The following is a 114908-nucleotide window of genomic DNA, read 5'->3' on the forward strand; positions in this document are numbered from 1 at the left end:
CGGCGGCCCGCCCTTTCACCCTCGGCCCCAACCCCCACGGGGGGGGGTGGGGCGACGGCCGGACGGCCGCCGCACGCGGCGGGCGATCACCCGCCGGCCGGCAGCGAAGCCGGTCGGCGAGGCGAGGGCCCTTCACCGTCGGGTGACAGGCGGCTACGTCCAGATGGCGCTGACCCACTCCGGGTGGTCGATGAACGGGTTGCGGTTGCGCTGGATACCGAAGACGGCCTCATTGCGCTTCTGCTCGAACGCGTCCGGCGGGTCCTCGGTGTTCCACTGCTTGAGTACGGACAACCGGCCGATGGCCGGTGCGGAGCCGTTGTTCACCTTGTCGTTCGGCTCCAGGTCCGGGGCGCCGTCCTCGCCGTCGTAACGGACGGCCATGTAGAGGATCATGCGGGCGACATCGCCCTTGACCTGGTCGCGCGGCTCGAACGAGTCGCCGTCGGCGAAGTTCCCGGGCGCCTCGGCGACCTCGTCGCCGCCGTTGTCGAAGTCCAGGTTCCCGCGCGTGCTGTTCACGGACACGTCCGCGGGCCGCAGATGGTGGATGTCGGTGCCCGGACCGGTGGCGGTACCGAAGTCGCCGTGGGACTTCGCCCACACATGCTCGCGGTTCCAGTCGTCGGGCCCGCTCCCGTTGGTGGTCTTGGCCTGGGAGCGGCCGGTGTAGAGGAGGATGACGTTCGCCGAGTTGGCGGGGTCCTCGTCGGTCTTCTTGAGCGCGTCCCACACGTCGTCGTAGGAGAGCTTCGTCTGCTCGCTGATGATCGTGTGCAGAGCCGCTTTCAGCTCCGGACCGCTCTTGCCGAGCGCGCCCTCGTAGTAGGTGTCGTCGAGGGCCCCGACGGTGGTGCGCTTCTCGGGTGCGGTGCCGGGCTGACCGGCGAAGGCGACGGTGGGTACCGCGACGGCCGCTGCCGCCACGGCTATGACGGCGTGGCGCCACGGGCGCCGACGGGACAGTCGATGAGTGGACATGTGTGGGGGGAGTCCTCTCCGGTTCGGGCACCCCGCTCCGCGGGCCAACGCGGCGCGTGCGACGGGGTGATGGGCTGTTTGCCCTCGGAGACTGGCACGGAGTGCCCGCCGGGAAGTGGACGCGATGCGCGTATCTCGTACCGAGACGGTGAACGGCGCGCAGCTCGTGGCGACCGGGCCGGCCCGCTTCCCCGGTGCGGCCGGGAACGATCAACTGTCCTGCGGTGCATGGCAATGACCCACTACCTTGCACCACATGACAAAGGAGCTGCCCGCCGTCGACCAACGGCGCAGCCAGTTGCTGCGGGGCGTGCTCGACCTCTGCCTGCTCGCGAAGATCGCCGAACGGCCGCGATACGGCTATGAGTTCGTGGAGGCCCTGGCCGCCGACGGACTCGAGCTCATCAGCGAAGGCAGCATCTACCCGTTGTTGGCCCGGATGGAGCGGGCGGGGCTCGTCGACACCTTCCGGGCGCCATCGGCCACCGGCGGTGCACCGCGCAAGTACTACCGACTGACCGGCGCCGGAGAGGCGGAACTCGCCGACGGCCGTGCCGCGTGGAAGCACTTCACCGCAGCGGTCGGCCGGACGCTGGACACCGACACCACAGGGGGAACCACCACATGACGACGCGCGAGCAGGTGCTGGCGGTCTGCAAGGCCAACTGGGAGTACCGCGGCCTCGACGAAGGCTCCGTACGGGAGATGCTCGGCGAGCTCGACGACCACCTTCGGGACGCCGCCGCCGACGGGCGTGGCGCGGAGGCGGTGGTCGGCAAGGACATGAGGGCCTTCGCCGCGTCCTGGGCCCGCGCGAGGACGCCGCTGGCCGGTCCGGCTGCTGCGGATGACCGCCATGATCACTTTCGTCACCGGGTGGATGCTCCTCTTCGGGCACCTCGTCCGCTGGACTACGGAACTCCCGGTGTCCACGAGCCGTATCGCCTTCTTCGCGGTCCTCGCGACGGTCACCGTCACCTGGGACATGAGGCGAGGCGGCTCCGCGCTCGGCAGGGGGTGGCTGGTCGCCAATACGGCCGCGGTGGCCGCGGCGATATCGATCGTGTGGTCGGCCGGTGACCGGACTCTCTTCCACCAGCCGCTGTGGTGCTCGCTCCTGCTGCTTGCCCCGGGACTGCCGTACGCCCTGGCCGACGCCCGCGCGAAGCGCAGGGCCGGCAGGACCCGGGACGCAACGGCCCCTGCTGCCAGATGAAGAGGACGACAGTGCGGATGAGCGGGCCACAGCGGCCCCACCCGCAACCGACACCCCCATGGACACGGCGCACACCACATGGAACCCGCATGGCTCATCCCGCTCATCCCGCTGACGATCGGCGCGGCCTTCCTGAGCTTCGGCGTCCATGGACTCCGTCGCGCCCGGGTGCTGCGTAGCGCGGGTGTCACCGTCGAGGGGCGGATCGTCCGTCACGATGTCCGGCGGAACGACGAAGGCGTCACGTTCTACCACCCGGTCGCGGCCTGGACGACCCGGGACGGGCGTACGTGCGAGTACTCGTCCAGGCTCGGACGCGGTTCGGTCCGGCACGGGGACGGCTTCCGCGTGGGAACCCTCGTGTCGGTCCGGTACGACCCGGCGGATCCCCGGCGGTTTGCCATCGAGGGCTGGGACTCCACCCTGGTCGACCTGGTGTTCACCGTCGTGGGGTCGGTTCTCACGGCGGGCACGCTCATCGTGGTGCTCGTCCTCCTGCTCACTCTCTGAGGCCCGGACGATGCCCGGATGCGGATGCGGATGCGGATGCGGATGTGGATGCGGGTGTGTGCGGCGAGACCCGTGGGCCGGACAACGTCAGTCCGGGCCACGGGTCTCGCCGCGACGGCGTCCGGCGCGCGTCAACGCCAGGCGGGCGCGGCCGAGTTCGTCACGCGGCCGGGAACGCTCCCTCCCGTACGTCGTCCGGCCCGATGTCCCGCAGTTCGCCGTCCAGCAGCAGCCAGCGCGTGATGCCGATGGACTCCAGGAACGTCATGTCGTGGCTGGCCACGATCAGTGCTCCCTCGTACGCCTCCAGCGCCGCCGTCAGTTTCCGCACGCTCGCCATGTCCAGATTGTTCGTCGGCTCGTCGAGCATCAGCAGCTGCGGTGCCGGCTCCGCCAGCAGCAGCGCGGCGAGCGCGGCCCGGAACCGTTCACCGCCCGACAGCGTGCCCGCCGGCTGGTCGGCCCGTGCCCCCTTGAACAGGAAGCGCGCCAGCCGTGCCCGGATGCGGTTGTCGGTCGCCTCCGGTGCGAACCGGGCCACGTTCTCCACCACGCTGAGTGCGTCGTCGAGTACGTCGAGCCGCTGCGGCAGGAAGCGCAGCGGTACCGCGGTCACCGCCTCGCCCGCGACCGGCTCCAGTTCACCGGTGATCGTGCGCAGCAGCGTCGTCTTGCCCGCGCCGTTGCGGCCGATCAGGGCGATCCGTTCCGGGCCGCGCACCTCGAACTCTCCCTTCACCTCGGCTCCGTAGCGCAGCCGCAGTTCGCTGAGCCGCAGGACCTCACGGCCCGGGTGGACCTTGGTGGACGGCAGCTCGATACGGATCTCGTCGTCGTCCCGGACAGCGAGCGCCGCCTCGTCGAGCCGTTCCTTCGCCTCGGCGAGCTTCTCGGTGTGCATGATGCGGTGCTTGCCCGCCGAGACCTGGGCCTGACGTTTGCGCGCTCCCATGACGATCTTGGGCTCGCGCTTGTTGTCCCACATCTTCTGGCCGTAGCGCTTGCGGCGGGCCAGTTTGACCTGGGCGTCGGACAGTTCACGCTTCTGGCGCTGCACATCGGCCTCCGCGACGCGCACCATGCGCTCGGCGGCGTCCTGTTCCACGGCGAGCGCCTCCTCGTAGGCCGAGAAGTTGCCTCCGTACCAGACGACCTCCCCGTCGCGCAGGTCGGCGATCTGGTCGACGAGTTCCAGCAGTTCGCGGTCGTGGCTCACCACGACCATCACCCCGGACCACCCGGCGACCGCCTCGTACAGCCGACGGCGCGCGTACAGATCGAGGTTGTTCGTCGGCTCGTCCAGCAGCAGGATGTCGGGCCCCGCCAGCAGCAGCGCGGCGAGCCGCAGCAGCACGGCCTCGCCGCCGGAGACCTCGCCGATCGTGCGGTCGAGCCCCACATGGCCGAGGCCCAGCTGATCGAGGGTCGCGCGCGCACGTTCCTCGACGTCCCAGTCGTCGCCGACCGTCTCGAAGTGGTGCTCACTCGGGTCGCCGGCCTCGATGGCGTGCAGCGCGGCGCGGGTCGCGGCGATGCCGAGCACCTCGTCCACGCGCAGGTTCGTGCCGAGCGCGACGTTCTGCGGCAGATAGCCGACCTCGCCCACGGTGCGGACCGTGCCGTCCGTGGGAGTCAGCTCCCCGGCGATGAGTTTCAGCAGCGTCGACTTCCCCGATCCGTTGACGCCGATGAGACCGGTACGGCCGGGGCCCACGGCGAGCTGGAAGTCGTCGAGGACACCGGTGCCGTCGGGCCAGGCGAAGCCGAGAGCGGTGCAGGTGATGTGGGTGGAAGCGGTAGACATGAGGGCGTCTCCCTGTTGCGTGGAAGGGTTCGGGGCAACGGGTGGGGACACCGAGATGTGGGCGACGGCCGCCGACGGGGCACAAGAGGTGATGGACAAGTCCCGGCCGGGGGAGAGACGGCTCGTATGCCGAGGTCGCACGCACTGCGCACGCCGCACTGACTGCGGCTGTGACGCACGGTGTCTCAGGACCTCAGACGAGCAACGTCCTTCTCCGATCGACGACAACAGAACCGTTGTACACCGTAAGAGCGTGCTCAGGACCTGTCAACGGAATTGCGTGACCAGGGCCTGCCCGCGCGACGCACCAGGAGGCACCAGCCCATGCCCGACGCATCGCTCTCGCTCGCCGCCCGGCTCTGTCTCCTCGCCTGGGACACCGAACGGATGAAGCTCACCGGCGTCTCCCAGCTCGCCCACCTCGTCCGGGCCGGGGCGCTCACGGAGCTCGCCCAGCGGGGCGTGCTCGCCGACGACGGCGGGATCGCCCGGCCCGTCTCCGACGACCGCACCGGCGATCCGGCGCTCGACGACCTCCTGGAACTGATCGAGGAGTCCAGGCCCCGCACGTGGAAGAGCTGGGTGACCAGCCATTCCAAGTACACCCTCGACGCCGTCCAGGCCCAGCTCGCCGGCACCGGTCATCTGCGGAAGGAGCACGGGTGGGGGCTGTTCTCCAGAACGCAGTACCGCCTGGAGCGTCCCGATGTCGTGAAGGTGCTGCGCGCGGAAGCGCGGGACGTCCTGACGGGTCCGGTCCCGGTGGACCAGGTCTCCGACCGGGACGCGGCACTGGTCGCGCTGGCCGCCGCGGCCGAACTGCGGACCCTCGCGACCGGCGGGGAACGCCGGCAGTACAGGGAACGTGTCGAAGCGCTCACCGTGCGCGGCGGCTCGGCAGCGCCCGCCCTGAAGAAGGTGATCGACGAGGTGCGCACCGCAGTCGTCGTGGTCACGGCGACGACGGCGGCCACCGCGGGGAGCGGCTGACACCGGGCACCGGCGACCCCCGCGGGCAGCGGCTGACACCGTGCGGCCGTGCCGGACGTTGATGTCGGAAAGCTGCCAGCCGGACACCGGCTTCCGGTGATTGGCTCCACGCATGACGACCTCGATCGAACGCGCCCGCCGTTTCCGTTCGCTGCACACCGCCGACCGTCCTCTCGTGCTGCCCAACGCCTGGGACACCGCGAGCGCCCGCATCATCGCCCAGGCCGGTGCCGATGCGATCGCCACCACGAGCGCCGGCGTCGCGTGGGCCCTGGGCGCCGCGGACGGCGACCGGCTGGACCGCGCTGCCGCGCTGGAACATCTCGGCCGTGTCGTCGCGGCCGTCGACGTGCCGGTGACGGCCGACATCGAGGGCGGTTACGCGCAGAACGCGGACGGCGTCGCCGAGACCGTCCGCGCGGTGCTCGCCGCGGGCGCCGTCGGCATCAACATCGAGGACGGTCGGCGCCCCGCGGAGGAGCACCTGCGCCGGATCGGGACGGCCCGGGCCACGGCGGACGCGGAAGGCGTCCCGCTGTTCGTCAACGCCCGCACGGACGTGTTCCTGGCGGGCATCGGCCCCGAGGAGGGACGGCTGGAGGAGGCACTGAAGCGGGCCGCCGCCTGTGTCGCCGCCGGCGCGGACGGGATCTTCGTGCCGGGTGTCACCGACGCGGACACCGTGGCGGCCCTGGCGCGGGGGATCGACGCCTCGCTGAACGTGATGACGGGCCCCGGAGCGCCGAGCGCCGCGGAGTTCGCGCGGCTCGGGGTGGCGCGGATCAGCGCGGGCTCCTCGATCGCCCAGGCGGCCCACGCGCTCGTCCGCGACGCCGCCCGTGAACTGCTCACCGAGGGCACGTGCTCGACGGTGGCGAACGGATACGACTACGGCGAGCTCAACGCCCTGCTCGGTGCGCGCGTCAGGCCGTGTCCGTGACAGGGTGCGGGCACTCTCCGGGCCGCTGGACTCAGCTCGCGTCGCGCAGCAGCTCGACCAGATGGTGATCGAGGTCCAGATGGAGGTGCTCGTGCCCGGCGGGCACCAGTGCCTGGACGCGCCCCAGGAACCGGCGCAGCTCGCCGGTACGGATGTGCACCATCGCCACACCCTCGGGGGCGTGGAACTCCACGACCGTGCGGTCGTATCCGTACGGCCGCACCCGGACGTCCCCGAGCCCCGCCGGCGCGTCCACGCCCGCCGCGAGCAGCTCGCGGGAGAACGCCCAGGACACGTCGGTGCCTTCCAGGGTCGCCGTGGCCGGAAAGGCGATCCGTACGGCGAAGGGGTCACGGCGGTCGTAGAGCAGCGTCGCCGGGACGGATTCCATCCGGGGCGCCGAGGCGACCATACGTGCCTGCACGGCGTGTTCGATCACGGTGGACAAGGCCTTCTCCTCGGTGCACGGCTCGCCGGCGTCTGCCTGACACCGGAAGAGACGACAGATCGAGCCATCGCGTGCATCGGAACCATGCGTGACGTGTGTCACCGCCCGCGCGCGGCAGGCGGCACCCTGGACGGGGTGCGGCGGGTGGGCTAGCTTCCAGCGCCATGACGTCCATGGGGAAGACGAGACGAATGATGTCGGTGGGGCTGTGCGCGGCGGCGGTCGCCGCAGCTCTGACGGTCCCGGCACAGGCGGCCCAGCACACCGGCGGCGGGGTGTCGCCGCAGTGGAACCTCAAGCAGACCGGTACGGACGTGCGGTTCCGGGGACTCGCGGCCGTCAGCCGCAACACCGCCTGGGTGGCGGGCTCCAAGGGCACCGTGCTGCGCACCGCGGACGGCGGCCGCAGCTGGCGCGACATCTCGCCCCCGGGAGCGGGTGAGCTGGAATTCCGCGACATCGAGGCGTTCGACAGCCGTCGCGCCGTGGTGCTGGCGATCGGCGAGGGCGAGGCGTCCCGTGTCTTCCGCACCACGGACGGGGGAGCGACCTGGACCGAGTCCTTCCGCAACGCCGATCCGAAGGCCTTCTACGACTGCATCACCTTCTTCGACACCCGGCACGGCCTCGCCATGAGCGACCCGGTGGACGGCAAGTACCGCATCCTGTCGACGGCCGACGGCGGCGCGTCCTGGAAGGTGCTGCCCAGTGCCGGGATGCCGGCCGCGCTGCCCGGCGAAGCGGGCTTCGCCGCGAGCGGCCAGTGCCTCGTCAGCTCGGGTCCCAAGGACGTCTGGCTCGCCACCGGCGGCGGCGCCACCGCCCGTGTGCTGCACTCCTCCGACCGTGGCCTGAACTGGACCGCCGCCGAGTCCACCATTCCGGCCGGCGATCCGGCTCGCGGAGTCTTCGCCCTCGCCTTCAGCGACCGCCGGCACGGCCTGGCGGTCGGCGGCGACTACCGAGCCGACCAGCAGTCGCCCAAGGCGGCGGCGGTCAGCCGGGACGGTGGCCGCAGTTGGCGGCAGCCCACGACACCGCCGCCCGCCTACCGCTCGGGTGTCACCTGGCTGCCGCACAGCAGCCGCGCGGCCCTGGCCGTCGGCCCGACCGGCACCGACCTGACGGTGGACGGGGGCCTCCGCTGGCGCACTGTCGACACCGGCTCGTACGACACCGTGGACTGCACGAAGGACTTCGGCTGCTGGGCCTCGGGGGAGAAGGGCCGCGTCGCACGGCTGGAGGTCAACACGACCGAGGCCGGGTCCGTCATCCGCCAGGGAGTGTTTCAGAAGTAGCGCCGTCCGTCGTGGAGGTCCGGTCCGGTCGTTCGGCGCGAACCCGGCAGGATCCGAACGACCGGCCCTACAACTGCTGGCGGTACGGCGCGAGTCCGGGCGCGGTCTTCGTCGCGATGAACTCGGTGATCCGGTACTCGCACACTCCGCCGACCGTGAAGGGGTCGGCCGCCGCGATCTCCTCGATCCGCGCGCGGTCGTCCCCCACGGCCAGGATCACGCCGCCGTCACGCGGGTTCTTGCGGCCCGAGGCGATGAACACGCCCTCCTCGTAGAGCGCGTCCAGCCAGGCCACGTGCGCATCGAGCAGCGCGTCGACGCGTTCGATCGGAGCGGTGTAGGTCAATTCCAGTACGAACATGATCGACAGGCTAGCCCGTGGTGCGCCGCGCCGTTCCGGGGGCGGTCCCGTCTGTCCGGGACACCTCCGCGCGCCTGACTTCCCCCCGGGCGCGTAGCTGTCGGGGACCTCCGTGAACGCGGTCGCGGACTCCGGACGCTGGTGAGTGCCCAGACCGCCGCCCGGTTCGGAGACCGTGCTCCACCGCCACGTACCCGCGCCAGGAGCTGCTGGTCGACCCGAAGACCCTACCCGGGGGCACGCACCCTGTATGCGGCCGGCGGAGAGCTCGACGGCGAAGTGACCACGAAGGACACGCTGGTGAGGCGCTCGGCTCTGGTGGCGAACACGGTGGTGGACACCCACAGTCTGCGTTCCTGAGCAGGGCATCGCCTGATCCGGCGCGGCGACGGCCCCGCGGGCGGCGCGAACGCCCCGCGGAGCCGGTGCCGTTGGAGCCGGCGCCGTTCACGGGGCGGCCGCCCGGGCCCGCGTCGTAGGGTGGCCGGACCATGAAGATCATCGAGAAGCCTGCCGACTGGCCATCCGACGAGGCGGCGGCCATCGCCGTCCAGGACGAACTGCGGACCCGCGTGGTCCTGGACGAGCCGGGACCGCCGCCTTCGTCCGGGCTGGTGACGGGCGTGGACGTGGCCTACGACGACGAGCGTGACGTCGTCGCGGCGGCGGCCGTCGTGCTGGACGCCGTGACGCTCGACGTCGTGGAGGAGGCCACCGCGGTCGGCCGGGTGGCCTTCCCCTATGTTCCCGGGCTGCTGGCCTTCCGTGAGATCCCCACCGTGATGGCGGCTCTGGCCTCCCTGACGCGTGACCCCGGCCTCGTCGTCTGCGACGGCTACGGCCGGGCGCACCCCCGGCGCTTCGGGCTCGCCGCCCACCTCGGGGTACTGACCGGACTGCCGGTGGTCGGAGTCGCCAAGAACCCCTTCGTCTTCACCCACGCCGAACTCGGGCCCCGCCGGGGCGATGCCGCCGCCCTCCTCGCGGACGACGGGGAGGAGGTGGGCCGTGCGCTGCGCACCCAGGACGGTGTGAAACCGGTCTACGTCTCGGTCGGCCACCGCACCGGTCTCGACAACGCCTGCGCGCACGTCCTCGCCCTGACACCGCGCTACCGGCTCCCGGAGAGCACCCGGCGTGCGGACGGCCTCTGCCGCCGGGCACTCATCGAGGCGACCGCGTAGGACGTATCGGCTCGGGACGGCCCGACGGCCCGGCTCCGGCAGCCGGTCCGCCCCCGCCCTCAGCGTGTGGCCGCCACCCGGAAGCGGATCCCGGCAGCCTGGAGCCGCTTCAGCAGCGCGTCGCCCATCGCGACAGCCGTGGTGACCTGCCCCGAGGTGTCCGGCAGGGTGTCGAAGACCAGGCAGAGCGCCGACTCGGCGAAGATCTTCGCCGTCTCGTCGTATCCCGGATCGCCGCCCGAGACCTCCGTGTAGACGGTGCGTCCGCCGCCCTCGCCGACGAAGCGCACCGAGAACCAGCTCTTCGCCCGGCGCTTCTCGTCGGGCCCCTCGCCCGGCTTGACCCGATCCGACAACCAGCGCCGGGCCGCGGGCAGTTGGGCGAGCCCCACCAGGGCGCCGATGGCCGCGACCCCGCCCGCCGCCATGGGCAGGGTCTTGACCGCCGCGTAGTGCCGGTAGCGGAAGTCCGGCCCGTAGCGGGCCAGCGCCCGCGCCGACCGGGCGATGATCTGGCCGTCGATCACCGGCAGCGGCAGCGCCCAGGCCTGCGTCTCCCGGCTGAACCTCGGCCCGCCGAGCGGGGAGCGTGCCCGGCGTCCCATCAACCGCGGCTCGTGCAGCCGTCGTTCGTGCGCGGCCTTCGCCATCTGCCGACCGCGGCCCATCGCGTTGAGCGCGGACGCGAACGTGCCGCCGGAGAACGCCGCGTTGGAGCGCACGAATCCGTCGACGTTCAGCGGTACGTCCTGAGGCAGTTGCTGGACCGTGTAGTACGCGCCCAGGTCGTGCGGCACGGAGTCGAAGCCGCAGCAGTGCACCAGCCGCGCCCCGGTCTCCCGGGCCCGCGCGTCGTGGCGGATGTACATCTGGTCCACGAACTCGGGCTCGCCCGTCAGGTCGATGTAGTCCGTCCCCGCCTCGGCGCAGGCGGCGACCAGCGGCTCGCCGTACCAGAGGTAGGGCCCGACGGTCGTGGCCACCAGCCGGGCGGACTCGGCGAGTTCGCGCAGCGCCTGCTCGTCGTCGGCCTGCGCCTCGATCAGCGGGAGACCCGCGCAGCGGGGGTGGTTCTCGGCGAGGCGGTCGCGCAGCCGTTCGAGCTTCTGGCGGCTGCGGCCCGCGATCGCCCAGCGGCATCCCTCCGGCGCGTGCGCCGCGAGGTACTGGGCGGTGAGCTCCCCGACGAATCCCGTGGCTCCGAAGAGCACGATGTCGTACGGGCGCTGCTCGCGACCGGTCGCGTCCTGCCTGTTCAATGGCCCCTCCGCCGTTGTCGTCGGTGGCTGAGGCTAGCGTGCGAACGCGCCCGGAAAAAGATGCGTTCCCCATCGGTAACATCCGGCCGCCCCGAGGTCAGGACGCGCAGCGGGCCGAATCTAAGCGCTTGCTCGGCCCAGACCCTTGTATCCGGTGGAACGCGTTCTTACCATCGCTGGTGTTACATCAGTTGTGTCACATCAGAGCAGGGGACTCCATGGCAGTGGCAGGGAACGGCCCGCTCACCGGAGTACGGGTGGTCGAGCTGGCAGGAATCGGCCCCGGCCCGTTCGCTGCGATGCTCCTGGCCGACCTGGGCGCCGATGTCGTACGGGTCGACCGCCCCGGCGGCGCCGGACTCGCGATCGACCCCGCGTACGACCTCACCAATCGCAACAAGCGCTCCGTGCTGATCGACCTCAAGGGCGACGACGGGCCCGAGCAGGTGCTCGCCCTCGTCGAGCGGGCCGACATCCTCATCGAGGGCTACCGTCCGGGCGTCGCCGAGCGCCTCGGAGTCGGGCCGGAGGAATGCCTGGCCCGCAACCCGCGACTCGTCTACGGACGGATGACCGGCTGGGGTCAGGAGGGACCGCTCGCGCAGCGGGCCGGGCACGACATCGCCTACATCGCGATCACCGGCACCCTCGGCATGATCGGCAAACCCGACGAACCGCCCGCCGTCCCCGCCAACCTGGTCGGCGACTACGCGGGCGGCTCCCTCTATCTCGTCGTCGGTGTGCTCGCGGCACTCCAGCACGCGCGCACCGAGGACGGCCGGGGCCAGGTCGTGGACGCGGCCATCGTCGACGGCACCGCCCATCTGGCCACGATGATCCACGGCATGATGGCGGCCGGCGGCTGGCAGGACCGGCGCGGAGCGAATCTGCTCGACGGCGGCTGCCCCTTCTACGGCACCTATGAGACGGCCGACGGCGAGTACATGGCGGTCGGGGCGCTGGAGCAGCAGTTCTACAACGAGTTCATCGAGCTGCTCGGCATCAAGGACGAGGCCCCCGCCCGTAAGGACTTCGACCGCTGGGACGAGCTGCGCGCCGCCGTCGCCGCCCGGTTCACGACCCGTACCCGCGCGGAGTGGACCGCCGTCTTCGAGGGCTCGGACGCCTGTGTGGCGCCGGTGCTCTCGCTGCGGGAAGCCCCCGCACACCCGCATCTCGCCGCCCGCGGCACCTTCGTCGACCACAGCGGGCTGACCCAGCCGGCGCCCGCGCCCCGGTTCTCCGCCACGCCCGGTTCGGTGCGCACCGGGCCCGCCATGCCGGGAGCCGACACGGCTGCCGTGGCCCGTGACTGGGACCTGCCCGGCCTCGTCGAGCCCGCCAAGGAGGGCACCCTGTGAAGCGCCAGATCTTCACCGCGGACCATGAAGCGTTCCGCGAGACCGTCCGCACCTTCCTCGCCAAGGAAGTCCTGCCGCACTACGAGCAGTGGGAGAAGGACGGCATCGTCAGCCGGGAGGCATGGCTCGCCGCGGGGAGGCAGGGGCTGCTCGGCCTCGCCGTTCCCGAGGAGTACGGAGGCGGCGGGAACCCGGACTTCCGCTACAGCGCCGTCCTCGCCGAGGAGTTCACCCGGGCCGGCGCCGCCGGGCTCGCGCTCGGACTGCACAACGACATCATCGGCCCCTATCTCACCGGACTCGCCACCGAGGAGCAGAAGCGGCGCTGGCTGCCCGGCTTCTGCAGCGGCGAGATCATCACCGCCATCGCGATGACCGAACCGGGCGCCGGGTCCGACCTCCAGGGCATCCGCACGACGGCCGAGGACCGCGGCGACCACTGGATACTCAACGGCTCGAAGACCTTCATCTCCAACGGGATCCTCGCCGACCTCGTCGTCGTCGTGGCGAAGACGACGCCCGAGGGCGGTGCCAAGGGTCTGTCGCTGCTGGTCGTCGAGCGTGGTGCGGAGGGCTTCGAGCGCGGCCGCAACCTCGACAAGATCGGACAGAAGTCCCAGGACACGGCCGAGTTGTTCTTCAACGACGTTCGCGTTCCCAAGGAGAACCTCCTCGGTGAACGGGACGGCGCCTTCATCCATCTGATGACCAACCTCGCCCAGGAGCGCATGGGCATCGCGGTCGCCGGGATCGCCGCCGCCGAGTACCTGCTGGAGATCACCACCCAGTACGTCAAGGAGCGGGAAGCCTTCGGACGGCCGCTGTCCCGGCTCCAGCACATCCGCTTCGAGATCGCCGAGATGGCCACCGAGTGCGCCGTCACCCGCGCGTTCCTCGACCGCTGCATCGTCGATCACGCGAACGGCGAGCTCGATGCCGTCCACGCCTCGATGGCCAAGTGGTGGGCCACCGAACTGCAGAAGCGCGTCGCCGACCGCTGTCTGCAACTGCACGGCGGCTACGGCTACATGACCGAGTACCGCGTGGCCAAGGCCTTCACCGACGGCCGTATCCAGACCATCTACGGCGGTACGACCGAGATCATGAAGGAGATCATCGGTCGCTCCCTGCTCGCCTGACCCGACCTTCATCACCCTCGAAAGGCTGCTGTCTTGAGTACCGAAGCGTATGTCTACGACGCGATCCGCACGCCTCGCGGCCGCGGCAAGGCCACCGGCGCCCTGCACGGCACCAAGCCGATCGACCTCGTCGTCGGCCTGATCCACGAAATCCGCGACCGCTTCCCCGGACTCGACCCGGCGGCCGTCGACGACATCGTGCTCGGCGTCGTCGGCCCGGTCGGTGACCAGGGCTCCGACATCGCCCGTATCGCGGCGATCGCGGCGGGGTTGCCCGACACCGTCGCCGGCGTTCAGGAGAACCGCTTCTGCGCCTCGGGCCTCGAAGCCGTCAACATGGCGGCGATGAAGGTCCGTTCGGGCTGGGAGGACCTGGTACTCGCCGGTGGCGTCGAGTCCATGTCGCGCGTGCCCATGGCCTCGGACGGTGGCGCCTGGTTCGCCGACCCGATGACCAACTTCTCGGTCGACTTCGTGCCGCAGGGCATCGGCGCCGACCTGATCGCCACCATCGAGGGCTTCTCCCGCCGCGACGTCGACGAGTACGCCGCGCTCTCCCAGGAGCGGGCAGCGGCGGCCTGGAAGGACGGCCGCTTCGAGCGGTCCGTCGTGCCCGTCCGCGACCGCAACGGTCTGCTCGTCCTGGACCACGACGAGCACATGCGCCCCGGCACCACCGCGGACTCCCTCGCCTCCCTCAAGCCGTCCTTCGCCGGGATCGGCGACCTGGGCGGCTTCGACGCGGTGGCGCTCCAGAAGTACCACTGGGTCGAGAAGATCGACCACGTCCACCACGCGGGCAACTCCTCCGGCATCGTCGACGGCGCCGCCCTGGTCGCGGTCGGCAACAAGGAGGTCGGCGAGCGCTACGGGCTCACCCCGCGCGCCCGCATCGTCGCGGCCGCGGTCTCCGGCTCGGAGCCGACCATCATGCTCACCGGGCCCGCCCCCGCGACCCGCAAGGCGCTCACCAGGGCCGGGCTGACGATCGACGACATCGACCTCGTGGAGATCAACGAGGCGTTCGCCGGCGTCGTCCTGCGCTTCGCCCGCGACATGGACCTCTCCCTGGACAAGATCAACGTCAACGGCGGCGCCATCGCCATGGGCCACCCGCTCGGCGCCACGGGCGCCATGATCCTCGGCACGCTCGTGGACGAACTGGAGCGCCAGGACAAGCGGTACGGGCTCGCCACCCTCTGCGTGGGCGGCGGCATGGGTATCGCCACCGTCGTCGAGCGTCTCTGACCGTCCTGTCCCTCACGGCCCCACAACGGAGCAGTCACACCATGAGCGAGACCACCACTTCCTCGACCATCCGCTGGGAACAGGACGACACCGGCATCGTCACCCTGGTCCTCGACGACCCCAACCAGTCCGCGAACACCATGAACCAGGCGTTCAGGGACTCCATCGCGGCCGTCGCGCAGCGCGCGGAGGCCGAGCAGGACTCCATCCGCGGCATCGTGTTCACCTCGGCGAAGAAGACCTTCTTCGCCGGCGGCGACCTCAAGGACATGATCAGGATCGGTCCGGAGAACGCCCAGCAGGCGTTCGACGAGGGCATGTCCATCAAGCACGCACTGCGCCGGATCGAGACCCTCGGCAAGCCGGTCGTCGCCGCCATCAACGGCGCGGCCCTCGGCGGCGGTTACGAGATCGCCCTCGCCTGCCACCACCGCATCGCCCTCGACGCGCCCGGTTCGAAGATCGGTCTGCCCGAGGTCACCCTCGGGCTGCTGCCCGCGGGCGGCGGCGTCACCCGGACCGTACGCCTGCTCGGCATCGCGGACGCGCTGCTCAAGGTGCTCCTCCAGGGCACCCAGTACTCCCCGCAGCGGGCCCTGGAGAACGGCCTGGTCCACGAAGTGGCCGCCACCCAGGACGAGATGCTGGCCAAGGCGCGCGCCTTCATCGACGCCAACCCCGAGTCCCAGCAGCCCTGGGACGTCAAGGGCTACAAGATCCCCGGCGGCACGCCGTCGAACCCGCGGTTCGCCGCCAACCTCCCCGCCTTCCCCGCGAACCTCAAGAAGCAGACCGCGGGCGCCCCCTACCCGGCACCCCGCAACATCCTCGCGGCGGCCGTGGAAGGCTCCCAGGTCGACTTCGAGACCGCGCAGACCATCGAGGCGCGCTACTTCACCGAGCTGGTCACCGGCCGGATCGCCAAGAACATGATCCAGGCGTTCTTCTTCGACCTCCAGGCCGTGAACTCCGGCGCCAACCGCCCCCAGGGCATCGAGCCGCGCCCCGTGCGCAGGGTGGCGGTGCTCGGCGCCGGGATGATGGGCGCCGGCATCGCCTACTCCTGCGCCAGGGCCGGTATCGACGTCGTGCTCAAGGACGTCACCGCCGAGGCGGCGCAGAAAGGCAAGGAGTACAGCGAGAAGCTGCTCGCGAAGGCTCTGTCCCGCGGCCGTACGACGGAGGCCAAGCGGGACGCGCTGCTCGCCCGCATCACGCCGACCGCGGACCCCGCCGACCTCGCGGGCTGCGACGCCGTGATCGAGGCGGTCTTCGAGGACACCGCGCTCAAGCACAAGGTGTTCCAGGAGATCCAGGACATCGTCGAACCGGACGCGCTGCTGTGCTCCAACACCTCGACGCTGCCCATCACCGCGCTCGCCGAGGGTGTGACGCGGCCCGTCGACTTCATCGGGCTGCACTTCTTCTCGCCCGTCGACAAGATGCCGCTCGTCGAGATCATCAAGGGCGAGCGCACCGGCGACGAGGCACTGGCGCGCGCCTTCGATCTGGTCCGGCAGATCAACAAGACGCCCATCGTCGTCAACGACTCGCGCGGCTTCTTCACCTCGCGCGTGATCGGCCAGTTCATCAACGAGGGCGTGGCGATGATCGGCGAGGGCGCCGACCCCGTCTCGGTCGAGCAGGCCGCCGCCCAGGCCGGCTACCCGGCCAAGGTCCTCTCGCTGATGGACGAGTTGACGCTCACCCTGCCGCGCAAGATCCGCAACGAGACCCGGCGCGCGGTCGAGGAGGCCGGCGGCACCTGGGCGGGCCACCCGGCGGACGCGGTCATCGACCGGATGGTCGACGAGTTCGGCCGCCCGGGCCGCAGCGGCGGGGCGGGCTTCTACGACTACGACGGGGAGGGCAAGCGTGCCGGGCTCTGGCCCGGGCTGCGCGAGCACTTCGCCAAGCCGGACGTCGAGATCCCCTTCGAGGACATGAAGGAGCGGATGCTCTTCTCGGAGGCGCTCGACACGGTGCGCTGCCTGGAGGAGAACGTCCTGACGTCCGTCGCGGACGCCAACATCGGCTCGATCATGGGCATCGGCTTCCCGGCGTGGACGGGCGGCGTGCTCCAGTACATCAACGGGTACGAGGGCGGGTTGCCCGGCTTCGTGGCGCGCGCACGCGAGCTGGCCGCTGCCTACGGCGAGCGGTTCGAGCCGCCGGCGCTGCTGGTGCGGAAGGCGGAGCGGGGCGAGCGGTTCAGCGACGAGGAGCAGGGCCGCTAGTGCCTCGACCGGCACCTTGGTCTGTCGGGCGGATCAGTCCGGCAAGATCCGTACGACAGGCTGCCCCGGGTCCGAACCGGGGCCGCCCGTACGGTTTTTGAGCCTCGTGCGTCATCCGCGGGTGAGCGTGCCGCCTTCGTCGGCTGCGTGCTCACCCCGGCCGGCCGCCCTGCGGGAATCGGCGCCGGTGTCCTTTGACACCGGCGCCGACGCGCGTACGGGCACGGCCGCCGCGGTCCCCAGCTGTGCGTCCAGGGCCGCGAGGAGCCAGTCGTGCGCGGACCCCGGTGTCGGCTCGGGACGCCCGCCCGACGGGCTGATCAGCTCGGCCGTCAGCTCCCAGTACCGGTCGATCCGCGGGTCGGCCGCGAGCTGCCCGGACAGCAGACGGCGGAAGCCCGGGGTGTCCCGGGTCCCGAACGCGCTCGCGTACGCGTCCACGAAGCCGTCCAGCGCCTCGCCCGGGTACGGCCCCCGGTCGCGACGCATCTGAACGCCGGCCAGCTCGTACGCCTCGGCCAGGCCCGCGTACAGCACCGCCGCCCCACGGGATCCCGCGACCTGGTGCGCGTGGGGACGGCACGGCTTCGACCCGCCGCACGGGCCGGTCGTCATCGCGGACAGCCGGGCGAACGCGAGCACCTGCGCCGGGTCCGGGTCGTCGGGCGGCTGGGGGACCGCCACCTCCAGGAACGCGGACGTCGCCCGGGCAGGCATACGAGGCGGCAGCCAGGCACGCCAGAACCGGGCCAGCGGGGCCGTGCTCGGCGGCGCGGTCACCGCCCCGACCAGGCGCAGCCGGTCCGCCCGTTCGCCGGTCGGGCTCTCCTGCACCAGCCGCAGCGCCGCCTCCCGCCAGCGCAGGGCCGCGAGCTGGGAGCCGATCGCGCGCAACTGCCCGGCGACGGCGTCCTCCAGAGCGCCGCCCGCCGCGGCGGCGGGGTCCTCGCCGTCCTGCTCGTCGAGGATGCGGCGCACCTCGGCAACCGGCAGATCGAGGGTGCGCAGCGAGCGGATCAGCCGCAGCCGCTCCAGTGCGCCGGGGCCGTACCGGCGATGCCCGCCGGCGCTGCGGGAGGACTCCGGCAGCAGCCCGCTGTCCGAGTAGAAACGGACGGTCTTGACGCTGACACCCGCGCGTTCGGCGAGCTCGCCGATGCCGCACAGGCCGTCGGGCGAGGAGAACACTTGAACCTCCCTCAGGGGGAGTTCCTACGGTACCGGCGAGCGCGGCCGGTCGATCGGACCGGTCCGCGGAGGGCGACGGATCGAGGAGAGGTTCATGACCGTATTCATCCTGGTGCCGGGCATGTTCACCGGCGCACAGGTGTGGGAGGAGACGGCCGCACGACTGGCGAAGGCGGGTGACGAGGTGCACACGGTGGACCTCACGGGGCTCGGCGCGGCACGCGTCGCCGAGCCCACCGATGTCGACGCACCCGTCGACCTGGAGACCCACATCGCCGATGTGCTCTCAGTGATCGACGCTCTGGCCCCGGCGCCGGGCCGGGAGATCGTGCTCGTCGGCCACGACTACGGCGTCCATCCGGTGATGGGCGCCGCCGACCGGCGGGCGGAGCGCGTCGCCCGGATCGTCTGCGTGGACTCCGCACTGCCGCGGGACGGTGTTCCGGCCCTGGCCGCGGTGCCCGACCAGCGCCTGCGCGAGCAGATGGCCGAGCGGGGATCGGCGGAGCGGGGAGAGCTGCCGCCCCCGGTACGCGACGAGTGGCAGCGCTGGGGCAGCACGGCGGGCGTCCCCGCAGCGGCGCTCGACCGGCTCACCGACCTCGCCGCACCACAGCCGCTGGGCACGTTGCTCCAGCCGCTGCGGCTCACCGGCGCCGTGGCCGTACCCACCACCGGTGTGCTGTGCACCGGCAACGGCACGAGCATCGAGCTGGTCCGGATGCTGGTGGGCATGGGCGATCCCGCCCTCCAGGTCCTGACCGCCCCCGGGGTGACCTTCTTCGAACTGCCCACCGGTCACTGGCCCATGCTGTCCTGCCCCGCCGAGCTGGCCGACGTCCTGCGGAAGGCCGCCGCCGGTGAGGGGAACCGGCTGGAGCCGGCCGACGCCACGCAGCCGCCCGCCCATCTGCGGCCCTTCCTGCTGGATGTGCCCGACCTTCCCCGCGAGCGGATCGGCAACGTGGACCTGTATCTGCCGGCCCACGCCGAGGGGCCGCGCCCGGCGGTCGTCTTCGTGCACGGCGGCCCGGTCCCCGCCGACGCCCGGCCCACCCCGCGGGACTGGCCGACGCTGACGGGGTACGCCCGGTACGCGGCCGGCGAGGGCGTGGTGGGCGTGACGCTCGACCATCGTCTGCACGACATCGCCGACTATGAGCGCGCCGCCGGCGACGTGGCCGCCGCGGTGGAGAGGGTCCGGGCCGATCCGCGGGTGGACGCGGACCGGATCGCCCTCTGGTTCTTCTCGGGCGGCGGCCCGATCGCCGCGGACTGGCTGGCGGCGCCGCCGACCTGGCTGCGCTGCCTGGCGGCCACGTACCCGGTCCTGGCGCCGCTGCCGAACTGGGGCCTCCCGGGCGGCCGCTTCCGGCCCGCGGAGGCGCTGGCGCACGCGGGTGCGCTGCCGATCGTGCTCACCCGGGTGGGTCTGGAGAGTCCCGAGATCGCGGCCACCGTCGAGGAGTTCCTGGCCGCGGCCACCGGCTGTCGGGCACAGGTGGAGGTGGTCGACGTGCCGAACGGGCACCACGGCTTCGAGACGCGTGACCCGACGGACGAGTCGCGCGAGGCCGTGCACCGGGCGATGGGCAGGGTGCTGGGCCGTCTGCGGCCCTAGGGCGCGGACCTGGGGTCCGGGCCGTGTTCGGTGTCCGGCTCCGTCCCGAACGCGGCCCGCAGTTCCTCCTTGAGCGACCGCTGGAAAGCGGTGACCAGAGCCTGCACCACCAGCGGCTGCATGTGGACCGACAGGGACTTCATCGCCGCCACGTGCTCGGGGTCGGCCTCCCGGCGGCGGTACGGGTTCCAGACCTCGTCACGGAACAGCCGGGTGAGCTCCTGGGCGGCCGAGCGGGTGTGCTCGACCAGAACCGTACGGGCGGCGAGGATCGTCTCGTGGGCGATGGGCACGTCCAGCAACTGCACGCCCAGCCGGAACAGCCCGCGGTCCAGGCGGAAGACGCCCGGCTCCGGCGCCCGTTGCAGGACGTCCATCGCCACCAGCCGGCCGATGTCCTCTTCGCTCAGCGGGCGGCCGGCGCGCCGTTCCAGCTCGGCGGCGGTCGCCTCCTCCGCGGAGTCCGGCGCCCAGGACGCCACCATCGCGCGGTGGATCGCGAGGTCGTGGGCGCTGAGGTCGTCCGGCAGCTGTTCGAGATAGCGTTCGATGGCGGACAGTGTCATGCCCTGGTGCTGGAGCTCCTCGATGAGGGCCAGCCGGGACAGATGGGCGGGGCCGTAGTGGCCCACGCGGCGGGGTCCGATCGTCGGCGGAGGCAGCAGCCCGCGGGTGCTGTAGAAGCGCACGGTGCGCACGGTCACCCCGGCACGGGCGGCCAGTTCGTCGACGGTGAGGTTCGGCTCGTCGGTCTCGGTCGCCACGCTCGTGCCTCGCTCTCCACCGCTCGTCGTCGATCTCCCTGCGGTGCAACAGTATTGCTGTCTCACCATTGTTGTGAAAGCGGTGGGAGCGGGCGGAAAGATTCTCGGTGACCATTGTCAGTGGTGATCCGTACGGTGGACGCATGCCGGGGATCACGTACGTACGGGGGGACGCCACCGCGCCGCAGGGCAAGGGGGTGAAGCTGATCGCGCACGTCTGCAACGACCTGGGCGGCTGGGGGAAGGGCTTCGTGCTGGCGTTGTCCCGCCGCTGGCCGGAGCCCGAGCAGGCCTACCGCCGCTGGCACCGGGAGCGTGCTTCGAACGATTTCGGCCTCGGCGCCGTGCAGTTCGTCCGCGTCGGCCCGTATCTGTGGGTCGCCAACATGGTGGGGCAGCGGGGGACGAGGGCCCGGAGCAAGGGGGTTCCCGTGCGGTACGAGGCGATCGACACCGCCCTCGGCGCCGTCGCGGAGAAGGCGGCGGAGCTGTCGGCGTCGGTGCACATGCCCCGGATCGGCTGCGGGCTCGCGGGCGGCAGATGGCCACGGGTCGAGCCGCTGATAACCGACCGGCTGACGTCGCGGGGGACAGCGGTGACGGTGTACGACCACGACTGAGGGGGCCGCGGGAGGGGCATGCACGGCCCCGGGAGGCCGGGCGTACGCGCCGTGCGCACGCGGCTTCAGGGGACGAGGACGTGCGCTCGGGACGGCCGAGGGTGCGCGCTCGGGGTGAGCGACCCTCGGCCGTCCGCGCGATGACGTCAGTAGACGGTCACGCCGTACGCCGCCAGTGCTTCGGTCACCGGCTGGTGGATCGCCGAGCCGTTCGTCCCCGTGCAGCCGGCGCTGCCCGAGTGGATGCCCAGCGCGACGGAACCGGCGAAGTGGGCACCGCCGCTGTCGCCGCCCGCCGAGCAGGCGGTGGTGCGGACCATGCCGTAGACCGGTCCGTCGCCGTAGTTCACCGTGACGTTCACGGCGGTGACGGTGCCGGCGGTCACCTGCGTCGTGGAGCCGCTCTTGTGGACGGCCTGGCCGACGATGGCGTCGGCGGCGGAGGCGATGTCCTGGTAGCTGCCGTTGTAGAGGTTGACGTTCCCGGCGGGCTGGTCGGTGCCGGTGTAGCGCACGATGCCGTAGTCGTTCGTCGGGAAGCTGGTGCCCTCGCGGGTCCCGATCGCGGCGCCGCCGGACGTGGCCGACCACGTGTCGCCGAGATTGGTGCAGTGCCCCGCGGTCACGAAGTAGCGGACCGTACCCTTCGCGGCGTTGAAGGCGGCGGAGCAGCGGACGCCCCCGCCGTAGATGGCGTCACCGCCGGCGATCTCCTTGGTGAACACCCCCGGCACACGCGCGATGCGGACGGCGTCGCCGAGGGTGGCGGCGACCCGCGTCAGACGCGCCATGGAGAGCGTGGAGACGGACCGGTCGGCCTCGATCGCGACCTGGTTGGTCGAGGGGTCGATGCCCCACGACGTGCCGGTGATCTTCGCCTTGGTCTCGAGGACGTTCATGGCGGCTTCGAGCTGGGCGGTGCTGCGCTCGACGAGTTCGGCCCGGGCGCCCGAGGCGCGTACCTCTTCGGCGGCGGACTGGTCGGTCACGGTGATGACGAGGTCGCCGGTCTGGGAGTCCAGGTACGAGCCGGCCGAGCGGTCGCCGAGGGTCCGTTCGAGCGTGGAGTCGAGTGCGTACTGGCCGGGGGAGGCCGTGACACCCGGGGCGGGGCTCGGCACCGGGTCGGGTGCGGCGTGGCCGGTCCCGGTTCCGAGACCGACGGCGGGCAGGGTGAGCAGTACCGAAAGGCAGATGCGCGCGCGGAGCGTGCGTCTCATGGGGGGCCTCTCCTTCGCAGGTGTCCGCTGTGGGGGGGATTTACCGAGAAGCAGTGTGGACTGGACCAGTCCGGAGTGCGGTCTCAATGTGGCATGGCCCTGTCACGTCGACAAGGGTGTGGAAGGCCCCCGGAAGAGCGGTTCTTCACGGGTGGTCAGATCGCTCGCCGACTGGGCTGCGGCAGGCGGGGACCTCCCGTCTCGCACTGGCATCGCGGCCGCCCGGCGCACCGGTTTCGCGGACATCTGCCCGGTGCCGCCCGCCGCCACGCGGCCGGCCACACCGGTCCGCCTCCGGTGCCTGTGTCCCGGAGGAGACGCCGCCCCCTCTCGATGACCCGCGGACGTACCGCGTCCCCCCGGCCTGGTCCGGGACGGGCGGCTGCGCGCTGATCGGCGCTGTCGTGCCGCTGCCGGGCCCTCGCCGCGTCCCGTCACGACGCACGTCGTGGCACCGGCCGTTCGTGCCCGTGACCGTGAGGCCGGTCAGCGGATCGGCCCGCTGCCATCCGGGTGCCGCACCGCCCGCGTACGGCAGTTCGGCCAGAGAGGTGAAACGTCACGCCTGCCCTGCGGCCGGTCGGCGGCCGAGGGCCCGGACCGGCCCCGCCGTCACCGTCACGACCCGTGTCGTCCACGTGCCGCCGACGAAACCCATGAGGCCCGCCACGTTCCCTGCCGCCGGATGGCTGACCCGTCGAAGGCGGGCCGACCGTTCGGCGCGGTACACGGCAGTGGTGGCCCGTGACATGCCCGAGAGCTGTCACAGGGCCACCACGTCCGAACGCCCGCACCCTCGCGGCCGCCGTCGCGGTCCCCAGGCGGCCCGACCGGCCGCCAAGGGCTTGCGCCTACTGACCCGACGCGGTCACCGGGTAGTGGTCGGAGAGGTTCGTGTAGGTGTAGTCCGTGCCCCAGCTGGAGACCGTCCAGGGCGCGCTCTGCTCCTTGATCACGTCATTGGTCCAGCCGGCCTGCCGCACATGCCCGGCACGGTGCAGGACGTAGTCGAGGTCCTCGCGGGCGTCGTCCGGGTAGCGATCCGCGGCGATCGAGTTCTGCTCGGTGTCGAAGGAGTACGGGTGGCCCTGGCGGGTGTCCGCCCCGACCAGTCCGGCGTCGGCGAGCATCGTCGCGTATTCCGGGGTGCGGGAGTCGACGTTGAAGTCACCCGCCACGAGGACCTGTTCGGACGCCGGGATCTTCTTGGCGTCGAGGAACGCGTCGATCGCCCGGAACTGGCGGCTGCGCATCCCGGCCGCCTCACCCGCGCCGCAGCCGGAGTCGGTGGACTGCGCGTGCGTGCCCACGACGTGCACCTTCGTGCCGTTCACATTCAGCACCGCGTACACGAAACCCTTGTTGGACCACCAGTCCGAGCCACACGCGTCCTTGTAGACCCACTGCTCCTTGCGGACGATCGGCCACTTGCTGAGGACGGCGACACCGCCGTCCTCGGGGGTGGCGGCCGAGTAGGAACCGCCGGTGGCGTCCCAGCCGCTCTTGCTCCGCCCCATCACCGGCGTCTGGTAGGGGTACTGCGCGGCCGCGTTCTGCTTCATCGCGTCGGAGGACGAGTTGTCGAACGCTTCCTGGATGACGACGACGTCGTTGCCCTGGAAGAACGAGGTCGCGGGGATCGCCGCGGCCCGGTGGTCCTGGCCCCAGTTGGGGTAGAGCGTCTTGCTGAAGAGGAAGGTGTTGTACGTCAGCACCTTCAGGCGCGGCGTCGCGTCCGCAGCGGCGGACGCCGTCGGGGCCGTGCCGGTGAGGACGGCGGCGGCGAGCGCGGTCGACAGGGCCGCGACGGGCAGGCGGCGGAGTGAGGACGGCGGCACAGGGCCTCCCGGGTGAGGTGGGGGGTACGAGCGGCGAGGCACATCAAAGCAGCCGCGGTTACTCCTTGGTAATGGCTCGGGGCCTTCTTTCTTGCCGCCACGGAACGATCTCGACAACTCCCGGGCCGGGCGTGTGTGCGAAGGGGGTACCCCTCCGGGTGGGCTTGTCGGGCCCGGGTGTGTGCGTCGCCCGTCCCACGGACATGTGTGCGCAAGTCTGGAGAGTTCACAGCCGAAGACACCTCAGGTGGGGAACGAATGAGCCTGCGCACCGACATGGCGAACGACCGAAGGCGACAACTGGCGTACCGCGCCCGCCTGCTGACCGAGGAGGACTGGTTCTCCACCGTCGCCGTCTGCGCCATCGCGGTCAACGCGATCCTGCTGGGAGTGGAGACCTACGCGGGCTTCGCCGACCGGTGGGAGTTCCAGCTGAAACTCCTCGAACACCTGCTTCTGGGGGTGTTCACCCTGGAGATCCTGATGCGCGCCGCCGCTCACGCCGACCGCCCCGCGGACTTCTTCCGCAACCCCTGGAACATTTTCGACATGGTGGTCGTCCTCAGCGCGTTCCTGCCGTTCCTCAGCGAGAACACCACTGTGTTGCGGCTGCTGCGCCTGGCCAGGGTCATCCGCACCGCCCGCTTCCTGCCACAGCTGCGGATCATCGTCACCGCCATCGGCAAGAGCATCCCGGGAGCCGTGAGCTTCCTCCTGGTCGGCACGCTGCTGCTGTATCTGTACGCGATGCTCGGCTGGGCGTCCTTCGCCACGGCCGACCCGGAGCACTACGGGTCGCTCGGCAGGGCGGCGCTCACCCTCTTCGTACTGATGACGCTCGACGGACTGGGCGACGCCGTCAACGCTGGGCTCCGGATCTCGCCCTGGTCCGTTCTCTACTACGCCTCGTATGTGCTGCTCAGCTCGTTCCTCCTGGTCAATCTGCTGATCGGGGTGGTCATCAACTCGCTCGAACAGGCCCGGGTGCTCGACGAGGAGCGCAAGGCGCCCGCCGCACCCGCCCCCGACGACGACGCCGCCCAGGAACTCCGCGACCGGATCGCCGCCGCACGGGCCTGTCTGGAGGATCTCGAAGGGCTCCTCGTCCAGGTCCCGGCCCAGCCGGAGAAGGCCGGCACCACACCCTGACGCACGAGGCCGGCGAGGGCTTCGGCCCGCAGACCTACGAAGCCGAGCAGGCAGCCATGAGAGCAGGGAGCGGGCCGTAAAATGGCGATATGTCCAAGGTTGTGGACCCGTCGCCGCCACCGCCCGGCGGCGTGCTCTGGTCCGTCGTCGGCGACGTCCGCGAGCTGCTCATGCTGCCCGCCGCGCTCGCCCTCCAGGTCGCCCACCCCGCCGTCGCCGCCGGCGTCGACGAGCACTCCGTCTTCCGCACCGACCCCTGGGGACGCGGTGAGCGCTCACTGCACTCGCTCCAGCTGTGGGTGTACGGCGGGGAGGAGGCCGCCCGCGAAGGGCAGCGGGTGCGCCGGCTCCACCGGTCCGTGCAGGGCACCGACCCCCACGGCCGCGTCTACCACGCTCTGAGCCCCGACTACTACGCCTGGGTGCACGCCACGGGCTTCCCCGTGTTCCAGCACGCGCTGCGCTATCTCGCGCGTCCCCTCACCGAGGCGCAGGAGCGGCGGCTGTACGCGGAGTGGCTCCAGGTCGGCCGGGTCCTCGGCATCCGCGACAGGGACATGCCCCCGACGATCGAGGACTTCTGGCCCTACTTCCGCAGGATGCTCGCCGACGAGGTGGAGGAGACCGCCGTCCTGAGCGAACTCATCGCCCTGGACGCGCCGGTGCCACCGCCCGGCCTCGGCCCGCTGCCCGTCAGAGCGCTCCTCGGGACCCTCTGGCCCGCGCTCCTGCCGTCCTTCGTCCGCATCCGCCGCTTCCTCACCATCGGGCTCATGCCACCCGACGCACGCGCGGCGATCGGCCTCGACTGGACCGACCGCCAGGAGCGGGCGCTGATCCGCTTCGGCCGGGTCGTACGGGCAGTGGTCCCCGTACTCCCCGACCGGCTGCGCTATCTGCCGCTCGCGCGCGAGGCCCGGCGGGCCGCCGGCCTCAGTGGGCCAGCCCGCCGCGCGCGACGACGTCGCCGTACCAGCGGGCGCTGTCCTTGAAGGTCCGCCGCTGGGTCGCGAAGTCGACATGGACGATGCCGAACCGCTTGCTGTACCCGTACGCCCACTCGAAGTTGTCCAGCAGCGACCACAGGAAGTACCCGCGTACGTCCACCCCGGACTCGATCGCCCGGTGCACGGCCGTCAGATGGGACGCGAGGTAGGCGACCCGCTCGGGGTCGTGGACCTCGCCCGAGGGGTCGGCGTAGTCGTCGTACGCCGCTCCGTTCTCCGTGATGACCAGCGGAACGCCCGGCAGGTCCTCGTTCAGCCGGGTCAGCAGGTCGTACAGCCCCTCCGCGTCGACCGGCCAGTCCATCGCGGTGCGCGGGCCCGGCGCGGGGACGAACCGTACGTGCTCCTCGGCTCCCGCCCACGGCGACGGCGACTCGGACGACCCGGCGGCGACGACCGTGGGGGAGTAGTAGTTGATGCCCAGCCAGTCGATCGGCGTGGAGATCGCCTCCAGATCCCCCTCCCTGACGAAGGACCAGTCGGTCACCGTCGCGGTGTCGCGGACCAGGTCATCCGGGAGCCGGCCGTGGAAGACCGGTTCGAGGAAGACGCGGTTGCCGACGGCGTCGATGCGCCGCACCGCGTCCAGGTCGGCCGCGGAGTCCGTCAGCGGACGGACCGCGTGCAGATTGAGCGTCAGCGCGATCTCGGACGTCGCCGGAAGGGCGGAGTGCAGCGCCTGCGCCGCCCAGCCGTGCGCCAGATTGAAGTGGTGCGCGGCGCGCAGGGAGGCGTGCGCACTGGTGCGGCCGGGCGCGTGGACGCCGTTGCCGTATCCCAGGAAGGCCGCGCACCACGGCTCGTTGAGGGTGATCCAGGCCGCCACACGGTCGCCGAGCGCGTCCGCCATGATGCCCGCGTACTCGCCGAAACGCTGTGCCGTCTCACGCTGCGGCCAGCCGCCGGCGTCCTCCAGCTCCTGCGGCAGGTCCCAGTGGTAGAGCGTGGCCACCGGACGGATGCCGGCGGCCAGCAGCTCGTCGGTGAGCCGGCGGTAGAAGTCCAGGCCCTTCTGCACGGCCGGGCCCCGGCCGGTCGGCTGCACCCGGGGCCAGGAGACCGAGAAGCGGTAGTCCGTGATGCCGAGCTGCTTCATCAGCGCGACGTCCTCGCGCATCCGGTGGTAGTGGTCGGCGGCGATGTCGCCGGTGTCGCCGTTGCGGACCTTGCCGGGGGTGCGGCTGAAGGTGTCCCAGATGGACGGCGTACGGCCGTCCTCCGCGGCTGCGCCTTCGATCTGGTACGCGGCGGTCGCGGTGCCCCAGCGGAATGCGGCGGGGAACCGGAGCTCCGTCGTCGTATCGGGGCGGGCGTCGACAGCGGTCATGAGGAGGAACTCCCAGGAGGTGTGGTGGAGCGGTGGGGGGTGGCAATGCGATCGGCTGCCGGGGCTCAGCCCTTCACGGCGCCCTGCATGATGCCTCCCACGATCTGCCTGCCGAGCAGGCCGAAGACGAGCAGCACGGGAAGGGTGCCGAGCAGCGTGCCGGCCATGATCACGGACTGGTCGTGGACGTAGCCGCCGCCGAGCTGGCGCAGGGCGACCTGCACGGTCGGTTCCTGCGAGGACAGGGCGACGATCGGCCAGAAGAAGTCGTTCCACGCGGCCATGAAGGTGAGCATGCCGAGGACGGCCATGCCCGGACGGGCGATGGGCACCACGACGGACCAGAAGATCCGGGCGCTGGACGCGCCGTCCACCCGTGCCGCCTCGATCAGTTCGTCCGGCAGCGACTGCACCAGGTACTGCCGCATGAAGAACACGCCGAAGGCGGAGACCAGTCCGGGCAGGATGACGGCCTGGAGCTGGTTCACCCACTGCAGTTCGGCGATCAGCATGAACAGCGGGATCACCCCGAGCTGCGGCGGGATCATCATGGTGCCCACCGTGATCGCCAGCAGCGCGCCGCGGCCGCGGAAGCGCAGCTTGGCGAAGGCGAAACCGGCGAGTGTGCAGCACAGCACGGTGCCGACGGTGATCGAGCCCGAGACGATGAGGGAGTTCAGCAGCGCCTTGCCGATGTCCGCCTCCTCCATCACCGCCTCGAAGTTGCGCATCAGGTTGGGCCCGGGCAGCAGCGACGGCGGGACCTTCGCCAGATCGGCGTTGGACCGGCTGGCCGCGACGATCGTCCAGTAGAACGGGAACGCCGAGATCAACAGGGCGACGATCAGGATCGCGTAGGTGAGCTTGCCGCCGTGCATGGTGCGTCCGGCGCGGGTCCTGCGCCGGCGCGGGGTACCGGGGCGCCGGTCCGTGGCGGGCGGCTCGGTCGGCGGAGCGGCGAGCGCGGTCATCGGCCGGCCTCCTTGCGGTAACGGCGGCGCGCGATCAGGGCGTTGACCCCGACGAGCACCAGGATCAGCAGGAACATCACCCAGGCGATGGCCGCGGCCCGGCCCAGGTGGAAGAAGCCCCAGCCCTGTTCGTACATGTAGAGACCGAGCGTCTGGTACTGGTGCGAGATGCCGCCGGAGATCGAGCCCTCGAACAGGAGCGGTTCTCCGAAGAGCTGTGTCGCGCCGATCGTCGACACGACGACGGTGAAGACGATCGTGGGCCGCAGCCCGGGCAGCGTCACATGGAAGAACTGCCGCCAGCGGGAGGCTCCGTCCATCTCCGCGGCCTCGTACAGCTCGCTCGGGATGGACTGCATGCCCGCCAGATAGATCAGTGCGTTGTAGCCGGTCCACCGCCAGATCACGATCGTGGAGACGGCGATCTGCGAACTGACGGTGCCGGTCTGCCAGTCGACCGGGTCGATGCCGACCAGACCGATGGCGTAGTTGATCAGTCCGAAGTCGCGGCCGAAGAGCTGGGCGAAGACCAGCGTCGCCGCCGCGACCGAGGTGGCGTACGGCAGCAGCATCGCCGTGCGCAGGAAAGTGCGGCCGCGCAGACGGTAGTTGAGCAGATGGGCCAGGCCCAGTGCCATCACCAGCTGCGGGACCGTGGAGAGCACCCCGATGGTGAAGGTGTTGCGCAGCGCGGTCCAGAAGATCTCGTCGCCGAAGAGCGCGGTGTAGTTGTCCAGGCCACGCCACTGCATGTCGCCGGGCGTCTGCAGTTCCACCCGGTACAGCGACACGAACGCCGTGTAGATCAGCGGGAAGAGGCCGAAGGCGGCGAACAGCGTGAAGAACGGTGCCACATAGGCGTACGGGGTCAGCTTCCGCCAGGTCCGGTGCGCGGCCGACGGCTGCGGGGGCGCCGGTGGCCGGGGCGCGTCCGGCTTCGCGGTGGCGGTGAGGGTCACGAGCGGCCCTTCGGGAGGAGGTACGGGGTACGGGCGTGCGGGAGAGGCGTGGAGTCCGGAGGCCGGTCCGGCCGGGTGTCGAGGACCGGCCTCCGGGGCGTGGTGGCCGGGATCAGGACCGGCCTCCGAAGCGGGCGTCGGGGGTCCGGGACCCGGCCTCCGGATCGTGGTGTCCGGGATCAGCCGGTGGCGTTCTCCACGTTCTTCTTCGCGGTCGACCAGGCCTTGTCGGGCGAGGTGCCCTTGCGCTCCACCTCGCTCAGCGCGTTGGTGATCTGGTCGGCCACGTTCTTGTCGTGGACCCCGAGCACCTGCACCGGGGCGGCCTTGGCGGCGTCACCGAAGATCTGGCCGATCGGCGCGTCCGAGAAGTACGGGTCCTTGGCGGCGGCGACCTGCGCGATGGCTCCCGTGGAGGACGGGAAGTTGCCCTGCTTGGTGAAGAGCTTGGCCTGCTGCGCGGGGGCGGTAAGCCACTGGATCAGGTCGTACGCCTCCTTCTTGTGCTTGGCAGCCCGGGGGATGGAGAGGTACGAGCCGCCCCAGTTGCCCGCGCCGCCGGGCAGCTTGGCGATGTCCCACTTGCCCTTGCCGGCGTCACCGGCCTGGCCCTTGATGTAGCCGAGCATCCAGGCGGGGCAGGGCATCGTGGCGAACGAGCCGGCGGAGAACGCCTGGTTCCACTGCGGCGACCACTGGTCGAGCTTGGCGCTCAGGCCCGCCTTCGCGGCATCGGTGGACGCCTTCCAGGCCGCCTTGATCGGCGGGTTGTTCTCGTAGATCAGCTTGCCGGAGGCGTCGTAGTACCGCTCCTCCTCCTGGCCGACCATGATCGTGTAGAGGCTGCCGACGCTGTCCATCCAGGCGCTCTTGGCCGGGGCCTTCTTCTTGTACTCCTTGCCCAGGGCGAGGTAGCCGTCCCAGGTGGACCACTTGGCCGCCAGCTCGGTCCGGTCGGTGGGCAGTCCGGCCTTCTCGAAGAGGTCGGTGCGGTAGCACATGGCCTCCGGGCCGACGTCGGTGCCGAGGCCGAGGACCTGACCGTCCTTGCCGGTGGCGGCGGACCACTTGGCATCGGCGAACTGGCTCTTGAGCTTGTCGGCGCCGTACTTCTTCAGGTCCTCGAACTTGTCGGCCTGCTGCTGGGTGACGGCGGCGATCCGGCCCACCTCGATGCCCTGCACGTCGGCGAGGCCGCCGCCGCCCGCGAGCCGGGTCTGCAGCGACTTCCAGTAGTCCTGCTCGTCCTCGGTGTCGCTCTGCTTGATCGTGACGTTCGGGTGGAGCTTCTCGTACTCCGCGTACAGCCCGGCCTCCTTGTATCCGAAGGAACCGAAGAGGTCGACCGTGATCGTGACCTTGCCGTTCGCGCTGTCCGACGCGCCGTCCGATGAACCGGATCCACATGCGGCCAGAAGTGCTCCGGTGAGTGCGACCGCACCCACGCGGACGACGGCCCTCTTGGCGGCTCGGGCGATGGGCATGGGAAGCCTCCCTTGGCTTCGGTGGAGCGAGACCGCATTGAGAGCGCTCTCAAAGATGCGACTGGAGCGTGCCCCGGAGGTGCTCGCCCCGTCAAGACTCGAAGGCATAACGGCTTGGACTCAGCCCCAACTGGGGCCTGTGTCCCATCTATTGACACGTCTGTTTCAGGAGTTTTACGTTGCAGGACATCTGAGAGCGCTCTCGGACGCCCTTTCCCTCATGACTCGAGGTGCCGTCCATGCCAGCCCACCGCACCAGACCAGCTGCCGCGCTGTTCCTGGTCACAGCCCTGGCCGCCGTCGGCCTGGGCCCGGCCGCCACTCCGGCGGCGGCCGCAACCATCCCCGTAGGCTCTGGCAGCTACTCCGACAGCCGCCCCGCCGGCACGTCGGGCCCGACCACCAACACCGGCGCGCCGGTCACTCCCAAGACCACCGCCGCCGCCAAGGACAAGCCGGTCCCGACCAACGACTGGTGGTCCTCCCTGGCCTTCCAGCGGTACGGCGACAACCCGTACTCCACCCCCATGTACGGCCACCCGCTGACCTATCAGGCCACCGCCGGCGGGCTCGACATCGGCTACCCGACGACGGCCGCCATCGTCGGCGACGGCCGCCAGTACGAGTACGCGCACAAGCGGGACCTCACCCTCGGCCTGAGCGGGCTCAATTCGCCCGACACCAAGGCCGACGCGTGGTCCGACTGGACCGTGACCCCCTACTGGTCGGACGGCACGCGCACCCTGCGCACCACCATCGGCCACGGCATGCCGTTCGTATACGCCAAGGGCTCCGGAGCCGCCGCCCAGATCACCACCGCGGCGGCGCCCACGGTCTTCGCCGACCAGGGCAACGTCCTCGGCATCACGGTCGCGGGCCACCACTACGCGCTGTTCGCCCCCACGGGCAGCGACTGGACGGTCTCCGGCTCGACCATCACCGCGGGCCTCGGCGCCAAGGACTACTTCTCCCTCGCCGTCCTGCCCTCCACCGACGCGCTGGCCACCTACCGGAAGTACGCCTTCAGCTTCGTCACCGGCTCCCAGGCGAGCTGGAGCTACACCGGCGGCAGCTCCCGGGCCACGTACACCCTGACCACCGAAGCCAAGGAGGGCACCGAGCGCGGGACGCTCCAGGCGCTCTACCGCCACCAGTGGATGAACAGCACCGACCCGCTGACCTCGTACACCTACGTCTCACCCCGCGGGACGATGAAGGTCCGCGAGTCCGCGTCCTTCACCACCAGCCAGAAGGCGTCCGCCGTACTGCCCGGGCTGCCGAAGACCAACGCCGTCGACACCGCACGGCTGCGCGGCTATCTCAACGAGGTGGCGAACGCGGTCGACCCCTTCTCCGGCTACACCGACACCTACTGGACGGGCAAGGCGCTCGGCCGCCTCGCTCAACTGGTCCCCGTCGCCGACCAGATCGGCGAGACCGCCACCCGCGACAAGCTCATCGGGCTGCTCAAGGGCCGGCTTCAGGACTGGTTCACCGCGGGTGGCGTCAGCGAGTTCAGCTACGACAAGGCGTGGAAGACGCTCACCGGTTACCCCGCCTCGTACGGCAGCGACACCGAACTCAACGACCACCACTTCCACTACAGCTACTACATCTACGCGGCCGCGATCGTCGCCCAGTACGACCAGGCCTGGGCCGCCGACTCCGCCTGGGGCGGCATGGTGAAGACCCTGGTGCGGGACGCGGCCAACCCCAGCCGCAGCGACTCCGCCTTCCCCTTCCTGCGCGGCTTCGACGTGTACGCCGGGCACAGCTGGGCCTCCGGGCACCAGGGCTTCGCCGCCGGCAACAACCAGGAGTCGTCGTCGGAGTCCATCAACCTCAGCGCGGGCCTCGTGCTGTGGGGCTCGGCCACCGGCGACACCGCTCTGCGCGACCTCGGCACCTATCTGCTCACTACCGAGTCCGAGGCGATCGGCCAGTACTGGTTCGACGCCGACCAGCAGGTCTTCCCGTCCTCCTTCGGCCATGACACGGTCGGCATGGTGTGGGGCAGCGGCGGGGCGTACGCGACCTGGTGGACCGCCAACCCGGAGGAGATCCACGGCATCAACGTCCTGCCCGTGACCGGTGGTTCGCTCCACCTGGGTGGCGAGAAGGCCGCGATCCGGCGCAACATCGCCGAGATGGAGCGCGAGAACGGCGGCCCTGCCGTCGAATGGCGCGACATCCTCTGGGAGTTCCAGTCGTTCGCCGATCCCGCGGCGGCGAAGGCCAAGTGGGACGCGGGCCATGCCGGATACACGCCCGAACAGGGCGAGTCCAAGGCGCACACCTACCACTGGCTGACCACCCTCGACGCGCTCGGGGCGCCCGACGCCACGGTCACCGGGGACATTCCGACGTCCGCCGTGTTCACCAAGGGGACGACCAGGACCTACGCCGCGCACAACCACGGTTCCACGGCCCGCACGGTGACGTTCTCCGACGGCAAGACGCTCTCCGTACCGGCGCGTTCGACGGCGACCGGCACGGGAACGGGCACTGGCGACCCGGACCCCGACCCGGATCCCGATCCGCCGACCGGGAACACCTTCCAGCTCCGTACGGGAGGAACGCTGACCACCGCGACCGGTGGCACGGCCGGCAGTGACACGATCGCCTCCGCCGGCGGCGGCAATCACGACGGCACCCCGAACCAGCCGCTCGTCTACCAGGCCAAGCAGGTCAACGGCACGGTCACACCCGGCGCAGCCACTGCCTTCCGCCTCCAGCTCGACGCGGGCACGGCGGTGGGCCTCGGCCAGCAGGCCCGGATCAGCTATGACTTCACGGGCGACGGCACCTTCGACCGCACCGAGACCTACCAGTACTTCGCCACCGACCCGGTGGCGGGCTGGGAGGAGTACGCCCAGTCGCGCGGACTGCGCTCGGCGACCGGGAGTCTCGGTGACCTGAAGAACGGAACCGTACGGCTGGAGGTGTGGCACGCCATCGGCAACGGCACCGCGAAGCTCCAGACCGGCACGGACAGGTCGGTGCTGGTGATTCCGTACGGCTGACCGGCGGGTTCGGCGCGTCGTGCCGCCCTGTGTGCACCGGGCCACCGGCGCGCACAGGGCCACACCGAGCGATGTGCACCAGCACCGTGTGCGGCGGGCACCCGGCCTCTCAGGCCGAGGCCCGCCGCACCAGCGTGGTCGGGGTGATCACCGAGGCGGGAGCTCCGGTGTGCTCCTCGCCCTCGTTGAGGACGCGCATCAGCAGTCGCACCATGAGCCGGCCCATGCCCTCGATGTCCTGGCGGACCGTCGTCAGCGGAGGGTCGGTCGACTCGACGACCGAGGCCATGTCGTCGAACCCCACCACCGCCACGTCCTGCGGCACCCGAAGTCCTCGCTCCCGCAGGGTCCGTAGCGCACCGGAGGCCATCAGGTCGTTGGAGGCGAACACGGCGTCGAGGCCGGGGCGCCGGTCGAGCAGTTCCGCCATCGCACGGGCACCGCTCTCCACGGTGAAGTCGCCCTGGCTGACGAGGTCGGGGTCGGCGTCGAGCAGCACGTCCCGGTAGCCGTCGATCCGGTCGAGCGCGGAGGTCTGGTCGCGCGGGCCCGCGATGTGCGCGATGTGCTCGCGGCCGAGCGAGACCAGATGCCGCACGGCCTCGCGGGCGCCGCCGCGGTTGTCGCAGTCGACGTAGGGGAGGGCGAGACCGGAGGAGGCGCCGGGCCAGCCCGGACGGCCGCCGAAGACGGTCGGGACCTTGACCCGGCTGATGATGGAGGGCAGTTCGTCGTCGTTGTGCAGCGAGAAGGCCAGCGCACCGTCCACATGGCCGCCGCCGAGATAGCGGGCGATCCGGTCGTGGTCGCCGGGACCCTCGACCCACAGCAGCACCAACTGGGAGTCGTGCGCGGTGAGCTCCCGGCTGATGCCGCGCACCTGCTGCTCGAAGAAGGGGTCCGAGAAGATCCTGAACTCGGGCTCGGCGATGATCACGGCGACCGCGCCGTTGCGCCGGGTCACCAGGGTGCGCGCCGCATGGTTCGGTACATAGCCGAGTTCCTCGACCGCCTGGCGCACCTTGTCCACCAGCGGCCGGCGCACCCCCGCACCGCCGTTGACGACCCGGGAGGCCGTGGCCCGGGAGACACCGGCACGCGCGGCGACGGCTTCCAGCGTGGGACGGGACCCAGTGGTCTGCTCGGGCAAGGCGGATGCTCCTCGGCTGGGTCGGTCGGCTGCGTCGGGCGGCAGCGGGAAAGCGCTGCCGGTATCAGGATATCCGTGCCCGGGCACGCTGCTGAGAGCGCTCCCACCAGGCCGGACCGGGCATGGATGCGCGAGGCGGGCAGCGGGAGCGCCGGGGACGCGCTTCCGCCCTCCCGCGGGCCATCGATCCCATCTGTCCCCTCCGGCGCACGGATGCCCTGATTGCCCGCTGATTGCCCTCTGTCGCAGGGAAGTTGACGGGAGTAGCTTCCCGCCCATGCCGATACGCGCGGGGGGCACCCGCTTGACGTGCAGATCGCTGGTGGTGGCGGCCTCGGCCGCCCTGATGGCCATGACGCTCACGCCCGCCGGCGCCCAGAGCGCCCCGCTGCGGGAGAGTAAGCCCGTCCACTCCTACGAGAACGCGATCCGTGAATCCGTCTGGGTGGACACCCGGCTCGACGGTGACGGCGACGGGAGGAGCGACCGGGTCGCCGTGGACATCGTCCGGCCCCGGGAGCCCGCACAGCAGGGCCGGAAGATCCCGGTGATCATGGACGCCAGTCCGTACTACTCCTGCTGCGGCCGCGGCAACGAGAGCCAGCTCAAGACATACGACGCGGCCGGCAACCCGGTCCAGTTCCCGCTCTACTACGACAACTACTTCGTCCCGCGCGGCTACGCCTTCGTCGCCGTCGACCTCGCCGGCACCAACCGCTCCGACGGCTGCGTCGACGTCGGAGGCCCCTCCGACGTCCAGTCCGCCAAGGCCGTCGTCGACTGGCTGAACGGCCGCGCCCGCGGCTACACCACCAGGACCGGGGCGGAGCGCGCGGGCGCCGGCTGGAGCAACGGCCGGACCGGCATGATCGGCAAGAGCTACGACGGCACCATCGCCAACGGCGTCGCCGCCACCGGAGTCGAGGGCCTGGAGACGATCGTCCCGATCGCCGCCATCTCCTCCTGGTACGACTACTACTTCGCCAAGGGCGCACCCCTCTACGACTCGGGACCCGAGTGGCTGTCCGACTACGTCGAGAGCCCCGACGCCCGCTCGCGCTGCCAGGCCGTCCAGCAGCGCCTGGTGGACGAGGCCCCGCGCACCGGAGACCTCACCCGTCTGTGGAGCGAGCGCGACTACGTCCGCGACGCCGACAAGGTGCGCGCCAGCGTCTTCGCCGTGCACGGCATGCAGGACCTCAACGTCCGCTCCAAGCACTTCGGCCAGTGGTGGGACGCGCTCGCCGACGAGGGTGTCGAGCGCAAGGTGTGGCTGTCGCAGACAGGGCACGTCGACCCGTTCGACTTCCGGCGCGGCGAGTGGGTGAAGACGCTGCACCGCTGGTTCGACCACTACCTGCTCGGTTACGACAACGGCATCGAACGCGAACCCATGGCCGACGTCGAACGCGCCCCCGACCAGTGGTCCACCGACCGTGTCTGGCCGCCGCGCGCCACGGACGCCACCACACTGCGCCCCGGCAACGGCGCCGCACCGGGCGTCGGCACGCTCGGCCTGAGGCCCGCCCGCCCCGGCGCGAGCGAGACCTTCACCGACGACCGAACGAAGGACGAGACCGACTGGGCCGCCCGGATCGACCTCTCGACTCCCGACAAGGCCGGGTTCATCAGCCGGCCGCTCGGACGCGATCTGCGGCTCTCGGGGTCCTCGACGGTGAAGGTGACCGTCACCCCGAACACCAGCAGCGCGCATCTGTCCGCGGTGCTCGTCGACCTCGGCCCGGACACCATCCGCGACTACGCGGCGGCCGGCGAAGGCATCACCACCCTTCCCGAGCGCACCTGCTGGGGTGCGACCGCTCCCGGCGACAGCCCCTGCTTCAAGGAGACCCGGGCGCGCACGGCCGCCGTGGACCACACCGTCTTCAGCCGGGGCTGGGCCGACCTCGGCAACCACGCGTCCGCCGCCAAGGGCCGACCGCTGACACCCGGCAGGGCGTACACCATCACGCTCGATCTGCACGCCAGTGATCATGTCGTCCCGGCCGGCCACCGGCTGGCACTCATCGTCGCCGGCACGGACCGGGACCTCATCGACCCGCCCGCGAGCACCCCGACGCTGCGCGTCGACCTGGCGCGCACCTCGGCCTCGCTGCCGATCGTCGGCGGCGCCCCGGCCTTCGTACGGGCCACGGCCCCCTCGGCCGTTCCGCCGGCACCCCGTGACTCCCGGCCCGGCGGAGTCGCCGAACCGCGTCCGTTCCGTCCGATTCCCTCAGGGGGCAGCCGATGAGAGCACCGCTGCGCACATTCGCCCTGGCCGTGACGGCGGCAGCCGTGGCCGTACCGCTGATCACCGCGCCCGCCGAGGCGGCCCACCGGCCGCCGCGTACGGGCTTCGAGATCAGCAACGGCGCGCGCTGGACCGGCCAGCCGGAGGAGCAGACGTTCCTGCGCGCCGTCGACCGCGGCAGCGACCGGGTCTCGGTCGCCCGCATCGGGACGACCAAGGAGGGCCGGCCGCTCCAGCTGGTCCGGATCGGCGCCCGGCACGCGGCGAACACGGTCCTGCTGATCTGCTCCCAGCACGGGGACGAACCCTCCGGCCGGGACGCCTGCCTCACCACGATCCGCGACCTCGCCTACGCCGGCGACGGAAAGACCCGCGGGCTGCTCTCCCGGACCCGCATCCTCGTCGTCCCGACGGCCAACCCGGACGGCCGGGCCGCCGACACCCGCGGCAACTCCGACGGCATCGACATCAACCGCGACCACATCGCGCTGAAGACCGCCGAGGGGCGGGCCATGGCCGCCGTCCTGCGCGACGAGCGGCCCGACATCGTCTACGACCTGCACGAGTACGGCGCGACACCGCCGTACTACGACAAGGACCTGTTCGACCTCTGGCCGCGCAACCTCAACACCCACGCCCGCGTCCACGACGAGTCGCGGACGCTCTCCGAGCGCTATGTGCGCCCCGCCGCCCACGACGAGGGCCACACCACGGGCACGTACGGCATCTGGACCGACCCCGTCACCGGCGATCCGATCAAGCAGACCGCGGGCGACGGCCAGGAGCGCATCCTGCGCAACGCCTCGGGAGTCAAGAACGCCCTGGGTCTGCTCATCGAGAGCCGTGTCGACCCCATGACCGAGGAGGAGAAGGCGGACGCGGCCCTCAACAGCCGCCGCCGCGTCGGCAGCCAGCTGGCCGCCCTCGGCGGTCTCTTCTCCTTCGCCGACGAACGGCGTGGCCGCGTCGAGGCGGCGACCACCGCGGCCGCCCTCGCCGGATTCAGGGACCGGGGTCCGGTCTATCTCGGCGGCGCCGACAACGACCCGGCGACTCCGGAGGAGACGCTCGCCGACCCACCCTGCGGTTACCGCCTGGACGCCGCGCAGTTTGCGGATGTGAGGGACGAACTCGCACTGCACGGTGTCGTCTCGCGACCGGACGGTCACGGTGCGTTCGTGCCGCTGCGGCAGTCCCGGCGGCAGTTGGTGCCCCTGCTGCTGGATTCCCGGGCGACTTACCACCTCACATCGGGAGAACCAACGCCCGCCTGTTGACGTGGGTGGCGTGGATCACATGTGGTACGGGGTAGCGGAAGCGAAAGCAGGTTTGTTCCGAGCAATCCGTGAAAGGTGCCGCTTGTGTCGCACGAACCAGAACCGGAGGGCCGGGAGGAGAAGCTGGTGCCAGCTGATCTTCCCGGTTCTCCCCACGAGACCGGGCGCCCTACGACGGACCGGGTGGTCTTCGGAGTCACTGCCGTACTCACCCTTGCCTTCGTGGTGTGGGGCGCCGTAGCCACCGACGCGCTCGAGAGCGTGTCCAGCAAGATGCTGAGCGGACTGATCCACAACGGCGGCTGGGCCTTCGTCCTGGCCGCCTCCGGATTCGTCGTCTTCGCCCTCTGGCTGGCCATCAGCCGGTACGGCAAGATCCCGCTCGGCCAGGAGGGCGAGGGCCCGGAGTTCAAGACGGTCTCCTGGGTCGCCATGATGTTCAGCGCCGGTATGGGCATCGGCCTGATGTTCTACGGAGTGAGCGAACCGCTCGCCCACTTCACCTCGCCCCCGCCGGGCACCGCCCCCGCCGACTCTGCGGCCGCGATGCAGACGGCGATGGCCACCACGCTCTTCCACTGGACCCTGCACCCCTGGGCGATCTACGCGGTCGTCGGACTCGCGATCGCCTACAGCACCTTCCGCCGGCGCCGTCGTCAGACGATCAGCGCGGTCTTCGTGCCGCTCATCGGCGAGAAGCAGGCGCACGGCCCCACCGGCCGGGTCATCGACATCCTGGCGATCTTCGCCACGCTGTTCGGCTCGGCGGCATCCCTCGGCCTCGGTGCTCTGCAGATCGGCAGCGGCTTCACCGAGCTGGGCTGGATGAACAAGGTCGGCACCGGACTGCTCGTCGGCATCATCGCGGTGCTGACACTGGCGTTCGTCCTGTCCGCCATCTCCGGTGTGGAGAAGGGCATCCAGTGGCTGTCCAACACCAACATGGTGCTGGCGCTGCTGCTCGTGCTGTTCGTCTTCATCGCGGGTCCGACGATCATCATCCTCGACCTGGTGCCCTCGTCCATCGCCGCCTACTTCGGGGATCTGCCGGAGCTGGCCGGACGTACCGAGGCGTCCAGCGGTAAGGGCGTCGCGGAGTGGCTGGGCAGCTGGACGGTCTTCTACTGGGCCTGGTGGATCTCGTGGACGCCCTTCGTCGGCATGTTCATCGCACGCATCAGCCGCGGCCGGACGATCCGTCAGTTCGTCGGCGGCGTCATCCTGGTCCCGAGCACCGTCAGCCTGATCTGGTTCGCGGTCTTCGGCGGCACGGCGATGAAGCTCCAGGAGAACAAGCAGCTCGGCGACGAGACCACGCCCGAGGGCCAGCTCTTCGCGGTGCTCCAGCAGTATCCGATCGCCACCGTCATGAGCCTGCTCGTGATGATCCTCGTCGGCATCTTCTTCGTGTCCGGCGCGGACGCCGCGTCGATCGTGATGGGCACGCTGTCCCAGAAGGGCTCCTTCGAGCCGACCAAACTGGTCGTCGTCTTCTGGGGTGTGGTGACCGGTGCCGTCGCGGCGATCATGCTGCTCATCGGCAACGGCAAGGGCGACGCGCTCGCCGGTCTGCAGAATCTGACCATCCTGGTGGCCGCGCCCTTTGTGCTCGTGATGATCGGCATGTGCGTGGCGCTCATGCGCGACCTGCGCCACGACCCGCTGATCGTGCGCGGCGAGATGGGCGCGGAGGTCGTGGAGTCCGCGGTCATCGCGGGACACCACAAGTACGACGGCGACTTCGAGATCCGTATCGGCCCCGGAGTCGGTCCCGATGACGACCGGAGCCCCGTGGAGCCCTGACGGCCACGGTGTGCATCGCACGACCGGACGCCGTCCGGAGCCGCAGCCCGGCTCCGGACGGCGTCCGGTTTCGTGTCGGAGGGTGGAGCGGGTTGCTCGGCGGTTCAGCTCTTCTCGACGAGGGCCGCCGCCGGTGCGGCGGTTCAGCTCTCCTGCACGAGGGCTGCCGCCGCCTCGGCACACCCCCACGCGACCGTCACCCCGGCCCCGCCGTGCCCGTAGTTGTGCACCACCGCACCGCCCCCCGGCAGTCGCTCGGCCTCGATGCGTACGCCCGCGGCTCTCGCCGGACGCAGTCCCACCCGGTGTCCCAGAATCCGGGCCTTCGCGATCTCGGGGCGGAACCGGGCACAACGCGCCACGATCGCCTCCGCCGTCGCAGGATCGGGCTCCGTGCGCCAGTCCCCGTCCTCGGCCGTGCCGCCGAGAACGAGCCGCCCCGGCTGCGGGAAGTAGTACGTGCTCTCGGCGGACCCGCCCTCGGCCAGGACGAACCACTCGTCGATGCCCGGGTTCTCCACCAGCACCAACTGCCCGCGCACAGGCTCGATCCCGGCGTCGGGCACCAGTTCACGAGCGCCGAGCCCCGTGCAGTTCACCACCAGCCGCCCTACGGCTGCCGCCTCCGCGAGAGAACGGACGTCCCTGACCTCGACCGCGCCGCCCGCGCTCTCGAAGCGCCGCCGCAGCCAGTTCAGATGGGCGGGCATGTCGATCAGCGGGAGCCGCGCCCGCACTCCCTCCCGGTGGCCGGGAGGCAACTCGTCCGGCTTCGCGGCCCGTAGCTCGTCCACCTCGGCCGACCAGGACCCGAGACGCGCAACCGCCTGGTCGGCGAGGACCCCCGCGACCAGACGCACGCCGGTCTCCTCGGGCCGCCCGGCCAGCTCCCGGTACACCCGCAGCGTCGCCGTCGCCCACCCGCCGACCCGTTCCGCCGGTTCGATCCGGTACGGCCACCACAGCGCACCCGCCACGGCGGACGTGGTCACCTCCGCCGCGTCCCGTGTCCACAGGCGCACCCTCCGGCCGCTCTCCGCCAGCACCACGGCGGTCGTCAACCCGATGACGCCGCTCCCGACCACCACCACGTCGCCGCTCATGCAGGGACCGTAGCGAAGCGCGCGGCGCGCACGCGAGGTACGCCGACGATCTCGACGCCGGCCGTTCCACCAGCGGCGGCCCGGCATGAGGAGTACGACCCGGCTCCGACCGGCCGGGCGGTTCACCGGAGCCCGGCCCCGTTAGGATCGCGGTCTGATGACTGCCACTCTCGTCGCCAAGGATCTCGCCGCCGGACACGGCGACCGTACGCTCTTCGCCGAACTGGACCTGGTCGTCGCACCCGGCGACGTGATCGGCCTGGTGGGCGCCAACGGAGCCGGAAAGTCGACCCTGCTGCGGATGCTCGCCGGTCTCGACCGGCCCGAGGAGGGCGAGCTGAGGCTCTCGCCGCCCTCCGCCACGGTCGGGCACCTCCCGCAGGAGCCGGAGCGCCGCCCCGGCGAGACCGTGCGGCAGTTCCTGGCCCGCCGCACCGGCGTCGCCGCCGCGCAGGAGGCCATGGACGAGGCGACCCAGGCGCTGGTCGACGGCGCACCCGGCGCCGACGACGCGTACGCCACGAGTCTGGAGCGCTGGCTCGGGCTCGGCGGGGCCGACCTCGACGAGCGCGCCGAGGAGGTCGCCGGCACCCTCGGGCTGACCGTGGGACTCGACCTCCCGATGACCGCGCTCTCCGGCGGCCAGGCGGCCCGTGCCGGACTGGCGTCCCTGCTGCTCTCGCGCTACGACGTCTTCCTGCTCGACGAGCCGACCAACGACCTCGACCTGGACGGCCTGGAGCGGCTGGAGGCGTTCGTCCGCGGACTGCGGGCCGGCACCGTCGTCGTCAGCCACGACCGCGAGTTCCTCACCCGCACGGTCACCAAGGTCCTCGAACTCGACCTCGCCCAGCAGCAGATCACCCTGTACGGCGGCGGCTACGCGGCCTATCTGGAGGAACGGGAGACGGCCCGCCGCCACGCCCGAGAGGGCTACGAGGAGTACGCCGACAAGAAGGCGGCCCTCGAAGGCCGCGCCCAGATGCAGCGGTCGTGGATGGACAAGGGCGTGAAGAACGCCCGCCGCAAGGCGAGCGACAACGACAAACTCGGCCGCAAGTTCCGCAGTGAGGCGAGCGAGAAGCAGGCGGCCAAGGCCCGCCAGACGCAGCGGATGATCGAGCGGCTCGATGTCGTCGAGGAGCCGCGCAAGGAGTGGGAACTGCGGATGGAGATCGCGTCCGCCCCGCGCTCCGGATCGGTCGTGGCCACCCTGCGTGAGGCGGAGGTGCGCCGCGGCGACTTCCGTTTCGGGCCGGCGTCGCTCCAGATCGACTGGGCGGACCGGGTCGCCATCACCGGCGCCAACGGCTCCGGCAAGTCCACCCTCCTCGCCGCCCTGCTCGGGCGCCTGCCCCTCGACTCGGGCCAGGCCTCACTCGGCTCGGGCGTCGTCGTCGGCGAGGTCGACCAGGCCCGTGGGCTGTTCTACGGCACCGAGAAGCTGCTCGACGCCTTCTGCGCGGCAGTGCCGGACACCGAACCGGCGGAGGTACGCACCCTGCTGGCCAAGTTCGGACTCAAGGCCGCGCATGTGCTGCGCCCGGCGACGACGCTCTCGCCGGGGGAGCGCACCCGCGCCGCCCTGGCGCTGCTCCAGGGACGCGGCGTCAATCTCCTCGTGCTGGACGAGCCGACGAACCACCTGGACCTGCCGGCGATCGAGCAGCTGGAGACGGCCCTCGACTCGTACCAGGGCACTCTGCTGCTGGTCACGCACGACCGCCGGATGCTCGACGCGGTGCACACCACGCGCCGTGTCGAAGTGGCCGACGGCAAGGTCACCGAGCTCTCCTGACGGCCGGTCCCGGGGGAGCCGGGGCCGAGGGGCCGGGCCCCACCGGTGTCACGCACGCGTCCGGGAAGCGTCCCGGGACGGCAACAGCGAGGCTGTCCACGACAACCTTCGGTACCCGCTGCGGATCTACTCCCATGACCAGCCCGGAGAATGGGCACAAATCATGAAACGGGGTACTCAGAATGTTCCGCACTCCCAGTCGTTCCGGACGTCGCGTCGCGGCCGCGGCCGCCGTCCTCGGTCTCGGCCTTTCGCTCGCCGCCGTCTCCCCGGCCTCCGCGGCACCCACCGTGGACGTCAACGGCCGGTACACGGCGAAGGAGATCCACACCTTCCTCGACCGGTTCTACGGCGAGCACGGACCCTCCGCGGCGGACCGCAGGAACCGCGTGTCCGGCCTGCTCAAGGAGAAGGCAGCCGCCAACCCCGGCTTCGACGTGCTGCTCTGCGCACAGAACACACCGCGGTCGATCGACATCGGCAAGGTGACCACCGCGCAGTCCGCGCGGATCGGCTGGGCCACGGTGACGACCCACTGGGGCGACCACGGCGAGGTCACCGCGGAGCTGCGTGCGCTGGTGGACCTGGACGCCTCGAAGCCGTTGAAGCTTCTCGACGTGGAGTGCTCGCCGGAGGGCTGACCCTCCGGACAGCCGGCCGCACCGAAGCCTGCCCGAAGGAAGGCCGGCCGGGTCCGGAGAACGGCCCGACGGACCGCTGAACGAGGTCCGGAGGCCGGCGCGACGGAGGCCGAAGACCCGGACAGGGCCACGCCGTCCGCACACGCGAAGGGACCCCGCAGTCACCCTCCTGCGGGGCCCCTTCGGCGTACCCGTGAGCGTCAGCGCCCCCGGCCCGGGTCCGTGAGACCCGCACGCCGCAGGGCGTCCGCCATCGCGCTGTTCGCCGGGGGAGGGGCCTGCCGGTCCCCGCCACGGCCGCCGCCCTGCTGACGGCGCTGCTGGGGCGCACGCCCGCCACGCTCACCGCGTTGCTGCCGCGGTTCGCCGGCCGGCGCCTTCGGAGCCGCCTCGTCCTCCAGCCGCAGGGTCAGCGAGATCCGCTTGCGCGGGATGTCGACGTCGAGGACCTTCACCTTCACCACGTCGCCGGGCTTGACCACGTCCCGCGGGTCCTTGACGAAGGTCTTCGACATGGCGGAGACATGGACGAGACCGTCCTGGTGGACACCGATGTCGACGAACGCGCCGAACGCGGCCACATTGGTCACCACACCCTCGAGGATCATCCCCGACGTCAGGTCGCCGATCTTCTCGACACCGTCCTTGAAGGTGGCCGTCTTGAAGGCGGGCCGCGGGTCGCGCCCCGGCTTCTCCAGCTCCCGCAGGATGTCCGTGACGGTCGGCAGTCCGAACGTGTCGTCGACGAAGTCCGCCGGCTTCAGCGAGCGCAGCACCGGCGCGTTGCCGACCAGCGAGGCGACCTGCTCGCCCGCCGTCTTCACCATCCGGCGCACCACCGGATACGCCTCCGGGTGCACGCTGGAGGCGTCGAGCGGGTCGTCGCCGTCGCGGATCCGCAGGAAGCCCGCGCACTGCTCGTACGCCTTGGGGCCGAGCCGTGCCACGTCCTTGAGCGCCTTGCGGGAGCGGAAGGGGCCGTTGGCGTCACGGTGGGCGACGATGTTCTCCGCGAGGCCCGCGCCGATGCCCGACACGCGGGAGAGCAGCGGTGTGGAAGCGGTGTTGACGTCGACGCCGACGCCGTTCACACAGTCCTCGACGACCGCGTCCAGCGAGCGTGAGAGCTTCACCTCGGACAGGTCGTGCTGGTACTGGCCGACGCCGATCGACTTGGGGTCGATCTTCACGAGCTCGGCCAGCGGGTCCTGGAGCCGGCGCGCGATCGACACCGCGCCGCGCAGCGACACGTCCAGGCCCGGCAGCTCCTGCGAGGCGAACGCGGATGCCGAGTACACGGAGGCGCCCGCCTCCGAGACCATCACCTTGGTGAGGTTCAGCTCCGGGTGCCTGGTGATCAGTTCACCGGCGAGCTTGTCGGTCTCGCGGGAGGCCGTGCCGTTGCCGATGGCGACCAGGTCGACCGCGTGCTCCTTGGCGAGCCGTGCCAGCTTCGCCAAGGACTCGTCCCACTTGTTCGCGGGGACGTGCGGATAGATCGTGTCGGTGGCGACGACCTTGCCGGTCGCGTCGACCACGGCCACCTTCACACCCGTACGGAATCCCGGGTCCAGGCCCAGCGTCGCGCGGGTACCGGCGGGGGCGGCCAGCAGGAGATCGCGAAGATTCGCGGCGAAGACCCGTACCGCCTCGTCCTCGGCGGCCGTGCGCAGCCGCAGCCGCAGATCGATCCCGAGGTGCACCAGGATCCGCGTCCGCCAGGCCCAGCGCACGGTGTCCGCCAGCCACTTGTCGCCCGGCCGGCCGCGGTCGGCCACCCCGAAACGCCGGGCGACCATGTTCTCGTACGCGGACGGGCCGGGCTGCTCGGACGGGTCCTCCGGCTCCAGCGACAGGTCGAGAACGTCCTCCTTCTCGCCTCGGAACATCGCCAGCACCCGGTGCGAGGGCAGCTCCGTGAAGCCCTCCGCGAAGTCGAAGTAGTCGGCGAACTTCGCGCCCGGACCCTCTTTGGCGTCGCCTTTGCCGTCCCGCACCTTCGCCGTCAGCCGGCCGCGCGTCCACATCCGTTCGCGCAGCTCACCGATCAGATCGGCGTCCTCGGAGAACCGCTCGGTGAGGATCGACCGCGCACCCTCCAGCGCCGCGGCGGCGTCCGCCACGCCCTTGTCGGCGTCGACGAACGCGGCGGCGGCCGACAGCGGATCCACCGACGGGTCGCCCAGCAGCCCTTCGGCCAGCGGCTCCAGACCGGCCTCGCGGGCGATCTGCGCCTTGGTGCGCCGCTTGGGCTTGAACGGCAGGTAGATGTCCTCCAGACGCGCCTTGGTGTCGGCGGCCCGGATCTGCGCCTCCAGCGCCTCGTCCAGCTTGCCCTGCTCCCGGACGGACTCCAGGACCGCGGTCCGGCGCTCCTCCAGCTCCCGCAGATAGCGCAGCCGCTCCTCGAGCGTGCGCAGCTGCGCGTCGTCGAGCAGCTCGGTCGCTTCCTTGCGGTAGCGCGCGATGAACGGCACGGTCGAGCCGCCGTCGAGCAACTCCACGGCCGCCCTGACCTGCCGCTCCCGTACGCCGAGTTCCTCGGCGATCCTGCCTTCGATGGACGTCGTCACGGTTTCCCGACTCGCCTTCTCGTGCTGGCAATGCTTGAGAGTGCATTGTGCCGGGTGGCCGGGTGCCGTGTCGCGCGCCGCCTCACGCGCGGCGGGTGCGCCGTCCGCCGCCGGACGCACCGCCGAACAGCTTGGCGAGCAGGCGGAAGGGCAGCGTGACCACCGTGGCGATGGCGGAGCCGACCGTACGAAGTGCGTCTGCGATGGCGCGCACGAGAACCTCCAGTGTCGATGACCTTGCACCGGTCGGGTTGCCGTGAAGATCCTCGGCAAACGTCGCCCGGAAAGGGCGGACGCGCAGCCGGGGACGCGAGCGCCGGTCGTCAGCCGACGGCGTCCGACGGGAAGGCGCCCGCCGACAGCGCCTGCGTCAGGAACCCGCGGGCGAGGTCGGTGAGCCGCTCGACGCCTTCGGCGCCCAGGTGTTCGTACGGGGCGCGGTCGATGCGGTCCGTGAGGTCCTCCAGCTCCTCCCTCAGCGCGGTGCCGGCCTCGGTCAGTTCACCCTCCGGGGAGAGCAGTCCGCGCTCCCGCAGGCGGCTCTCGGCGGCCTCCCAGTCCGTGCGCCGCCAGCCGCGCGTCGCGAGGATCCAGCGCGGTGCCATGCCGCGGCCCGTGGCGGTGTGGCTGACCAGCGCCTCCAGCGGGTCCAGGTCCGTGGCCAGCAGAGCCGCGAGATGGCCGTCGCCGCGGTGCTCGCGCAGCAGGGTCGCGGCGTGCCAGTACGCGAGATGCGGTTCGTCGGGGACGGGCAGATCGGCGTGCGCGGCGTACAGCGGGCGGGCGTGACGCGTGCACGCCTCGGCGGCGCGCAGGGCCAGCTCGGCGGCCTCGGCCAGTTCCTCGGAGGCGATCGCCTCGGCGCCCAGGAGCCGCCGCAGCGTGGTGTCCACAGCGCGCAGCCGCGCCTGGAGCACTTGCTCGGGCGACGCCGTCTCCCACACCGCCGGCAGGTGCCGCGCGATCAGCTCGTGGTTGAAGTTGTAGAAGGTCGCCGTCACGGCGCCGGGACCGACGGCTCCCATCGCGGCGGCACGGGCGGCGAAGTACGCGGCGCTGGAGTCCTCGATGCCGATCCCGGCCATCTCCGACGCCAGGTCGGGCGAGAAGTACACCGTCGAGTGCATCGGATTGAGGGCGTGGTGGCAGCGGCGGCCCGCGCGCGGCAAAGAGGTCATGGGCTGCACGTTACCGACTGGTCGGTACGGCAGGGAAGGCGGGTGCCCGGGCCCTCGCCCGGCCGCCGTTCCGCACCGCCGTCATGGCAGCAAAGGTGGGTTGTTCGTCATTGCGGACACCGAGCGATCGGCGAAGGATCGAGGGCATGACCGACCGATCCGTGCTCGTCGTCCTCTTCGAGGGCGTGCAGAGTCTCGATGTGACGGGCCCTGTCGAGGTGTTCACCGGCGCCGGCAAGGTGACCGGCGCCCGCGGTGGCTACCCGCTGCGGACGGCCGCGCTCGGCACCGCGCCCGTACGGACGACCAGCGGGCTGACCCTGGTCCCGGACACCACGCTGGTCGAGGCGCCGACGCCGCACACCCTGCTCGTCCCCGGCGGACAGGGCACCCGCCGCCCCGACCCCGCCCTGATCGCATGGCTCCGGGAGAACGGCCCCCGGGCCGAGCGCCTCGTCTCCGTCTGCACCGGAGCGCTGCTGCTCGCCGAGGCCGGCCTGCTCGACGGCCGCCGGGCCACCACCCACTGGGCCGTCTGCGACCACTTCGCCCGCACCTATCCGAACATTCAGGTCGACCCGGACCCGGTCTACGTACGCGACGGACATATCGCGACCTCCGCCGGCGTCACGGCGGGCATCGACCTCGCCCTCGCGCTCGTCGAGGAGGACCACGGCCGTGACGTCGCGCTGACGGTCGCCCGTCACCTGGTCGTGTTCCTCCGACGACCGGGCAACCAGGCGCAGTTCAGCACGCAGCTCGCCGCCCAGACCGCGCACCGCGAGCCCCTGCGTGAGGTCCAGCGATGGGTCACCGAGCATCCCGCCGGCGATCTGTCCGTCGAGGCGCTGGCCGGCCGGGCCCGGCTGTCGCCGCGTCACTTCGCCCGGGCGTTCCGGGCAGAGACCGGGACGACGCCCGGGCGGTACGTCGACGGCGTACGGCTCGAACACGCCAGACGGCTGCTGGAGGACACCGCCGACGGGGTCGAGGAGGTCTCGCGCGCGTCCGGCTACGGCACACCCGAGGCGATGCGCCGGGCATTCCTGAAGGCCCTCGGCGCCGGGCCCGCGGAGTACCGCCGCCGCTTCCGCACCACGGCGCCGCACGCGCGGCAGCCCGCCGCCGGCCCCGGACCCGCCGCCACACCCTGACCTGCCACCACTTTGAAAGGAACCCGATGCAGATCGCCGTTCTGCTCTTCGACCGCTTCACCTCGCTGGACGCCGTCGGCCCGTACGAGCTCCTCGCCCGCGTCCCGGCTGCGGAGACGGTCTTCGTCGCCCGGCAGGCCGGTCCGGTACGCAACGACCAGGGCTCGCTCTCCCTGGTCGCCGACCGGACGCTGACGGAGGTGACGGCCCCCGACATCGTGCTGGTGCCCGGTGGCCCCGGCGCCCGCGAGGCGATGCGGGACGAGGCGGTCCTCGCGTGGCTGCGCGCGGTGGACGCCACCAGCACCTGGACCACGTCCGTGTGCACCGGCTCCCTCGTGTTGGCCGGCGCCGGGCTCCTGCGGGGCCGCCGGGCCACCTCGCACTGGCTGGCGCTGGAGGAACTCGTGCCGCTGGGAGCCGAACCGACCGGTGAGCGCGTGGTGTTCGACGGGAAGTACGTCACCGCCGCGGGCGTCTCGTCCGGCATCGACATGGCGCTGCATCTGCTGGGCCGGATCGGGGGCGACGAGCTGGCCCAGACGGTGCAGCTGCTGACCGAATACGATCCGCAGCCACCGTACGACGCCGGATCACCCGACAAGGCGCCGGCCCGGATCGTCGCCCGGTGGAGGCGCGGGGCCGAGGGGGTCCTGAGCGGGCAGAGCTGACGCGGACGGCCTCACACGATCCGGCCTCACACGGTCCGGCCTCACACGGTCCGGCCTCAGACGGTCCAGGTGAAGCGCGGCGCGCGCCGCTCCAGGAAGGCGGCGATGCCCTCGGCGGTGTCGCCGCCGCCGTGCGCCTGTGCCTGCCAGTACGCGTCCCGGTCGGTGCGGCCCGCCGCGAACTCCTTCGCGGCGGCCTGCGTGAGCTGTGAGCGCGTCGCGACGACCCGGGTGAACTCCGCCACCCGCTTGCCCAGTTCCGCCGGCGGCAGCACCTCGTCCACCAGCCCGGTGCGCAGCGCCCGTTCCGTGTCGATCAACTCACCGGAGAACAGAAGGTACTTGGCCGCGGAGGGTCCCACCAGGGACGCCAGCCGGCGGGTGGAGGAGGACGGGTACACGATGCCGAGCTTCGCCGGGGTCACCCCGAACAGGGCGTCCGTCTCGGCGAACCGCAGATCGCAGGCGGCCGCCAGCTGGCAGCCCCCACCCACGCAGTAGCCGCGGACGGCCGCGAGGGTCGGCTTGGCGAAGGCGGCGAGCGCCTCCTCGGCCCGCACGGCGAGGTCCTGCGGGCTCTCACCTGGCTCCCGCAACGACGAGATGTCGGCGCCCGCGCAGAAGGTCGGGCCCTCGCCGGTCAGCACGAGAGCGCGGACGGACGCGTCCGCCTCCAGTCGGCCGAGCAGCTCGGGCAGCGCACGCCACATCGCGGCGGTCATGGCGTTGCGCTTGGCGGGATTGCTGATGACGACGGTGGCGACGCCGTCCGCGACGGTGTGCACCAGCCGCGGACCCTGTTCCGGCTGCTCCATGCGCGGGATGCTATCCGCCGCGCCCGCCGGGTGATCGCTCAGGTGCGCCGGCGCCCCCGCCCGGATCCGACCGACCGTGATCAGAAGGAGATGTCCGATTCCGCCGGAGAAGTGACCAGAACAAGATCAGGAACAGTCGCGCGCTTGACCCTGTCATACGCACCCGGTCAAAAGGCGTCGATAGGTGCTGACTTCTGTTCAGCCTCTCGGTCCGGACCAATTCACTGCCAACACTGATTACTCGATGGTCAGGAGCAGTCGAGTCAAGGGTGGTGCCGGACTATGGAGAGCCGCGGGAGCGTCCCGGCCCGGCCACTGTCGTACGAGGGTGTCTGGCGCTTCACCGCACCCGCGGTCGACGTGTCGGTCCCCCAAGCGCGACATGCCGTGCGGGACCTGCTCAACCGTCAGGGCGTACCGGTCCAGGACGACCTCGTCCAGGGCCTGTTGCTGATCGTCTCCGAGCTGGTGACCAATGCCGTACGGCACGCGGCCCTGCTCTCGCCCGAGATCGCGGTCGAGGTCGCCATCGGCACCGAGTGGATCCGGGTCTCCGTGGAGGACAACCACCCCTACCGCCCCAAGGCGCTGGTGACCGACTGGGGGCAGACCGGCGGCCGTGGGCTGCTGCTCGTCCGGGAGATCACGCTGGAGGCCGGCGGCTCCTGCGACGTCGAGCACACCGCCGGCGGCGGAAAGATCATCTGGGCGGCCCTGCCCCTGCGGCCGGACGCACACCCGGCGCCGGTGCAACAGGACGCCGGCACCGCACCGCTCTGAGCTCCGGCACCGCGCCGCCGGCACTGCTCCAAGCGCCCGCACCGGCACCGCGCCGTTCCAAGCTCCGGCGTCGCCCGGCGCGAAGCCGCCCCGGGGTGGTTCACCAGCCGCTGGACGGACCCGTCAGTTCCTTGATCGCCGGACGCGCCGCGTCGAGCACCGTCATGAACCACGCCGAGAAGGGCCCCTCGGCATGCCGCTCCGCCAGCTCCTCCGGCGTCACGAAGGCCGTCTCGCCGACCTCTTCCGGGTTCGGCCGCAGCGGAGCCTGCACCAGACCGACGAAGAGATGGTTGTACTCCTGCTCCACCAGGCCCGAATCCGGGTCCGGGTGGTTGTAACGGACCGTGCCCGCCTCGGCGAGGAGCGAGGGCGAGATGCCGAGCTCCTCGTGCGTCCGCCGGGCGGCGGCGGCGAAGGGGGCCTCGCCCGGGTAGGGGTGTCCGCAGCAGGTGTTCGACCAGACACCGGGGGAGTGGTACTTCCCCGCCGCGCGCTGCTGGAGCAGCAGCCGGCCGTGCTCGTCGAAGAGGAACACGGAGAACGCCCGGTGCAGCCGGCCGGGAGCCTGGTGGGCCGAGAGCTTCTCAGCGGTGCCGACGGTATTGCCGTCCTCGTCGACCAGTTCGAGCAGGATCGCTGGTGAGACGCCGTTCGACGTGCTGTTCGTGGCGGTGGCGGGTGAGGTCGGCATAACCATCCTTCGCGTCGGTCCTCGGCCCTCGGGGGCCTGCCCAGTCTGCCGTACAAAAGCGGCTTGTCCGCACTTCGGCAGTCCGGGCATGTCCGTCCCCGCCGCGCCGGCGTGCGGCGGGGACGGTTTCGTGCATCAGACGCCGAAAGCCTCCGGGTAGCGGATCGTGCCCCGCGGCACACCGGAGGAACCGTCGAGCGCAAGGGCCATCATGGCCTCATCCGGTACCTCGAAAGATGGCCGGATTCCGTACTGCGAAGCGGGTTCGAAACCGAACCGCGGATAGTAGTCCGGATGGCCGAGGACCAGCACGAGCGGTTCCCCCCGCATCCGGGCCACATCGAGTACTGCCCGCACGACGGCCTGGCCCGCTCCGCCGCGCTGGTGCTCCGGCGACACGGCGACCGGCGCCAGGGCCAGTGCCGGGGCGTCGTCGACATGACAGCGGGTGAGCAGCGCGTACGCGGCGACCGAGCCGTCCGCCGCCTCGGCGACGTACGACATGCCCGGCACCCACGCCCCGGCGTCCCGCCGCAGGGCGTCGACGAGCCCCGCCTCCTCCGCGGTGGGGAAGGCGGACGCGTTGACCGCACGGACCGCAGGCACGTCGTCCGGCGTCTCCGGCCTGGTGCGCCACCGTGGATCGGCGGCCCGCAGCGCGTAGCCGGTGTAGCCGTACTCCGTGCCCAGGTCGCGGCGTACGGCGATCTCCTCCCGGGTGGCGGCGAGTGCCTCCGTCATGCCGGGAGCGGAGGGGTCGGCCGCGTCGGCGCGGGCGCCGAGCGGCCCGTAGTACTCCTCCCAGTCGCTCTCGGGCTGCCGGTGCACCCCGAGAACGTGGTAGCCCGCCGCCACGGCCGCGGCGATGTTCTCGCCGCCCGTGCGCAGCGGATAGTGCTGGTCCCAGAAGGCGCGGGCGGCGGCCGACGGGGTGCCGGTCGTCCACTCGCACTCGGTGACCACGAGCGCGCCTCCCGGAGCGAGCAGCCGTCGCCACCGCCGCAGGGCGGTGTCGAAGCCGATGCTGTAGGCGGAACTCTCGGCCCAGACGAGATCGAAGGAGCCGTCGGGGTAGGGGAGATCGGCCATGTCGGCCGCGACGGTGCTGATCGCGTCGCCGAGCCCGCGGGCTTCGGCGCTCTGCCGCAGCTCGTCGAGGAACGGCTGATGCAGATCGACCGCCGTCACCCGGGCGCCGGCCTCGGCGGCCAGCAGCAGGGCGGCACGGCCGGGACCGCAGCCGAGATCGAGTACCCGCGGAGCGGCGGGCAGCGGGCCGGCGAGCGACGCGAGGGCGAGCAGCCGGCGAGTGGTGTCGTCAGAGCCTGGACCCTGCCGCGGAAGACCGTGGTGCAGGGCGAAGAAGGCGTCGTGCATGGCGTTGTCGGACAACGTGGAAACCCTTGAGTGTGTGAGGGTTCCGGCCGACGTACGAGATACGGGTCAGCCGGTAACCCGGAAGCCGAGGACGGACCGGGGGCTGCACGGGGCAGCCGTCGCTGCGACGGTCATCAACTCAGCTCCTCTCAAGCGTGGACGCCAGCGTAACAGCCGGGTGCACGGCCCTCAGTGGCAGAGCCGGGCCTCGTGCTCGGCATGGCCGACCGGCTCCAGCTGGAAGGTGCAGTGCTCCACGTCGAAGTGGCCGCCGACGCACCCCTGGAGATCGTGCAGCAGCTTCTCGTGGCCCACGGCGTCCAGCACGTCCGGGTCCACCACCACATGCGCGGAGAGCACCGGCATCCCGGAGGTGATCGTCCAGGCGTGCAGGTCGTGCACGTCCTCCACGCCCTGAAGGCCCAGGAGGTGGGTGCGCACCTCCGCCATGTCGACGCCCTTGGGCGCCGCCTCCAGCAGGACGTTCAGCGTCTCGCGAAGCAGTTTCAGGGTGCGCGGCACGATCATGAGGCCGATCACCAGCGAGGCGATCGGGTCGGCGGCCTGCCAGCCGGTGAAGAGGATGATCGTCGCCGCCACCAGCACGGTGAGCGATCCGAGCGTGTCCGCCAGCACCTCCAGATAGGCGCCGCGGACGTTGAGGCTCTCCTTCTGTCCGCGCATCAGCAGCGAGAGGGAGACGGCGTTGGCGACCAGACCGACGAGGGCGAACGCGATGGCGAGACCCCCCTTGGTCTCGGCCGGGGTGATGAACCGCTCCACCGCTTCATAGAGCAGGAAGCCTCCGACGCCGAGGAGCAGTACGCAGTTGGCGAGGGCCGCGAGTATCTCGGCCCTCGCGAAACCGAAGGTGCGGTTGCCGCCGGCCGGCCGGTTGGCGAAGTGGATCGCCAGCAGTGCCATCGCGAGACCGACCGCGTCCGTCGCCATGTGGGCCGCGTCGGCGATCAGGGCGAGCGAGTCGGCCAGCACACCGCCGACGATCTCCAGCACCATCACACCGAGCGTGATCGACAGCGCGATGCGCAGCCGTCCCTTGTAGGCGGAGGCCGCGGTGCCGGTCGGCGGCGGGCCGCCGTGCGCATGCCCGTGGTCGTGCCCAGCCCCCATGAGAACGCCTCCGGTCGTCGGAAATCGTGCTGCCGAGACCTCAGTGAACTACGCCCGCGGGGTACCGGGCAACACGGCACTGAACACCGTTGTCATATCGCCTGACCTGCGGAAACGAGCCGCAGGTCAGACGCATGGAAGATCACTTCGAGCGGGCTTCCGGGTGCCGCAGGCACCAGCCATCCCAGGCCGACTCCACCATCTCGCGCACCCCGCGCGAGGCGCTCCAGCCGAGCTCCTCGGTGATCAGGTCGACGGAGGCGACCGCCTTCGCGGCATCACCCGCGCGCCGAGGCTCGATGACCGGCCGGGCGTCGTACCCGGTGATCTCGCCCACCAGATCCGCGAGCTCGCGCACCGAGACCCCGACCCCGCGACCGATGTTGACCGTGAGATCACCGGCGCTCTGCTGCTCGGCCAGCCGGCGGGCCACGGTGAGATGGGCGTCGGCGAGGTCCGCGACATGGATGTAGTCACGGACGCAGGTGCCGTCCGGCGTCGGATAGTCGTCGCCGAAAATGCGAGGTGCCTCACCGCGCGTGATCCGGTCGAAGAACATCGGAATGATGTTGAACACCCCGGTGTCGGCGAGCTCGGGGCGGGCCGCGCCGGCCACGTTGAAGTACCGCAGACAGGCCGTGGAGATCGAGTGCGCCCGGCCCGTGGCCCGTACCAGCCACTCACCGGCCAGCTTCGTCTCGCCGTACGGGTTGATGGGTACGCAGGGCGCCGACTCCGGGATCAGGTCCAGCTCGGGCACCCCGTACACGGCGGCCGACGACGAGAACAGGAACTGCCGCACACCTGCCTCGACGACCGCCTCCAGCAGCACGGTGAGCCCGTGCACGTTCTCCCGGTAGTAGTGCAGCGGCTGCTCGACGGACTGTCCGACCTGCTTCTTCGCCGCGAGGTGGACGACACCGGTGACATCGTGATCGGCGAAGGTACGGTCCAGCAGCTCACGGTCCAGGACCGCCCCCCGCACGAGTTCGATCCCCTCGGGCAGCCGCTCGGTGACCCCCGACGAGACGTCGTCGAGCACGACGACCTTCTCGCCCGCCGCCGTCATGGCCAGCGCCACATGCGCGCCGATGTATCCCGCTCCACCTGTGATCAGCCAAGTCATGGCCGCCAGCTTAGGGTCTGCGGTCGCGATCGGGCCGGGCGGTTCCCGGGGCCGGGGCCCGCGGTTTGTGGGGCGAGGCGGTGATCGACAATGATGAGGCCGCGGACCCTCCCGGGGGTTCCGCCGTGTCGAGCGGGGCGTAAACGGCCAGTGAACTCCGGCCTCAGCGCATCCGATAGCCTCTGCCGACGAGCCGCCGCCCGTACACCGGGCCGAGCCGCCGCGCATCCGCACCCTCGGTTCCAAGGAGTGAGTCCGTCTGTCGACCGCCATCCTCACCGGTCCGCCCGTACCCGGATCGTCGCTCGAGGGCGATCTGCGGTCACTGGGTTTCGACGTACGCGTCGCTCCGGGTGCCGCCGAGAGCGAGGCGCTCCTCGCCGCCGTCCCGGCCGCGGAGCGCGTCGCGGTGGTGGACGCGCGCTTCGTCGGCCACGTCCACTCCCTGCGGCTGGCCCTGACGGACCCCCGCTTCCCGGCGTCCGCGGTCCCCGGCGCGCTCACTGCGCAGCCCGAGGCCCGTGCGGCCCTGGCGACGGCCTTCGCGGCCACCACGGCACCCGCCCCCGCGGCGGAGACGGCCGCCGGGGCCTCGGACCTGCCCGGCGACGCCGACGCCTCCGGCGCGGCACCGCGGACGTCCGCGGCGACCCCGGACGCGGAGGCGAGCGCTGCCGGCCTCGGAACGGCCCTGCAGGCGCCCGACCTGCCCGGCCTGCTCGCCGACACCCTCGACTCCGCCGGCACCCCCGTCCACCGGCCCGAGCTCGGCTCGCTCGTCGCGACCGTGCCGGCGGATCCGCAGGCCCGCAACGAAGCCCGTCAGGCCGTCGCGGCCGTCGACGACGAAGAGGTGCGGCTCCGGTCGGCCGTGAAGGCCCGGGACGGCTTCTTCACCACCTTCTGCATCAGCCCGTACTCGCGCTACATCGCCCGCTGGTGCGCGCGCCGTGGGCTGACCCCCAACCAGGTCACCACCGCGTCACTGATCACCGCCCTGATCGCGGCCGGGGCCGCGGCCACCGGCACCCGCGGCGGGTACATCGCGGCCGGCCTGCTGCTGCTCTTCTCCTTCGTCCTGGACTGCACGGACGGGCAGCTCGCCCGGTACTCGCTCCAGTACTCGACGATGGGTGCCTGGCTCGACGCCACCTTCGACCGCGCCAAGGAGTACGCCTACTACGCGGGCCTGGCGCTGGGCGCGGCCCGCGGCGGTGACGACGTATGGGCACTGGCCCTGGGCGCGATGGTGCTGCAGACGTGCCGCCATGTCGTGGACTTCTCCTTCAACGAGGCGAACCACGACGCCGAGTCCAACACCAGCCCGACCGCCGCCCTCTCCGACAAGCTCGACAGCGTCGGCTGGACGGTGTGGGTACGCCGCATGATCGTGCTGCCGATCGGTGAGCGATGGGCCATGATCGCGGTTCTGACCGCGGTGACCACGCCCCGGATCGTCTTCTACGCCCTCCTCGTCGGCTGCGCCTTCGCGGCCTGCTACACCACGGCGGGCCGGCTGCTGCGCTCCCTGACCCGCAAGGCGCGCAGGACCGACCGTGCCGCGCAGGCCCTGGCGGACCTCGCCGACACGGGACCGCTCGCGGAGGCGGTCGCGCGCGCGGGCCGCCGGTTCGTCGCCGGGCTCCCCGCGATGGCACCCCCTGCCATCGCGCTCGTGGGTGGCGCCGGCCTGGTGGCCGCCGCCGTGTTCAGCGACTACGGATCGCTCTGGCCGGTCATCGCGGCCGTGACGTATGTCATCACCTCCGGCCTCGCCGTCGCCCGCCCCCTCAAGGGCGCGCTCGACTGGCTCGTCCCGCCCGTGTTCAGGGCCGCCGAATACGGAGCGATCCTGGCGCTCGCGGTGGCCGCGGACGTGAACGGAGCACTGCCCGCGGCCTACGGCCTGGTGGCCGCGGTCGCCTACCATCACTACGACACGGTGTACCGCATCCGCGGTGGCACGGGCGCGCCGCCGCACTGGCTGGTACGGGCGACCGGAGGACACGAGGGGCGGATCCTGCTCGTCGTGCTGCTGGCCGCCCTGGTCACCGACACCGACTTCACCATCGCGCTGGCGGCGCTCGCTGTCGCCGTCGCACTCGTGGTGCTCGTGGAGAGCATCCGCTTCTGGGTGTCCTCCGCAGCACCCGCAGTTCATGACGAAGGAGAACCCGCATGATCGGCCTTGTTCTTGCAGCCGGTGCCGGACGGCGTCTGCGTCCCTACACCGACACGCTTCCCAAGGCCCTCGTGCCCGTCGGCCCGGAACAGGACGGCGAGGCCACGACCGTCCTCGACATCGCCCTGAAGAACTTCGCGGAGATCGGGCTCACCGAGGTCGCCGTCGTCGTCGGCTACCGCAAGGAGGCCGTGTACGAGCGCCAGGCGGCCCTGGAGGCGAAGTACGGCCTGAAGCTCACCCTCGTCGACAACGACAAGGCCGAGGAGTGGAACAACGCCTACTCCCTGTGGTGCGCCCGTGACGTGCTGAAGAAGGGCGTCATCCTCGCCAACGGCGACACCGTCCACCCGGTCTCGGTCGAGCACTCCCTGCTCGCCGCCCGCGGCGACGGCCGGAAGATCATCCTCGCCCTCGACACGGTGAAGCAGCTCGCCGACGAGGAGATGAAGGTCATCACGGACGGCGACCAGGGCGTGCGGCGCATCACCAAGCTGATGGACCCGGCCACCGCCACCGGCGAGTACATCGGTGTCACCCTCATCGAGCCCGAGGCGGCCGAGGAGCTGGCCGACGCCCTGAAGACCACGTTCGAGCGCGACCCCGACCTCTACTACGAGGACGGCTACCAGGAGCTCGTCAACCGCGGCTTCCGGATCGACGTGGCTCCCATCGGCGACGTCCCGTGGGTCGAGATCGACAACCACGACGACCTCGCGAAGGGCCGTGAGATCGCGTGCCTGTACTGACCCGGCTCATCCCGTCGCCGGTCGTCGTCGACATCCGCGCGGGAGCCCTGGACGACCTGGCGGGCCTCCTGGCCGACCAGCGGATCTCCGGATCCGGCAAACTGGCGATCGCGATCAGCGGCGGCTCCGGCCAGGCCCTGCGCGAGCGGCTGGCATCGGTGCTGCCCGACGCCGACTGGTACGAGGTCTGCGACGGCACGATCGACTCGGCCGTGCAGCTCGCCGACGACATCAAGGGCAAGCGGCGCTACGACGCCGTGGTGGGCCTCGGCGGCGGCAAGATCATCGACGTGGCCAAGTACGCCGCCGCTCGCGTCGGTCTGCCGATGGTCGCCGTGGCGACGAACCTCGCGCACGACGGACTGTGTTCGCCCGTCTCGACGCTCGACAACGACAACGGACGCGGCTCGTACGGCGTCCCCACCCCGATCGCGGTGGTCATCGACCTCGATGTGGTCCGCGGTGCCCCGGTCCGCTACATCCGGTCCGGCATCGGCGACGCCATCTCGAACATCTCCTGCGTCGCCGACTGGGAGCTGTCCCACAAGGTGACCGGCGAGGCCATCGACGGACTGGCGGCCGCCATGGCGCGGCAGGCCGGTGAAGCGGTCCTGCGGCATCCCGGCGGCATCGGCGACGACGCGTTCCTCACGGTCCTCGCCGAAGGCCTCGTACTGACCGGCATCTCCATGTCGGTCGCCGGCGACAGCCGCCCCGCGTCGGGCGCCTGCCACGAGATCAACCACGCCTTCGATCTGCTCTACCCGCGCCGCTCCGCTCCGCACGGCGAGCAGGTCGGACTGGGCGCCGCCTTCGCCATGCACCTCCGCGGCGCCCACGACGAGGCCGGACTCTTCGCGACGGTGCTGCGCAGACACGGGCTGCCCGTCCTCCCGGAGGACCTCGGCTTCACCGCCGACGAGTTCGTCCGAGCCGTGGAGTACGCGCCGCAGACCCGTCCGGGCCGTTTCACCATCCTCGAGCACCTTGACCTCACCACCGATCAGATCAGGGACGCGTACGCCGACTATGCCAAGACCATCCGTAGCTGAACTCCGCCCGGTCGTTCACCCGGCGGGAGTGAAGGACCGGCGCAGCGGAGAGCACTGGGGCGGACGCCTGTACATGCGCGAGATCTCGCTGCGCATCACCCGCCTCCTGGTCACCACGAAGGTCACGCCGAACCAGCTGACGTACGTGATGACCATATGCGGCGTGCTCGCCGCCCCGGCCCTGCTGGTGCCGGGCATCTGGGGCGCCGTCCTCGGCGTCGTCGCGGTCCAGCTGTATCTGCTGCTGGACTGTGTCGACGGTGAGGTCGCCCGCTGGAAGAAGCAGTTCTCGCTCTCCGGGGTCTACCTGGACCGTGTCGGCGCCTATCTGTGCGACGCGGCGGTCCTCGTCGGTCTCGGCCTGCGCGCCGCCGACCTGTGGGGCCCGGGGCGTATCGACTGGCTCTGGGCGTTCCTCGGCACCCTCGCCGCACTCGGCGCGATCCTGATCAAGGCCGAGACCGACCTGGTCGGGGTAGCGCGCCACCAGGGCGGACTGCCTCCGGTCAAGGACGCCGCCGCGGAGCCGCGCTCCTCCGGTATGGCGCTCGCCCGCCGGGCCGCCGGGGCGCTCAAGTTCCACCGGCTGATCCTCGGCATCGAGGCGTCGCTGCTCATCCTGGCGCTCGCCGTGGTGGACCAGATCCGCGGCGACCTGTTCTTCACCCGCCTCGGAGTCGCCGTCCTCGCCGGTATCGCGCTGCTCCAGACGCTGCTGCACCTGGTGTCCGTCCTCGTCTCCAGCAGGCTGAGGTGAGTGCCGTGAAGCCGCTGAAGGTCGGCGCCGTCATCATCACCATGGGCAACCGCCCGGACGACCTGCGCGCGCTCCTCGACTCGGTCGCCAAGCAGGACGGCGACCCGATCGAGACCGTGGTCGTCGGCAACGGCGCCCCGGTGACGGGCGTCGAGGACTTCCCGTTCGTCCGGACCGTGGATCTGCCCGAGAACCTGGGCATCCCCGGCGGCCGCAACGTCGGCATCGAGGCGTTCGGGCCGTCCGGCTCCGGCGTCGACGCGCTGCTCTTCCTCGACGACGACGGTCTGCTGCCCGGCACCGACACCGCGGAGCTGGTGCGACAGGCCTTCGCCGACGATCCGAAGCTGGGCATCGTCAGCTTCCGCATCGCCGACCCGGAGACCGGCCTCACCCAGCGCCGCCACGTCCCCCGGCTGCGCGCCTCGGACCCGATGCGCTCCTCGCGGGTGACGACCTTCCTCGGCGGCGCCAACGCCGTGCGCACGCAGGTCCTCGCCGAGGTCGGCGGCCTGCCCGACGAGTTCTTCTACGCCCACGAGGAGACGGATCTGGCCTGGCGTGCCCTCGACGCCGGCTGGGCCATCGACTACCGCGCGGACATGGTGCTGTTCCACCCGACCATGCCCCCGTCGCGGCACGCGGTCTATCACCGGATGGTGGCCCGCAACCGGGTCTGGCTCGCCCGCCGGAATCTGCCGGCCCCGCTGGTGCCGCTCTATCTCGGAGTCTGGGTGCTGCTCACCCTCGTCCGGCGCCCGTCGGTGCCCGCCCTCAAGGCATGGATGGGCGGCTTCAAGGAGGGCTGGCGGACCCCCTGCGGTCCCCGCCGCCCCATGAAGTGGCGTACGGTATGGCGGCTCACCCGACTGGGCCGACCTCCTGTCATCTGACAAGCTCGGTCCTGAGAGCATCGGGCGTGTCCGGGTACCCGGCGCGTCCGACGCCGCGCCCCCATCTGCCGCGCATCGTGAAGACGAAAGTTTCAACTTGTGAGTGACACAACCCATGACGGAGCGATCACCATGACCGCCCCGCCATCCGTCGACCAGGGCCTGTCCCCGGCGGAGCTCGCTGCCAAGTACGGCCTGTCGGTCAGCGGTGCCCGGCCAGGGCTCGCCGAGTACATCCGGCAGCTGTGGGGCCGACGGCACTTCATCCTGGCCTTCTCGCAGGCCAAGCTGACGGCCCAGTACAGCCAGGCGAAGCTCGGCCAGCTGTGGCAGGTCGTGACGCCGCTGCTCAACGCGCTCGTCTACTACCTGATCTTCGGGATCATCCTGGGCACCAGGGAGGGGATCTCCAACGAGGTCTTCATCCCGTTCCTGGTCACGGGCGTTTTCGTCTTCACCTTCACCCAGAGCTCGGTCATGGCGGGCGTCAGGGCGATCTCGGGAAACCTCGGACTGGTGCGTGCGCTGCACTTCCCGCGGGCATCCCTGCCGGTCTCCTTCGCGCTCCAGCAGCTCCAGCAGCTGCTGTTCTCGATGATCGTGCTCTTCATCATCGCCATCGGGTTCGGCAGCTACCCGAGCCTGTCCTGGCTGCTGATCGTCCCGGCGCTGGCCCTGCAGTTCCTCTTCAACACGGGCCTCGCGCTGATCATGGCCAGGCTGGGCAGCAAGACGCCCGACCTGGCCCAGCTGATGCCCTTCATCATGCGGACCTGGATGTACGCCTCCGGCGTCATGTACTCGATCCCGGTCATCATGAAGGGCAAGCCGGAATGGATCGTCCACACGCTGCAGCTGAACCCGGCCGCGGTCTACATGGACATCATCCGCTTCGCCCTGATCGACGGATACGGCTCCGAGAACCTGCCTCCGCACGTCTGGGCATGGGCGGTCGCCTGGGCGGCCCTCTTCGGCGTCTGCGGATTCCTGTACTTCTGGAAGGCTGAAGAACGGTACGGCCGTGGCTGACAAGAACCTGGGGCGCGTCCCCACAGTGATCGCCGACGACGTGCACATCGTGTACCGCGTGCACGGCAGTTCGGGCGGCAAGGGCAGCGCCACCGCAGCCCTGAACAGGATCATCAAGCGCGACAAGGGCGAGTCCCGGGGTGTGCGCAAGGTGCACGCCGTGCGGGGCGTCTCCTTCACCGCGTACCGCGGCGAGGCGATCGGCCTCATCGGCACCAACGGTTCCGGCAAGTCCACCCTGCTGCGGGCCATAGCCGGACTGCTTCCCACCGAGCACGGCAAGGTCTACACCGACGGCCAGCCCTCACTGCTCGGTGTGAACGCCGCGCTGATGGGCGACCTGACCGGTGAGCGCAATGTCATCCTCGGCGGCCTGGCCATGGGCATGTCGCGCGAGGAGGTCCGCGAGCGCTACCAGGACATCGTCGACTTCTCCGGGATCAACGAGAAGGGCGACTTCATCACCCTGCCGATGCGCACCTACTCCTCGGGCATGGGGGCACGGCTCCGGTTCGCCATCGCGGCGGCCAAGGACCACGACGTCCTGATGATCGACGAGGCGCTGGCCACGGGTGACCGCAAGTTCCAGATCCGCTCCGAGCAGCGCATCCGGGAGCTCCGGGAGCACGCGGGCACGGTGTTCCTGGTCAGCCACAGCCTCGGCTCCATCAGGGACACCTGTGACCGGGTCCTGTGGCTGGAAAAGGGCGAGCTGCTGATGGACGGTCCCACCGCCGAGGTCCTCAAGGCGTACGAGAAGGAGACCGGCCGCTAGGCCGCCTTCCGGACCGGTCCGCGAAAAGGCCCCCGCCCTGGCATCCGGGCGGGGGCCTTTCTGCGTCCTGTCGGTCGAGGGGTCACCTGACGCGCCCGGGGGCGGGGCGGGCCTCGCGGCCGGGCCCCGACAGTCGTCGCCCGAACGTCAAGGGCGGGTCAATTCCTGTCCGGGCAGGGATGGTTGACCACGATTGGAGTGTTCTTGTAATGCGCGCAACACCCCGGCGTATCACTGGGCGTTGTACAACGTAAGCTGTACCGGTGCTGAATCACGGCAAGTGGGGCGATACGCCCTCGGTATCGCCCCCGCCGGGCGGGACCCCCGCAGACGGCGCGACGGGCGGCGTGTCCGAAATAGGATGGATTGGATCGGCAGTGTAGAACGGGAGATGTGACGGCAATGATCGAAAATCTCCAGCTCCTCGAGGCTTTCGCCGTCCCCTCGCCGGGCAGCCACGTATGACCGGCACCCGGCAGACACGCATGGCGACCTCGGCTGATTCCGCACGTGCCACCCTCGACAAGGCCGCGGACGAGAACTTTCCCGTGGCCCCCTTCTTCCTGCCGCGCGCCTGGCGCGACGATCTGATGGCCGTGTACGGCTTCGCCCGTCTGGTCGACGACATCGGCGACGGCGACCTCGCCCCGGGCGGCGCGGACGCCCGCCACCTGGGCGTGGCCCCGGCCGACGCCGACGACCGCCTCGTGATGCTGGACGCCTTCGAGACCGATCTGCGGCGCGTCTTCAGCCCTGACGACGGCACGCCGCACCACCCGCTGCTGCGGGGGCTGCTCCCCACCGTGCGCCGCTGTTCGCTCGACCCCGAGCCCTTTGCCGGACTGATCGCCGCGAACCGTCAGGACCAGCTGGTCCGGCGGTACAAGACGTACGACGAACTCCTCGCCTACTGCGAGCTGTCCGCCAACCCCGTCGGCCGGCTCGTGCTCGGGATCACCGGTACCGCCGGTCCCGAGCGTGTGCGCCGTTCCGACGCCGTGTGCACCGCGCTCCAGATCGTCGAGCACCTTCAGGACGTGACCGAGGACCTCGCACGCGACCGGATCTATCTGCCCGCCGACGACATGCAGCGGTTCGGGGTGACGGAGGCCGACCTGGCCGCGCCGGCCGGGAGCGCGGCGGTCCGCGCCCTGATCGCCTACGAGAGCGAACGCGCCGGCCTGCTGCTCGACGAGGGCATCCCGCTGGTGGGCAGCGTCCACGGCCGGCTGCGGCTGCTGCTCGCCGGCTTCGTGGGCGGCGGGCGTGCCGCCCTCGCCGCGATCGCGGCCGCCGGTCACGACGTCCTGCCGGGGCCGCCCAGACCTGCCAGGACAAGGCTGCTGCGCGAAGTCGGAGCAGTCCTGCGAAGAGCGCGTAGAGAGGGGTGAGCGGGACGATGGAGGGACCGACCGACGTGTCGCCACCGGTGCAGGCCGCGTACAGCTACTGCGAGGCCGTCACCGGACAGCAGGCGCGTAACTTCGCCTACGGGATCAGGCTGCTGCCGACCGACAAGCGGCAGGCCATGTCCGCGCTGTACGCGTTCTCCCGGCGTGTCGACGACATCGGCGACGGCACGCTGGCGCCCGAGGCCAAGCGCGACCGCCTCGAAGTGACGCGGGCCCTGCTGGACCGCGTCCGGCAGGGTGCGATCGCCGAGGACGACACCGATCCGGTCGCCGTCGCCCTCGCGGACGCGGCACAGCGCTTCCCGATCCCGCTCGACGGGCTCGACGAGCTCATCGACGGTGTCCAGATGGACGTCCGCGGCGAGGCCTACGAGACCTGGGACGACCTCAAGGTCTACTGCCGTTGCGTGGCGGGCGCGATCGGACGGCTCTCCCTCGGCGTGTTCGGCACACAGGCCGGCGCACGCGGGGCCGAACGCGCTCCCGAGTACGCCGACACGCTGGGTCTCGCCCTCCAACTCACCAATATCCTGAGGGATGTTCGTGAGGACGCGGCCAACGGACGCACCTACCTGCCCTCCGACGACCTGGCCAAGTTCGGCTGCTCCGCCGGGTTCCACTCGGCGACCCCGCCGGCCGGTTCCGACTTCGCGGGCCTCGTCCACTTCGAAGTACGGCGTGCCCGCGCCCTCTTCGCCGAGGGCTACCGGCTGCTGCCCATGCTCGACCGGCGCAGCGGAGCCTGTGTCGCCGCCATGGCCGGCATCTACCGCCGGCTGCTCGACCGCATCGAACGCGACCCCGAGGCAGTGCTCCGCGGCCGTGTCTCGCTGCCCGGCCGCGAAAAGGCGTTCGTGGCGGTGCGCGGTCTGTCGGGGCTCGACGCCCGGCACATCACCCGTCAGAGAGGGCGCGCCTGATGCCACGGCCCGACACGCACAACCGGCGGGCAACCGTCCGGACCGGTCCGGCGTCCCTGACGGCAACGGCCCGAGGGGAGGTCGCATGACGGACGAGGACATGCGTTCCCAGCACGCGGTGGTGATCGGCGGAGGACTGGCCGGAATCACCGCGGCGCTTCAGCTCGCCGACGCGGGCGTAGGCGTCACTCTCGTCGAAGGCCGCCCACGACTGGGCGGCCTCGCCTTCTCCTTCCAGCGGGGCGCCCTGACCGTCGACAACGGCCAGCACGTCTATCTGCGCTGCTGCACCGCCTACCGCTGGTTCCTCGACCGGATCGACGGCGCCGCGCTGGCCCCGCTCCAGGACCGGCTGGACGTCCCCGTCCTCGACGTGGCCCGCGCCGGCGGCCCCCGGCTCGGCCGGCTGCGCCGCACGTCGCTGCCCGTGCCGCTGCACCTCGCCGCCGGCCTCGCCACGTACCCGCATCTCTCGCTCGCCGAGCGGGCGAGTGTGGGACGTGCCGCGCTCGCGCTCCGCCGGCTCGATCCGGCCGATCCCGCACTCGACGGCATCGACTTCGCGACCTGGCTCGGGCGGCACGGCCAGTCGCGGCGCACCATCGAGGCGCTCTGGGACCTGGTGGGAGTCGCGACACTGAACGCCACCGCGCCGAACGCCTCCATGGCGCTCGCCGCGATGGTCTTCAAGACCGGACTGCTCTCCGAGCCGGGCGCCGCGGACATCGGCTGGGCCCGGGTGCCGCTCGGCGACCTGCACGACACCCTCGCCCGCAAGGCCCTCGACTCCGCCGGTGTGCGCACCGAGCTGTCGACCCGGGTGCGTGCCGTCTCCCGCGCGGAGCACGGCCGGTGGCACGTGGACATCGCCGGCGAGCGGCTGGAGGCCGACACCGTCGTCCTCGCCGTCGCGCAGCGCGAGGCCCACGACCTGCTGCCCGAGGGCGCTGTCGAGGACCCCGACCGGCTGCTCGACATCGGCACCGCGCCGATCCTCAACATCCACGTCGTGTACGACCGCAAGGTGCTGCGCCGGCCGTTCTTCTCCGCGCTGGGCACCCCGGTCCAATGGGTGTTCGACCGTACGGAGGCGTCGGGACTGACGGAGGGTCAGTACCTGGCACTGTCCCAGTCGGCCGCCCAGGACGAGATCGACACGCCGGTCGCCGAGCTGCGCGCACGCTATCTGCCCGAGCTGGAGCGGCTGTTGCCCGCCGCCCGCGGTGCGCAGGTGCGCGACTTCTTCGTCACCCGTGAGCGCACGGCGACCTTCGCACCGTCACCGGGCGTCGGCAGGCTGCGCCCCGGGGCCCGAACCCGTGCGCCGGGGCTGTACCTTGCGGGCGCGTGGACCGCCACCGGCTGGCCCGCGACCATGGAGGGTGCCGTGCGCAGCGGCTTCAGCGCCGCCGGCGCCGCGCTCTCCGCTCTCGGCCGCTCCCATGAACATCCGCTCAAGGAGGCGGCGTGAGCATCAGTACTGGAACAAGAGGAGAGACCGTGCCGACAGTGCCTTCGGCGAACCCGGCTGACGACACCGCAGCGGACGTGGACATCGTCGCGCTGCTGGAGCGCGGGCGGACCATGTCGACGCCGGTGCTGCGTGCGGCCGTGGACCGGCTCGCACCGCCCATGGACACCGTCGCCGCGTACCACTTCGGCTGGATCGACGCCGAGGGCCGGCCTTCGGACGGTGACGGCGGCAAGGCCGTACGCCCCGCGCTCGCCCTGCTGTCCGCCGAGGCTGCCGGAGCCTCGCCCGAGACCGGCATCCCCGGCGCGGTCGCGGTCGAGCTGGTGCACAACTTCTCGCTGCTGCACGACGACCTGATGGACGGCGACGAGCAGCGCCGTCACCGCGACACCGTGTGGAAGGTGCACGGCCCGGCCCAGGCGATCCTCGTCGGGGACGCGCTGTTCGCCCTGGCCAACGAGGTCCTGCTGGAGCTCGGCACGGTCGACGCCGGGCGCGCGACCCGGCGGCTGACCACCGCGACCCGCAAGCTGATCGACGGACAGGCCCAGGACATCTCCTACGAGCACCGCGAGCGGGTCACCGTCGAGGAGTGCCTGGAGATGGAGGGCAACAAGACGGGCGCGCTGCTCGCCTGCGCCGTCTCCATCGGCGCCGTGCTCGGCGGGGCGGACGACCGCACCGCCGACACCCTGGAGGCGTACGGCTACCACCTCGGTCTCGCCTTCCAGGCCGTGGACGACCTGCTGGGCATCTGGGGCGACCCGGTCGCCACCGGCAAGCAGACCTGGAGCGATCTGCGGCAGCGCAAGAAGTCCCTGCCGGTCGTCGCCGCGCTCGCCGCCGGCGGGCCGGCCTCGCAGCACCTCGGGGAGCTGCTCGCGGCCGACGCCAAGAGCAACGAATTCGACAGCTTCTCCGAGGAGGAGTTCGCCACCCGGGCAGCCCTCATCGAGGAGGCCGGCGGCCGTGAGTGGACCTCCCAGGAGGCCCGCAGGCAGCACGCGATCGCCGTCGACGCCCTGAACGGTGTCGAGATGCCCCCGCACGTCCGGGCGCAGCTCGTCGCGCTCGCCGACTTCGTCGTCGTCAGGAAGAGATGATCGCTATCGCCCGCACCATATGAATCGCAGTCGCCGGCCGGCGACCGGGCAACCGGTTGCCGGCCGACGGAGACCCCAGCACAGCAGATCAGCACTGCAACGAAGGGGAAGCCATGACAGCGACGACCGACGGAAGCGGCGGGCCGCTCAAGGCCCGCGCAGCCGCGGCCAGTTCAACCACCGACACACCGTTCGTCAGGATCGCGAGTCCGGCCACGAGCGATCCGCCCGAGGCCGCACGGCATGCCGCGGAACGCTCCGTCGATTACCTGCTGAGCATCCAGGACGCCGAGGGCTGGTGGAAGGGCGACCTCGAGACCAATGTGACGATGGACGCCGAGGATCTGCTGCTCCGTCAGTTCCTCGGTATCCAGGACGCACGCACCACCGAAGCGGCCGGCCGCTTCATCCGCGGTGAGCAGCGCGAGGACGGCACCTGGGCGACGTTCTACGGCGGTCCCGCGGAGCTCTCCACCACCATCGAGGCCTATGTCGCGCTCCGGCTGGCGGGCGACCTGCCGGACGATCCGCACATGGCGCGCGCCTCCGCCTGGATCAGGGAACGCGGCGGTATCGCGGAGAGCCGGGTCTTCACCCGCATCTGGCTCGCGCTGTTCGGCTGGTGGAAGTGGGACGACCTCCCGGAACTGCCGCCCGAGCTGATCTTCCTGCCCTCCTGGTTCCCCCTGAACATCTACGACTTCGGCTGCTGGGCCCGGCAGACCATCGTGCCGCTCACGGTGGTCTCGGCGAAGCGGCCGGTGCGGCCGGCGCCGTTCGCGCTCGACGAGCTGCACACCGATCCCGCACGGCCGAACCCGGGCAAGCCGCTTGCCCCGGCTGCCAGTTGGGACGGCTTCTTCCAGCGCACCGACAAGGCGCTGCATCTGTACCGCAAGGTCGCCCCGCGCAAGCTGCGCCGGGCCGCGATGAACGCCGCCGCGCGGTGGATCATCGAACGCCAGGAGAACGACGGCTGCTGGGGAGGCATCCAGCCGCCCGCCGTGTACTCGATCATCGCCCTGCATCTGCTGGGATACGACCTCCGGCATCCGGTGATGCGGGCAGGGCTGGAGTCCCTGGACCGCTTCACCGTGTGGCGCGAGGACGGGGCCCGCATGATCGAAGCCTGTCAGTCGCCGGTCTGGGACACCTGCCTCGCCACCATCGCCCTCGCCGACGCGGGACTGCCCGCCGACCACCCCGCCCTGGTGAAGGCGGCCGACTGGATGCTCGGCGAGGAGATCGTGCGGCCCGGTGACTGGGCGGTGCGCAGGCCGCAACTCGCCCCGGGAGGCTGGGCGTTCGAGTTCCACAACGACAACTACCCGGACATCGACGACACCGCCGAGGTCATCCTCGCGCTGCGCAGGGTCAAACACCCCGACCCCACCCAGGTCGAGGGCGCCATTGCCCGGGCCGGCCGCTGGACGCTGGGCATGCAGTCGAAGAACGGCGCCTGGGGCGCGTTCGACGCCGACAACACCAGCGCCTTCCCGAACCGGCTGCCGTTCTGCGACTTCGGTGAGGTGATCGACCCGCCGTCGGCGGACGTCACCGCCCATGTCGTCGAGATGCTCGCGCACGAGGGCAAGGCGCATCACCCGCGCACCCGGCGCGGCATCGACTGGCTCCTCGCCGAACAGGAGCCGAACGGCGCCTGGTTCGGCCGCTGGGGAGTCAACTACGTCTACGGCACCGGCTCGGTGGTTCCCGCACTCGCCGCCGCCGGGGTGCCCGCATCGCATCCCGCGATCCGCCGTGCGGTCCGCTGGCTCGAGTCCGTCCAGAACGACGACGGCGGCTGGGGCGAGGACCTGCGCTCCTACCGGGAGGAGGAGTGGGTCGGCCACGGCGCCTCCACGGCCTCCCAGACCGCGTGGGCGCTGCTCGCGCTGCTGGCCGCGGGGGAGCGGGGGAGCAAGGCGGTCGAGCGGGGCGTCACCTGGCTGGCCGCGACCCAGCGGTCCGACGGGTCCTGGGACGAGCCCCACTTCACCGGGACCGGCTTCCCCTGGGACTTCTCGATCAACTACCACCTCTACCGACAGGTCTTTCCGCTGACCGCGCTCGGCCGGTACGTGCACGGCGAACCGTTCGCCGCTCGCGCGCCCGGCCACAAGGGGGGCTGATGGCAGCTTCCCCGGGGCCCTCCGGCTCCGCCTCGCCGCTGCTGATCGCCTGTGCGCTCGGCATCGAGAAGGCCGCCCTGCGCAGCGGCGACCGCAGCGGCGCACGGGGGCCGGTGACCGTGCTGCGTACGGGCATGGGGCCGCAGAACGCGGAACGTGCCGTACGCGCCGCTCTGAGTGCCGAGGCGCTGGGCGGCGTGCCGGTCATCGCGTCCGGATTCTGTGCGGGACTCGCTCCGGGGATGCATCCCGGGGACCTGATCGTCGCCGACGAGACCCGCCACCCCACCGGCACCAGCCGCTGCACGGACACGGAACTGCTGGTCAAGGCCGTGGCCCGGGCCGTACCCGGGCGCGCGGTGCACCGTGGTCCGCTGATCGGCTCCGATCATGTCGTACGCGGTCCCGAGCGGGCCGCCCTGTGTGCCACCGGCGCGATCGCGGTGGACATGGAGTCCGCCGTCACGCTCCGCAGCGCGCTGAGCGCCGGACCCCGTCCGGTTGCGGCCGTCCGGGTGGTCGTGGACGCTCCAGAGCATGAGCTCGTCCGTATTGGCACGGTCCGCGGTGGAATATCAGCCTTCCGTGTTCTTCGTGCCGTGCTTCCTGCTTTCTTTGAATGGCACCGTTCTTTGCTGCTCCCCAGGAGGTGAGCTAGATGGCCATGCCGCTTCGTCAGACCATCAGGGTCGGGACGTACCTCTTCGAACAGAAACTCCGCAAGCGGGAGAAGTTTCCGCTCATCGTCGAGCTGGAACCGCTCTTCGCCTGCAATCTGGCGTGTGAGGGGTGCGGGAAGATCCAGCATCCGGCCGGTGTCCTCAAGCAGCGCATGCCCGTGGCGCAGGCGGTGGGTGCGGTGCTCGAATCGGGCGCGCCCATGGTCTCCATCGCGGGCGGTGAGCCGCTGATGCACCCTCAGATCGACGAGATCGTGCGCCAGTTGGTCGCGAAGAAGAAGTACGTCTTCCTCTGCACCAACGCGATGCTGCTGCGCAAGAAGATCGAGAAGTTCACCCCCTCCCCGTACTTCGCCTTCGCCGTGCACATCGACGGGCTGCGCGAGCGGCACGACGAGTCGGTGGCCAAGGAAGGCGTCTTCGACGAGGCGGTGGAGGCGATCAAGGAGGCCAAGCGCCGCGGCTTCCGGGTCACGACGAACTCGACCTTCTTCAACACCGACACCCCGCAGACCGTCATCGAGGTGCTCAACTACCTCAACGACGACCTGAAGGTGGACGAGATGATGATCTCGCCCGCGTACGCCTACGAGAAGGCACCCGACCAGGAGCACTTCCTGGGTGTCGAGCAGACCCGCGAGCTGTTCAAGAAGTCCTTCGCGGGCGGCAACCGGCGGCGCTGGCGGCTCAACCACTCGCCGCTGTTCCTCGACTTCCTCGAGGGCAAGGCGGACTTCCCGTGCACGGCGTGGGCGATCCCCAACTACTCGCTCTTCGGCTGGCAGCGGCCCTGCTACCTGATGAGCGACGGATACGTCCCCACGTACCGGGAGCTCATCGAGGAGACGGACTGGAGCAAGTACGGCCGAGGCAAGGACCCGCGCTGCGCCAACTGCATGGCGCACTGCGGCTACGAACCCACCGCCGTCCTCGCCACCATGGGCTCCCTCAAGGAGTCCATCAGGGCGGCTCGGGAGACCGTCTCGGGAAACCACGGGTGACGTGATGTCCTCAGAGCCTGTCGCCCTGGGGCTCCCGCCGCTGCCGGCCAGGCCGATCGCGATGCGCCGCCCCTCGCGGCGCATCCAGGTCGGGTCGGTGGCCGTGGGGGGCGATGCCCCGGTGTCGGTGCAGTCGATGACGACGACCAGGACGTCGGACATCGGTGCCACGCTGCAGCAGATCGCTGAACTGACCGCGTCCGGTTGCCAGATCGTGCGGGTGGCGTGTCCGACGCAGGATGATGCGGACGCGTTGTCGACGATCGCCCGGAAGTCGCAGATCCCGGTGATCGCGGATATTCATTTTCAGCCGAAGTATGTGTTCGCGGCGATCGACGCGGGTTGTGCGGCGGTGCGGGTGAACCCGGGGAACATCAAGCAGTTCGACGACAAGGTGAAGGAGATCGCGCGGGCGGCGGGTGATGCGGGGACCCCGATCCGGATCGGGGTGAACGCGGGTTCGCTGGATGCGCGGCTGCTGGCGAAGTACGGGAAGGCGACGCCGGAGGCGCTGGTGGAGTCGGCGCTGTGGGAGGCGTCGCTGTTCGAGGAGCACGGTTTCCGGGACATCAAGATCTCGGTGAAGCACAACGATCCGGTGGTGATGGTCAACGCCTACCGGCAGCTGGCGGCGCAGTCGGACTATCCGCTGCATCTGGGTGTGACGGAGGCGGGTCCGGCGTTCCAGGGCACGATCAAGTCGGCGGTGGCGTTCGGTGCGCTGCTGAGTGAGGGGATCGGGGACACGATCCGGGTTTCTCTGTCGGCGCCGCCGGCGGAGGAGGTCAAGGTCGGTATCCAGATTCTGGAGGCGCTCAATCTGCGTCAGCGCCGGTTGGAGATCGTGTCGTGTCCGTCGTGCGGTCGGGCGCAGGTGGATGTGTACAAGCTGGCGGATGAGGTGACGGCGGGTCTGGAGGGCATGGAGGTGCCTCTGCGGGTCGCGGTCATGGGCTGTGTGGTGAATGGCCCGGGTGAGGCCCGTGAGGCCGATCTGGGTGTGGCGTCCGGCAATGGCAAGGGTCAGATCTTCGTCAAGGGCGAGGTCATCAAGACGGTGCCCGAGTCGAAGATCGTGGAGACCCTCATCGAAGAGGCGCTGAAGATCGCCGAACAGATGGAGGGCGCCGGGGCGGTATCGGGTCCGCCCGCCGTCACCGTGAGCTGAACCGGCAAGTGAAGGGGGTCCGACCGTGACGATTCTGGAGAGCATCAGGGGGCCGCGCGATCTCAAGGCGCTGACCGACGAGGAAATCGAAGAACTCGGCGGAGACATCAGAGAGTTCCTGGTCCATGCGGTGGCCAGAACGGGGGGCCATCTCGGCCCCAATCTCGGCGTGGTGGAGCTGACCATCGCTCTGCACCGCGTTTTCGACTCGCCTGTCGACCGCATCCTGTGGGACACCGGCCACCAGAGCTATGTGCACAAGCTGCTCACCGGCCGTCAGGACTTCTCCAAGCTGCGGGGCAAGGGCGGGCTCTCCGGCTACCCCTCCCGCGAGGAGTCCGAGCACGACGTCATCGAGAACTCCCACGCGTCCACCGTGCTCGGCTGGGCCGACGGACTCGCCAAGGCTCATCAGGTGCTCGGTTCCACCGGCCATGTCGTGGCCGTCATCGGGGACGGCGCGCTGACCGGGGGGATGGCCTGGGAGGCGCTGAACAACATCGCCGCGGCCAAGGACCGCCCGCTGATCATCGTCGTCAACGACAACGAGCGCTCCTACGCGCCCACGATCGGCGGCCTCGCGAACCACCTCGCCACCCTCCGTACGACCGACGGCTACGAGCGCTTTCTCGCCTGGGGCAAGGACGTCCTCCACCACACCCCGGTCGTCGGCAGACCGCTGTACGAGTCCCTGCACGGGGCCAAGAAGGGCTTCAAGGACGCCTTCGCCCCGCAGGGGATGTTCGAGGACCTGGGCCTGAAGTACGTGGGCCCCATCGACGGGCACGACGTGGCGGCGGTCGAGTCGGCGCTCCGGCGGGCCGCCCGCTTCCACGGGCCCGTCCTCGTGCACTGCCTGACCGAGAAGGGCCGCGGCTACCAGCCGGCGGTCGAGGACGAGGCCGACCGGTTCCACACCGTCGGCGTGATGGACCCGCTCACCTGCGAGCCGCTCACGCCCGCCGGCGGGCCGTCGTGGACGTCGGTGTTCGGTGACGAGATCGCCGAGATCGGTGCGGAGCGGCCGGACGTCGTCGCGATCACCGCCGCGATGCTGCACCCGGTCGGCCTCACCCGGTTCGCCGAGCGCTTCCCGGACCGTGTGTGGGACGTCGGGATCGCCGAGCAGCATGCCGCGGTCTCCGCGGCCGGACTGGCCACCGGTGGACTGCATCCCGTCGTCGCCGTCTACGCCACCTTCCTCAACCGTGCCTTCGACCAGTTGCTGATGGACGTCGCCCTGCACCGGTGCGGCGTGACCTTCGTGCTGGACCGGGCCGGGGTCACCGGAGTCGACGGGCCCTCGCACAACGGCATGTGGGACATGTCGATCCTCCAGGTCGTCCCGGGCCTGCGGATCGCCGCTCCCCGCGACGCCGAGCGGCTGCGGCAGGAGCTGCGCGAGGCCGTCGCGGTGGACGACGCGCCCACCGTGCTGCGCTTCCCGAAGGAGACGGTCGGCGAGCCCGTCGAGGCGGTCGACCGGGTAGGCGGGATGGACGTACTGCACCGCGCCGAGGACCCCGAGGTGCTGCTGGTGTCCGTGGGCGCCCTCGCCTCCGTCTGTCTTCAGGCGGTGGACCTGCTCCGCGGCCGCGGCATCCGCTGCACGGTGGTGGACCCGCGCTGGGTAAAGCCGGTGGACGAACAGCTCCCACCGCTCGCCGCCGCGCACCGGCTGGTGGCCGTGGTGGAGGACAACAGCCGGGCCGGCGGCGTCGGTTCGGCCGTGGGCCAGGCACTCCGGGACGCGGGAGTGGATGTGCCGCTGCGCACGTTCGGCATTCCCGAGCAGTTCCTCGCCCACGCCAAACGCGGCGAGGTGCTCGCCGACATCGGCCTCACACCGGTGGAGATCGCGGGACGGATCAGCGCCGCCCTCGTGCAGAAGGAGAACTGAGGAATGACCGAGCCGCTCAAGGCATGCGAGCAGCCTCCCGGCGCTGAGCCGCCCAAGGGCTTCGACCTCGCGAAGCTGCTCGCCGAGCGCGGGGCCGAGCGCTACGACCTGCATCAGCGGCACCTCAATCACCAGCTGCCGCGCATGCTGCACACCATCGGCTTCGACAAGGTCTACGAACGGGCCGAAGGCGCCTACTTCTGGGACGCCGAGGGCAACGACTACCTCGACATGCTCGCGGGCTTCGGGGTGATGGGCCTCGGCCGCCACCACCCCGTCGTCCGCAAGGCGCTGCACGACGTGCTCGACGCCTCGCTCGCCGATCTCACCCGCTTCGACTGCCAGCCCCTGCCGGGGCTGCTCGCCGAGAAGCTGCTGGCGCACAGCCCGCATCTGGACCGGGTGTTCTTCGGCAACAGCGGTACGGAAGCGGTCGAGACCGCGCTGAAGTTCGCCCGGTACGCCACCGGCCGCCCGAGGGTGCTGTACTGCACCCACGCCTTCCACGGGCTGACCACGGGATCCCTGTCCGTCAACGGTGAGGCGTCCTTCCGGGACGGGTTCGCGCCGCTGCTGCCCGACACCGCCGTCGAGCCCGGGGACCTCGCCGCGCTGGAGCGCGAGCTGGGCCGCGGCGACGTGGCCGCCCTGGTGGTGGAGCCGATCCAGGGCAAGGGGGTCATCGAGCCCCCGCCCGGGTACCTGCGCGCCGCTCAGGACATGCTGCGCCGGCACAAGGCACTGCTGATCGCCGACGAGGTGCAGACCGGTCTCGGCCGTACCGGCGACTTCTACGCCTACCAGCACGAGGACGTCGAGCCGGACCTCGTCTGCGTGGCGAAGGCGCTCTCCGGTGGCTACGTACCGGTGGGGGCGACCCTCGGCAAGGACTGGATCTTCAAGAAGGTCTACTCGTCGATGGACCGGGTTCTGGTGCACTCGGCGAGCTTCGGCTCCAACGCCCAGGCCATGGCCGCGGGGCTGGCGGTCCTGTCGGTGATCGAGGACGAGCAGGTCGTGGCGAACGCGCGGGCGACCGGTGATCTGCTGCGGTCCCGGCTGGCCGCGCTCGTCGACCGGTACGAGTTCCTGCACGAGGTACGCGGACGCGGTCTGATGATCGGTATTGAGTTCGGCCGGCCCGACTCGATCAAGCTCCGCAGCCGCTGGACCATGCTCCAGGCGGCCCGCAAGGGTCTGTTCGCGCAGATGGTCGTGGTGCCCCTGCTCCAGAAGCACCGCATTCTCACCCAGGTCTCCGGCGACCATCTGGAGGTGATCAAGCTGATTCCGCCGCTGACGATCGGTGAGCGGGAGGTCGACCGGTTCGTCTCCGCCTTCACGGCCGTGATGGACGACGCTCACGCCGGGGGCGGTCTGATGTGGGACTTCGGCAAGACCCTGGTGAAGCAGGCCGTCGCCAACCGCTGAGATTTGCCTTTGAGGCAAGAAGTTTGCCTCAGAGGCACTTTCTCTGGCCCAATGGACGCATGACCAGCCATGCGGGAGAGTCGGCGGGCTCGCTGCCCGATGTCGCGCCCCGGCTGCGCGATCTGCGCCGCCGCCGAGGGCTCACCCTGGAAGCGGCCGCGCATCGCGCGGAGCTGTCACCCGCCCATCTCTCCCGGCTGGAGACCGGCCGCAGGCAGCCGTCGCTGCCGATGCTGCTCGGTCTCGCCAGAATCTACGGTACGACCGTCGCCGAGCTTCTCGGCGAGCAGGCGCCCGAGCGCGAGTCCGTCATCCGGGCCGGTGCGCGCGAGCCCACCGCGGCGGACGGCTGGACCTACCACCAGGCCGGCGGATCCGGCCGTGCGATGCAGGCCCTGCGGGTGGTGGTGCCGTACGGCGCCCAGGGCGACCTCGTGCGGGTGCATCCCGGCGAGGAGTGGATCCACGTCCTCGACGGCCGGCTGCGGCTGAGCCTCGGCGACACGGTGCACGAGCTGGCCCCCGGGGACAGCGCGCACTTCGACTCGCTGACCCCGCACCGCATCGCTGCGGCCACCCCGGAAGGGGCCGAGCTGCTGTTCGTGCACACGCTGCTGCAGAGCCCCGATCTGCATCCGCACGCCTGATCCGCACCCCCGATCCGCATCCGCACGCCTGATCCGGACCTTCTGTACCACCGAGCCGAAAGCGAGACCGTCGTGTCCGAGAGCAACGAGGAGAAGTCGTTTCCCCGGGGTCTGGTGATCCGGCTCTTCGCGTATCTGGTGGCGGGCCATGTGTTCGCCGGGTTCCTCTACCTGCTGTTCACCGTGGGGGCGAAGTAGACGGTTTCGGCGAGAGGTTCACGTACGGCACGAGGCTCACGTACGGCACGAGGCTCACGTACGGCGCGAGGTTTCACGTGCGGCGAGCGGCCGCCCGTGAACCGGTGCGCTCACGCCGAGGGGCTCACGCCTCGTCGAGGAGCCGGGCCCGCAACTGCTCGCGCGTCTCGGGGCTCACCTTCAGGCCCTCGGTGAGATAGCGGTCGGTGGTGCCCCAGGTCCGGTCGATCGTGTCGAACGCGGCGTGCAGATATGTGGACCGTGCGTCGAAGAGGGGGCTCAGCAGCTCCATCACCTCCGGCGACATGCCGGCGGGGGAGTTGTCCTTGCGCCGGACCACGTAACGCCGGTGCGGGTCGTTGGACTTGAGGTAGTCCGCCTCGATCGCCTCGCGCTCCACCCCGACCGCCATCAGGGACACGGCGATCGACAGACCCGCGCGGTCCTTGCCCGCGGCGCAGTGCATCAGGGCCGGCACGCTGTTCTCGGCGAGTGCGTGCAGGACACGGCTGTGCTCGCCGGTGCGCTGCGTGATGATCGTGCGGTAGGAGGCGGACATCCGGTCGGCCGCCTTGCCGTCCGAGAGGATCGAGCGCAGCTGGTCGATGTCGCCCTCACGGACCATCTTCCAGAACTCCGCGCCGTCGGCAGGGTCGGTCAGCGGGAGATTCAGATTGCGGACGCCGGGAAGCTCGACGTCAGGGCCTTCCAGCCGCATGTCCGCCGCGTTGCGGAAGTCGAAGATCGTGTGCAGGCCGAGCGTCGTGAGGAACGAGGCGTCGGCCGCGGTCGCGTTCGCGAGATGGCCGCTGCGGAAGAGCCTTCCGTACCGCACCTGCCTGCCGTCCACGGTCGGCAGACCACCCACGTCCCGGAAGTTGCGCACACCGGCCAGTTCGGGCTCGGTCGACGGGACCTGCGGCAGCTGCTGCGTCACGTGAGCTCCTGAAATCACTGCGGTCGGCGCCGGTCGCCGACGACGGCGTGTTTCGACGATACGACATGGGTTCGTCAGGCAATCATCTTGGCCCCGACCCCGCAGAGGCGTTGCACGGGCGGTGGTCCGCGTCGGATGATGTGCGGGCCTGTGCGGACCTGTGAGTATCTGAGGGGTCGGGATGATCGAGAGCGTTGGCAAGGGTCGTACGTGGGTTCTCTCCGGACCGACGAGCAGTTATGCGCTGCACCTCACGGACGGCGACGAGCTGTTGCATCTCCACTGGGGGCCACGCATATCCGGTGTGGACGCGGAGGCGCTCGCGGACCGGGGGCTGCCGCCCTACTGGCCGTTCGAGTCCCCGCTCGACGGGCACGAGGAGTACCCCGTCGAGGGTGGCCCCCGGTTCGTCCGCCCCTCTCTCTCCGTCCGCACGCCCCAGGTGCGCGGCACCGAGTGGGCCTTCGCCGATGCCTCGGCGGACGGCGACGAGCTGCGGCTGCGCTTCACGGACGCCGTGCACGGGCTCGGCCTCACTCTCCACCACCGCATGCACGACGACGCCGATGTGATCGAGCGCTGGGTGACGGTCGCCCATGAAGGCGACGGGCCCGATCTGGAGCTGCTGCGGGCCGACGCGGCCACCTGGACGCTGCCGCAGCGCGACGCCTGGCGGCTGAGCCAGCTCCACGGGCGGTGGGCGGCCGAGTCCCTGCTCGTACGGTCCCCGCTCACCTACGGCGAGAAGGTGCTCGGCAGCCGCCGCGGACACACCGGCCACCAGCACCTTCCCTGGGTCGCGCTCGACGCGGACGGAGCGACCGAAGAACACGGCGAGGTCTACGGCTGCGCGCTCGGCTGGTCCGGGTCCTGGCGCATCAGCGTCCAGCAGCTGCCCGACGGCCTGGTGCAGATCACGGGCGGGGCCGGCTATGACGACTCCGGACTGCTGAAGCTCGCTCCCGGGCAGAGCTACACCTCTCCCGTCTTCGCCGGCCTGTGGAGCGCCGAGGGGTTCGGCGGCGCCAGCCGTGCCTGGCACTCGTGGCAGCGCGCGCGAGTGATCCCGGACGCCGCCGCCGACCGGCCCGTGCTCTACAACTCCTGGGAGGCCACCAACTTCGACATCTCGGAGGACCAGCAGCGCGCGCTCGCCCGGCGGGCCGCGGACATGGGCGTCGAGCTGTTCGTGGTCGACGACGCCTGGTTCGGGCAGCGGACGAGTGACCGCGCCGGCCTCGGCGACTGGACCCCCAACCCGGACCGCTTCCCGAAGGGCCTGCGGCCGCTCGCGGACGAAGTGCACGAGCTGGGCATGCAGTTCGGCATCTGGGTCGAGCCGGAGATGGTCAACGCCGACAGCGATCTCTATCGCGCGCATCCCGACTGGGTGCAGTACCACCCGGGCCGGACCAGGACCGAGCTCCGCAATCAGCTGGTCCTGAACCTCGCCCGCAAGGACGTGCAGGACTACCTGTGGGAGCAGTTGCACACGCTGCTCGGCAGCGCACCGATCGACTATGTGAAGTGGGACTTCAACCGCTGCTTCACGGACGCCGGCTGGCCCGGTGAGGACTATCCGCAGCGGCTGTGGGTGGAACACGTCGATGCCCTCTACGCGCTCCTGGAGCGGCTGCGGGCCGCTCACCCGGGTGTGGCGTTCGAGTCCTGCTCCGGCGGCGGCGGCCGGATCGATCTGGGGATCCTCTCCCGCACCGACCAGGTGTGGACCTCGGACAACACCGACCCGCTGGACCGGCTCGCCATCCAGGACGGCTTCACCCAGATCCACCCCGCGCGGGTGATGGCCGCCTGGGTCACCGACAGCCCCAACGTCCAGCTCAACGGGCGATTCAGCAGCCTGCGCTTCCGCTTCGTGAGCGCGATGGCGGGGGTGCTCGGGGTCGGCGGCGACCTGACCGAGTGGACCGAGGAGGAGCTGGCCGAGGCGCGCGACTGGGTGGAGCTCTACAAGAAGATCAGGCCGGTCGTGCAGCACGGAGACCTGTACCGGCTGCGGGCACCGGAGGGCGGGCTCAGTGCCGTGCAGTACCTGCGCGGGGACGAGACCGTCGTCCTCGCCTGGCTCCAGGCGCAGCACTACGGCGAGCAGCCGCCGCGGCTGAGGCTGCGCGGCCTCGACCCGGCCGCGGCCTACGAGTGCCAGGACACCGCGCAGGTGCACCGGGGATCGGTGCTGCTGCACCACGGGCTGCAGACCGGGCTGAAGGGTGACATGGACGCCACGGTGATCAGGTTGCGGCGAATTGGCTGATACCGCTCACCATTCTTTGCATCTGGGTTTTCTGTCCGAATTGAACTGTTCGCCATAGCCTGCCCCATCTGGAATGGAGATGGGAAAAGGCTCGTGAGCAGGATCTCATTCGTGACGGACCGTGGCTGATCCACCGGCCAGAAGTGCGACACCAGAAGGAAGTTGACGCTCCTTCGTCCACGGAGTGTGACCGGAATTTCCCGTCCGATATGCATGTGGCCCGTGATCGGAAAAAGAGGTGGCTTGTTCCCGTCCGCAATGCTCGCTTACGGTCACGGAAATCCGGACGGACCGCCTAATCCTGCCGCCGACCGGAATACCCACCCACCCACGTGTGGCAGGAGCGGGGGACCCAGGTAGTACGCCGTCCGGTGCTCCGGACGGCTCGGGGTGAAGTCACGCAGCCATGTGACCGGGCATCTCCAGCCCGAACCCGACAGCTCACCTCGCCGGCGCCGGAGAGGAATGCGCCATGCCCGGAAAGGGTAAGCACCGCCGTCCCAAGTCCCGTTCTCTCTCCCGCGGTTTCGTCGCCGCGGGTACCGGTGGCGCAGCCATCGCCCTCCCGCTGATGGGTGCGGCAGGCGCTCACGCCGCGGACAAGGCCGCTCCCGCCGCGGCCCCCGCGGTCGCACCGCAGAAGGCAGCCGCCGCTCCGGCCTCCTCCACCGCGCAGAAGCCCGCCGCCCCCACGTCGTACCGCGTCGTCGCCGGTGACTATCTGTCCAAGATCGCGGCCGAGCACGACGTCCGTGGCGGCTGGCAGAAGCTGTACGCGGACAACCGTGCCGCCGTCGGCGACGACCCCGCGCTGATCCACCCGGGACTCAAGCTCACCATCGGCGCCAAGGCCGAGGGTCAGCCCGCCGAGAAGCCGGCGCGGAAGGCCGCGCCCGCGAAGCCGAAGACCTCGGACAGCGAGGACCGCGCCTCCCGCAGCGAGTCCCGCCAGAGCGACACGGCCGCCAAGGCCTCGACGAGCGACTCGGCCGAGTCCGCCCCGCAGGAGAACGCCTCCGGCTACTCCGCGCCGCTGGACTCCGCCGCCGTCACGACCCCCTACCGTGCCTCCGGCGCCATGTGGTCCAGCGGCTACCACACCGGTGTCGACTTCGCCGCGTCCACCGGCACCACGGTCAAGTCCGTGGGCCCGGGCAGCGTCGTCTCCGCCGGGTGGAGTGGTGCGTACGGCAACGAGGTCGTCATCCAGCACACCGACGGCACCTACTCCCAGTACGCCCACCTCTCGTCGCTGACCGTCTCCGCGGGCCAGAACGTGAGCGGCGGACAGCAGATCGGCCTCTCCGGCTCCACGGGCAACTCCAGCGGTCCGCACCTGCACTTCGAGATCCGCACCGGCCCGAGCTACGGCTCGGACATGGACCCGGTGTCGTACCTGCGCCAGCACGGCGTTTCTCTCTGACGCGCCGATAACGCCCGAATCCCCTCGTACCGCCTGTTCGCGGTGCGGGGGGATTCGGCGTATTCCGTGCTTGTCGAAACTTGACCGGTGGCAAACATCACGCACCGTCAACCCCTCCTTACGGTCGCGTAGGTCACACCCGTAAGGACAGGATGAGTCCTTGTGGCAGACGATTCGAGAACAGACGAAACAGGCGCAATCGGGTCGTACGCGGCGATCGGTGACAGCTTCACCGAAGGCGTCGGAGACCCGGGACCGGACGGGGCGTTCGTCGGCTGGGCGGACCGGTTCGCGGTCCTGCTCGACGACCGGATGCCCGAACACACCTTCCGCTACGCCAACCTCGCCGTGCGCGGCCGGCTGCTCGACCAGATCGTCGCGGAGCAGGTGCCGCGGGCGCAGGAACTCGCCCCGGACCTGGTGACGTTCTGCGCCGGCGGCAACGACATCATCCGCCCGGGCAGCGACCCCGACGACGTGGCCGAACGCTTCGAGCGGGCCGTCGCCGACCTCACCGGCGCGGTCGGAACGGTGATGGTCACCACCGGCTTCGACACCCGCGGTGTGCCGGTGCTGCGCCATCTGCGCGGCAAGATCGCCACGTACACGGCCCATGTCCGCGCCATCGCCGACCGCTACGACTGTCCCGTGCTCGACCTGTGGTCGCTCAAGTCGGTGCAGGACAGGCGGGCGTGGGACGGCGACCGGCTGCACCTGTCGCCCGAGGGGCACACCCGGGTGGCCCTGCGCGCCGCCCAGGTCCTCGGGCTCGACGTGCCCGCCGACCCGGACCAGGAGTGGCCGCTCCTGCCGCCGCGCGCTCCCTTCGAGGTGCGCCGGGACAACGTCCAGTGGGCACGCGAGCACCTGGTGCCGTGGATCGGCCGCAGGCTGCGCGGCGAGAGCTCGGGCGACCATGTCGAGGCGAAGCGGCCGGACCTGCTGCCGCTGTGAGGCGGGCGGTGGGGAACGGCTACCGGGCGGCCGGCCGGGCCGGGATCCGCTCCAGCACCCCGCCGGCGAACACGTCGTACAACGGCAACGACTCCAGGTGGACATAGCCGATGTGGCAGTCGCAGACGGCCAGCGGGCAGGCGCGGGGGCGCAGCGCCTGCCGGTAGCTGCCGTCGTAGAGGTTCCCGAGCTCGTCCGGGACGAAGTGGCAGCGCCGTACCGTGCCGTCGCCGTCGACCGAGACGACCGATTCGCCCGTCCGGCAGGGCAGCCCGGCCGAGCGGTGCGGATGGCGGCTGTAGGCGAACAGCGGGTCGAGCTCGCTCCACTCGGCGGCCTCGGCATCGGTGCAGGTGCGGCCCTCCGCCGCGTTCACCCAGAGATAGACATGGTCCGGCAGCTCGGCGCGGAGCCGGCGGGCGGGCTCCAGGTGCTCGGGGAAGCCGACGATGCCGACGCTGAAGCGGACCCCGCGCGCGGCCAGATCCCGGCACTTGCCGAGGAAACGGTCGTACGGTGTCTGGCCCGGGTGGTAGGTGCACCAGAGCGCCAGGGTGTCCGGGTCCGCGTCCGCGAGCCAGTCGGTGCGGCAGCTCAGGTTGGTCTGGATCGCCACCCGCCGGACCTGCGGCAGCCGGGACAGATCGACGAGCGCCCTGCGGTACCAGGAACGGACCAGGCCCTCGCCCCAGGGCGTGAACAGCACCGACAGACGGTCGTCGGTCTGCTCGGACACCCATCCGGCGAAGCGTTCCAGAGCTGCCCGGTCCGCACGCAGCTGCTCGGCGCTGTCCCGCCGCTTGGCGAACGGACAGTAGGGACAGTCGTAGTCGCACGAGGCGAGCGGGCCCCGGTAGAGAAGGGTCAGATCCATGTGCCGCTCACTTCGGTTCGTACGCGGCCATGGCGGCGCGCACGGCCGGTGAGAAGAGCTCCGGACCGAGCGCGTCCGAGTGCGCCAGGCCCTCGGCGCTGAGCCTCAGCCGGTCCGGTGCCGCGGCTTCGTCGAGCCAGCCGAGCGAACCGAACCGCTCCAGCTCCGCCCCGAAGTCGTCGGCAGGGTGGTGCCCGAACCGCTGCCGGTACCCCTCCACGTCCATGCCCTCCGCCTGGAGAAGCGACTGGAGCAGATGGCGTCGCCGGGCCTCGGACTCGTCGATCCGGCGGCCGACCTCGGCACGGCCGAAGTCCTCGGTGGCCGTGTAGTCGTCGATGATGCCGCGGACCTGGTGCATGTCCACGGCGTAGTCGAAGGAGTAGTGCAGGGCGGAGGTGTAGGAGCGGGCGCCGGAGCCGAGGCCGACCATGCCGTCGGTCTGGCAGGCGTAGTCGTCCGCGCCCTGCCCGGGCGCACCCCCGCGGCGGAACATCCGCATCGACACCTGCTCGTATCCCTCGGCGAGGAGATGGTCACGGCCCTCGCGGTACAGCTCCAGCCGCTGGGTGTCCCATGCCTCGTCACTGCCCGCCGCCCGACGGCCCAGACCCGTGAGCGGTCTGACGTACAGCGGGTAGAGATACAGCTCCTCCGGTTCCCAGGCGAGCGCGGCGTCCAGCGAATGGCGCCAGGTCGCCGGGGTCTGGCCTGCTATGCCGTAGATCAGGTCGATGTTGAGGACGGGGATGCGGGCGTCGCGGATCCGGGACAGCGCGGACTCCACGTCCGCGCGGCGCTGCGGGCGGACGGCGGCGCGGGCCTCCTGGTCGTCGAAGCTCTGTACGCCGACGCTGAGCCGGGTGGCACCACGGTCGGCGAGGACGGCGAGCCGGTCCGCGGTCGCGGTGGCCGGAGAAGTCTCCACGGACAGCGGGACGGCGCGCAGGTCGACGCCGGTCCTCTTCTCGGCGATGTCGCACAACCGGTCCAGCTCGCCGGCGGTGAGGAAGGTGGGGGTGCCACCACCGAAGGCCGCGGCGGCGAAGCGCACCGGATCCCGGTCCCCGAGCGCGTCCCGGACAGCGGACGCCTGGCGGTCCAGCGCGTCGAGATAGCGGGTGCTCAGCTCGTCGGGAGCACCGATCCGGGTGAAGAGATTGCAGAAGCCGCAGCGGACCTCGCAGAACGGTATGTGCAGATAGAGGGAGAGCGCGTCCTTGCGCTCCGCCGACCACAGCTCGCGCAGCGAGGGCCGGTCGGGGAGCGGACGGTACGCCGTCTTGTGCGGATAGGCGTAGACATAACTCTGGTACGGGCGTGGGCGGTTCAGCGGTGGGCTCATGCGTCGGCCCCTTCGAGGAAGAAGTGGGCGTACGGCACGGTCCAGACGGCCTCATGACCGAGACGATGACCGGTGTAGCCGTCGTCCCCGTAAGCGGTGCCGTGGTCGGAGCAGACGACGGCGAAGCAGCGCCGGCGGCTGCGCACGGCGGCGAACAGCCGGCCGATGTGACGGTCGATGTACTCCAGGGCTGCCGCGTGGGTCTCCCGCGTGTCGCCCGACTCCCGGGTGGCGCCCGGGAGATGGAACCAGTTGGGCTGGTGCAGCGAGGGGACGTTGACGAACAGGAACAGGCGCTGCTCGTGGGCGAGGCCGGCGACGATCTGCTCGGCACGCGTCACCTGCGCCTCGAAGGAGGTGGGCGAGGCGACCCCGAACTCCGGCTCCCAGTGGCTCTCCTGGAACAACTGAGGGAGGACGGAGCCCAGCGGGCCCTGCTTGTTGAAGAAGCCCACGCCGCCGACGCAGACCGTGCGGTACCCGGCCTGCGCCAGACCGGAGACCAGGTCGGGGGTGTCGAAGACGTAGGTCCTGGGTGCGGTCGTCTCACTGCCCGCGAAGCGTGCGGCGAACAGCCGCGGATGCGGTCCCGGCGCGGCCGGCGTCGGTAGGAACCCAGCGAAGATCGCCTGGTGGGAGGCGTAGGTGAAGCTGCCCGGTGCGTGCCGCTGCTGCCAGCGCCCGCCGGGCAGATGCCGGGCCAGATGGGGAATGCGGCCGGCGGCCGCGAGCTCGACGGCGACGTCGAAACGCAGCGTGTCGAGGGTGATGAGGAGCAGGTCGTCGCGCCCGACGACCTCGTTCATGTCCGGGTCCGTGTCTGACGCCGGTGCCGGTGCCGGTGCCGGGGCTGGGGTTGCGGCCACGGGTGCCGTTGCCGGGTGCGGGGCCTGTGCCGGGTTCGGGTGCGGGGCCCCGGCTGTCGGGTCGGCGGAGGTGTCAGGCGGTGGCACGGTGCACGTTCCTTCTTCTGCCGGGATCGGCGGCTCTGTGTATGGCGGCGATCTGCGCCGCGTAGGTGTCCTGGCCCTCGGCCCCGCTGCCCGGCAGACCGGTGAGGCCCGGCAGCAGGTCGCCGAAGGCATTGACCTCGCCGACGGCGAAGCGGCGCCATCCGGTGGTGGGGAGCACATCGACGCCCACCCGCAGCGAGCCGGGGAAACAGGCCGCGGCCCGCTCGCCCAGCTCCAGCATGCCGGTCCAACTGCCGCCCGCGGCCTCCGTCGCGGCGCGGGCCGCCGCCAGATCCCCGCGTGCTCCGCCGAGATGGAGATTGGTCATGGGGGAGCGGCTCGTTCTGACGACCGCGTGGGTGGCGCGGCCCGCGACGACGACCACCCGCAGGTCGGCCGACCTGCCGCGCTGCGAGGCTTTGGGCACCCAGCGTTCGATGTGCAGACCGTCCGGCGCGAGGGCGTCGACGAGCGCCGCCACCTCTCGCTCGGTCGCATAGCGGCGCACACGCAGGGAGTTGAAGAGTCGGCCCTGATCGTCCCGCTCCACGGAGGTGGTGGCCTGTACCCGGCCGCCGCCTGCCGTCTCCACGGCGAGCACGCCCGACGCCGAGGATCCGTGGGCGAGTTTGACGAACATCCGGCGCAACCCGGGGCTCTCCAGGGCGCGGACGTCATCCCAGCCCCGCACCCTCGGTGCGGAGTCGCCGGACGTGGGCGAGTCGGGCACCGGAACCCCGGCTTCCCGCAACACCCCGTGACAGCGCCGCTTGTCGAACAGCACCGCCAACTCGTCCGGGTCGTCCAGCAGCGTCGCTCCGGCATCTCCCGTCAGCTCCGCCACGGACCTGGCGGCCCGCACGAACCGCTCGTACCAGCGGGCCGTACCCTCGACCCTCGCCGCGTCGTCCATGCCCCGCAGCTCCCGGTCCACCAGCGGATCCTCGCCGGGCGACTCGATGCGAACCCACTCACCGGGGAGGAACCGTGCCCGGCCGCGCAGCACGTCGAGCCACGGCACGGCGCGCACATCGGCCAGTCCGCCGGCACGCGCCGCCTCCTGGAACAGCGTGACGCGGCGGTTGCCGGGAATACCGACCACGGCGAGCCGCGGCGAGGGCCGCACCGGTGTCACTCCGCCACGGCCGTGTAGCGGTCCTCCCGGCCTTCCGCGCTCTCGTCCTCGGACAGGTCGACCTCCACGCCGTCCGCCCCGAACGCACCGGCCAGCCGGTCGGCCATCGGCTTGCTGATGAAGTGGTGATGCAGATCGAGCTTCTTCAGATGCGAGAGCGGCTGCCCGTTCAGCAGGGCTTCGGCGCCCTCGTCGCCCAGCGTGCCCATCGAGAGATCGAGGGTCTCCAGCCGTGCGACGACCGGGGCGCCGGCCACCGCCACGGCGACCTCGTCCTGTATCTCGCTGTTGCGCAGGGCCAGATACTTCAGGGAAGGAAGCCGGGTGCCCGCGAGGATCGGTTCCAGGTCGGACACATCGGCGTTCGCTCCGTACCAGGAGGTGCCGAGCCAGAGGTCGAGGTGCTCCAGCGAGGGCAGATCACTCGCTGCCACACCGCGCACCACGGCCGCGTCCAGCCCGCCCGCCTCGATGGTGAGCGACCGGAGCTTCTCGTGCCGCACGGCGGGGAAGACCAGGCCCTGACCGCCGCGCACCCCGAATTCCAGCAGCTCGGGAAAGGCGTCGAGCAGAAGCGTCACCTGGCCCTGGTTGATCCAGGAGATCTCGCACTCCTCGTACGCGATGTCGCCGACGAACAGCGCCCGCAGCCGCGGAAGTCGGTCGCACGCCTCGACCAGCGCCGAGACGATGGGCTCCGGACCGGATTCGAAGGCCTCGCTCCACGGCCCGACGATCAGCGCCCGCACCTGCGTGGTGTCCACCGCGCCGAGGAAGCGGGCGAAGGCCTCCTCCCACTCCTCCTCGCTGTCGTACGAGTCGACCGCTATCCGCCACGCCACACAAGGCACGCTCGGCAGTTCGGCCTTCGACCCGGCGTCGGGGAAGTCGAACACGGGCAGGCCGTGCAGCTCCTGCAGATGCTCCGAAATGGTCATGCGGGCTCCAGACACCGGACGGTGCGGTCGGGACGGCGTACATCGCTGACGAGCAGAGTTCTACCAAGCCGCACTGACAACGCTCTCCGCGGGGCCGGTCCGACTGCGGCCGCCCTGCCCGACGAGGTTGGGTCCGACCGGGCCCGATCGCCGTGCGGCGGCCGGTCCGGGCGGCGTTGTCAGACCTTGCCTCTAGCGTCGGTATCAGCTTCGGCGCACTCGGCGCCGGGAGTGAGGGGAGAGCCATGTACCGGCAGGGAGATGTGCTGATCGTGCCCGTCGCGGAGGAGGCTGTGCCGCCGCACATCCCGGGCACTCCCGGTGAGGCGCGGGACGGGAGGGGGCGGCTCGTCCTCGCGCTCGGCGAGGTGACGGGGCACGCTCACGCGGTCACCGGGCCCGGCCGGCTGGTGCGTGAACCGGGGCCGTTCGGCCCGATGGTCCTCCAACTGCCGGAGGGCGGCCGGGTGGTGCACGAGGAGCACGCGGCGATCACGCTCCCGAAGGGCTGGTACCGCGTCGTGCGCCAGCGCGAATACCTGCCGGGCGCGGTGCGCATCGTCGCGGACTGAGCGACGAGCCGGACCCACAGACACAGACACAGACACGCAGTCACACAGACACGCAGGCACTGAGAATCAGCGAGACGGCCGGACAGGGGACGGGGAAGAACATGCAGGACGTGGACATGTGGCGGGCCGTGGCGACGGCCACCGGCCCGGCGGACCGGGCGGCGGCCGAGGAGGGGCTGCGCGTCGCCTACCGCACCGCGGGGCTCGCGGAACCGGAGCGGATCATCTGGGCCGCCTCGCCCCGGTCGGGCGTGAGCGAGGTGCGTGCCCTCCAGGGCGCCGGACGCTCCGTCCGCGACGAGGTGCGCACCAGGCCCTGGGCCGAGGAACGCCGCCGTGTCCACGACGAGTTGGGCCCGGCGGGCTGGACGGAGCTGTGGAGCGTGACCGGCGCCCGGCTCTGGGACGGCACCCGCGCGCTCGCCGAGCGGATACGGACAGGCGTGGTGGACGATCTCCTCGCCGGAGAGCCGGCCGAGGCGCCCGCGGACCCGGCGCCGCGGGGCGCCGCGACGCGGGCAGCCGAGACCGCGATACGGCTGATCCTGCTGGACGCCGTGCTCGGACAGCACGACGCGGCCTGGCTGGCCGCCTTCGACGGCCGCAGCGAGCGCCTCGATGGGCTGGCCCGTGTCGCACGTCAGGCATGCTGGTGGTGGCCGTTCGAGAAGGCGGTGGTGATCTGCGAACGGCCCGTCGAACTGCACCGTGACGAGGCGGGCCGCCTCGACCACGGCGAAGGACCCGCGCTCGCCTTCTCCGACGGATTCGCTCTCCACGCATGGCGGGGCATGCCCGTGCCCGCCGCGTTCCTGCGGGAACTCTCCTCGCTCGCACCCCAGCGCATACGCACCGAGGAGAACGCGGAACTGCGCCGGGTGATGCTCGAGTACTACGGCTACGACCGCTACCTCGCGGAGTCGGACGCCCAGCCCGTGCACACCGACGAGACCGGCACGCTGTGGCGGATCGCGTTGACCGACGACGAGGACGTGGTGATGGTCGAGGTGCTCAACTCCACCCCGGAGCCGGACGGCACGCACCGCACCTACTGGCTGAGGGTGCCGCCCACGACCCGGACCGCGAGGGAAGGCGTGGCCTGGACCTTCGGCCTCGCGGAGGAGGCGTACGAACCGCTGCTGCAGACCTGAGCGGGAGCGGACATGGCAAGACCGGACCCGGCCGGGTCAGCCCCGCGACCCGGCTCAGGCCCCCGGTCTGCTCAGACCTGCGCCGCTCGGATCTGTTCCTGGCCGATCAGCGCGGTGCTGCCCTCGCCCGTACAGGCGTGGGCGCCGGCGAGCGCTCCGAGCCGGGCGCACTCCTCCAGGTCGCGTCCGCCCAGCCGGCCGTAGAGGAAGCCGCTGACGTAGGCGTCTCCGGCGCCGTTGGAGTCGACCACGCGGCCCGGCGGAGCGACGGCCGGCACGGGGCGCGGCGTGCTGCTGCCGTCGCGGGTGAGGAGATAGGAGCCGCCGGCCCCGGCCGTCGCGACCACGGCCTGCGCGCGGCCGTCGCGCAGGATCTCGCGCATCACGGTCGCGATGCGCTCACCGGCGCCCGCGGCGCTGAGGAAGACGAGATCCGAACGCAGCGCGAACTCCCGCTGGTGGTCCGACAGTCCGTCCCAGTCGTGCAGATCGGTGGAGACGGGGACACCGAGTTCCTCGATGTCGTCGAAGAGGAACCGGGCGAAGTTCACGATCGACAGATGGACATGGCGGGCCCGCCGCAGATGAGGGAGGTAGGCATCGCGCGGCATCCGCAGATCGGCGGGGTCGCGGCCGTCGTAGAACGACATGCGGTGACCCGACGGATCGACCAGATTGACCGCCCGGCGGGTTCCGGTGGGGGATATCAGCGCTTCGAACGAGACATCGCCGGCGGCCAGGCGTTCCCGGACCTGGCGGCCCGGCCAGTCGTCGCCTATGTAGTCGAGGAGGGTGACGTTCAGACCCAGGGCCCGGCAGCCCAGGGCCACGTTTCCACCGGTGTGGCCGGGCCATTCGAGGATGGGGCCCACACCGAGCGAGTCGGACAGCGGTACCGGCAGCGTGTCGACACGGACGACCGTGTCCACACCGGTGCCACCGATGACGAGTACGTCGGGGGGTGTAACGGAGGGAGGCGCATCGGGGGAGGGCGAGGGAAGAGGGGCGGCATGTTCCGTCTGGCGCTGCGACAGGTGCGACACAGTTGCCCAGTATGGCTGTTGGGACTCCTGTGGTGCAGGCGATGACCGGTCAGTGGGAGGAGTTGCAGGTCCAACCGGTGCGGGATCGCCCGGTCAGCGGGTGGCGGCTGCGAGTTCCGCGCGCTCCAGGCCGAGTTCACGGGCGAGCGCCTCGTCGGTCCACTCCAGCATCGCGGCCCGGGACAGCGAACCGCCGTACGACGTCATCTGTACGGCGAGACCGTCCAGGAACGCGGTCAGCCGCCACGCCGCGGCTGCCGGATCGTCGCAGGGGAACTCGCCCTCGGCAGCGCCCTGAGCGATGACCTCGGTCAGAGCGGCCTTCCACTGCTGGTCGAGGTCACGGGCGACCTCGCGGAGTGCGGGCTCGCGCAGCGACGCGGCCCAGCTCTCGATCCACAGCCGCCAGCCCTTGGCGGTGCCGGTGGGCGCGTACCACCGGACGGCAGAACGCAGTCGGCGCACCGCGGTCGTGCGGCGGCCCAACAGCTTGCGCAGATGGGCCAGATCGCTGTCGGCGGCATGCGTGAACGCCGCCGCGACGAGCTTCTCCTTCGTCGAGAAGTGGTACAGAACCAGCGCGTTGCTCACTCCGAGGGACGCGGCCACATCGGCGATGCGCACGGCCGCGACGCCGCGCTCCTCGATCTGCGCGACGGCAGCACCGAGAAGCTCCTCTCGTCGCTCCGCCACGCTCAACCGGACTCTTGCCACGTTCTCACCCTACACAGCCGATCTTGGTGGGAGCCATGGATGTGCGTCCGCGCAGGCCGCCGACGGCGACCGGCCGGGGGGCTCACCGTCGGTGCCGCCGTCGGCGGGCCCTGCTGTCAGCTGCTGTCAGCGGTACCAGCCGAAGCGTTCGGCGATGACCGGCAGCCGGTCGGCGACGATGGCGTGCGCGGCCGCCCGCGGGGTGGTGCCGTCCGCCTCCGCCCGCGCCAGCATCTGGCCGATCAGCTCGCGCATCGACCGCCGGGTGTAAGCGAACGCCTCATCCGCATCGGCCTCGATGTCGCCGAACAGGGTCCACCACCACCAGGCGTTGGTGCCGGAGTTGACCACCACGTCCGGCAGCACGGTGACGCCCCGCCGGGCGAGCAGCTCCTCCGCCTCCTGGAGCACCGGCATGTTCGCCGCCTCCACGATCCACGAGGCGGTGATCTGCGCCTGGTTGGCCGTGTCGATCGCATACGAGACCGCGGCGGGCACCAGCACCTCGGCATCGACCGACAGCCAGGCGTCGCCCGGCAGTTCGAGATCCTCCGGTCGAAGTGCCGTCCGGTCGACGGTGCCGTAGGAGTCCCGTGCGGCGAGGAGCGCGTCGACGTCCAGGCCGTCCGGGTTGGCGACCGTGCCCTTGATGTCGGCGACAGCCACGATCCTCAGACCGGCGCGCGCGAGGAACCGCGCCGTGGCTCCGCCCATCGTGCCGAGTCCCTGCACGGACACCCGCGTGCCCTCGTGGGCGACGCCCGCGCGATCGAGCGCCACCAGGACCGACTCGGCGACACCGCAGCCGCCGACCAGTTCGTCGAGTCCGATGCCGTCGACCTCGACGGCGAAGGCGTCCGCGAGCCGCCGGCGGGCCGTGGCCTCGTCGTCCAGCAGGTGGTACACGGCTTGGATGGAGGAGACCAGCCCCGCCTCCGACGCGGCGCGGTCGACGATGTCCTGCGTCAGCCCGAGGTCCTCGCCGGTGGTCCACATCGCCTCGACGTACGGGCGCACGGCCCGCAGATAACGGACGAGGATGCCGTACGCGCGCGGGTCCTGCGGATCGCAGTCGATGCCGCCCTTCGCGCCGCCGAGGGGGATGTACTTCCCGTCCGGGTTGTAGTGCAGGGCCTCCTTCATGGTCATCCCACGGGCGAGACCCGCCACCTCGTCGAGCGTGCAGCCCTCCCGCATCCGCAGACCGCCGCTGGAGACTCCGCGCACGAGCCGGTCGATCACCAGATGGCCCTGGCGGCCGGTGACATGGTCGGTCCAGGTGAGCGAGAGCACGGGTGCGGTCATCGAGAGGTCTCCTCGGGAACGGTGATCACAGTGGGACCGGGCGTGGCGAACGCGCGGGTGAGCGCGGCGGCCAGCGCCTCGGGAGTGGTGGCGGATGTGCCGTGCCCGCCGTATGCCCGGGTGATGCCGGCCAGATCGACGGGCGCGAGGTCGACGGCGGCGGGGGTGTCGCCGCGGGCGGCCATGTCGTCACGGATCTCGCCGTAGCCGCCGTTGTCGAACACGACGACCGGCAGGGCCAGTCGGAGCTGAGCCGCGGTGGCGAGTTCCTGGATCGAGAACTGGAGTCCGCCGTCCCCGCTGAGTGCGAGGACCTGGCGGTCGGGATGGGCGCATTTCGCGCCGATCGCCGCGGGCAGTGCGTAGCCGAGGGTGCCGAAGCCCGTGGGATGCAGATAGCGGGCGTCGGGGCCGATCGGCAGGTGGGGGAGCGCGCCGTAGTAGCAGCACTGGGCGCTGTCGGAGGTGATGACGGCGTCGTCGTCGAGCACGGACCGGATGGCGTCGAGGTAGGGCAGCCAGCGGGCGTCGCGCTCCCGGGTCTCGCCGTCGCGGGCGACCCGCAGTTCGGCGACGGCGGCGACGCCGGTCCGGTGTTCGGCCATCCCCGGCCGGTGTTCGGCGTCGGCCCCCGGCTCGTGGCCGGCGGCGGCCCTCCCGGACCCGCGTTCCGCGACGACGTCGGCGTCGGCCCCCGGGCCCGAAGTGTCGGTCACGGCGCCCGGCCCCGCGACGACCGGCCCTCCGCCGGCCCAGGACCCGGTGCCGCGCCTGCCCTCGGCCGCGTCTGCCTCGCCCGCGTCCGGGCCGCTCCCGTCGCCCCTGACCAGTCGCAGTTCGACCGACCGGGGCGAGGTCTCCGCTCCACCGCCGCCCGTGGCCAGACGCAGGGACGGGGCCGCCGGACGCCCGCTCCGGCCACCGCGGCACGCACCCAGCAGCGCCGACACGATCTCCCGAGCGTCGCCCACGAGCGGGATGTGCGCCGGGATGCCGGCGTACATCTGGGCCGGGTCCAGGTCGACCCGCACCAGCGTTCCGCCGAGCGGCACGGGCTCGGACCACAGGTCCGACTCGGCCAGTTCGGTGCCCACGGCCAGCACCACATCGCAGTCCGCCAGCCACTTCTGGACGGCGGGGCTGTGCAACGACACACCGAGGGACAGCGGATGGGACTCGTCCACGATGCCCTTGCCGTTGGCCGTGGTGACCACGGGTGCGGCCAACTCCTCGACCAGGGAGCACAGTTCGCTCGCGGCCCCGCGGGCGCCGCCACCCAGCACCAGCGCGGGGCGGCCGGCGGTCCGCAAGGCCTCGCCGGCCCGGGCGAGTTGCTCGGACCGGGGAGCCGCCGGCCGTACGGGCGGGGAGAGGCGCAGGGGTGCGACGGGCTCCGCGGACTCCAGCAGATCCAGCGGGATCTCGATGTGCACGGGCCGCGGCCGCTCGGTGGCGAACAGTGTGAACGCCCGGGCCACCGCCGCACCGATCTCGTCCACCGTCGACACCCGGTGGCTGAACGCCGCGACTCCGCGCAGCGCTTCCGTCTGGCTGCGCATCTCGTGCAGCAGCCCGGTCGCCTGACGCGGATGCCGCAGCGGCATGCCGGGGGAGACCACGAGCAGCGGCACGCTGTCGGAGTAGGCCTGGCCGACCGCGGCCGCGATGTTCAGCAGGGCGGGCCCGGTGGTGGTGATCGCGACCCCGGGCCGCCCGGTGACCCGTGCGTAGCCGTCCGCCGCGTATCCCGCGCCCTGCTCGTGGCGCGGGGTCACATGGGCGATGCCGTAGGCGGCGAGATGCCGGTAGATCTCGAGGTTGTGGGTGCCGGGGACGCCGAAGGCCCGGACGGTGCCGTGCAGGGCCAGCGCGCGGACGACCGCCTCGCCGCCGGTCAGGGGCATGGCTGACATGTCACATGCCCCCCGCGCTGATCAACCGCATGATGTCCGAGATGCTCCCCTCGGTCCCCGCCGCCCCGGCCCCGGGCAACCGCCGATCCGCCGGATGACGGGGTGAGTGACTCCGTCCGCCGGGCACTGGTCCCGCTGTCCAGGTGCAGTATGCAGCTTTTGCGGGTGCGGCGAGTGGCGCCCGGCACCCCTCGGCCAGAGCGCCCCGGCCCTCCCGTGGCCGGATCCGGTCGGGTGTGAGCGCACGTCCGGGCCCGGCGGTGCGGGGCCCGCCGGTCGTGTGCGGGACCGGCTCCGCGGGGAGCTCCGGCATGCTGCCTCCAGGCGTGACAGGAAACCTCTAACTGAACCGCCAGTCAGTATCTGAACCGCCGGGGCCCGCTGTCAACATGATCGCCGTGCGGTTGCTCGCACGGGTCCGGGCCAGGGGCGCACGCGTGGCGCCGGCCCGTGGGGGAGGCGCGATCCGGAACCGGAGCGCCGGGCGGACAGCGAGGTGGGGGAAGAGACAAGGGACCTTCAGGAACACCGGAAGGGGGGCGTGCGTTGCCTTGGTCATGACGGAATCCGACGCGCGACAGGAATCCCTGCTCCAGCTGGTCTCCGACCATGACGGAGGAGTGCTGGTCACCCTCAAGAAGGACGGACGGCCCCAGCTGTCGAACGTGAACCACGCCTATGACCCGCGGGAGCGGACCATCCGGGTGTCGATCACGGACGACCGGGCCAAGACCAGGAACCTGAGGCGCGACCCCCGCGCGTCGTACCACGTCACGAGCCCCGACCGGTGGGCGTGGACCGTGGTCGAGGGCACCGCGGAGCTGTCCGCGGTCGCGGCCGATCCCCACGACGACACCGTCGAGGAGCTGATCCGCCTCTACCGCGACGTCCAGGGCGAGCACCCGGACTGGGACGACTACCGTCGCGCGATGGTCCGCGACCGGCGTCTGGTGATGAGGCTGCGCGTCGAGCGCGCCTACGGCCAGCCCCGCGGGTGAGCGGACCCGATGCTTCCGCGTCGGCGAATCACCCTCCCCTGCCGACGCACCCCGCGCACATAATGGAAAGACCCCGACATCAGGAGGTGCCGTGACCGGCGCTGGTTCCCCCCACACGCTGAGATCCCGGCTGCGTGCGCTGCGCCCCGCCGCGTTCGGCGCCGACCCCGCCGGAGAGCGGATGGAGCGGATCCGCCGCTCACCGAACTTCTCGGACGGCACGTTCCAGAACCCGGTGGGAGCCCGGACGAGGCCGTCCGGTGGCTCCATGGTCGAGTTCGCCAAGATCTACTTCCAGAAGGAGGCGCGGGCCCACCGGTCGCCGGTCGGCCAGGTGCCGCTGCACGCCACCACGCTGAAGGACCTGGAGCACCCGCCGGTCTCCGGGCTGCGCCTGACCTGGGTGGGGCACTCCAGTGTGCTCGCCGAGATCGACGGACGCCGGGTGCTCTTCGACCCGGTCTGGGGCAATCGCTGCTCGCCGTTCGCCTTCGCCGGACCCAAGCGGCTGCACCCCGTGCCCCTGCCGATCGCCTCGCTCGGTCCCGTCGACGTCGTCGTGATCTCCCACGATCACTACGACCACCTCGACATGCCCTCCATCAAGGCCCTGGCCTCCACCGACACCGTCTTCGCGGTGCCGCTCGGCGTCGGTGCGCACCTCGAGCGCTGGGGCGTCACCGCCGACCGGCTGCGCGAGCTGGACTGGAACGAGACGACCGAGGTGGCGGGCATCCGGCTCACGGCCACCCCGGCCCGGCACTTCTGCGGCCGCGGCATCCGCAACCAGCAGCACACCCTCTGGGCGTCCTGGGCGGTCGCGGGCCCCGAGCACCGGATCTACCACAGCGGCGACACCGGGTACTTCCCCGGCTTCAAGGACATCGGCGCCGAGCACGGGCCCTTCGACGCCACCATGATCCAGATCGGCGCGTACAGCGAGTACTGGCCCGACATCCACATGACGCCCGCCGAGGGCATGCGCGCCCATCTCGACCTCCAGGGCGGCGAGCCGTCCGGCGTCATGCTGCCCATCCACTGGGGCACGTTCAATCTCGCGCCCCACCCGTGGGCCGAGCCGGGCGAGGACACCGTCGCGGCCGCCGCGGAGGCGGGGGCGCGGCTCGCGCTGCCGCGCCCGGGAGAGCCCTTCGAGCCGACCACGGAGCACGTTCCCGTCGAGCCGTGGTGGCGGTCGGCGGCGACCGCGCCCGCCGGTGGATGGTCCGTCCATCCCCGCCCGGACGGCACCCGCGCGGACGGCGGTCCCGCGGAGCAGGGCGGTGGCAAGAGCGCCGGCACCGGCAGCCCGGAGGTCGCGCCCACCGGCTGACCTCCTCCGCTCCCACGCCTCTTCGGCGTCCGACCCCTGTCGTGGCCACTGCCGCGGCAGGGGTCAATGGTGCGTTGTCGCGCAGGTGTGCGATGCCTCATACCAGAGCGGGACGATTCGCGGGCAAGTTTGTCAACTGCCCGTCGCACGTGACGAACCGGCGACTACCGTGTGTGCCCGGTGATCAACGATGGGCTCATGTAGCCATTCCCGGGCCGTCGTTGAACTGCGCCGCCCCATGCACGCCGAATCCTGGGACCCCACGTACCAAGGACGCTGATGTCTCAACTACGCGCACCTGCCGCGCGGCCGGACCGCCGCGAGGGTGGGCGCCACGGCCGGCCTGCCGCCCGCTCCGCCTCGCCGGCGGGCAGGCAGCATTCCGCGCCGTCGTCGCCGGAAACCCGTATACGCCCGCAACTGCTGCGTACGGCGGTGCTGCCGGCCCTGGTCGCCGCGCTGAGCGGCGCCGCCGCGGTGATCTACACCATCCGCTCGGCCACGCCCCAGCCGTCCGGCGGCCTCTGGGCCGTGCTGACCGGCTCGGCGGCCCTCGCGATAGCGGCCGTGGCCGCCGCGGCACTCGGCGCCGACCGGATGGCCCGGTCGGTGCTCGACCGGTGCGCGGCACTGCGCCGCACCACCGCCCGCAGCCAGGCGGACCTGCGGACCGTGGTCGACCGGCTCCGCCGGGGCGAAGGCCCGCCGGCTCCCCGGCCGGCACTGCCCGCGGCCCAGCGCGGAGACGAATTCGACCTGCTCACCTACGATCTGGGCCGCTCCCACGAGGCCGCGGTCGCTGCCGTGGTGCAGGCGTCCCGGCTGTCCAGCAGCGTCGGGAACGAACAGAAGGTCGAGGTCTTCGTCAACCTCGCCCGGCGGCTCCAGTCGCTGGTCCACCGCGAGATCCAGCTCCTCGACGAGCTGGAGAACGAGGTCGAGGACCCCGAGCTGCTCAAGGGTCTCTTCCATGTCGACCACCTCGCGACCCGTATCCGCAGGCACGCGGAGAACCTCGCGGTCCTCGGCGGGGCGATCTCCCGCCGGCAGTGGTCCAACCCGGTCACCATGACCGAGGTGCTGCGCTCGGCGATCGCGGAGGTCGAGCAGTACCCGAGGGTCAAGCTGGTGCCGCCCATCGACGGCACCCTGCGCGGTCACGCCGTCGCCGACGTCATCCATCTGCTGGCCGAGCTGGTGGAGAACGCCACGCTGTACTCCGCGCCGCACACCCAGGTGCTGATGCGCGCCCAGCACGTCACGGCCGGTCTCGCCGTCGAGGTCGAGGACCGCGGACTCGGCATGCCTCTCGGTGAGCAGACCAAGATGAACGCCCTGCTCGCCGACCCCGACCAGGTCAACGTGGCACATCTGCTCCAGGACGGGCGGATCGGTCTGTTCGTCGTCTCGGCGCTGGCCCGCCGGCACGGCATCGTGGTCCGGCTCCAGTCCAACATCTACGGCGGAGTGCAGGCCACGCTCGTCCTGCCGGAAGGGCTGCTCGGCACGGAGCCGGGTGGACTCCAGCAGTCCGAGGCCACCGCCTCCACCGCGGCCGCGCCAGAGGGCGGCGGGCGCCGCCGCAAGGGGCAGCCGACCGTCACCCAGGCGACCTCGCCGCCCGCGATCCCCCGGCAGCCACAGCACCAGCAGCATCAGGCACCTCAACCACAGCAACAGCAGCATCAGGCACCTCAACCACAGCAAGAGCAGCACCACCAACCGCCCCCGCCGCAGCACCAGCCCGCCACGCCGCAGCATCAGCCGCAGCCGGCCCACGCGACACCCGGCGCCGCGGCACCCCTGCCCGTCCGGGCCGCGCACCCCGAACGCCCCAACCCCGCCGAAGCACCCCCGGGCTTCAGTGCCGGGGGAGCCGCCCCGGGCCCTCCCGCCGGCGAGACGGCCTCCGCGCCGGCCACCAGGCCCCCCGGAGTGGTGCGCGGCACCATGGGCCGGCCCCAACTGCCCAGGCGGCGCAGTCAGGAGCACATCGTTCCGCAGCTCAAGAACCCCCCACCGCCCCGCAAGGACGACGAACACGCCCTGCACGACCCCGGTCTGATGGCCGCCTTCCAGCGAGGCATCGGACTGGCCGAGGCGCAGCCCCCCGCGGATTCCGTCCGGCAGGGCGAACCGCAGCGCCACGACAACACCCCCAAGGAGTAGATGCACATGGCGAGCGATGTGCCGAACGGCCATGTCTCGGACCTCGACTGGCTGCTCAGCGGCCTGGTCCAGCGCGTGCCGTACACCCGCAACGCGGTACTGCTCTCCTCGGACGGCCTGGTGAAATCCGTGCACGGCCTGGACCACGACAGCGCCGACCACATGGCAGCCCTCGCGTCGGGTCTCTACTCCCTCGGCCGCAGCGCCGGAACGCGCTTCGGCGACGGGGGAGAGGTGCGTCAGGTGGTCGTGGAGCTCGACAGCACGCTGCTGTTCGTCTCCACCGCGGGTTCCGGGACCTGTCTGGCCGTGCTCGCGGGCCGCGAGGCGGACGCCGCCGTCCTCGGCTACGAGATGGCGATGCTGGTCAAGAGCGTCCGGCCGTACCTCACCACGCCCGCCAGACAGGCGGCCGGGGCGACCGGCGTCGCGGGGCCGTGAGCGTGCCGTCCCCCACGGACGGGCCGCTGCTCGACGACGCCGCAGGCCGCCTCATCCGCCCGTACACGGTGAGCGGCGGACGCACCCGCCCGACGGCCGCGCTGGATCTGCTCTCCCTGGTGATGGCCACCGGCACGGTGCCCCAGACGCACCTCGGGCCCGAGCACGCGACCGCGCTCGGGCTGTGCGGCGGGCCGACCTCCGTCGCCGAGATCTCGGCGCATCTGCGACTTCCCGCCGTCGTCACCAAGGTGCTGCTCTCCGATCTCGTGGACTGCGGCGCCGTGACCGCCCGGGCCCCGCGCTGCAACGACGCATCCACCGACCGCTCTCTGCTGGAGGCAGTGCTCGATGGCCTACGACGACGGCTCTGACGTGGAAGTCCTCTTTCCGACCGCGCTCAAGATCCTGATCGCGGGCGGATTCGGCGTGGGCAAGACGACCTTCGTGGGAGCGGTCAGCGAGATCGAACCGCTCAGCACGGAGGAGCTGTTGACCCAGGTCGGCGCGGCGACGGACAGACTCGACGGCATCGAGTCCAAGACCACCACCACGGTCGCCATGGACTTCGGCCGGATCACGCTCGACGAGCGCCATGTGCTGTACCTCTTCGGCACCCCGGGTCAGGAGCGCTTCTGGTTCATGTGGGACGAGCTCTCCGAAGGAGCGCTCGGCGCGGTCATCCTTGCCGACACGCGCAGACTCGAGGACTCCTTCTCCGCCGTCGACTTCTTCGAGCGGCGCGGCATTGGGTTCGTCGTCGCCGTGAACGAGTTCGACGGCGCCTACCGCTACGAGCCCGAAGAGGTGCGGGCCGCGATCGACCTCAAGCCGGAGGTGCCCGTCGTGCTGTGCGACGCGCGGATCGCCAGCTCGGGGATCGGGACCCTGGTCACCCTCGTCCAGCATCTGCTCACCACCACCGCGGTGCCGGCTCCGGCGCCGAGCTACGGAGCACCGACATGACCTACGACCCGACCGGCCATCTGCTGCTGACGCCCGTCGACCGGGAGGCGCCCGCGCGCGTCCGGCGGCTGCGCCAGCTCGGGCTCGGGGACCGGCCCGACCAGGCCTTCGACGAGTTCGCCCACAAGCTCGCGGACGTCACCGGCGCTCCGTACTCCATGGTCAACTTCATCGACGAGAACCGGCAGTTCTTCGCCGGACTGCACACCCCGGCGGGCACGCACAGCGGCAGCGATCTGGGCGCGGCGGCCGCGTCGGGCGGCGCCGAGGTCAGCCGATTCATGGCCCGTGACCACGGCTACTGCCCGCATGTCGTCGTACGGCGCAAGGCACTGGTTCTCGAAGACGTCTGCGACTACCCGCGGTTCGCCGGCAACCCGGTGGTGGACGAGATCGGCATCCGCTCCTATCTGGGCGCGCCGCTGATCGACCGTACGGGGATCGCGCTGGGCACGATCTGCGTGGTGGACACCGAGCCGCGCCCCTGGGGGAGGGCGGGGCTGGAGACCATCAAGTCCCTGGCGGCGGAGCTGGTCGACCAGATCCACCGGCGTGAGGACAGCGGTATCTAGTGCCACCTGGGCACGGCGCTGCCCGGTCCGGTGCGCCTCCGGGTGCACCGGGCCGGTGCGGAGCTCCCGTTCACACCGCCGGCTCCAGGCCGACGACCTCGGACAGCCGTTCGGACCACTGGCCCTTCGCCGTCCCGAGAGCCACCTCCGCGAGGCGGAGCAACTGGACGTCGGAGGTGCCGGCCGGGGCGAACATGTGCAGCGCGTCCCGCAGATAGCGCTCGATGGGCCGGTCCGTGAAGAGCCCGGCGGCGGCGTGGATCTCCATGGCGTTGCGGGCCGAGTCGATGGCCGACTCCACGTTGATGAGCTTGGCGTTCATCAGCTCCGCGTCGCACGGCAGGCCCGCGTCCAGCAGATGCACCGCGTGATAGGCCGTCAGCCGGGCGGTCATGAGCCGCGACTGGAGCTTGCCGAGCTTGAGCTTGATGGACGGCAGCTCGTGCAGTGGCTCGCCGTAGCGGCGGCGCTGCTCGCAGAACCGGGTCGTCTCGTCCAGGATCGCCTGGTGGATGCCGAGCGAGACGGCGGTGAGGTTCGCCCGTCCGTACAGCACGCTGGAGGAGTACGCCACGGCCAGACCGTCGCCCTCCCGGCCGAGCCGGTTCGCGGCGGGCACCCGGCAGTCGTGGAAGTGGAGTTCGCCGAAGCTGAAACCGTGCAGACCCATCGTCGGCCGCTGGTCGCCGACGCTCACACCGGGGCGGTCCGACTCCACGAGGAAGGCGGTCAGACCACCCGATCCGGAACCGGTGCGCACCACCACGCCGTGCAGATCGCCCACATGACTGTTGCCGACGTACACCTTCCGGCCGTTGAGGACGTAGTCGTCCCCGTCCCGTACCGCGGTGGCGCTCATGCCGAGGACATGGCCGCCCGACTCGGGTTCGGTCACGGCGATCGTCGGCAGACACTCGCCGGCCGCGATGGCGGGCAGCCAGGTCTTCTTCTGTGTCTCGTTGCCGAAGTGGACGATCTTGGCCACGCCCAGCTGGGACGCCTGCACCATCGCACCCATGGCACCACTGACGCGGGCCATCTCCTCGATGATGATGGTCTTGGCGAGGTGTCCGGCCCCCATGCCGCCGTGTCCTCTGCTGATCGTCGCTCCCAGCCAGCCCTGCCGGGCTGTGAGCCGGGACAGATCGTGGTGGACCGAGCGGGCAGCCTCCATGGCGGGGATTCTGGGGCGTACCTCTCTCTCCGCGAAGCTCCGTACCTCTGCGCGTAGTTGATGATGCAGCCGACTGGCGAAGTAGCCGTCCAACGCGAGCCCTCCTCTGCGAAACGCCTGCTCGGGCGGTTGTTCGAGCAGGTGGTGCATCGGTAGTGGTCCCCTCCCGAACAGGCCGACCACGTCCTCGTGTTGATCGATTGCGGATGGTGCGGCAGGGACGCCGACGGTGTTCCGATGCCGGTCGTCGTGGGGTGAGGGAGTGTGCTGTGCGCGTGGTGGAGGCCCGTCCGGTACTGCGGTACGGCATTCCCCGTGTGCTTCTTTCTGCCACATGCCAACGGCAAAGGTTTCGTGGGCATATGGCACTGAGGGACAGCCGCAGGCCGCGAACGGGCCTCGAAGCAGGCATCCGTGTGCGTCAGGAGGACAGCCACGGCACGGGTTCGGGCGGGGAGCGGCGTGGCCGGATCGGGCTTGCGACGCCCGGCCCGGCGCTGCCCGCGCACAGCGGCGCGTTTCGGCGCGTGGCGCGTACACGGGGCGCAAGGAGCGCGTGCACCGGCGTATTCCGCCTGCCAGGCCCTTGGTTACGCCCGCTGCTCCAGTACGTCGACGGCCAGCTCGCGCACCACTGCCTCGTCGACCTCCACGCCGAGACCCGGCGCGTCGGGAACACGGGCCACTCCCTTCTCCACCCGTACGGTCTCACCCGCGTACGGCGAGTCGATGAACTGCCGCCCGTTCAGGTCGACCGGGGTGTCGATGCCGTACGCCGAGAACAGATGCAGCGACGCGGCCAGCCCCAGATCCGAGTCGGTGAGCCCCGACCCCATCAGCCGCACCCCGCAGTCCTCCGCGAGCGAGCACAGCCGGCGCGACAGGGTGAGTCCGCCACTGCGCTGCACCTTGGCGATCGCCACGTCGACGGCCTCCAGACGCACGAAGGTCGCCAGATCGGTCGGGTGGCGCAGGCTCTCGTCGAGGGCCACCGGCACGGGGGAGTGCTCCCGCAGCCGGCGCAGTCCCGCGATGTCGTTGGCGGGCAGCGGTTGTTCGAAGGCGGTGATGCCGAGGTCGTCCAGCCGCCGGGCCATGCGCAGTGCGGCGTCCACCGTGTACGCCTGATTGGCGTCCACCCACACCGGGGCGCCGGGCGCGTGCTCGCGCACGGCCGCCACCACGGCGGCGTCCGTGTCCTCGTCATGGAGCCCGATCTTGACCTTGAACGCCCGGTGGCCGGCGTCCGATCCCTCCGCCACGCTGTCCCCGGCCTCGGCGGGGGACTGCCCGGAAACGATCCACCCGAGCTCGATCGTCTCCGAGCGGCGCTGTCCCCACAGCACGCCGAGCGGTACGCCGGCGGCCCGCCCCAGCAGGTCGTGGAGGGCCGTGTCGACCGCGCTCTTGGCGAGGGGCGCCCCGATGGTGAAGCCGCGGTTGATCGCCCGGTCGAAGGCGCGGTCGACGGCGTCCAGGTTCCAGACGGGAGTGCCGATGACGGCCGGGGCGAGATAGCGGTCGATGGTGGTGACGATGGACTCGGCCGTCTCGTAGGTCCAGGCCGGCAGCGGCGTGGCCTCGCCCCACCCGTGGGCCCCGTCCGCCGTCACCTTTACCAGCACCCGTATCGAGGGCTGTCCGGCGACGGCGACGGCGCCTCCCGAGACGCCGAAGGAGCGGCGGGTCGGCAGCGCGACCGCGAAGGTCTCGACACGGTCGATCGTGGCGTGCACGGGGGACGTGCTCAGGACGGTCAGCGGGCTCTGCGCGGTCATCAACGGGTCCTTTCCGCAGGGGAATCGGGTGGCGGTGGAGCGGCGCTGGCACGCAGGACGACCTCGCCGCCGGCCCGCACCACGCGTGACCGCGGTCCGCGCGGCTCGCGCAGCGCGAGGGCCATGACCTGCTGCCCCATCGCGGCGAGCGGCAGGGCGACGGTGGTCAGGGGCGGCGAGAGCTCCCGTACGAGAGGGATGTCGTCGAAGCCCGCCAGGGAGATGTCCTCGGGGACCCGGACGCCCTCCTCCCGGAAGGCGGCGAGGGCTCCGACCGCCATCACGTCGGTGACGGCGAAGACGCAGGTCGGCCGACTGGGGCGGGTCAACAGCTCGCGCGCGGCGGCGTATCCGCCGTCGCGGGTGAACGGGCCTTCCACGACGCGCTCCGGGGGCAGTGTGATGCCGGCCGCGGCCAGACCTTCGCGGAAGCCCGCCAGCCGGTCGGACACGGTGGTCAGTTCCGGCGGGCCGCTGAGCACGGCGAACTCCCGGTGCCCAAGGCCGAGCAGAGCCCGCGCCAGGGCCGCCGCGCCGGCGCGGTTCTCGGGCAGGACGGCGTCCACCCGCAGGCTGCGGTGCCGGCTCACCACCGCGACCCGGCCGCCGGCGCGGACGTACGGTTCGAGTTCGGCGGCGAGGGCCCGCTCCCAGGCGCGGTCCTGGAAGCCCGAGCCGATGAGCAGGATCGCGCGGGCCCGCTGCGCGCGGAGCGTGGAGACGTAAGCGATCTCGCGCTCGGGTTCCCGGAAGGTGCTGGCGAGCATGACGAGGAGGTCCTGCTCGGCGGCCGCGCGCATCACTCCGGCGGCGATCGCGGCGAAGTACGGGTCGCCGACGTCGTGGCAGATCAGTCCGACCGTGTTGTTGGAGGCGCTGGCGAGCGCCTGGGCATGGGCGTTGGGTATGTAGCCGAGCAGGTCCGCGGCCGCTCGGACCCGCCGGCGCAGGTCCTCCCGGACCCGTGTGGTCCCGTTGAGTGCGCGGGAGGCCGTGGCCAGGGAGACCCCGGCCTGCCGCGCGACCACGTCGAGCGTCACATGGACGGGTGTTGCTTGCCGTTCACTCACCGCACCCCCCGAAACTTCGGGACGACCTATTGACCGTGCGTACAGGCAGTCATTAGCGTGGCGACACCTTACCAGAAAGCGCTTTCTGAAAGCGTTTTCCGAACATGCCAGTCCACAGCTCTTCTTAGCCGCTCCGGAGACCGGAGGAGTTGACCCGTGAGCCAGAGCGTCATCAACGCGACCCCCGAGAAAGTGGCGGGAGTTGCCCAGCGGAACAAGCCGGGAGCGGGGGAGCGGATCACCCGCGCCCTGGACCGGAGCTGGCGCCCCGTGGCGCTGCTGCTGGTCTGCTTCGGCGCCTGGTGGGCGATCGCCGCGGCCGAACTGGTCGAGCCCTACCTCGTCCCCTCGCCCGGCGCGACGCTCGACGTCCTGACCGGCAAGACCGACTACCTCTGGCAGCACACCTGGGTGACCACCTACGAGACGCTGCTCGGCTTCCTGATCGCCGTCGTCGTCGGGGTCGCCGCCGCGGTGATCATGGTCTACTCGACGACCGTCGAGAAGACGCTCTACCCGATCCTGCTCTTCGCCCAGGTCGTCCCCAAGATCGCCATCGCGCCGCTGTTCGTCGTCTGGCTCGGCTTCGGCATCGCTCCGAAGATCCTGATCGCCGTGCTGATCGCCTTCTTCCCCGTTGTCATCTCGATGGTGACCGGACTCAAGGCGGTCGACCCGGAGATGCTCCAGCTGTCGTCCACCATGGGCGCGAACTCCTGGCAGACCTTCGTCAAGATCCGGTTCCCCGCCTCCCTCCCGCACCTCTTCTCCGGCCTCAAGGTCGCGGTCACACTCGCCGTCACCGGCGCCGTCGTCGGCGAGTTCGTCGGTGCCAACGAGGGACTCGGCTACGTCATCCTCCAGGCCAACGGCAACCTCGACACCCCGATGCTCTTCGCGGGACTGCTCGTGATGTCGCTGATCGGCGTGATCCTCTTCGTCCTCGTCGAGATCGCCGAGAAGTTCCTGCTCCCGTGGCACGCCAGCCGCCGGGACTCCGGTGCCACCACCGCCTACTGATCCCGCACGACCCACGCTGACGAGAAGGACCAGCCATGACTGCGCGCAGAGTTCTGATCGGCCTCGTTCCGCTGCTCCTGGTCGCCACGGCCTGCGGTGAGGACGGCTCCGACAAGAGCACCAGTGACTCGGGCAAGAAGCTCGACAAGGTCACCCTGACCCTCAACTGGTACCCGTACGGCGAGCACGCGCCGTTCTACTACGGCAAGCAGCAGAAGATCTTCGAGAAGCACGGCATCGACCTCACCATCCAGGCCGGACAGGGGTCCCAGAAGACCGTCCAGGCCACCGGCGCGGGCCAGACCGACTTCGGCTGGGCGGACACTCCCGCGGTGCTCTCCGGCGTCGACTCCGGCGTCAAGGTCAAGAGCCTCGGTGTCTTCCTCCAGACCACGCCGTCCTCCGTGCAGTTCTTCGCGTCGCAGGGCATCAAGGCCCCCGCCGATCTCAAGGGCAAGACCATCGCGGGCACCGCGGGCGACGCGCTCTCCAAGACGTTCCCGATCTTCCTGAAGAAGAACAACCTCCAGGAGTCGGACGTCAAGGTCCAGAACACCGACCAGGCGGGCAAGATCGCCGCGGTGATCTCCGGCAAGACGGACGGGCTGCTCGGCTACGCCAGCGACCAGGGCCCCACCATGCAGAACAAGGCCAAGAAGCCGGTCGCGTATCTGCGCTTCTCCGAGAACGGGCTCAACTTCTACTCCAACGGCCTCATCACCGGGCAGCGTTTCCTGACCACCAAGAAGGACGTGGCCGCCCGCATGGCCAAGGCGGTCAGCGAGTCCTTCGCCGCAGCCGAGAAGTCACCCGACCCGGCCGTCGGCGCGATGGACGGCGCGAGCGAGCAACTCCCGCCCAAGGAGGTGCTGTCCGAGCAGTTCAAGACGACCCTGACACTGCTGCACACGCAGGCGACCCAGGGCAAGGCGCCGGGCGTCAACACCGACGCCGACTGGCAGCAGACGATCGACGTCTTCTCCGAGGCCGGCCTGGTCAAGAGCCCCAAGGCCGTGGCGGAGTACTGGGACAGCGCCACGGCAATGAAGGGATGACGATGGCGAGAGAGACGACGGTGCGGGAGCCCGCAGTGCAGCTGGACAAGGACGGGCGGCAGCCCGCGGCGGTCGGTCTGGCCGACGTGGCCGTGCGCTTCCGCACCAAGAACCGGGACGTCACCGCGCTGGAGGGCGTCTCCCTCGATGTCGCACCCGGCGAGTTCGTCGCCATCGTCGGCCCCTCGGGCTGCGGGAAGTCCACCCTGCTCAAGCTGGTCGCCGGTCTGCTGAAGCCGTCCGCCGGCGATGTCCGGCTGGCGGGCGAGCAGGTGCGTGGCCCGCGGCACGACATCGGGTACGTCTTCCAGCGCGCGGCCCTCCTGGAGTGGCGCTCGGCCCGCCGCAACATCCTGCTCCAGGCCGAGATGCGCAGGATGCCGGGCCCGGCGGCCCGGCGGCGCGTCGACGAGCTGATCGCCATGACCGGCCTCGGCGGCTTCGAGGACGCCTACCCGCACGAGCTGTCCGGCGGTATGCAGCAGCGGGTGGCGCTGTGCCGTGCGCTGCTGCACGAACCGCCGGTGCTGCTGATGGACGAGCCGTTCGGAGCGCTCGACGCACTGACCCGCGAGCAGATGAACGTGGAACTCAACCGGATCTGGCGGGAGACGGGCACCACCGTGCTGCTCGTCACCCACTCCATCTCGGAAGCCTGCTACCTGGCCGACCGGGTGGTGGTGATGAGCCCGCGGCCCGGCACCATCACCGAGATCATCGAGGTGGGGCTGCCGGCCCGGCGCAACTACACAGACACGATGGGGCGTCCGGAGTTCCGGGAGGCCACCAGTCACATCCGCCATCTCCTCGGCGCGGCCTCCGCCGCGGACTGACACGCGCGGCGCGCGCCACCGCGCAGGTCCCGGACCGGAGTACGGCACCGGGCAGGTCCCGGACCGCCTCGCCCGTCAACGCCCTGAGCCTCGCACCCCTCCATCGGGGTGCGAGGCTCAGTCGCGTGTCGGCCTGCCGCCGTCAGTACCTCAGCCGGGAGAGGTACCGGTAGCTGTTCAGGGCCGTGGCGAACGGGTCGGCCGGTGCGTCGTGCTCGACCAGCCACTGCCGTACGCCGCCGCTGTCCGCCGTCCCGAACATCGAGCGGAAGTCGAGGACACCGGAACCGACATCGGCGAAGTCGCCGTTGGGGGCCATGTCCTTGACGTGCAGCGCGGGGAAGCGCCGGCGGTGGCGCACGAACAGCGACCGCGGATCGGCGCCGCCCTTGGCCGCCCAGTACACATCGAGCTCGAATCCGACCAGGTGCGGGTCGGTCTCCCTCAGCAGGATGTCGTACAGGTTCTCGCCCTCGACGACCTGGTGGTCCAGGCCGTGGTTGTGGAACAGGAGCGGCCCGAGCCCGGCCTCGCGGGCCGCGAGCCCGGCCTTGTTGAACTCCCGGGCGGCTTCCCGGAATCCCGCCGGCGTGTGCATGGCGCCGGGCAGGCTCGGGACGACGATCCACCGGGCGCCGAGGGTGTGGATGTCCTCCAGGGCCTGCGGCAGACCGCTGCCGCGGACGATGTCGTACCCCACGTGTTCGAGCACCGCCTTCAGACGGGTCTCGTCGAGCATGGTCCGGATCGCGGCCGCGCTGTTGCCGTGCCGGCCGCTCACCCCGACCGTCGCGTAGCCGATGTCCGCGAGCCGGGCGAGGGTGCCCTTGAAGTCCGTCGCCAGCGGGGTGCGCATGGTGTACAGGTGCATGCCGAGGCCGGACGGCGGTATGCGCCGCCGGCACCGGCCCGTCTCGGCGGCCCGGGCGGGTGTGCCCACGGCGGTCGCCGCGGCCGCGCCCAGAGCGGTTCCGAGGAAGGCGCGTCGGGTGTCGTTCATGTCAGCTCCTCTCATCTCTGCTCCTGCCTCAACTCACGGTGACGCGGGCGAAGGCGCTGGTGGTGTCGCCCTCGTTGTCGGTGACGGTCAGATGCGCCGTGTACGTACCGGGCCTGGTGTAGTTGTGCGCGGCCGTCGCGCCCTCGGGGGCGGTGGGCTTGGTGTTGTCGCCGAAGTCCCAGTGGTACGAGGCGATCGTCCGGCCCGTCAGCGGCTTCACGGTGCTCGTCAGCTGGACGGCGAGGGGCGCGGTGCCGGCGGCCGGGGCCGCCTGCACGGTGACCTTCGTCCCCGGGTGCTTCTCGACGCCGCGTCCGTTGAAGTGCAGCCAGTCCACCGCGAACAGGTCCGGCTTGTCGGCGGTCCACTGCGGGTTGGAGAAGACCGCGTACAGCGGCGCGCTGATCCCCGCGAACTTCAGGGGTGTCGTCGGTGAGACGACATTGCCCCAGTCGCCGGTGTTCGGCACGCTCACGCTGCCGAGCAGGGAGCCGGTGGGCGATCCGGAACGGAACTCGACCGTGCCGCCGAGTCCGCCCGAGGCCGCGCCGACCGTCACCGAGTCGATCCCCTTGAGGTGCACGGGATCGAAGCGGATCCAGTCGCCGTCCTCGATCTCGGTGAGCCGCTTGCCGCCGGAGGCGTCCGCGCGGCTCGCCACCACCGCACCGCCGTGGGCGCCGCCGGTGGAGGTGTGGTGCTCGGCCTCCCGCAGCGCCGGGCGCAGGGTGAGCGAGGTGGAACCGGTGAGCGCCGGTGCGCCCGGGGCTCCCTTGTCCTCGTACTGGGCGGTGATGCCGTAGTAGAGGTTCTGGCCGGGCCCGTGGCTGTCGCCGGCGTCCGTCCGGATCTCACCGGCACAGCCGGTGTAGTTGTCCAGCGGATGCAGATGCGAGTCGTGGCCGAGCTGCGACTGGACGACCACTCGCGAGCAGTCGATCTCCCCGTCCTCGCGGTCCGTGACCTTGACCTTGAACGGGATCGTGTCGCCGAAGCTGAACATCCCGCCGTTCGGAGGCTGTTGAATGGTCACCTCGGGCCGGGAATTGCCGACGGTGATGTCGGTGACCGCGAGGCCGCTGAGCTTCCCGGGCGTGGTGACCGTCAGCCGGGCGGTGAAACGGCCCTTGGTCCGGTAGACGTGGGTGGGGTTGGCCGTCGTCGAGTCGGTGGTGCCGTTCCCGTCGAAGTCCCAGGCGTACGTCACCGGTGTGCCGTTCGGCAGACCTGATCCCGCGCTGGAGAACTTCACCGTCAGCGGCGACTTCCCGCTGTCGGGTGTGGCCGTCACCTTGGCGTCCGGCAGCCGGTCGTCACCGACGTGGTCGATGCGGTAGATGCCCGAGCCCTCGTTGCTGCCGCCGCGGCCGGTGCCGCTGCCGAGACCGAAGTCGATGACGTAGAGCGCTCCGTCGGGCCCGAAGTCGGCGTCGAAGGGCTGATTCCACTTCATGTCGCCGAAGATCCCGTTGATGGAGTGCAGATCACCGGCCTTCGCCGGGGCGAAGCGCGGATCGGTGAACGTCTGGTCCTTCTGCTGGAACGAGAACGCCTTGAACCAGGTGCGGGTGAGCTCGTAGGTGAGCCACTTCCCGTCGAAGTACTCCGGGAACTTGGTGCGGTAGGTGTTCGCCGGGTCGTAGTCGTAGACCGGACCGCTCATCGGCCCGCCGCCACCGGTTCCCAGCTCGGGGAACTCGGGCGACGCGGAGTAGGCGTACCAGACGGTGGCCGGCTGGGCCGGCGGCAGCCGGGTGAGCCCGGTGTTGTTGGGGGAGTCGTTGACCGGGGCGGAGCAGTCGAACTTCGGCCCCGACGTCCTGGTCGTGAAGTCGTAGTCGTTGAAGGGGGTGTTGTTGCCGATGCAGTACGGCCAGCCGAAGTTTCCGGCCTTGGTGATCCGGGTGTACTCGACCGTCCCCTCGGGGCCGCGGTCCGCCTTGGCCTCACGGGCGTCGGGACCGTAGTCCGCGACCATCAGCGCACCGCTCTGCGGATCGGTGGTGATCCGGAACGGGTTGCGCATACCCATCGCGTAGACCTCGGGACGCGTCTTGTCCGTACCCGGCGCGAAGAGGTTGCCCTCCGGGACGCTGTACGTCCCGTCGTCCTTCGGCGTGATGCGCAGAACCTTGCCGCGCAGGTCGTTGGTGTTGCCCGAGGTGCCCTGGGCGTCCCAGGCGCGGCGGCCCTCACCCTCGTCGATGGGTGCGAAGCCGTCGGAGGCGAAGGGGTCGGTGTTGTCCCCGGTCGCGATGTAGAGATCGCCGTTCTTGTCGAAGGCGATCGAGCCGGCCATGTGGGAGTTGGCCCTGCCCTCGCCCCGCAGGGTGGGGATGGCGAGCAGCCGCTTCTCGGAGGCGGGGTCGATCGTGTTGCCCGTGACCGTGAACCGCGACAGATTGATCCGCTTCTCGGTCTTGTCGGAGTTCAGGAGATACAGCCAGTGGTTCTCGGCGAAGCCGGGGTCCAGGGCCAGGCCGAGGAGACCGTCGGACTGGCTCGTCATCTCCGGGGTGTAGGCGAAGTCCAGTGCGGTGGTGACCTTGAGCGTCTGCTGGTCGATCACCTTGACCTTGCCGGTGCGCTGGATGAAGAACACCCGGCGGTCGGGCGCGACGGCCAGTTCGAAGGGGTCGGCCAGATCGCTGGTGGCGAGCGGGGTGCGCTGGAAGGCACCTGTCTTGCCCGCGGTGCAGTCACCGGGCTTGTCGCCCGCGGCCCACTGGATGCCGCCGAGCAGATGCTTGAGGAACGCGGCCTCGTCGAAGGCGGCCTTGGCGTGCCCGCCGGCGGTGAACCAGGAGCGGCCGCCGTCGTAGTTCTGGCACCAGGACCACGGATGGTCGACACCCTCGTCCAGCCCGGTGATGCCGTCGCGCACCTTGATCTGCGCGAGCGTGTGGACCTTGCCGGTGGGGTTGGTGCGCCAGTTGTACCACTCCTCCGAGCGCTCCCAGAGTTCCGGGAGACCCTTGGTGGAGGGGTGCGCCTGGTCGAGGACCTTGACCCGCCCGGTCTGGACGGCGGGGTGCTTGTCGAAGATGGCGCCGACGAGACCCTCGTACCAGGTCCAGTCGCGCTCGCTGGCCGACGCGGCGTGCAGACCGACCCAGCCGCCACCGCCGCGGACGTACTTCTGGAGCGCGGCACGCTGCGTCGCGTCCAGCAGATCGCCCGACTCCGGCGTGGAGTTGGTGTTGTTGAAGACGATCGCCTGGAAGCGCGCGAGGTTCGCGTCGGTGAAGGCGGAGGCGTCGTCGGTGGCCTCGACCTCGAAGCCGTTCTCGCTGCCCAGCTTCTTGATGGCCTCGATCCCGGCGGGGATGGAGTCATGGGTGAAGTTGGTGACCTTGGAGAAGACCAGGACCCGGTAGGCCGCGGCCGCTTCGGCCCGCGGCGGGGAGGCCAGGCCGAGCCCGACGACGAGCGCGAGAAGTGCCGTGACGACGGTGGAATGGAAGAGGATTCTCCGGCGGAGCCGTGTGCGGTGCCTGCTCATTGCGCTCCCGGTGGCTGGTGTGCGGACCGTGAATTAGAAAGCGCTTTCTAGATACGTCGCACAGCGTAGGTTCCGGCCTTACGGGGGGTCAATGGGTCGGGAGCGGCCCGTGTGGGGCGATCGGGCCTCAGTTAGGGGGAGTTGGGCCGTCGCGAGGCGAGTGTCGGTGCGGCGTCGTACGGTCGTCCCATGGCGACCGCCGACGACGTACGCAGAATCGCGCTCTCCCTGCCGGGGGCGCTGGAGAAGCTCTCCTGGGGGCTGCCCACGTTCCGGGTGGACAAGGGCAAGCTGTTCGCCTCGCTGGACGACGAGGACAAGGTGCTGGGGGTGAAGTGCCCGAGGGAGGACCGCGAGGAGCTGATCGCCGCCGAGCCGGAGAAGTTCTTCATCCGCGTCGGCCACGACGACCAGTGGCCCTGGCTGCGCGTGCGGTTGGCGGCGCTGGAGGACGAGGAGGAGCTCCGGGCGATCCTCCTCGACTCCTGGCGCCAGGCCGCTCCGAAGAAGCTCCTTGATGCGCACCCCGATCTGTCGGTGCCGGAAGAGCTCTGAAGACCGGCCCCTCCCTGAGGACCGCTCCTCCGTGAAGAAGGAGAAGGTGCGGGCTACCGCCCGAGTCCGAGGAAGCCGCTGATCCGATCGTGCAGACCCTGCGCGTCGAGGCCCTGCGCGGCCAGGTGTTCGTCCATGGAGCCGTAGCGGCGCAGTTCCTCGCGGGAGACGCCGAGGCCCAGGACCCGGTGCGGCAGCTCGGCGAGGGCGTCGTTGGCGGCGGCGGTCGAGGTGCCGGCGAGATAGGGCTCGACGAGCACGACGTCCGCCGCCCGCGCGCCGGCCACAGCAGCGCGCAGCGCCTCGCCGTCGAAGGGCCGCACCGTGGTGGCGTAGAGCACGGTCACATCGAGACCCTCCGTGGCGGCGAGGACGTCGTCCAGCATCGGGCCGACCGCGACGACCACTCCGGCGTTCCCCTCGCGTAGGCGGAGGAAGCGGGCGCCGTTGACATCGAGCCCCTGTGCGTTCGACTGGAGCGACAACCGGACGTACACCCGGTCGTCCCCCGCCACCGCGTGCCGGATCAGCGACTCGGCCTCGTCCGGATGGCCGGGCACATGGACCGTCCAGCCCTCCAGGGTGTCGAGCAGCGCCACATCGCCCGGTGACATATGGGTGAAGCCGCCCGCCGGCCAGTCGTAGGACGCGCCGGCGCTCACCAGCACACCGCCCACGTCCTGGTGGCCGAAGTCCAGCTTCACCTGCTCGAAGGGCCGCTCCACCAGGAAGCTCGCGAAGGTGTGCATGACCGGACGCATCCCGGCGAGGGCCATGCCGCCGCCGACCCCGAGCAGCAGCTGTTCCCGGATGCCCACATTGACCACGCGGTCCGGGTGCCTGCGGTGCGCCCCGTCGAAGCCGTCCCTGCTGATCTCGGCGAGTACGACGGCGAGCCGGGCGTCCTCGTCCAGCAGGCGGCTCGTGGTCGCGATGAACCGGTCACGCATCGTGTCCATGATCAAAATCCCCTCGGGTGGTATCCGGTTGCGGTGGTCCGGGCGGTGCGGGTGGTGCGGGTGTTCCGGGCGGTGCGGGTGTTCCGGGCGGTGCGGGTGTTCCGGGCGGTGCGGGTGGTGCGGTGGTGCGGGCGGTGTTGTGGTGCGGGCGGTGTTGTGGTCCGGGCGGTGCGGTGGTTCACGGGTTCTTGGGCTCGACCCGGGCGACGACGGCCCGCGGCCGCCCCGGATGCGGGGCGATGTACGCGGCGTGCAGCGCCTCGTGGTCCCGGCCGTCGACGGTCTGCGCCGACCAGCCCGCGGCCTCGAACCGGGAGGCGATGCCACCGGGCCAGCCGTGGGTGGCGGAGGAGTTGTCGATCACGAGCGTGTGCAGCCGTTCCAGACCGGCGGGCCCCGCGTAGGCGATGGCCTCGTGGTTGCTGCCCTCGTCGAGCTCGGCATCCCCGATCAGGACCCATACGTGCGGGTCGGTGAGGCCGCGGGCCCGCAGCCCGAGCGCGGTGCCGACGGCGAGGGGCAGCCCGTGCCCGAGTGAACCGCTGCCGATCTCGACCCCGGGCACCAGTGTCCGGTCGGGGTGATGCCCGAGAGGTGAGTCGTACGAGCCGAAGCCGGGCAGCCAGGCCTCGGGGAAGAAGCCCTTGGCGGCGAGGACCGCGTAGTACGCCATGGGGCCGTGCCCCTTGGAGAGGAGGAACCGGTCCCGGCCGGGTGCGTCGGCGGTGGCGGGCGAGACACGCAGGACGCGGTCGTAGAGCACCCACAAGGCGTCG

At 71.1% G+C, this 114908-nt stretch carries 99 protein-coding genes and 1 riboswitch (1 of these 100 cut by a window edge); of the genes, 59 read left to right on the forward strand and 40 right to left on the reverse strand.

The features are described 5' to 3' along the window. Positions 1 to 153: 153 nt before the first annotated feature. Entirely contained in the window at positions 154 to 981 is an 828-nt protein-coding gene (locus ACFWU3_RS03540; RefSeq protein ID WP_384430466.1) for an endonuclease I family protein, read from the reverse strand. A 256-nt stretch (positions 982 to 1237) separates the two neighbouring features. On the opposite strand from ACFWU3_RS03540, the gene ACFWU3_RS03545 reads away from it, so the two are divergent. The 3 genes from ACFWU3_RS03545 (at position 1238) to ACFWU3_RS03555 (ending at position 2707) form a co-directional block, all read left to right on the forward strand. Then, a complete protein-coding gene (locus ACFWU3_RS03545; protein WP_384430469.1) occupies positions 1238 to 1609 on the forward strand; it encodes a PadR family transcriptional regulator in 372 nt (123 codons plus the stop codon). A gap of 228 nt (positions 1610 to 1837) precedes the next feature. Beyond that, positions 1838 to 2197, forward strand: coding sequence for a hypothetical protein (locus ACFWU3_RS03550; protein ID WP_384430472.1), 360 nt, complete (start codon positions 1838 to 1840; stop codon positions 2195 to 2197). Positions 2198 to 2275: 78 nt separating this feature from the next. Further along, positions 2276 to 2707: a DUF3592 domain-containing protein gene (locus ACFWU3_RS03555; RefSeq protein ID WP_384430475.1), complete on the forward strand. Its 432-nt coding sequence runs from the start codon at positions 2276 to 2278 to the stop codon at positions 2705 to 2707. A 160-nt stretch (positions 2708 to 2867) separates the two neighbouring features. On the opposite strand, the gene ACFWU3_RS03560 is transcribed toward ACFWU3_RS03555, so the two are convergent. Beyond that, positions 2868 to 4511, reverse strand: a complete 1644-nt coding sequence (locus ACFWU3_RS03560) for an ABC-F family ATP-binding cassette domain-containing protein (RefSeq protein ID WP_384430478.1) — start codon at positions 4509 to 4511, stop codon at positions 2868 to 2870. A 324-nt stretch (positions 4512 to 4835) separates the two neighbouring features. Between ACFWU3_RS03560 and ACFWU3_RS03565 the strand changes: the two genes are divergently transcribed. Next, complete coding sequence (locus tag ACFWU3_RS03565) at positions 4836 to 5501, forward strand: GPP34 family phosphoprotein (RefSeq protein WP_384430481.1); 666 nt, start codon at positions 4836 to 4838, stop codon at positions 5499 to 5501. A gap of 112 nt (positions 5502 to 5613) precedes the next feature. Next, on the forward strand, positions 5614 to 6441 hold the full coding sequence (locus ACFWU3_RS03570; protein WP_384430484.1) for an isocitrate lyase/phosphoenolpyruvate mutase family protein: 828 nt from the start codon (positions 5614 to 5616) through the stop codon (positions 6439 to 6441). 31 nt (positions 6442 to 6472) lie between these two features. Here ACFWU3_RS03570 and ACFWU3_RS03575 read toward each other — a convergent pair whose 3' ends face one another. Further along, positions 6473 to 6889: an SsgA family sporulation/cell division regulator gene (locus ACFWU3_RS03575; RefSeq protein ID WP_384430487.1), complete on the reverse strand. Its 417-nt coding sequence runs from the start codon at positions 6887 to 6889 to the stop codon at positions 6473 to 6475. 194 nt (positions 6890 to 7083) lie between these two features. Here ACFWU3_RS03575 and ACFWU3_RS03580 point away from each other — a divergent pair, with 194 nt between their 5' ends. Then, positions 7084 to 8187 (forward strand): WD40/YVTN/BNR-like repeat-containing protein, encoded by a 1104-nt coding sequence (locus ACFWU3_RS03580; RefSeq protein WP_384430996.1) that lies wholly within the window; start codon positions 7084 to 7086, stop codon positions 8185 to 8187. Positions 8188 to 8254: 67 nt separating this feature from the next. Here the strand turns inward: ACFWU3_RS03580 and ACFWU3_RS03585 are convergent, their stop codons facing one another. Then, entirely contained in the window at positions 8255 to 8548 is a 294-nt protein-coding gene (locus tag ACFWU3_RS03585) for a YciI family protein (RefSeq protein WP_327678272.1), read from the reverse strand. Positions 8549 to 9039: 491 nt separating this feature from the next. On the opposite strand from ACFWU3_RS03585, the gene ACFWU3_RS03590 reads away from it, so the two are divergent. After that, a complete protein-coding gene (locus ACFWU3_RS03590; protein WP_384430491.1) occupies positions 9040 to 9732 on the forward strand; it encodes an endonuclease V in 693 nt (230 codons plus the stop codon). A 59-nt stretch (positions 9733 to 9791) separates the two neighbouring features. Here the strand turns inward: ACFWU3_RS03590 and ACFWU3_RS03595 are convergent, their stop codons facing one another. Further along, positions 9792 to 10991: a saccharopine dehydrogenase family protein gene (locus ACFWU3_RS03595; protein ID WP_384430494.1), complete on the reverse strand. Its 1200-nt coding sequence runs from the start codon at positions 10989 to 10991 to the stop codon at positions 9792 to 9794. Positions 10992 to 11209: 218 nt separating this feature from the next. On the opposite strand from ACFWU3_RS03595, the gene ACFWU3_RS03600 reads away from it, so the two are divergent. From ACFWU3_RS03600 to ACFWU3_RS03615, 4 genes are read left to right on the forward strand one after another with little or no spacing between them, the layout of a single operon-like run. Further along, entirely contained in the window at positions 11210 to 12352 is a 1143-nt protein-coding gene (locus ACFWU3_RS03600) for a CaiB/BaiF CoA transferase family protein (RefSeq protein ID WP_384430497.1), read from the forward strand. Then, complete coding sequence (locus ACFWU3_RS03605; protein WP_313942923.1) at positions 12349 to 13491, forward strand: acyl-CoA dehydrogenase family protein; 1143 nt, start codon at positions 12349 to 12351, stop codon at positions 13489 to 13491. The genes ACFWU3_RS03600 and ACFWU3_RS03605 overlap by 4 nt, the downstream gene beginning before the upstream one ends. 33 nt (positions 13492 to 13524) lie before the next feature. Next, positions 13525 to 14739: an acetyl-CoA C-acetyltransferase gene (locus ACFWU3_RS03610; protein WP_313942922.1), complete on the forward strand. Its 1215-nt coding sequence runs from the start codon at positions 13525 to 13527 to the stop codon at positions 14737 to 14739. 41 nt (positions 14740 to 14780) lie between these two features. Further along, positions 14781 to 16976, forward strand: coding sequence for a 3-hydroxyacyl-CoA dehydrogenase NAD-binding domain-containing protein (locus ACFWU3_RS03615; protein ID WP_384430501.1), 2196 nt, complete (start codon positions 14781 to 14783; stop codon positions 16974 to 16976). 111 nt (positions 16977 to 17087) lie between these two features. Here the strand turns inward: ACFWU3_RS03615 and ACFWU3_RS03620 are convergent, their stop codons facing one another. After that, positions 17088 to 18164: a MerR family transcriptional regulator gene (locus ACFWU3_RS03620; RefSeq protein WP_384430504.1), complete on the reverse strand. Its 1077-nt coding sequence runs from the start codon at positions 18162 to 18164 to the stop codon at positions 17088 to 17090. 94 nt (positions 18165 to 18258) lie between these two features. Between ACFWU3_RS03620 and ACFWU3_RS03625 the strand changes: the two genes are divergently transcribed. Continuing rightward, a complete protein-coding gene (locus ACFWU3_RS03625; RefSeq protein ID WP_384430507.1) occupies positions 18259 to 19785 on the forward strand; it encodes an alpha/beta fold hydrolase in 1527 nt (508 codons plus the stop codon). Here the strand turns inward: ACFWU3_RS03625 and ACFWU3_RS03630 are convergent. Then, on the reverse strand, positions 19782 to 20549 hold the full coding sequence (locus ACFWU3_RS03630; protein WP_384430510.1) for a MerR family transcriptional regulator: 768 nt from the start codon (positions 20547 to 20549) through the stop codon (positions 19782 to 19784). The genes ACFWU3_RS03625 and ACFWU3_RS03630 overlap by 4 nt on opposite strands. Positions 20550 to 20692: 143 nt before the next feature. Here ACFWU3_RS03630 and ACFWU3_RS03635 point away from each other — a divergent pair, with 143 nt between their 5' ends. After that, positions 20693 to 21169 carry a macro domain-containing protein gene (locus tag ACFWU3_RS03635; protein ID WP_384430513.1) on the forward strand — a complete coding sequence of 159 codons (477 nt, stop codon included), beginning with the start codon at positions 20693 to 20695 and terminating at the stop codon, positions 21167 to 21169. Positions 21170 to 21315: 146 nt separating this feature from the next. Here the strand turns inward: ACFWU3_RS03635 and ACFWU3_RS03640 are convergent, their stop codons facing one another. Both ACFWU3_RS03640 and sph read right to left on the reverse strand, forming a co-directional pair. Then, positions 21316 to 22389 (reverse strand): S1 family peptidase, encoded by a 1074-nt coding sequence (locus ACFWU3_RS03640; RefSeq protein WP_384430516.1) that lies wholly within the window; start codon positions 22387 to 22389, stop codon positions 21316 to 21318. Positions 22390 to 23240: 851 nt separating this feature from the next. Further along, positions 23241 to 24227 carry a sphingomyelin phosphodiesterase gene (gene sph / locus ACFWU3_RS03645; protein ID WP_384430519.1) on the reverse strand — a complete coding sequence of 329 codons (987 nt, stop codon included), beginning with the start codon at positions 24225 to 24227 and terminating at the stop codon, positions 23241 to 23243. Positions 24228 to 24485: 258 nt separating this feature from the next. Between sph and ACFWU3_RS03650 the strand changes: the two genes are divergently transcribed. Both ACFWU3_RS03650 and ACFWU3_RS03655 read left to right on the forward strand, forming a co-directional pair. Beyond that, positions 24486 to 25376, forward strand: coding sequence for an ion transporter (locus ACFWU3_RS03650; RefSeq protein WP_384430522.1), 891 nt, complete (start codon positions 24486 to 24488; stop codon positions 25374 to 25376). A gap of 89 nt (positions 25377 to 25465) precedes the next feature. Further along, positions 25466 to 26368: an oxygenase MpaB family protein gene (locus tag ACFWU3_RS03655; protein WP_384430525.1), complete on the forward strand. Its 903-nt coding sequence runs from the start codon at positions 25466 to 25468 to the stop codon at positions 26366 to 26368. Here ACFWU3_RS03655 and ACFWU3_RS03660 read toward each other — a convergent pair. The 4 genes from ACFWU3_RS03660 to ACFWU3_RS03675 form a co-directional block, all read right to left on the reverse strand. Further along, on the reverse strand, positions 26310 to 27710 hold the full coding sequence (locus tag ACFWU3_RS03660; protein ID WP_384430528.1) for a GH1 family beta-glucosidase: 1401 nt from the start codon (positions 27708 to 27710) through the stop codon (positions 26310 to 26312). The genes ACFWU3_RS03655 and ACFWU3_RS03660 overlap by 59 nt on opposite strands. A gap of 65 nt (positions 27711 to 27775) precedes the next feature. Then, positions 27776 to 28681 (reverse strand): carbohydrate ABC transporter permease, encoded by a 906-nt coding sequence (locus ACFWU3_RS03665; protein ID WP_340476557.1) that lies wholly within the window; start codon positions 28679 to 28681, stop codon positions 27776 to 27778. Next, entirely contained in the window at positions 28678 to 29640 is a 963-nt protein-coding gene (locus ACFWU3_RS03670) for a sugar ABC transporter permease (RefSeq protein WP_313942910.1), read from the reverse strand. Before ACFWU3_RS03670 ends, ACFWU3_RS03665 begins: the two co-directional genes overlap by 4 nt. A 179-nt stretch (positions 29641 to 29819) precedes the next feature. Next, complete coding sequence (locus tag ACFWU3_RS03675) at positions 29820 to 31124, reverse strand: ABC transporter substrate-binding protein (protein ID WP_384430533.1); 1305 nt, start codon at positions 31122 to 31124, stop codon at positions 29820 to 29822. Positions 31125 to 31363: 239 nt separating this feature from the next. Here ACFWU3_RS03675 and ACFWU3_RS03680 point away from each other — a divergent pair, with 239 nt between their 5' ends. Then, positions 31364 to 34147, forward strand: coding sequence for a glycosyl hydrolase (locus tag ACFWU3_RS03680; protein ID WP_384430536.1), 2784 nt, complete (start codon positions 31364 to 31366; stop codon positions 34145 to 34147). A 109-nt stretch (positions 34148 to 34256) separates the two neighbouring features. Here ACFWU3_RS03680 and ACFWU3_RS03685 read toward each other — a convergent pair whose 3' ends face one another. Further along, a complete protein-coding gene (locus ACFWU3_RS03685) occupies positions 34257 to 35297 on the reverse strand; it encodes a LacI family DNA-binding transcriptional regulator (RefSeq protein ID WP_384430539.1) in 1041 nt (346 codons plus the stop codon). A 277-nt stretch (positions 35298 to 35574) separates the two neighbouring features. Here ACFWU3_RS03685 and ACFWU3_RS03690 point away from each other — a divergent pair, with 277 nt between their 5' ends. From ACFWU3_RS03690 to ACFWU3_RS03700, 3 genes are all read left to right on the forward strand, one after another. Next, positions 35575 to 37551, forward strand: coding sequence for a Xaa-Pro dipeptidyl-peptidase (locus tag ACFWU3_RS03690; protein WP_384430542.1), 1977 nt, complete (start codon positions 35575 to 35577; stop codon positions 37549 to 37551). After that, a complete protein-coding gene (locus ACFWU3_RS03695) occupies positions 37548 to 38828 on the forward strand; it encodes a M14 family metallocarboxypeptidase (protein ID WP_384430545.1) in 1281 nt (426 codons plus the stop codon). Before ACFWU3_RS03690 ends, ACFWU3_RS03695 begins: the two co-directional genes overlap by 4 nt. Positions 38829 to 38954: 126 nt before the next feature. Beyond that, on the forward strand, positions 38955 to 40631 hold the full coding sequence (locus ACFWU3_RS03700) for a BCCT family transporter (RefSeq protein WP_384430548.1): 1677 nt from the start codon (positions 38955 to 38957) through the stop codon (positions 40629 to 40631). Between the two features lie 143 nt (positions 40632 to 40774). Here ACFWU3_RS03700 and ACFWU3_RS03705 read toward each other — a convergent pair whose 3' ends face one another. Then, positions 40775 to 41734, reverse strand: a complete 960-nt coding sequence (locus ACFWU3_RS03705) for an FAD-dependent oxidoreductase (protein ID WP_384430551.1) — start codon at positions 41732 to 41734, stop codon at positions 40775 to 40777. Positions 41735 to 41891: 157 nt separating this feature from the next. On the opposite strand from ACFWU3_RS03705, the gene ACFWU3_RS03710 reads away from it, so the two are divergent. Together ACFWU3_RS03710 and ACFWU3_RS03715 are read left to right on the forward strand one after the other, a co-directional pair. Then, positions 41892 to 43532 carry an ABC-F family ATP-binding cassette domain-containing protein gene (locus tag ACFWU3_RS03710; protein ID WP_384430554.1) on the forward strand — a complete coding sequence of 547 codons (1641 nt, stop codon included), beginning with the start codon at positions 41892 to 41894 and terminating at the stop codon, positions 43530 to 43532. 182 nt (positions 43533 to 43714) lie between these two features. Next, the gene (locus ACFWU3_RS03715) at positions 43715 to 44173 is read left to right on the forward strand and encodes a hypothetical protein (protein ID WP_384430557.1); all 459 of its coding nucleotides are present in this window, start codon (positions 43715 to 43717) and stop codon (positions 44171 to 44173) included. Between the two features lie 200 nt (positions 44174 to 44373). Here ACFWU3_RS03715 and ACFWU3_RS03720 read toward each other — a convergent pair whose 3' ends face one another. From ACFWU3_RS03720 to ACFWU3_RS03730, 3 genes are all read right to left on the reverse strand, one after another. Next, positions 44374 to 46746 (reverse strand): Tex family protein, encoded by a 2373-nt coding sequence (locus ACFWU3_RS03720; RefSeq protein WP_384430561.1) that lies wholly within the window; start codon positions 46744 to 46746, stop codon positions 44374 to 44376. A gap of 82 nt (positions 46747 to 46828) precedes the next feature. Then, positions 46829 to 46960, reverse strand: coding sequence for an LPFR motif small protein (locus ACFWU3_RS03725; RefSeq protein ID WP_384430564.1), 132 nt, complete (start codon positions 46958 to 46960; stop codon positions 46829 to 46831). Positions 46961 to 47069: 109 nt separating this feature from the next. Continuing rightward, the gene (locus ACFWU3_RS03730) at positions 47070 to 47924 is read right to left on the reverse strand and encodes a hypothetical protein (protein WP_384430567.1); all 855 of its coding nucleotides are present in this window, start codon (positions 47922 to 47924) and stop codon (positions 47070 to 47072) included. 146 nt (positions 47925 to 48070) lie between these two features. On the opposite strand from ACFWU3_RS03730, the gene ACFWU3_RS03735 reads away from it, so the two are divergent. Continuing rightward, the gene (locus ACFWU3_RS03735) at positions 48071 to 49078 is read left to right on the forward strand and encodes a GlxA family transcriptional regulator (RefSeq protein WP_384430570.1); all 1008 of its coding nucleotides are present in this window, start codon (positions 48071 to 48073) and stop codon (positions 49076 to 49078) included. 26 nt (positions 49079 to 49104) lie between these two features. Further along, entirely contained in the window at positions 49105 to 49749 is a 645-nt protein-coding gene (locus ACFWU3_RS03740; protein ID WP_384430573.1) for a DJ-1/PfpI family protein, read from the forward strand. A 56-nt stretch (positions 49750 to 49805) separates the two neighbouring features. Here ACFWU3_RS03740 and ACFWU3_RS03745 read toward each other — a convergent pair whose 3' ends face one another. Continuing rightward, complete coding sequence (locus tag ACFWU3_RS03745) at positions 49806 to 50564, reverse strand: enoyl-CoA hydratase/isomerase family protein (RefSeq protein WP_384430576.1); 759 nt, start codon at positions 50562 to 50564, stop codon at positions 49806 to 49808. 282 nt (positions 50565 to 50846) lie between these two features. Between ACFWU3_RS03745 and ACFWU3_RS03750 the strand changes: the two genes are divergently transcribed. Beyond that, complete coding sequence (locus ACFWU3_RS03750) at positions 50847 to 51344, forward strand: ATP-binding protein (RefSeq protein ID WP_384430579.1); 498 nt, start codon at positions 50847 to 50849, stop codon at positions 51342 to 51344. A gap of 100 nt (positions 51345 to 51444) precedes the next feature. Here ACFWU3_RS03750 and idi read toward each other — a convergent pair whose 3' ends face one another. The 4 genes from idi to galE form a co-directional block, all read right to left on the reverse strand. Then, on the reverse strand, positions 51445 to 52038 hold the full coding sequence (gene idi / locus ACFWU3_RS03755) for an isopentenyl-diphosphate Delta-isomerase (protein WP_384430582.1): 594 nt from the start codon (positions 52036 to 52038) through the stop codon (positions 51445 to 51447). Between the two features lie 135 nt (positions 52039 to 52173). Next, positions 52174 to 53415 carry a GNAT family N-acetyltransferase gene (locus ACFWU3_RS03760; protein ID WP_384430999.1) on the reverse strand — a complete coding sequence of 414 codons (1242 nt, stop codon included), beginning with the start codon at positions 53413 to 53415 and terminating at the stop codon, positions 52174 to 52176. 189 nt (positions 53416 to 53604) lie between these two features. After that, complete coding sequence (locus tag ACFWU3_RS03765; RefSeq protein WP_384430585.1) at positions 53605 to 54546, reverse strand: cation diffusion facilitator family transporter; 942 nt, start codon at positions 54544 to 54546, stop codon at positions 53605 to 53607. 142 nt (positions 54547 to 54688) lie between these two features. Further along, the gene (gene galE / locus ACFWU3_RS03770) at positions 54689 to 55672 is read right to left on the reverse strand and encodes a UDP-glucose 4-epimerase GalE (protein WP_384430588.1); all 984 of its coding nucleotides are present in this window, start codon (positions 55670 to 55672) and stop codon (positions 54689 to 54691) included. A gap of 259 nt (positions 55673 to 55931) precedes the next feature. Between galE and ACFWU3_RS03775 the strand changes: the two genes are divergently transcribed. The 19 genes from ACFWU3_RS03775 to ACFWU3_RS03865 all read left to right on the forward strand — a co-directional run bounded on the left by ACFWU3_RS03775 (position 55932) and on the right by ACFWU3_RS03865 (position 77175). Beyond that, entirely contained in the window at positions 55932 to 57854 is a 1923-nt protein-coding gene (locus tag ACFWU3_RS03775; RefSeq protein WP_384431002.1) for a DUF5941 domain-containing protein, read from the forward strand. Continuing rightward, on the forward strand, positions 57851 to 58603 hold the full coding sequence (locus ACFWU3_RS03780) for a sugar phosphate nucleotidyltransferase (protein ID WP_384430591.1): 753 nt from the start codon (positions 57851 to 57853) through the stop codon (positions 58601 to 58603). The genes ACFWU3_RS03775 and ACFWU3_RS03780 overlap by 4 nt, the downstream gene beginning before the upstream one ends. Then, entirely contained in the window at positions 58591 to 59655 is a 1065-nt protein-coding gene (locus ACFWU3_RS03785) for an iron-containing alcohol dehydrogenase family protein (protein WP_384430594.1), read from the forward strand. The genes ACFWU3_RS03780 and ACFWU3_RS03785 overlap by 13 nt, the downstream gene beginning before the upstream one ends. Then, positions 59633 to 60412 (forward strand): CDP-alcohol phosphatidyltransferase family protein, encoded by a 780-nt coding sequence (locus ACFWU3_RS03790; protein ID WP_340476578.1) that lies wholly within the window; start codon positions 59633 to 59635, stop codon positions 60410 to 60412. The genes ACFWU3_RS03785 and ACFWU3_RS03790 overlap by 23 nt, the downstream gene beginning before the upstream one ends. Positions 60413 to 60453: 41 nt before the next feature. Further along, complete coding sequence (locus tag ACFWU3_RS03795; RefSeq protein ID WP_384431005.1) at positions 60454 to 61305, forward strand: glycosyltransferase family 2 protein; 852 nt, start codon at positions 60454 to 60456, stop codon at positions 61303 to 61305. A 99-nt stretch (positions 61306 to 61404) separates the two neighbouring features. Beyond that, a complete protein-coding gene (locus ACFWU3_RS03800) occupies positions 61405 to 62334 on the forward strand; it encodes an ABC transporter permease (protein WP_384430598.1) in 930 nt (309 codons plus the stop codon). Next, positions 62327 to 63109, forward strand: coding sequence for an ABC transporter ATP-binding protein (locus ACFWU3_RS03805; protein WP_313942884.1), 783 nt, complete (start codon positions 62327 to 62329; stop codon positions 63107 to 63109). Before ACFWU3_RS03800 ends, ACFWU3_RS03805 begins: the two co-directional genes overlap by 8 nt. 461 nt (positions 63110 to 63570) lie before the next feature. Then, a complete protein-coding gene (hpnC, locus tag ACFWU3_RS03810; protein ID WP_384430602.1) occupies positions 63571 to 64500 on the forward strand; it encodes a squalene synthase HpnC in 930 nt (309 codons plus the stop codon). A gap of 8 nt (positions 64501 to 64508) precedes the next feature. Continuing rightward, positions 64509 to 65441 carry a presqualene diphosphate synthase HpnD gene (gene hpnD / locus ACFWU3_RS03815; RefSeq protein ID WP_384430605.1) on the forward strand — a complete coding sequence of 311 codons (933 nt, stop codon included), beginning with the start codon at positions 64509 to 64511 and terminating at the stop codon, positions 65439 to 65441. A gap of 85 nt (positions 65442 to 65526) precedes the next feature. Next, on the forward strand, positions 65527 to 66912 hold the full coding sequence (gene hpnE / locus ACFWU3_RS03820; RefSeq protein WP_384430608.1) for a hydroxysqualene dehydroxylase HpnE: 1386 nt from the start codon (positions 65527 to 65529) through the stop codon (positions 66910 to 66912). Positions 66913 to 66950: 38 nt separating this feature from the next. Next, a complete protein-coding gene (locus tag ACFWU3_RS03825; protein WP_384431008.1) occupies positions 66951 to 68018 on the forward strand; it encodes a polyprenyl synthetase family protein in 1068 nt (355 codons plus the stop codon). Between the two features lie 113 nt (positions 68019 to 68131). Further along, the gene (shc, locus tag ACFWU3_RS03830) at positions 68132 to 70150 is read left to right on the forward strand and encodes a squalene--hopene cyclase (protein WP_384430611.1); all 2019 of its coding nucleotides are present in this window, start codon (positions 68132 to 68134) and stop codon (positions 70148 to 70150) included. Beyond that, complete coding sequence (locus ACFWU3_RS03835; RefSeq protein WP_384430614.1) at positions 70150 to 70803, forward strand: 1-hydroxy-2-methyl-2-butenyl 4-diphosphate reductase; 654 nt, start codon at positions 70150 to 70152, stop codon at positions 70801 to 70803. The genes shc and ACFWU3_RS03835 overlap by 1 nt, the downstream gene beginning before the upstream one ends. A 5-nt stretch (positions 70804 to 70808) precedes the next feature. After that, positions 70809 to 71831 carry an adenosyl-hopene transferase HpnH gene (hpnH, locus tag ACFWU3_RS03840; protein WP_384430617.1) on the forward strand — a complete coding sequence of 341 codons (1023 nt, stop codon included), beginning with the start codon at positions 70809 to 70811 and terminating at the stop codon, positions 71829 to 71831. 4 nt (positions 71832 to 71835) lie between these two features. Continuing rightward, complete coding sequence (ispG, locus tag ACFWU3_RS03845; protein ID WP_384430620.1) at positions 71836 to 72999, forward strand: flavodoxin-dependent (E)-4-hydroxy-3-methylbut-2-enyl-diphosphate synthase; 1164 nt, start codon at positions 71836 to 71838, stop codon at positions 72997 to 72999. Positions 73000 to 73024: 25 nt separating this feature from the next. Beyond that, a complete protein-coding gene (gene dxs / locus ACFWU3_RS03850) occupies positions 73025 to 74899 on the forward strand; it encodes a 1-deoxy-D-xylulose-5-phosphate synthase (RefSeq protein WP_384430623.1) in 1875 nt (624 codons plus the stop codon). A gap of 3 nt (positions 74900 to 74902) precedes the next feature. Continuing rightward, complete coding sequence (locus tag ACFWU3_RS03855; protein ID WP_384430626.1) at positions 74903 to 76330, forward strand: aspartate aminotransferase family protein; 1428 nt, start codon at positions 74903 to 74905, stop codon at positions 76328 to 76330. A gap of 59 nt (positions 76331 to 76389) precedes the next feature. Further along, a complete protein-coding gene (locus ACFWU3_RS03860; protein ID WP_384430629.1) occupies positions 76390 to 76977 on the forward strand; it encodes a helix-turn-helix domain-containing protein in 588 nt (195 codons plus the stop codon). Positions 76978 to 77049: 72 nt separating this feature from the next. After that, a complete protein-coding gene (locus ACFWU3_RS03865) occupies positions 77050 to 77175 on the forward strand; it encodes a DUF6126 family protein (protein WP_313942871.1) in 126 nt (41 codons plus the stop codon). 124 nt (positions 77176 to 77299) lie between these two features. Here the strand turns inward: ACFWU3_RS03865 and ACFWU3_RS03870 are convergent, their stop codons facing one another. Continuing rightward, a complete protein-coding gene (locus ACFWU3_RS03870) occupies positions 77300 to 78112 on the reverse strand; it encodes a tyrosine-protein phosphatase (protein WP_384430633.1) in 813 nt (270 codons plus the stop codon). A gap of 181 nt (positions 78113 to 78293) precedes the next feature. On the opposite strand from ACFWU3_RS03870, the gene ACFWU3_RS03875 reads away from it, so the two are divergent. From ACFWU3_RS03875 to ACFWU3_RS03885, 3 genes are all read left to right on the forward strand, one after another. After that, positions 78294 to 80387: an alpha-galactosidase gene (locus ACFWU3_RS03875; RefSeq protein WP_384430636.1), complete on the forward strand. Its 2094-nt coding sequence runs from the start codon at positions 78294 to 78296 to the stop codon at positions 80385 to 80387. A gap of 315 nt (positions 80388 to 80702) precedes the next feature. Continuing rightward, a riboswitch (cyclic di-AMP (ydaO/yuaA leader) is annotated at positions 80703 to 80855 on the forward strand. A 4-nt stretch (positions 80856 to 80859) separates the two neighbouring features. Continuing rightward, the gene (locus ACFWU3_RS03880) at positions 80860 to 81810 is read left to right on the forward strand and encodes a peptidoglycan DD-metalloendopeptidase family protein (protein WP_384430639.1); all 951 of its coding nucleotides are present in this window, start codon (positions 80860 to 80862) and stop codon (positions 81808 to 81810) included. A 162-nt stretch (positions 81811 to 81972) separates the two neighbouring features. After that, entirely contained in the window at positions 81973 to 82764 is a 792-nt protein-coding gene (locus ACFWU3_RS03885; protein WP_384430642.1) for an SGNH/GDSL hydrolase family protein, read from the forward strand. 19 nt (positions 82765 to 82783) lie between these two features. Here ACFWU3_RS03885 and ACFWU3_RS03890 read toward each other — a convergent pair whose 3' ends face one another. The 5 genes from ACFWU3_RS03890 to ACFWU3_RS03910 all read right to left on the reverse strand — a co-directional run bounded on the left by ACFWU3_RS03890 (position 82784) and on the right by ACFWU3_RS03910 (position 88009). Then, positions 82784 to 83638: an STM4011 family radical SAM protein gene (locus tag ACFWU3_RS03890; protein ID WP_384430645.1), complete on the reverse strand. Its 855-nt coding sequence runs from the start codon at positions 83636 to 83638 to the stop codon at positions 82784 to 82786. Positions 83639 to 83645: 7 nt separating this feature from the next. Next, entirely contained in the window at positions 83646 to 84983 is a 1338-nt protein-coding gene (locus tag ACFWU3_RS03895) for an STM4012 family radical SAM protein (RefSeq protein ID WP_384430647.1), read from the reverse strand. Next, entirely contained in the window at positions 84980 to 85789 is an 810-nt protein-coding gene (locus ACFWU3_RS03900; RefSeq protein ID WP_384430650.1) for an STM4013/SEN3800 family hydrolase, read from the reverse strand. The genes ACFWU3_RS03895 and ACFWU3_RS03900 overlap by 4 nt, the downstream gene beginning before the upstream one ends. A gap of 133 nt (positions 85790 to 85922) precedes the next feature. Then, positions 85923 to 87062 (reverse strand): STM4014 family protein, encoded by a 1140-nt coding sequence (locus ACFWU3_RS03905; RefSeq protein WP_384430652.1) that lies wholly within the window; start codon positions 87060 to 87062, stop codon positions 85923 to 85925. A gap of 5 nt (positions 87063 to 87067) precedes the next feature. Further along, the gene (locus ACFWU3_RS03910) at positions 87068 to 88009 is read right to left on the reverse strand and encodes an STM4015 family protein (protein ID WP_384430655.1); all 942 of its coding nucleotides are present in this window, start codon (positions 88007 to 88009) and stop codon (positions 87068 to 87070) included. Positions 88010 to 88254: 245 nt separating this feature from the next. On the opposite strand from ACFWU3_RS03910, the gene ACFWU3_RS03915 reads away from it, so the two are divergent. Both ACFWU3_RS03915 and ACFWU3_RS03920 read left to right on the forward strand, forming a co-directional pair. Then, the gene (locus ACFWU3_RS03915; protein WP_384430658.1) at positions 88255 to 88581 is read left to right on the forward strand and encodes a hypothetical protein; all 327 of its coding nucleotides are present in this window, start codon (positions 88255 to 88257) and stop codon (positions 88579 to 88581) included. Positions 88582 to 88682: 101 nt separating this feature from the next. After that, complete coding sequence (locus tag ACFWU3_RS03920; protein WP_384430661.1) at positions 88683 to 89732, forward strand: DUF6745 domain-containing protein; 1050 nt, start codon at positions 88683 to 88685, stop codon at positions 89730 to 89732. A 71-nt stretch (positions 89733 to 89803) separates the two neighbouring features. Here the strand turns inward: ACFWU3_RS03920 and ACFWU3_RS03925 are convergent, their stop codons facing one another. The 4 genes from ACFWU3_RS03925 to ACFWU3_RS03940 form a co-directional block, all read right to left on the reverse strand. Then, positions 89804 to 90661: a carbohydrate kinase family protein gene (locus ACFWU3_RS03925; RefSeq protein WP_384430664.1), complete on the reverse strand. Its 858-nt coding sequence runs from the start codon at positions 90659 to 90661 to the stop codon at positions 89804 to 89806. A gap of 207 nt (positions 90662 to 90868) precedes the next feature. Next, positions 90869 to 91489 (reverse strand): TetR/AcrR family transcriptional regulator, encoded by a 621-nt coding sequence (locus ACFWU3_RS03930; protein ID WP_384430667.1) that lies wholly within the window; start codon positions 91487 to 91489, stop codon positions 90869 to 90871. A gap of 126 nt (positions 91490 to 91615) precedes the next feature. Continuing rightward, positions 91616 to 92794 carry a Glu/Leu/Phe/Val dehydrogenase dimerization domain-containing protein gene (locus ACFWU3_RS03935; RefSeq protein WP_384430670.1) on the reverse strand — a complete coding sequence of 393 codons (1179 nt, stop codon included), beginning with the start codon at positions 92792 to 92794 and terminating at the stop codon, positions 91616 to 91618. Next, positions 92791 to 94707, reverse strand: coding sequence for a thiamine pyrophosphate-dependent enzyme (locus ACFWU3_RS03940; protein WP_384430674.1), 1917 nt, complete (start codon positions 94705 to 94707; stop codon positions 92791 to 92793). Before ACFWU3_RS03940 ends, ACFWU3_RS03935 begins: the two co-directional genes overlap by 4 nt. A gap of 557 nt (positions 94708 to 95264) precedes the next feature. On the opposite strand from ACFWU3_RS03940, the gene ACFWU3_RS03945 reads away from it, so the two are divergent. The 7 genes from ACFWU3_RS03945 (at position 95265) to ACFWU3_RS03975 (ending at position 101186) form a co-directional block, all read left to right on the forward strand. After that, positions 95265 to 95705 carry a PPOX class F420-dependent oxidoreductase gene (locus ACFWU3_RS03945; RefSeq protein ID WP_384430677.1) on the forward strand — a complete coding sequence of 147 codons (441 nt, stop codon included), beginning with the start codon at positions 95265 to 95267 and terminating at the stop codon, positions 95703 to 95705. 91 nt (positions 95706 to 95796) lie between these two features. Then, complete coding sequence (locus ACFWU3_RS03950; protein WP_384430680.1) at positions 95797 to 97038, forward strand: MBL fold metallo-hydrolase; 1242 nt, start codon at positions 95797 to 95799, stop codon at positions 97036 to 97038. A gap of 279 nt (positions 97039 to 97317) precedes the next feature. After that, positions 97318 to 99207, forward strand: coding sequence for a sensor histidine kinase (locus ACFWU3_RS03955; protein ID WP_384430683.1), 1890 nt, complete (start codon positions 97318 to 97320; stop codon positions 99205 to 99207). A gap of 6 nt (positions 99208 to 99213) precedes the next feature. Continuing rightward, the gene (locus ACFWU3_RS03960) at positions 99214 to 99648 is read left to right on the forward strand and encodes a roadblock/LC7 domain-containing protein (RefSeq protein ID WP_352208772.1); all 435 of its coding nucleotides are present in this window, start codon (positions 99214 to 99216) and stop codon (positions 99646 to 99648) included. Positions 99649 to 99650: 2 nt separating this feature from the next. After that, positions 99651 to 100022 (forward strand): DUF742 domain-containing protein, encoded by a 372-nt coding sequence (locus ACFWU3_RS03965; RefSeq protein WP_327678133.1) that lies wholly within the window; start codon positions 99651 to 99653, stop codon positions 100020 to 100022. After that, the gene (locus tag ACFWU3_RS03970) at positions 100000 to 100614 is read left to right on the forward strand and encodes an ATP/GTP-binding protein (protein WP_384430688.1); all 615 of its coding nucleotides are present in this window, start codon (positions 100000 to 100002) and stop codon (positions 100612 to 100614) included. The genes ACFWU3_RS03965 and ACFWU3_RS03970 overlap by 23 nt, the downstream gene beginning before the upstream one ends. Beyond that, the gene (locus ACFWU3_RS03975) at positions 100611 to 101186 is read left to right on the forward strand and encodes a GAF domain-containing protein (protein ID WP_384430691.1); all 576 of its coding nucleotides are present in this window, start codon (positions 100611 to 100613) and stop codon (positions 101184 to 101186) included. Before ACFWU3_RS03970 ends, ACFWU3_RS03975 begins: the two co-directional genes overlap by 4 nt. Before the next feature lie 70 nt (positions 101187 to 101256). Here the strand turns inward: ACFWU3_RS03975 and ACFWU3_RS03980 are convergent, their stop codons facing one another. From ACFWU3_RS03980 to ACFWU3_RS03990, 3 genes are all read right to left on the reverse strand, one after another. After that, positions 101257 to 102453 (reverse strand): acyl-CoA dehydrogenase family protein, encoded by a 1197-nt coding sequence (locus ACFWU3_RS03980; RefSeq protein ID WP_384431011.1) that lies wholly within the window; start codon positions 102451 to 102453, stop codon positions 101257 to 101259. A 497-nt stretch (positions 102454 to 102950) separates the two neighbouring features. Next, on the reverse strand, positions 102951 to 104138 hold the full coding sequence (locus tag ACFWU3_RS03985; RefSeq protein WP_384430693.1) for a mandelate racemase/muconate lactonizing enzyme family protein: 1188 nt from the start codon (positions 104136 to 104138) through the stop codon (positions 102951 to 102953). Beyond that, on the reverse strand, positions 104138 to 105178 hold the full coding sequence (locus tag ACFWU3_RS03990) for a LacI family DNA-binding transcriptional regulator (RefSeq protein ID WP_384431014.1): 1041 nt from the start codon (positions 105176 to 105178) through the stop codon (positions 104138 to 104140). The genes ACFWU3_RS03985 and ACFWU3_RS03990 overlap by 1 nt, the downstream gene beginning before the upstream one ends. Positions 105179 to 105364: 186 nt before the next feature. Here ACFWU3_RS03990 and ACFWU3_RS03995 point away from each other — a divergent pair, with 186 nt between their 5' ends. The 3 genes from ACFWU3_RS03995 to ACFWU3_RS04005 are packed head-to-tail and all read left to right on the forward strand — an operon-like array spanning position 105365 to position 108116. Further along, positions 105365 to 106228, forward strand: a complete 864-nt coding sequence (locus ACFWU3_RS03995; RefSeq protein ID WP_384430696.1) for an ABC transporter permease — start codon at positions 105365 to 105367, stop codon at positions 106226 to 106228. Between the two features lie 35 nt (positions 106229 to 106263). Continuing rightward, positions 106264 to 107283 (forward strand): ABC transporter substrate-binding protein, encoded by a 1020-nt coding sequence (locus ACFWU3_RS04000; RefSeq protein WP_384430699.1) that lies wholly within the window; start codon positions 106264 to 106266, stop codon positions 107281 to 107283. 2 nt (positions 107284 to 107285) lie between these two features. Then, positions 107286 to 108116 carry an ABC transporter ATP-binding protein gene (locus ACFWU3_RS04005; RefSeq protein ID WP_384431017.1) on the forward strand — a complete coding sequence of 277 codons (831 nt, stop codon included), beginning with the start codon at positions 107286 to 107288 and terminating at the stop codon, positions 108114 to 108116. Positions 108117 to 108258: 142 nt separating this feature from the next. On the opposite strand, the gene ACFWU3_RS04010 is transcribed toward ACFWU3_RS04005, so the two are convergent. Then, positions 108259 to 109116, reverse strand: coding sequence for a sugar phosphate isomerase/epimerase family protein (locus ACFWU3_RS04010; protein WP_384430702.1), 858 nt, complete (start codon positions 109114 to 109116; stop codon positions 108259 to 108261). Positions 109117 to 109144: 28 nt separating this feature from the next. Then, positions 109145 to 112618 (reverse strand): ThuA domain-containing protein, encoded by a 3474-nt coding sequence (locus ACFWU3_RS04015; RefSeq protein ID WP_384430705.1) that lies wholly within the window; start codon positions 112616 to 112618, stop codon positions 109145 to 109147. 189 nt (positions 112619 to 112807) lie between these two features. Between ACFWU3_RS04015 and ACFWU3_RS04020 the strand changes: the two genes are divergently transcribed. Then, on the forward strand, positions 112808 to 113173 hold the full coding sequence (locus ACFWU3_RS04020; RefSeq protein ID WP_384430709.1) for an MmcQ/YjbR family DNA-binding protein: 366 nt from the start codon (positions 112808 to 112810) through the stop codon (positions 113171 to 113173). Positions 113174 to 113226: 53 nt separating this feature from the next. On the opposite strand, the gene ACFWU3_RS04025 is transcribed toward ACFWU3_RS04020, so the two are convergent. Continuing rightward, positions 113227 to 114132 carry a transketolase family protein gene (locus tag ACFWU3_RS04025; protein WP_384430712.1) on the reverse strand — a complete coding sequence of 302 codons (906 nt, stop codon included), beginning with the start codon at positions 114130 to 114132 and terminating at the stop codon, positions 113227 to 113229. A 178-nt stretch (positions 114133 to 114310) separates the two neighbouring features. Then, positions 114311 to 114908, reverse strand: partial view of a transketolase gene (locus ACFWU3_RS04030; protein ID WP_384431020.1) — the 3' portion only. The gene runs 53 nt beyond the window's last position; the window shows 598 of its 651 coding nt (coding positions 54–651); the start codon falls outside the window, past its right edge; its stop codon occupies positions 114311 to 114313.

It is taken from the genome of Streptomyces sp. NPDC058685 (assembly GCF_042714725.1).
Classification (GTDB): Bacteria; Actinomycetota; Actinomycetes; order Streptomycetales; family Streptomycetaceae; genus Streptomyces.

Excerpts from the sequence above, each read along its gene's own strand:
- ACFWU3_RS03985 (WP_384430693.1), bottom strand. The coding sequence starts at position 104,138 with ATGACCGCGCAGAGCCCGCTGACCGTCCTGAGCACGTCCCCCGTGCAC.
- ACFWU3_RS03540 (WP_384430466.1), bottom strand. The coding sequence starts at position 981 with ATGTCCACTCATCGACTGTCCCGTCGGCGCCCGTGGCGCCACGCCGTC.
- ACFWU3_RS03675 (WP_384430533.1), bottom strand. The coding sequence starts at position 31,124 with ATGCCCATCGCCCGAGCCGCCAAGAGGGCCGTCGTCCGCGTGGGTGCG.
- ACFWU3_RS03955 (WP_384430683.1), top strand. The coding sequence starts at position 97,318 with ATGTCTCAACTACGCGCACCTGCCGCGCGGCCGGACCGCCGCGAGGGT.
- ACFWU3_RS04005 (WP_384431017.1), top strand. The coding sequence starts at position 107,286 with ATGGCGAGAGAGACGACGGTGCGGGAGCCCGCAGTGCAGCTGGACAAG.
- ACFWU3_RS03875 (WP_384430636.1), top strand. The coding sequence starts at position 78,294 with ATGATCGAGAGCGTTGGCAAGGGTCGTACGTGGGTTCTCTCCGGACCG.
- ACFWU3_RS03695 (WP_384430545.1), top strand. The coding sequence starts at position 37,548 with ATGAGAGCACCGCTGCGCACATTCGCCCTGGCCGTGACGGCGGCAGCC.
- ACFWU3_RS03680 (WP_384430536.1), top strand. The coding sequence starts at position 31,364 with ATGCCAGCCCACCGCACCAGACCAGCTGCCGCGCTGTTCCTGGTCACA.
- ACFWU3_RS03560 (WP_384430478.1), bottom strand. The coding sequence starts at position 4,511 with ATGTCTACCGCTTCCACCCACATCACCTGCACCGCTCTCGGCTTCGCC.
- ACFWU3_RS03970 (WP_384430688.1), top strand. The coding sequence starts at position 100,000 with ATGGCCTACGACGACGGCTCTGACGTGGAAGTCCTCTTTCCGACCGCG.
- ACFWU3_RS03915 (WP_384430658.1), top strand. The coding sequence starts at position 88,255 with ATGTACCGGCAGGGAGATGTGCTGATCGTGCCCGTCGCGGAGGAGGCT.
- ACFWU3_RS03730 (WP_384430567.1), bottom strand. The coding sequence starts at position 47,924 with ATGACCTCTTTGCCGCGCGCGGGCCGCCGCTGCCACCACGCCCTCAAT.
- ACFWU3_RS03750 (WP_384430579.1), top strand. The coding sequence starts at position 50,847 with ATGGAGAGCCGCGGGAGCGTCCCGGCCCGGCCACTGTCGTACGAGGGT.
- ACFWU3_RS03590 (WP_384430491.1), top strand. The coding sequence starts at position 9,040 with ATGAAGATCATCGAGAAGCCTGCCGACTGGCCATCCGACGAGGCGGCG.
- ACFWU3_RS03615 (WP_384430501.1), top strand. The coding sequence starts at position 14,781 with ATGAGCGAGACCACCACTTCCTCGACCATCCGCTGGGAACAGGACGAC.
- ACFWU3_RS03855 (WP_384430626.1), top strand. The coding sequence starts at position 74,903 with ATGACCGAGCCGCTCAAGGCATGCGAGCAGCCTCCCGGCGCTGAGCCG.
- ACFWU3_RS03565 (WP_384430481.1), top strand. The coding sequence starts at position 4,836 with ATGCCCGACGCATCGCTCTCGCTCGCCGCCCGGCTCTGTCTCCTCGCC.
- ACFWU3_RS03935 (WP_384430670.1), bottom strand. The coding sequence starts at position 92,794 with ATGACCGCACCCGTGCTCTCGCTCACCTGGACCGACCATGTCACCGGC.
- ACFWU3_RS03545 (WP_384430469.1), top strand. The coding sequence starts at position 1,238 with ATGACAAAGGAGCTGCCCGCCGTCGACCAACGGCGCAGCCAGTTGCTG.
- ACFWU3_RS03735 (WP_384430570.1), top strand. The coding sequence starts at position 48,071 with ATGACCGACCGATCCGTGCTCGTCGTCCTCTTCGAGGGCGTGCAGAGT.
- hpnC (WP_384430602.1), top strand. The coding sequence starts at position 63,571 with ATGACCGGCACCCGGCAGACACGCATGGCGACCTCGGCTGATTCCGCA.
- ACFWU3_RS04010 (WP_384430702.1), bottom strand. The coding sequence starts at position 109,116 with ATGAACGACACCCGACGCGCCTTCCTCGGAACCGCTCTGGGCGCGGCC.
- idi (WP_384430582.1), bottom strand. The coding sequence starts at position 52,038 with ATGCCGACCTCACCCGCCACCGCCACGAACAGCACGTCGAACGGCGTC.
- ACFWU3_RS03555 (WP_384430475.1), top strand. The coding sequence starts at position 2,276 with ATGGAACCCGCATGGCTCATCCCGCTCATCCCGCTGACGATCGGCGCG.
- shc (WP_384430611.1), top strand. The coding sequence starts at position 68,132 with ATGACAGCGACGACCGACGGAAGCGGCGGGCCGCTCAAGGCCCGCGCA.
- ACFWU3_RS03765 (WP_384430585.1), bottom strand. The coding sequence starts at position 54,546 with ATGGGGGCTGGGCACGACCACGGGCATGCGCACGGCGGCCCGCCGCCG.
- ACFWU3_RS03975 (WP_384430691.1), top strand. The coding sequence starts at position 100,611 with ATGACCTACGACCCGACCGGCCATCTGCTGCTGACGCCCGTCGACCGG.
- ACFWU3_RS03795 (WP_384431005.1), top strand. The coding sequence starts at position 60,454 with ATGGGCAACCGCCCGGACGACCTGCGCGCGCTCCTCGACTCGGTCGCC.
- ACFWU3_RS03900 (WP_384430650.1), bottom strand. The coding sequence starts at position 85,789 with ATGAACGAGGTCGTCGGGCGCGACGACCTGCTCCTCATCACCCTCGAC.
- hpnE (WP_384430608.1), top strand. The coding sequence starts at position 65,527 with ATGACGGACGAGGACATGCGTTCCCAGCACGCGGTGGTGATCGGCGGA.
- ACFWU3_RS03710 (WP_384430554.1), top strand. The coding sequence starts at position 41,892 with ATGACTGCCACTCTCGTCGCCAAGGATCTCGCCGCCGGACACGGCGAC.
- hpnH (WP_384430617.1), top strand. The coding sequence starts at position 70,809 with ATGGCCATGCCGCTTCGTCAGACCATCAGGGTCGGGACGTACCTCTTC.
- ACFWU3_RS03920 (WP_384430661.1), top strand. The coding sequence starts at position 88,683 with ATGCAGGACGTGGACATGTGGCGGGCCGTGGCGACGGCCACCGGCCCG.
- ACFWU3_RS04015 (WP_384430705.1), bottom strand. The coding sequence starts at position 112,618 with ATGAGCAGGCACCGCACACGGCTCCGCCGGAGAATCCTCTTCCATTCC.
- ACFWU3_RS03740 (WP_384430573.1), top strand. The coding sequence starts at position 49,105 with ATGCAGATCGCCGTTCTGCTCTTCGACCGCTTCACCTCGCTGGACGCC.
- ACFWU3_RS03650 (WP_384430522.1), top strand. The coding sequence starts at position 24,486 with ATGAGCCTGCGCACCGACATGGCGAACGACCGAAGGCGACAACTGGCG.
- ACFWU3_RS03625 (WP_384430507.1), top strand. The coding sequence starts at position 18,259 with ATGACCGTATTCATCCTGGTGCCGGGCATGTTCACCGGCGCACAGGTG.
- ACFWU3_RS03655 (WP_384430525.1), top strand. The coding sequence starts at position 25,466 with ATGTCCAAGGTTGTGGACCCGTCGCCGCCACCGCCCGGCGGCGTGCTC.
- ACFWU3_RS03780 (WP_384430591.1), top strand. The coding sequence starts at position 57,851 with ATGATCGGCCTTGTTCTTGCAGCCGGTGCCGGACGGCGTCTGCGTCCC.
- ACFWU3_RS04020 (WP_384430709.1), top strand. The coding sequence starts at position 112,808 with ATGGCGACCGCCGACGACGTACGCAGAATCGCGCTCTCCCTGCCGGGG.
- ACFWU3_RS03790 (WP_340476578.1), top strand. The coding sequence starts at position 59,633 with ATGCCAAGACCATCCGTAGCTGAACTCCGCCCGGTCGTTCACCCGGCG.
- ACFWU3_RS04025 (WP_384430712.1), bottom strand. The coding sequence starts at position 114,132 with ATGGACACGATGCGTGACCGGTTCATCGCGACCACGAGCCGCCTGCTG.
- ACFWU3_RS03960 (WP_352208772.1), top strand. The coding sequence starts at position 99,214 with ATGGCGAGCGATGTGCCGAACGGCCATGTCTCGGACCTCGACTGGCTG.
- ACFWU3_RS03715 (WP_384430557.1), top strand. The coding sequence starts at position 43,715 with ATGTTCCGCACTCCCAGTCGTTCCGGACGTCGCGTCGCGGCCGCGGCC.
- ACFWU3_RS03600 (WP_384430497.1), top strand. The coding sequence starts at position 11,210 with ATGGCAGTGGCAGGGAACGGCCCGCTCACCGGAGTACGGGTGGTCGAG.
- ACFWU3_RS03880 (WP_384430639.1), top strand. The coding sequence starts at position 80,860 with ATGCCCGGAAAGGGTAAGCACCGCCGTCCCAAGTCCCGTTCTCTCTCC.
- ACFWU3_RS03705 (WP_384430551.1), bottom strand. The coding sequence starts at position 41,734 with ATGAGCGGCGACGTGGTGGTGGTCGGGAGCGGCGTCATCGGGTTGACG.
- ACFWU3_RS03550 (WP_384430472.1), top strand. The coding sequence starts at position 1,838 with ATGATCACTTTCGTCACCGGGTGGATGCTCCTCTTCGGGCACCTCGTC.
- ACFWU3_RS03640 (WP_384430516.1), bottom strand. The coding sequence starts at position 22,389 with ATGAGACGCACGCTCCGCGCGCGCATCTGCCTTTCGGTACTGCTCACC.
- ACFWU3_RS03635 (WP_384430513.1), top strand. The coding sequence starts at position 20,693 with ATGCCGGGGATCACGTACGTACGGGGGGACGCCACCGCGCCGCAGGGC.
- ACFWU3_RS03860 (WP_384430629.1), top strand. The coding sequence starts at position 76,390 with ATGACCAGCCATGCGGGAGAGTCGGCGGGCTCGCTGCCCGATGTCGCG.
- ACFWU3_RS03910 (WP_384430655.1), bottom strand. The coding sequence starts at position 88,009 with ATGACCATTTCGGAGCATCTGCAGGAGCTGCACGGCCTGCCCGTGTTC.
- ACFWU3_RS03945 (WP_384430677.1), top strand. The coding sequence starts at position 95,265 with ATGACGGAATCCGACGCGCGACAGGAATCCCTGCTCCAGCTGGTCTCC.
- ACFWU3_RS03570 (WP_384430484.1), top strand. The coding sequence starts at position 5,614 with ATGACGACCTCGATCGAACGCGCCCGCCGTTTCCGTTCGCTGCACACC.
- ACFWU3_RS03835 (WP_384430614.1), top strand. The coding sequence starts at position 70,150 with ATGGCAGCTTCCCCGGGGCCCTCCGGCTCCGCCTCGCCGCTGCTGATC.
- ACFWU3_RS03760 (WP_384430999.1), bottom strand. The coding sequence starts at position 53,415 with ATGCACGACGCCTTCTTCGCCCTGCACCACGGTCTTCCGCGGCAGGGT.
- ACFWU3_RS03690 (WP_384430542.1), top strand. The coding sequence starts at position 35,575 with ATGCCGATACGCGCGGGGGGCACCCGCTTGACGTGCAGATCGCTGGTG.
- ACFWU3_RS03940 (WP_384430674.1), bottom strand. The coding sequence starts at position 94,707 with ATGTCAGCCATGCCCCTGACCGGCGGCGAGGCGGTCGTCCGCGCGCTG.
- ACFWU3_RS03660 (WP_384430528.1), bottom strand. The coding sequence starts at position 27,710 with ATGACCGCTGTCGACGCCCGCCCCGATACGACGACGGAGCTCCGGTTC.
- ACFWU3_RS03890 (WP_384430645.1), bottom strand. The coding sequence starts at position 83,638 with ATGGATCTGACCCTTCTCTACCGGGGCCCGCTCGCCTCGTGCGACTAC.
- galE (WP_384430588.1), bottom strand. The coding sequence starts at position 55,672 with ATGACTTGGCTGATCACAGGTGGAGCGGGATACATCGGCGCGCATGTG.
- ACFWU3_RS03580 (WP_384430996.1), top strand. The coding sequence starts at position 7,084 with ATGTCGGTGGGGCTGTGCGCGGCGGCGGTCGCCGCAGCTCTGACGGTC.
- ispG (WP_384430620.1), top strand. The coding sequence starts at position 71,836 with ATGTCCTCAGAGCCTGTCGCCCTGGGGCTCCCGCCGCTGCCGGCCAGG.
- ACFWU3_RS03585 (WP_327678272.1), bottom strand. The coding sequence starts at position 8,548 with ATGTTCGTACTGGAATTGACCTACACCGCTCCGATCGAACGCGTCGAC.
- hpnD (WP_384430605.1), top strand. The coding sequence starts at position 64,509 with ATGGAGGGACCGACCGACGTGTCGCCACCGGTGCAGGCCGCGTACAGC.
- ACFWU3_RS03745 (WP_384430576.1), bottom strand. The coding sequence starts at position 50,564 with ATGGAGCAGCCGGAACAGGGTCCGCGGCTGGTGCACACCGTCGCGGAC.
- ACFWU3_RS03665 (WP_340476557.1), bottom strand. The coding sequence starts at position 28,681 with ATGACCGCGCTCGCCGCTCCGCCGACCGAGCCGCCCGCCACGGACCGG.
- ACFWU3_RS03895 (WP_384430647.1), bottom strand. The coding sequence starts at position 84,983 with ATGAGCCCACCGCTGAACCGCCCACGCCCGTACCAGAGTTATGTCTAC.
- ACFWU3_RS04000 (WP_384430699.1), top strand. The coding sequence starts at position 106,264 with ATGACTGCGCGCAGAGTTCTGATCGGCCTCGTTCCGCTGCTCCTGGTC.